This window comes from Nostoc cycadae WK-1 (assembly GCF_002897135.1).
Classification (GTDB): Bacteria; Cyanobacteriota; Cyanobacteriia; order Cyanobacteriales; family Nostocaceae; genus Nostoc_B.
In genome coordinates, this window is the sequence record NZ_DF978428.1 from 71,387 (window position 1) to 186,729 (window position 115,343).

The 115,343-nt window shown below is 40.5% G+C and carries 96 protein-coding genes and 3 pseudogenes (1 of these 99 cut by a window edge); 61 read left to right on the forward strand and 38 right to left on the reverse strand.

Translation table 11 applies throughout. The features are described from left to right. The first annotated feature begins 418 nt into the window (after window positions 1-418). The 7 genes from NCWK1_RS13000 (at window position 419) to NCWK1_RS13030 (ending at window position 5,797) form a co-directional block, all read left to right on the forward strand. Entirely contained in the window at window positions 419-1,027 is a 609-nt protein-coding gene (locus NCWK1_RS13000; protein ID WP_096583412.1) for a thioredoxin family protein, read from the forward strand. A 6-nt stretch (window positions 1,028-1,033) separates the two neighbouring features. Further along, entirely contained in the window at window positions 1,034-1,723 is a 690-nt protein-coding gene (locus tag NCWK1_RS13005) for a cytochrome c biogenesis CcdA family protein (protein ID WP_103125012.1), read from the forward strand. 209 nt (window positions 1,724-1,932) lie between these two features. Then, window positions 1,933-2,442 carry a DM13 domain-containing protein gene (locus NCWK1_RS13010; RefSeq protein ID WP_103125013.1) on the forward strand — a complete coding sequence of 170 codons (510 nt, stop codon included), beginning with the start codon at window positions 1,933-1,935 and terminating at the stop codon, window positions 2,440-2,442. Window positions 2,443-2,638: 196 nt separating this feature from the next. After that, window positions 2,639-3,247 (forward strand): cytochrome b/b6 domain-containing protein, encoded by a 609-nt coding sequence (locus NCWK1_RS13015; protein WP_096583406.1) that lies wholly within the window; start codon window positions 2,639-2,641, stop codon window positions 3,245-3,247. Window positions 3,248-3,257: 10 nt separating this feature from the next. Continuing rightward, window positions 3,258-3,980, forward strand: a complete 723-nt coding sequence (locus NCWK1_RS13020; RefSeq protein WP_103125014.1) for a molybdopterin-dependent oxidoreductase — start codon at window positions 3,258-3,260, stop codon at window positions 3,978-3,980. A gap of 40 nt (window positions 3,981-4,020) precedes the next feature. Then, complete coding sequence (locus NCWK1_RS13025; protein ID WP_103125015.1) at window positions 4,021-4,833, forward strand: DUF928 domain-containing protein; 813 nt, start codon at window positions 4,021-4,023, stop codon at window positions 4,831-4,833. Between the two features lie 88 nt (window positions 4,834-4,921). Further along, window positions 4,922-5,797, forward strand: a complete 876-nt coding sequence (locus tag NCWK1_RS13030; RefSeq protein ID WP_245894897.1) for a DUF928 domain-containing protein — start codon at window positions 4,922-4,924, stop codon at window positions 5,795-5,797. Here NCWK1_RS13030 and NCWK1_RS13035 read toward each other — a convergent pair. Continuing rightward, a pseudogene (locus NCWK1_RS13035) lies at window positions 5,714-7,321 on the reverse strand (efflux RND transporter permease subunit); the annotation flags it as partial. The gene NCWK1_RS13030 and the pseudogene NCWK1_RS13035 sit on opposite strands and share 84 nt — an antisense overlap. Window positions 7,322-7,386: 65 nt before the next feature. Continuing rightward, window positions 7,387-8,958 (reverse strand): efflux RND transporter periplasmic adaptor subunit, encoded by a 1,572-nt coding sequence (locus NCWK1_RS13040; protein ID WP_103125017.1) that lies wholly within the window; start codon window positions 8,956-8,958, stop codon window positions 7,387-7,389. 756 nt (window positions 8,959-9,714) lie between these two features. On the opposite strand from NCWK1_RS13040, the gene NCWK1_RS13045 reads away from it, so the two are divergent. Together NCWK1_RS13045 and NCWK1_RS13050 are read left to right on the forward strand one after the other, a co-directional pair. Then, window positions 9,715-10,686 carry a sodium-dependent bicarbonate transport family permease gene (locus tag NCWK1_RS13045; RefSeq protein WP_103125018.1) on the forward strand — a complete coding sequence of 324 codons (972 nt, stop codon included), beginning with the start codon at window positions 9,715-9,717 and terminating at the stop codon, window positions 10,684-10,686. 4 nt (window positions 10,687-10,690) lie between these two features. Continuing rightward, window positions 10,691-10,999: a P-II family nitrogen regulator gene (locus NCWK1_RS13050; protein ID WP_096583388.1), complete on the forward strand. Its 309-nt coding sequence runs from the start codon at window positions 10,691-10,693 to the stop codon at window positions 10,997-10,999. 33 nt (window positions 11,000-11,032) lie between these two features. Here NCWK1_RS13050 and NCWK1_RS13055 read toward each other — a convergent pair whose 3' ends face one another. The 3 genes from NCWK1_RS13055 to NCWK1_RS13065 form a co-directional block, all read right to left on the reverse strand. Next, window positions 11,033-12,163 (reverse strand): CO2 hydration protein, encoded by a 1,131-nt coding sequence (locus tag NCWK1_RS13055; protein ID WP_103125019.1) that lies wholly within the window; start codon window positions 12,161-12,163, stop codon window positions 11,033-11,035. A gap of 82 nt (window positions 12,164-12,245) precedes the next feature. After that, complete coding sequence (locus tag NCWK1_RS13060; protein WP_103125020.1) at window positions 12,246-13,739, reverse strand: NADH-quinone oxidoreductase subunit M; 1,494 nt, start codon at window positions 13,737-13,739, stop codon at window positions 12,246-12,248. A gap of 77 nt (window positions 13,740-13,816) precedes the next feature. Then, complete coding sequence (locus NCWK1_RS13065; RefSeq protein ID WP_103125021.1) at window positions 13,817-15,673, reverse strand: NAD(P)H-quinone oxidoreductase subunit F; 1,857 nt, start codon at window positions 15,671-15,673, stop codon at window positions 13,817-13,819. Window positions 15,674-16,330: 657 nt separating this feature from the next. Between NCWK1_RS13065 and NCWK1_RS13070 the strand changes: the two genes are divergently transcribed. The 4 genes from NCWK1_RS13070 to NCWK1_RS13085 all read left to right on the forward strand — a co-directional run bounded on the left by NCWK1_RS13070 (window position 16,331) and on the right by NCWK1_RS13085 (window position 19,206). Continuing rightward, a complete protein-coding gene (locus NCWK1_RS13070) occupies window positions 16,331-16,639 on the forward strand; it encodes a carbon dioxide-concentrating mechanism protein CcmK (protein WP_010995042.1) in 309 nt (102 codons plus the stop codon). An 89-nt stretch (window positions 16,640-16,728) separates the two neighbouring features. Beyond that, window positions 16,729-17,076: a carbon dioxide-concentrating mechanism protein CcmK gene (locus NCWK1_RS13075; RefSeq protein WP_015111750.1), complete on the forward strand. Its 348-nt coding sequence runs from the start codon at window positions 16,729-16,731 to the stop codon at window positions 17,074-17,076. Window positions 17,077-17,082: 6 nt separating this feature from the next. Then, window positions 17,083-17,385, forward strand: coding sequence for a beta-carboxysome shell vertex protein CcmL (locus NCWK1_RS13080; protein WP_015111749.1), 303 nt, complete (start codon window positions 17,083-17,085; stop codon window positions 17,383-17,385). A 144-nt stretch (window positions 17,386-17,529) separates the two neighbouring features. Beyond that, window positions 17,530-19,206, forward strand: coding sequence for a beta-carboxysome scaffolding protein CcmM (locus tag NCWK1_RS13085; RefSeq protein WP_096583380.1), 1,677 nt, complete (start codon window positions 17,530-17,532; stop codon window positions 19,204-19,206). On the opposite strand, the gene NCWK1_RS29580 is transcribed toward NCWK1_RS13085, so the two are convergent. Further along, window positions 19,194-19,343 carry a hypothetical protein gene (locus NCWK1_RS29580; protein WP_187308142.1) on the reverse strand — a complete coding sequence of 50 codons (150 nt, stop codon included), beginning with the start codon at window positions 19,341-19,343 and terminating at the stop codon, window positions 19,194-19,196. The genes NCWK1_RS13085 and NCWK1_RS29580 overlap by 13 nt on opposite strands. A gap of 181 nt (window positions 19,344-19,524) precedes the next feature. On the opposite strand from NCWK1_RS29580, the gene NCWK1_RS13090 reads away from it, so the two are divergent. The 5 genes from NCWK1_RS13090 to NCWK1_RS13110 all read left to right on the forward strand — a co-directional run bounded on the left by NCWK1_RS13090 (window position 19,525) and on the right by NCWK1_RS13110 (window position 25,308). After that, window positions 19,525-20,271: a beta-carboxysome scaffolding protein CcmN gene (locus NCWK1_RS13090; protein WP_103125022.1), complete on the forward strand. Its 747-nt coding sequence runs from the start codon at window positions 19,525-19,527 to the stop codon at window positions 20,269-20,271. A gap of 202 nt (window positions 20,272-20,473) precedes the next feature. After that, window positions 20,474-21,268 (forward strand): beta-carboxysome assembly protein CcmO, encoded by a 795-nt coding sequence (locus tag NCWK1_RS13095; protein ID WP_103125023.1) that lies wholly within the window; start codon window positions 20,474-20,476, stop codon window positions 21,266-21,268. 274 nt (window positions 21,269-21,542) lie between these two features. Further along, entirely contained in the window at window positions 21,543-22,472 is a 930-nt protein-coding gene (locus NCWK1_RS13100) for a LysR family transcriptional regulator (RefSeq protein WP_096583374.1), read from the forward strand. A 94-nt stretch (window positions 22,473-22,566) separates the two neighbouring features. Beyond that, window positions 22,567-24,186, forward strand: a complete 1,620-nt coding sequence (locus NCWK1_RS13105; RefSeq protein WP_103125140.1) for a mucoidy inhibitor MuiA family protein — start codon at window positions 22,567-22,569, stop codon at window positions 24,184-24,186. A gap of 138 nt (window positions 24,187-24,324) precedes the next feature. After that, window positions 24,325-25,308, forward strand: a complete 984-nt coding sequence (locus tag NCWK1_RS13110; protein ID WP_096583369.1) for a GntR family transcriptional regulator — start codon at window positions 24,325-24,327, stop codon at window positions 25,306-25,308. Between the two features lie 51 nt (window positions 25,309-25,359). Here NCWK1_RS13110 and NCWK1_RS13115 read toward each other — a convergent pair whose 3' ends face one another. From NCWK1_RS13115 to tig, 4 genes are all read right to left on the reverse strand, one after another. Then, window positions 25,360-26,280: an alpha/beta fold hydrolase gene (locus tag NCWK1_RS13115; RefSeq protein WP_096583367.1), complete on the reverse strand. Its 921-nt coding sequence runs from the start codon at window positions 26,278-26,280 to the stop codon at window positions 25,360-25,362. Window positions 26,281-26,350: 70 nt separating this feature from the next. Continuing rightward, on the reverse strand, window positions 26,351-27,691 hold the full coding sequence (gene clpX / locus NCWK1_RS13120; protein WP_096583365.1) for an ATP-dependent protease ATP-binding subunit ClpX: 1,341 nt from the start codon (window positions 27,689-27,691) through the stop codon (window positions 26,351-26,353). 9 nt (window positions 27,692-27,700) lie between these two features. Further along, complete coding sequence (gene clpP, locus NCWK1_RS13125) at window positions 27,701-28,399, reverse strand: ATP-dependent Clp endopeptidase proteolytic subunit ClpP (RefSeq protein ID WP_096583363.1); 699 nt, start codon at window positions 28,397-28,399, stop codon at window positions 27,701-27,703. 371 nt (window positions 28,400-28,770) lie between these two features. Beyond that, window positions 28,771-30,198, reverse strand: a complete 1,428-nt coding sequence (tig, locus tag NCWK1_RS13130; RefSeq protein ID WP_103125024.1) for a trigger factor — start codon at window positions 30,196-30,198, stop codon at window positions 28,771-28,773. Window positions 30,199-30,821: 623 nt separating this feature from the next. On the opposite strand from tig, the gene NCWK1_RS13135 reads away from it, so the two are divergent. The 3 genes from NCWK1_RS13135 (at window position 30,822) to NCWK1_RS13145 (ending at window position 34,887) form a co-directional block, all read left to right on the forward strand. After that, the gene (locus tag NCWK1_RS13135) at window positions 30,822-31,865 is read left to right on the forward strand and encodes an aspartate-semialdehyde dehydrogenase (RefSeq protein ID WP_103125025.1); all 1,044 of its coding nucleotides are present in this window, start codon (window positions 30,822-30,824) and stop codon (window positions 31,863-31,865) included. A 138-nt stretch (window positions 31,866-32,003) separates the two neighbouring features. After that, window positions 32,004-32,888: a 4-hydroxy-tetrahydrodipicolinate synthase gene (gene dapA / locus NCWK1_RS13140; RefSeq protein WP_096583355.1), complete on the forward strand. Its 885-nt coding sequence runs from the start codon at window positions 32,004-32,006 to the stop codon at window positions 32,886-32,888. A 229-nt stretch (window positions 32,889-33,117) separates the two neighbouring features. Next, window positions 33,118-34,887 carry a ribonuclease J gene (locus tag NCWK1_RS13145; protein ID WP_096583353.1) on the forward strand — a complete coding sequence of 590 codons (1,770 nt, stop codon included), beginning with the start codon at window positions 33,118-33,120 and terminating at the stop codon, window positions 34,885-34,887. A 48-nt stretch (window positions 34,888-34,935) separates the two neighbouring features. On the opposite strand, the gene NCWK1_RS13150 is transcribed toward NCWK1_RS13145, so the two are convergent. The 4 genes from NCWK1_RS13150 to NCWK1_RS13165 form a co-directional block, all read right to left on the reverse strand. Continuing rightward, window positions 34,936-35,136 carry a hypothetical protein gene (locus NCWK1_RS13150; protein WP_103125026.1) on the reverse strand — a complete coding sequence of 67 codons (201 nt, stop codon included), beginning with the start codon at window positions 35,134-35,136 and terminating at the stop codon, window positions 34,936-34,938. A 49-nt stretch (window positions 35,137-35,185) separates the two neighbouring features. Next, a complete protein-coding gene (locus NCWK1_RS13155) occupies window positions 35,186-36,700 on the reverse strand; it encodes a peptidoglycan-binding domain-containing protein (RefSeq protein WP_103125027.1) in 1,515 nt (504 codons plus the stop codon). Window positions 36,701-37,004: 304 nt separating this feature from the next. Further along, a complete protein-coding gene (locus NCWK1_RS13160) occupies window positions 37,005-37,460 on the reverse strand; it encodes an SH3 domain-containing protein (RefSeq protein WP_096583347.1) in 456 nt (151 codons plus the stop codon). 151 nt (window positions 37,461-37,611) lie between these two features. After that, window positions 37,612-39,126, reverse strand: a complete 1,515-nt coding sequence (locus NCWK1_RS13165) for an AAA family ATPase (RefSeq protein WP_103125028.1) — start codon at window positions 39,124-39,126, stop codon at window positions 37,612-37,614. 300 nt (window positions 39,127-39,426) lie between these two features. Here NCWK1_RS13165 and NCWK1_RS30150 point away from each other — a divergent pair. From NCWK1_RS30150 to NCWK1_RS13200, 7 genes and pseudogenes are all read left to right on the forward strand, one after another. Then, a pseudogene (locus NCWK1_RS30150) lies at window positions 39,427-39,603 on the forward strand (BrnT family toxin); the annotation flags it as partial. Then, a complete protein-coding gene (gene brnA / locus NCWK1_RS13175; RefSeq protein ID WP_103125029.1) occupies window positions 39,584-39,811 on the forward strand; it encodes a type II toxin-antitoxin system BrnA family antitoxin in 228 nt (75 codons plus the stop codon). The pseudogene NCWK1_RS30150 and the gene brnA, both read left to right, overlap by 20 nt. Before the next feature lie 119 nt (window positions 39,812-39,930). Beyond that, window positions 39,931-40,494 (forward strand): peptide deformylase, encoded by a 564-nt coding sequence (def, locus tag NCWK1_RS13180; protein WP_096583339.1) that lies wholly within the window; start codon window positions 39,931-39,933, stop codon window positions 40,492-40,494. A gap of 10 nt (window positions 40,495-40,504) precedes the next feature. Further along, entirely contained in the window at window positions 40,505-40,708 is a 204-nt protein-coding gene (locus tag NCWK1_RS13185) for a hypothetical protein (RefSeq protein WP_096583337.1), read from the forward strand. A gap of 196 nt (window positions 40,709-40,904) precedes the next feature. After that, window positions 40,905-41,102 carry a hypothetical protein gene (locus tag NCWK1_RS13190; RefSeq protein ID WP_096585629.1) on the forward strand — a complete coding sequence of 66 codons (198 nt, stop codon included), beginning with the start codon at window positions 40,905-40,907 and terminating at the stop codon, window positions 41,100-41,102. A gap of 283 nt (window positions 41,103-41,385) precedes the next feature. Next, a complete protein-coding gene (locus NCWK1_RS13195; RefSeq protein WP_103125030.1) occupies window positions 41,386-42,129 on the forward strand; it encodes a dienelactone hydrolase family protein in 744 nt (247 codons plus the stop codon). A gap of 123 nt (window positions 42,130-42,252) precedes the next feature. Beyond that, window positions 42,253-43,155, forward strand: coding sequence for a S1 RNA-binding domain-containing protein (locus tag NCWK1_RS13200; protein WP_096583333.1), 903 nt, complete (start codon window positions 42,253-42,255; stop codon window positions 43,153-43,155). A gap of 93 nt (window positions 43,156-43,248) precedes the next feature. Here the strand turns inward: NCWK1_RS13200 and NCWK1_RS13205 are convergent, their stop codons facing one another. Further along, window positions 43,249-43,734 carry a hypothetical protein gene (locus tag NCWK1_RS13205; protein WP_096583331.1) on the reverse strand — a complete coding sequence of 162 codons (486 nt, stop codon included), beginning with the start codon at window positions 43,732-43,734 and terminating at the stop codon, window positions 43,249-43,251. 158 nt (window positions 43,735-43,892) lie between these two features. On the opposite strand from NCWK1_RS13205, the gene NCWK1_RS13210 reads away from it, so the two are divergent. Continuing rightward, a complete protein-coding gene (locus NCWK1_RS13210; RefSeq protein ID WP_015111724.1) occupies window positions 43,893-44,105 on the forward strand; it encodes a helix-turn-helix domain-containing protein in 213 nt (70 codons plus the stop codon). 36 nt (window positions 44,106-44,141) lie between these two features. Here the strand turns inward: NCWK1_RS13210 and NCWK1_RS13215 are convergent. Then, a pseudogene (locus NCWK1_RS13215) lies at window positions 44,142-44,459 on the reverse strand (glycosyltransferase); the annotation flags it as partial. Between the two features lie 198 nt (window positions 44,460-44,657). On the opposite strand from NCWK1_RS13215, the gene cysC reads away from it, so the two are divergent. Further along, window positions 44,658-45,227 (forward strand): adenylyl-sulfate kinase, encoded by a 570-nt coding sequence (gene cysC, locus NCWK1_RS13220; RefSeq protein WP_103125031.1) that lies wholly within the window; start codon window positions 44,658-44,660, stop codon window positions 45,225-45,227. Between the two features lie 19 nt (window positions 45,228-45,246). Here the strand turns inward: cysC and NCWK1_RS13225 are convergent, their stop codons facing one another. From NCWK1_RS13225 to NCWK1_RS13270, 11 genes are all read right to left on the reverse strand, one after another. After that, window positions 45,247-46,335, reverse strand: a complete 1,089-nt coding sequence (locus tag NCWK1_RS13225; protein ID WP_103125032.1) for a glycosyltransferase family 4 protein — start codon at window positions 46,333-46,335, stop codon at window positions 45,247-45,249. 69 nt (window positions 46,336-46,404) lie between these two features. Next, the gene (locus tag NCWK1_RS13230; RefSeq protein WP_103125033.1) at window positions 46,405-47,310 is read right to left on the reverse strand and encodes a glycosyltransferase family 2 protein; all 906 of its coding nucleotides are present in this window, start codon (window positions 47,308-47,310) and stop codon (window positions 46,405-46,407) included. Between the two features lie 82 nt (window positions 47,311-47,392). After that, window positions 47,393-48,610 (reverse strand): glycosyltransferase family 4 protein, encoded by a 1,218-nt coding sequence (locus tag NCWK1_RS13235; protein ID WP_103125034.1) that lies wholly within the window; start codon window positions 48,608-48,610, stop codon window positions 47,393-47,395. Window positions 48,611-48,631: 21 nt separating this feature from the next. Beyond that, window positions 48,632-49,591, reverse strand: a complete 960-nt coding sequence (locus NCWK1_RS13240) for a class I SAM-dependent methyltransferase (protein ID WP_103125035.1) — start codon at window positions 49,589-49,591, stop codon at window positions 48,632-48,634. Window positions 49,592-49,649: 58 nt separating this feature from the next. Beyond that, window positions 49,650-52,769 (reverse strand): glycosyltransferase family 4 protein, encoded by a 3,120-nt coding sequence (locus tag NCWK1_RS13245; protein ID WP_103125036.1) that lies wholly within the window; start codon window positions 52,767-52,769, stop codon window positions 49,650-49,652. A gap of 35 nt (window positions 52,770-52,804) precedes the next feature. Beyond that, entirely contained in the window at window positions 52,805-53,728 is a 924-nt protein-coding gene (locus NCWK1_RS13250) for a glycosyltransferase family 2 protein (RefSeq protein ID WP_103125037.1), read from the reverse strand. Between the two features lie 21 nt (window positions 53,729-53,749). Further along, window positions 53,750-55,456, reverse strand: a complete 1,707-nt coding sequence (locus tag NCWK1_RS13255) for a glycosyltransferase family 4 protein (protein WP_103125038.1) — start codon at window positions 55,454-55,456, stop codon at window positions 53,750-53,752. A gap of 35 nt (window positions 55,457-55,491) precedes the next feature. Further along, complete coding sequence (locus NCWK1_RS13260; protein ID WP_103125039.1) at window positions 55,492-56,232, reverse strand: ABC transporter ATP-binding protein; 741 nt, start codon at window positions 56,230-56,232, stop codon at window positions 55,492-55,494. Continuing rightward, window positions 56,233-57,039: an ABC transporter permease gene (locus tag NCWK1_RS13265; RefSeq protein ID WP_103125040.1), complete on the reverse strand. Its 807-nt coding sequence runs from the start codon at window positions 57,037-57,039 to the stop codon at window positions 56,233-56,235. Window positions 57,040-57,405: 366 nt separating this feature from the next. After that, entirely contained in the window at window positions 57,406-57,570 is a 165-nt protein-coding gene (locus NCWK1_RS29585) for a hypothetical protein (protein WP_187308149.1), read from the reverse strand. Window positions 57,571-57,579: 9 nt separating this feature from the next. Next, window positions 57,580-58,329: a Uma2 family endonuclease gene (locus tag NCWK1_RS13270; RefSeq protein WP_103125041.1), complete on the reverse strand. Its 750-nt coding sequence runs from the start codon at window positions 58,327-58,329 to the stop codon at window positions 57,580-57,582. Window positions 58,330-58,445: 116 nt separating this feature from the next. On the opposite strand from NCWK1_RS13270, the gene petP reads away from it, so the two are divergent. The 4 genes from petP to NCWK1_RS13290 all read left to right on the forward strand — a co-directional run bounded on the left by petP (window position 58,446) and on the right by NCWK1_RS13290 (window position 61,421). Next, entirely contained in the window at window positions 58,446-58,637 is a 192-nt protein-coding gene (petP, locus tag NCWK1_RS13275) for a cytochrome b6f subunit PetP (RefSeq protein ID WP_096583306.1), read from the forward strand. Between the two features lie 86 nt (window positions 58,638-58,723). Further along, window positions 58,724-59,824 (forward strand): Get3/ArsA fold putative tail anchor-mediating ATPase NosAFP, encoded by a 1,101-nt coding sequence (locus NCWK1_RS13280; RefSeq protein ID WP_103125042.1) that lies wholly within the window; start codon window positions 58,724-58,726, stop codon window positions 59,822-59,824. A gap of 110 nt (window positions 59,825-59,934) precedes the next feature. Continuing rightward, window positions 59,935-60,984 carry a chlorophyll synthase ChlG gene (chlG, locus tag NCWK1_RS13285; protein WP_103125043.1) on the forward strand — a complete coding sequence of 350 codons (1,050 nt, stop codon included), beginning with the start codon at window positions 59,935-59,937 and terminating at the stop codon, window positions 60,982-60,984. 149 nt (window positions 60,985-61,133) lie between these two features. Continuing rightward, complete coding sequence (locus NCWK1_RS13290; RefSeq protein ID WP_103125044.1) at window positions 61,134-61,421, forward strand: hypothetical protein; 288 nt, start codon at window positions 61,134-61,136, stop codon at window positions 61,419-61,421. Between the two features lie 59 nt (window positions 61,422-61,480). Here NCWK1_RS13290 and NCWK1_RS13295 read toward each other — a convergent pair whose 3' ends face one another. The 4 genes from NCWK1_RS13295 to NCWK1_RS13310 all read right to left on the reverse strand — a co-directional run bounded on the left by NCWK1_RS13295 (window position 61,481) and on the right by NCWK1_RS13310 (window position 65,674). Beyond that, window positions 61,481-62,440: an MDR/zinc-dependent alcohol dehydrogenase-like family protein gene (locus tag NCWK1_RS13295; RefSeq protein ID WP_103125045.1), complete on the reverse strand. Its 960-nt coding sequence runs from the start codon at window positions 62,438-62,440 to the stop codon at window positions 61,481-61,483. Between the two features lie 117 nt (window positions 62,441-62,557). Further along, window positions 62,558-63,127 carry a hypothetical protein gene (locus NCWK1_RS13300; protein WP_103125046.1) on the reverse strand — a complete coding sequence of 190 codons (570 nt, stop codon included), beginning with the start codon at window positions 63,125-63,127 and terminating at the stop codon, window positions 62,558-62,560. Between the two features lie 185 nt (window positions 63,128-63,312). Beyond that, window positions 63,313-64,119 (reverse strand): inositol monophosphatase family protein, encoded by an 807-nt coding sequence (locus NCWK1_RS13305; protein WP_103125047.1) that lies wholly within the window; start codon window positions 64,117-64,119, stop codon window positions 63,313-63,315. 121 nt (window positions 64,120-64,240) lie between these two features. Continuing rightward, window positions 64,241-65,674, reverse strand: coding sequence for a BCD family MFS transporter (locus NCWK1_RS13310; protein ID WP_103125048.1), 1,434 nt, complete (start codon window positions 65,672-65,674; stop codon window positions 64,241-64,243). A gap of 347 nt (window positions 65,675-66,021) precedes the next feature. On the opposite strand from NCWK1_RS13310, the gene NCWK1_RS13315 reads away from it, so the two are divergent. The 3 genes from NCWK1_RS13315 to NCWK1_RS13325 all read left to right on the forward strand — a co-directional run bounded on the left by NCWK1_RS13315 (window position 66,022) and on the right by NCWK1_RS13325 (window position 68,186). Further along, entirely contained in the window at window positions 66,022-66,255 is a 234-nt protein-coding gene (locus tag NCWK1_RS13315; RefSeq protein WP_103125049.1) for a hypothetical protein, read from the forward strand. Beyond that, window positions 66,209-67,108: a DUF6414 family protein gene (locus tag NCWK1_RS13320; RefSeq protein WP_146033986.1), complete on the forward strand. Its 900-nt coding sequence runs from the start codon at window positions 66,209-66,211 to the stop codon at window positions 67,106-67,108. The genes NCWK1_RS13315 and NCWK1_RS13320 overlap by 47 nt, the downstream gene beginning before the upstream one ends. A 127-nt stretch (window positions 67,109-67,235) precedes the next feature. Continuing rightward, a complete protein-coding gene (locus NCWK1_RS13325; protein ID WP_103125051.1) occupies window positions 67,236-68,186 on the forward strand; it encodes an aldo/keto reductase in 951 nt (316 codons plus the stop codon). A 313-nt stretch (window positions 68,187-68,499) separates the two neighbouring features. On the opposite strand, the gene NCWK1_RS13330 is transcribed toward NCWK1_RS13325, so the two are convergent. Beyond that, entirely contained in the window at window positions 68,500-70,035 is a 1,536-nt protein-coding gene (locus NCWK1_RS13330; protein WP_103125052.1) for a DEAD/DEAH box helicase, read from the reverse strand. A 50-nt stretch (window positions 70,036-70,085) separates the two neighbouring features. Beyond that, window positions 70,086-71,411 carry a 30S ribosomal protein S12 methylthiotransferase RimO gene (rimO, locus tag NCWK1_RS13335; protein WP_096583280.1) on the reverse strand — a complete coding sequence of 442 codons (1,326 nt, stop codon included), beginning with the start codon at window positions 71,409-71,411 and terminating at the stop codon, window positions 70,086-70,088. 656 nt (window positions 71,412-72,067) lie between these two features. Here rimO and btpA point away from each other — a divergent pair. The 4 genes from btpA to NCWK1_RS13355 all read left to right on the forward strand — a co-directional run bounded on the left by btpA (window position 72,068) and on the right by NCWK1_RS13355 (window position 77,724). Further along, complete coding sequence (gene btpA / locus NCWK1_RS13340) at window positions 72,068-72,916, forward strand: photosystem I biogenesis protein BtpA (RefSeq protein ID WP_096583278.1); 849 nt, start codon at window positions 72,068-72,070, stop codon at window positions 72,914-72,916. Between the two features lie 176 nt (window positions 72,917-73,092). After that, window positions 73,093-74,082 carry a vitamin K epoxide reductase family protein gene (locus NCWK1_RS13345; RefSeq protein WP_096583276.1) on the forward strand — a complete coding sequence of 330 codons (990 nt, stop codon included), beginning with the start codon at window positions 73,093-73,095 and terminating at the stop codon, window positions 74,080-74,082. Window positions 74,083-74,549: 467 nt separating this feature from the next. Then, window positions 74,550-76,754, forward strand: coding sequence for a CHASE2 domain-containing protein (locus NCWK1_RS13350; RefSeq protein ID WP_103125053.1), 2,205 nt, complete (start codon window positions 74,550-74,552; stop codon window positions 76,752-76,754). Window positions 76,755-77,472: 718 nt separating this feature from the next. Continuing rightward, a complete protein-coding gene (locus NCWK1_RS13355; protein WP_096583272.1) occupies window positions 77,473-77,724 on the forward strand; it encodes a hypothetical protein in 252 nt (83 codons plus the stop codon). Window positions 77,725-77,891: 167 nt separating this feature from the next. Here NCWK1_RS13355 and nadB read toward each other — a convergent pair whose 3' ends face one another. From nadB to NCWK1_RS13375, 4 genes are all read right to left on the reverse strand, one after another. Further along, window positions 77,892-79,568 (reverse strand): L-aspartate oxidase, encoded by a 1,677-nt coding sequence (gene nadB / locus NCWK1_RS13360; RefSeq protein ID WP_103125054.1) that lies wholly within the window; start codon window positions 79,566-79,568, stop codon window positions 77,892-77,894. A 155-nt stretch (window positions 79,569-79,723) separates the two neighbouring features. Continuing rightward, entirely contained in the window at window positions 79,724-80,152 is a 429-nt protein-coding gene (gene psbU, locus NCWK1_RS13365) for a photosystem II complex extrinsic protein PsbU (protein ID WP_103125141.1), read from the reverse strand. Between the two features lie 461 nt (window positions 80,153-80,613). Further along, entirely contained in the window at window positions 80,614-81,429 is an 816-nt protein-coding gene (locus NCWK1_RS13370) for an ester cyclase (RefSeq protein ID WP_103125055.1), read from the reverse strand. Between the two features lie 538 nt (window positions 81,430-81,967). Continuing rightward, window positions 81,968-82,747 (reverse strand): DUF3120 domain-containing protein, encoded by a 780-nt coding sequence (locus NCWK1_RS13375; RefSeq protein WP_187308143.1) that lies wholly within the window; start codon window positions 82,745-82,747, stop codon window positions 81,968-81,970. Window positions 82,748-83,157: 410 nt separating this feature from the next. Here NCWK1_RS13375 and NCWK1_RS13380 point away from each other — a divergent pair, with 410 nt between their 5' ends. From NCWK1_RS13380 to hypB, 16 genes are all read left to right on the forward strand, one after another. Further along, entirely contained in the window at window positions 83,158-84,117 is a 960-nt protein-coding gene (locus NCWK1_RS13380) for an undecaprenyl-diphosphate phosphatase (protein WP_103125056.1), read from the forward strand. A 127-nt stretch (window positions 84,118-84,244) separates the two neighbouring features. Next, a complete protein-coding gene (locus NCWK1_RS13385) occupies window positions 84,245-85,585 on the forward strand; it encodes a TIGR03279 family radical SAM protein (protein ID WP_103125057.1) in 1,341 nt (446 codons plus the stop codon). A 97-nt stretch (window positions 85,586-85,682) separates the two neighbouring features. Further along, window positions 85,683-88,391 (forward strand): glycoside hydrolase family 10-like protein, encoded by a 2,709-nt coding sequence (locus NCWK1_RS13390; RefSeq protein WP_103125058.1) that lies wholly within the window; start codon window positions 85,683-85,685, stop codon window positions 88,389-88,391. Window positions 88,392-88,609: 218 nt separating this feature from the next. Beyond that, window positions 88,610-93,703, forward strand: coding sequence for a PAS domain S-box protein (locus NCWK1_RS13395; protein ID WP_103125059.1), 5,094 nt, complete (start codon window positions 88,610-88,612; stop codon window positions 93,701-93,703). Further along, window positions 93,696-94,910, forward strand: a complete 1,215-nt coding sequence (locus NCWK1_RS13400) for an EAL domain-containing response regulator (RefSeq protein ID WP_096583258.1) — start codon at window positions 93,696-93,698, stop codon at window positions 94,908-94,910. Before NCWK1_RS13395 ends, NCWK1_RS13400 begins: the two co-directional genes overlap by 8 nt. A gap of 176 nt (window positions 94,911-95,086) precedes the next feature. After that, window positions 95,087-96,247: a hybrid sensor histidine kinase/response regulator gene (locus NCWK1_RS13405; RefSeq protein WP_096583256.1), complete on the forward strand. Its 1,161-nt coding sequence runs from the start codon at window positions 95,087-95,089 to the stop codon at window positions 96,245-96,247. A 226-nt stretch (window positions 96,248-96,473) separates the two neighbouring features. After that, window positions 96,474-98,807, forward strand: a complete 2,334-nt coding sequence (locus NCWK1_RS13410) for an NACHT domain-containing protein (protein WP_103125060.1) — start codon at window positions 96,474-96,476, stop codon at window positions 98,805-98,807. A gap of 45 nt (window positions 98,808-98,852) precedes the next feature. Then, entirely contained in the window at window positions 98,853-100,199 is a 1,347-nt protein-coding gene (locus tag NCWK1_RS13415) for a PQQ-dependent sugar dehydrogenase (protein WP_103125061.1), read from the forward strand. 86 nt (window positions 100,200-100,285) lie between these two features. After that, window positions 100,286-101,479 (forward strand): NHL repeat-containing protein, encoded by a 1,194-nt coding sequence (locus NCWK1_RS13420; RefSeq protein ID WP_103125062.1) that lies wholly within the window; start codon window positions 100,286-100,288, stop codon window positions 101,477-101,479. Then, window positions 101,469-103,907 carry a carbamoyltransferase HypF gene (gene hypF / locus NCWK1_RS13425; protein WP_103125063.1) on the forward strand — a complete coding sequence of 813 codons (2,439 nt, stop codon included), beginning with the start codon at window positions 101,469-101,471 and terminating at the stop codon, window positions 103,905-103,907. Before NCWK1_RS13420 ends, hypF begins: the two co-directional genes overlap by 11 nt. A gap of 83 nt (window positions 103,908-103,990) precedes the next feature. Then, window positions 103,991-104,236 carry a HypC/HybG/HupF family hydrogenase formation chaperone gene (locus tag NCWK1_RS13430; protein WP_103125064.1) on the forward strand — a complete coding sequence of 82 codons (246 nt, stop codon included), beginning with the start codon at window positions 103,991-103,993 and terminating at the stop codon, window positions 104,234-104,236. Window positions 104,237-104,313: 77 nt separating this feature from the next. Then, complete coding sequence (hypD, locus tag NCWK1_RS13435; protein WP_103125065.1) at window positions 104,314-105,465, forward strand: hydrogenase formation protein HypD; 1,152 nt, start codon at window positions 104,314-104,316, stop codon at window positions 105,463-105,465. A gap of 65 nt (window positions 105,466-105,530) precedes the next feature. After that, entirely contained in the window at window positions 105,531-105,746 is a 216-nt protein-coding gene (locus NCWK1_RS13440) for a tautomerase family protein (RefSeq protein WP_015111665.1), read from the forward strand. A 133-nt stretch (window positions 105,747-105,879) separates the two neighbouring features. Beyond that, window positions 105,880-106,980, forward strand: coding sequence for a hydrogenase expression/formation protein HypE (gene hypE, locus NCWK1_RS13445; protein ID WP_103125066.1), 1,101 nt, complete (start codon window positions 105,880-105,882; stop codon window positions 106,978-106,980). A gap of 91 nt (window positions 106,981-107,071) precedes the next feature. Further along, on the forward strand, window positions 107,072-107,413 hold the full coding sequence (locus NCWK1_RS13450) for a hydrogenase maturation nickel metallochaperone HypA/HybF (RefSeq protein ID WP_103125067.1): 342 nt from the start codon (window positions 107,072-107,074) through the stop codon (window positions 107,411-107,413). Continuing rightward, window positions 107,404-108,243 carry a hydrogenase nickel incorporation protein HypB gene (gene hypB / locus NCWK1_RS13455; protein WP_103125068.1) on the forward strand — a complete coding sequence of 280 codons (840 nt, stop codon included), beginning with the start codon at window positions 107,404-107,406 and terminating at the stop codon, window positions 108,241-108,243. The genes NCWK1_RS13450 and hypB overlap by 10 nt, the downstream gene beginning before the upstream one ends. A gap of 548 nt (window positions 108,244-108,791) precedes the next feature. On the opposite strand, the gene NCWK1_RS13465 is transcribed toward hypB, so the two are convergent. After that, on the reverse strand, window positions 108,792-110,381 hold the full coding sequence (locus NCWK1_RS13465) for a helix-turn-helix domain-containing protein (protein ID WP_103125070.1): 1,590 nt from the start codon (window positions 110,379-110,381) through the stop codon (window positions 108,792-108,794). 885 nt (window positions 110,382-111,266) lie between these two features. On the opposite strand from NCWK1_RS13465, the gene fdxB reads away from it, so the two are divergent. The 4 genes from fdxB to NCWK1_RS13485 all read left to right on the forward strand — a co-directional run. Then, window positions 111,267-111,560 (forward strand): ferredoxin III, nif-specific, encoded by a 294-nt coding sequence (gene fdxB, locus NCWK1_RS13470; RefSeq protein ID WP_096583230.1) that lies wholly within the window; start codon window positions 111,267-111,269, stop codon window positions 111,558-111,560. A 641-nt stretch (window positions 111,561-112,201) separates the two neighbouring features. After that, complete coding sequence (locus NCWK1_RS13475; RefSeq protein ID WP_103125071.1) at window positions 112,202-113,179, forward strand: cytochrome c oxidase subunit II; 978 nt, start codon at window positions 112,202-112,204, stop codon at window positions 113,177-113,179. A 168-nt stretch (window positions 113,180-113,347) separates the two neighbouring features. Next, window positions 113,348-115,033, forward strand: a complete 1,686-nt coding sequence (gene ctaD / locus NCWK1_RS13480) for a cytochrome c oxidase subunit I (RefSeq protein WP_103125072.1) — start codon at window positions 113,348-113,350, stop codon at window positions 115,031-115,033. Window positions 115,034-115,191: 158 nt separating this feature from the next. Further along, window positions 115,192-115,343: the 5' end (the start) of a cytochrome c oxidase subunit 3 gene (locus NCWK1_RS13485; RefSeq protein ID WP_096583224.1), read on the forward strand. 439 nt of this gene lie beyond the right edge of the window; only the first 152 of its 591 coding nucleotides appear in the window; its start codon is at window positions 115,192-115,194; its stop codon lies off the right edge, out of view.

Consider the following 115,343-nt stretch of genomic DNA (forward strand, 5'->3'; position numbering starts at 1 on the left):
GCTATGAAGAAAGATGGCGACGCTATGAAAAAAGGCGATGCTATGAAGAAAGAAGGTGCTACTCCTGCACCAACTACTACACCCTAATAGTTAGGTTACTTAGGATACATTGACTAAAAAGGCAGTTTTTACCCAAATAAACAAAGTTTGTATCCTGAAGTCACTTGTATATACAAGAATTGCTCAAAAAACTTTTTGTAACCGTTCTTGAAAACTGTTGAGGTAAAAGTTGGTCAATTTTTATCCTGTATGAGTTCCAAGCTGGGAACTATTTCTCAAAACAGGTAAAAATTACCAAAGTAATTCATGGGTGCGTTGTGTACGCACCCCTTTCTCCGAAAAGTTGTTTCGGTATCTACGTAATCATCCGAAACTCAAAAGCATTCCGATTAATCTTCATAACTAAAACAATTGCTTTATGGATAAATATTTCATCAAGCGCCGCCGACTTCTGACCTATCTGGGGTTAGGAGCATTAGGAGCAGGTGGAGTGGCGATCTCATCTGGATGTTCTCAAAAAATCGTAGTTCCTAATGCTGTTGCGCCTACGCCTAGTAGCGCTCCCACTCAAAGTGTCGCTGCGGTACCTGCTAACGCACAACTGCTCCCAGAATTCCAAGGGATTTCCCAGTGGCTCAACTCCTCACCTTTAACAACGGCTGACCTCAAAGGGAGTGTAGTATTGATTCAATTTTGGACATTTGCTTGTATTAATTGTCAGCGCACCTTACCCTACGTTACTCGTTGGCATCAAGAATATGCAGCTAAAGGACTGAAAGTTGTAGGTGTCCACACACCAGAGTTTGCTTATGAAAAAGTGGTCAACAATGTCAAACAAGCTTTGCAAAAGCACAAAATTACCTATCCAGTGCCGATAGATAATGAATTCCAAACTTGGAATGCCTATAAAAACGAATACTGGCCGCATTTGTTTTTAGCAGACCGCCAGGGAGTGATTCGCTACGACCACATTGGTGAAGGCGCTTATTCCGATACAGAACAGATGATTCGTCAGCTTTTAGGATAGGTCAAGATGGCAACCACTTCCCTATCAGCGGGATTAGCAATTTTGGCAGGGACTTTAACAGTACTCTCGCCTTGTGTTTTGCCTGTTTTGCCTGTTTTGGTGGGGCGATCGCTTTCTACCCATCGCTACGGCCCGATAGCTTTAGTCGCTGGTTTAGTAGCTGGATTTGCCACAGCAGGTAGTTTGCTAGGAATTGCCAGCAGTTGGTTGGCTGGATTGGCCAGTACTTTGCGTTATGTAGGCATATTTATTCTGTTGTTCTTGGGTTTGCTATCTATCTTTCCTAAGTGGAGTTATCTGCTACTGAGTTATTTGCAATTAGGCAGAATCAAAAGAACCACAGGAGTAGGATTAACCGGAGAATTTTGGTTAGGAACTCAGCTTGGTTTGTTGTGGACTCCTTGTGCTGGGCCTGTACTGGGGAGCATTTTAATTTTGGCAGCCAGTAAGCATGAAATTTGGGGGACATTTACGCTGTTATTGGCTTTTGGTTTGGGAGCCGCGTTACCGTTACTCGCGATCGCTTATGCTGGGCGTTATGCCAGTAAATCTTTGTTGGGTTTGCGTTCTCGAAGTGAAATTTTACACAGAGTTGGCGGTGTTTTAGTAGCCGCATCCGCGATCGCCATTCTTCTGGGTTGGGATGTGCAAATTCAACTGTGGTTAGCTCCTATGTTTCCCAGCCTCCCACTGTAAATTCTCCAACAACCAGAGCAAATTTTTGAGGTATTTTATAAATTCTTGCTAAATTTTCAGGGTTTTTCCATACTTTCAGTGTAGTTAATAGTAACTTCATGGTAAGTTGCAATTATGACAGTAATTATCCTGAATTTGCCAACACGAATGGTGCTAGTAAACCAGCGCAACAAATCAAGAGAGATAGCTGAATTGGAGGCTTTTGAGCCATGCAAGGTAAATTAATAATTTTGAGTTTGGCTGCCTTGGCGATCATTAGTTGTACAAAAGAGATCGCCACACAACCTACGGAAAAGCCTTCTAGCCAAAGTATACAGAACGTTCAAGTTGCTGAGACGGCATCCCCCACAGCCTCAACACCACCGACAGAATCTCAAACCCCAACAGTTGTCAAATCTGGTAGTTTTGTCAAAGGAGAACACGTAACTAAAGGCAGTGCCAGTATCGTTACTGAGAATGGTAAAAGCTTTTTAATATTAGATCAAAACTTCAAAACAGACAGCGGGCCAGACTTGTTTGTCATTTTACACCGCCAGAACAAACCGCAAATTTACGGGATAACTGAAAAAGATTACGCAAGTTTGGGACGTTTGCAAAAAACATCTGGGACTCAACGCTATGCAATCCCCGATAATATCAAGATTGCAGATTTCGCCAGTGCGGCAATTTGGTGTCGGAAGTTTAACGCTACCTTTGGTTATGCTGCCTTCAGCAAATAATCTCTAGTGCGCTTAATTATTGGTAATGAATATTAATTGGTAATAGATAAATACTTTTGTAATCATTCTCTTACCAATTTCCCAAAAGCATAAAGACGAGAAATAAACCTGATATAAGTATTAGGTATCCGTGATTCCATAAGGCAGTAGAACACCTGATCCATTTTAGGTTTGAATACAAAAACTAGGATTTTTTATGGCTTCTTCTAAAGCTGGCAAACGTAGCAAACCTCCGGCGGGGCCGAAACAACAGTTGTCTGCCAAAATATTTCATGGCATCAATATCATTAGTTTGATTGTAATGATTGGCAGTGGCTTGCAAATTTACAATGCTAACCCTGTGTTTGGTGGACGAGGAGCTTGGACATTTCCTCGCACATTCTTACTAGGAGGATGGTTAGGTGGGGGTCGTAATTGGCACTTTGCAGCAATGTGGCTATTTGCGCTGAACTTGTTAGCTTATGGTGCTTATATATTTTTCACAAAGCGTTGGGAAAAGCGGTTTGTTTCCCAAGGTGACTTGCAAGTTTTACAAAAAGGGCAGAATCCAAAACGGAAAAACTATGCTTGGCATCGGTTAATTTATACCGGAATTGTACCAGTATTGATTCTGGCGATCGCCTCTGGGTTAGCAATGTACAAACCAGCCCAACTACATTGGTTATCTGGCTTATTTGGTAATTGGCAAATCTTACGCGTAGTTCACTTTGTTAGCGTCCCCATCATTGTAGTATTTGTCATCGCTCATTTTCTGCTATCCCAGAAAGTCGGCGGTTATCGTCTGATTAAATCAATGTTTACTTAGAAGAGGTGGTATGGAAGAATTCACAGCACCGCGCCATCTATTGACACGCCGTCGGTTGTTGCAACTATCGGGAATGTCCAGTATGGGTCTACTCCTGAGCAGTTGTGGTACCAACCTACTGTCAGAGCAAGTCGGTAGCCTCACTGAGCCGCTGAACTTAAAAGTAGGCGAATTATTACTCAAAGCCCAGACACCAGTCCCAGAATTTCCTATCAGTGCCATTGAACCAAATGCACTGTTAATCAATAGCTTTAATGGTACTCCTCAAATTGATCCTGCGACATTTCGCCTGATCATAGATGGAGAAGTAAATCAGCCAATGCAATTAAGCATGGCAGACATCCAAAAATTGCCCCTTACCTCAATGGTAATCCGTCATGTGTGCGTCGAAGGTTGGGCGGCGATCGTTCAATGGGGAGGCGTGCGCTTAAGTGATTTGCTGAATTTGGTACAACCAAAATCTCAAGTTCGATACGCTTACTTTCAGTCTGCCGATGACTACTATGAAAGCTGGGATATTGCCTCGGTATTACACCCTCAAACCCTTATGGCTTATCAAAAAAATGGTCAGCCATTATCAGCAGAGAATGGTGCGCCATTGCGTCTTGCTGCTCCCATCAAGCTTGGTTATAAACAATCTAAATGGGTAACTCGCATTACATTAACTAGCACTCTTAGCAGTAAAAAAGGCTATTGGATTGACGAAGGTTATGAGTGGTTTGGTGGAATATAGTTAAATTTATGAAAATTCCATAATAGTAGGAGTATATTTAATGCTCGCCCCGATGCCACAAAAAATCTGGCTAATATTCTTCACCGCTATTTTTGGGTTTACTATTCTCTCTCCTACTAACATTGCCATAGCCCAGCCAGAAACAGAAACTCTACCAACTACTCTAGGGAAGCCGAAAAGAACAGTCCAGTCTGGTACTCGCGTGAGATTACGCCTACCACCATATTTAGGTAACCCTAATCGAAGAGTACCTGCGGCTACACGCGGGGGAACTTGTGTAGCCAAAAATCAAAATCTCACAGCCTTAATTCCTCAGTCAAACCTGGGGTTAACTACAGTGGGGAATCCCACCTTATATTTCTTTATTCCCCAAAATACTGCTACTAATTTAGAGTTAGTCATTCAAAATGACAATCAAGATGGACAAACTGTTTATCAACAGAAGTATCAGCCAAATACCAAAGCAGGAGTCATAGGAATACATCTACCACCGGACACTTTAGCTGTGAATCAAAAATATAAGTGGAATTTCTCAATCAAATGTAATTCCCAAGACCCTTCTTTAGATAAAGTCGTCCAAGGCACTATTCAACGTTTTGAAAATCCTTCACTGATGAATAAACTAGCACAAGCGACTCCTCAAGAGCGTGTGCTACTCTACGCAGATGCCGGAATCTGGCATGATGCCCTTGATACTTTAGCAAGATTGAGATACGCGCGTCCTTATGATTTAAAACTCAAAGCTGATTGGGAAGCATTGTTAACAGCACCTGGAGTAGAGTTTGATGAAAAACTAGCACAAAAACCTTTAATTCCCGAAAAAGAAGCTCCAAAACTGTTGTTAAATAATTGAGCAACATTTCCCCATAGCAGAAATCAAGCAGATGATCTCCTCAAAACTACAAAAAATCGGGATAATAATTGTAGCGACAACTGTTGGTATGACTAGTGTTTTACCAGTAAATACCGCAATAGCCAGAGAAAAAATTATATTTGTCCCTCCGGTTCTTGGTAGCCCACAGAGATTAATCCCAGCTGGAACACGGGCGTATGAACCACCGTCTGGGGGGAATGTAAATATAGACATCCTCCAAACACAACCAGCACCAATAGTACCGTCTACTCGTGGTTTTGGTGGTAACGGTGGTAACATTGTTACTCCCCCTATTCAAAGGACGATTCCACCAAATCAAGACAGGAACGGAGCATCTGTAGCAGTTCCTAATCAATGTTTGTCAGGGAAAATACCGTTAACAGCTTTAATTCCCGAATCCCAATTAGGATTAACTACCCTGTCAAATCCTGCCTTGTTTTTTTATGTTCCCCAAACTTCTGCACCAGAATTAGAGCTAGTTGTTCAAAATGAAACTGAGCAAGAGGTTTACACACAGAAATATAAACCTAACAACAAAGCTGGCATAATTAGCATACGTCTGCCTGTTAATTCTTTGGCAGTAAACAAACAATATAAATGGAAATTATCTGTAATATGTAATCCTACAGACAAGTCTCAAAATAAGGTTGTAGCTGGTTTGATACAACGCGTGCTACCAGACTTACAACTGGTAAAAAAATTACAACAAGCAACTAGACAAGAGCGTGCAGTTTTGTATGCAGCAGCAGGCATTTGGCATGATGCTCTTGCTACTGTGGCACAAAGACGCTACTTGTTTCCTCATAATCCCGAAATAGCATCTGATTGGGAAGAATTGTTAACTACACCAAATGTCCGCTTGAATCAGGAAATTGAGCGATCGCCGATATCCTTGCGTTACCCAGTCCAAAAATCTGTTAATCTGGTTAAAAATCCAACCTAGCCAACCCGTAGGTCTTTGCCCTTGACGCAGTAGCAAAGCACATAACGAAGGTGTGAGGGTCAGTGCGAAAAAAGTGGAAATAGCAATAGAAAAGGCAATGGTTAAGGCAAATTGCCGATACAATGCACCTGTGGTTCCTGGAAAGAACGCCACTGGCACAAACACCGCCATCAACACCAAAGAGGTAGCGATGACTGCACCAAATAACTCGGCCATTGATTCACTCGCGGCACGGCGGGGATTTATGCCTTTATCTTGAATAAAACGACTTATTTGCTCAACCACAACGATCGCATCATCTACTACCATCCCTGATGCTAAGGTTAAACCAAATAAGGTCAAACTATTAATCGAAAAGTTAAATACTTTGACGAAGGCAAATGTCCCCACCAATGCTAGAGGAATTGTGAGTGCGGGAATCAGCGTCGTGCGCCAGTCTTGTAAGAATAAGAAAATGACGATGACCACCAACACCACAGCTTCAAATAGAGTCTTGATTACTTCTGCCAAAGACTCTTCCACAAACATAGTTGTGTCAAAAGCTACCTGATATTTCATCCCTGGTGGAAAACTTGGAGCTAACTGCGCTATTGCCGCTTTCACTCCCTTGGCTACATCTAAAGCATTACTCCCAGGAACTTGATAAATACCCAACCCGACAGCATCCTTAGCCCGATATCGCAGAAATGTATTATAATTCTCTGCCCCTAATTCGGCTCGACCGATATCTTTGAGTTTGACTAAAGTCCCATCATCTTCGGACTTAATCACAATTTCTTCAAATTCTTTTGGTTCTGTCAGTCTGCTGGCTGCACGGACATCAATTTGATATTGTTGTCCTTTGGGGGCAGGTTCTTGGCCAATTCTCCCTGCACCAATTTGCAAGTTTTGTTGTGCCAGTGCTGTTGTGACATCTTCTGTGGTCAATCCCCGTGTTGCTAACCGACTGGGATCTAACCACAGGCGCATAGCATAGCGGCGTTCACCAAAAATGCGGACATCACCTACGCCTTTGACTCTTTTGAGCGCATCTGCTACGTACAGGTCAGCGTAGTTGCTCAAGAATGTGTTGTCATATTCTTTATTGTCGGTATATAAACCAATTCCTAAGAGAATATTGTTAGATTGCTTGCTGACCCTAACACCTGTACGCTGCACGACATCTGGTAATTGTGCCTCGGCAATGGAAACACGATTCTGGACATCAACAGCAGCCAAATCTTTATTGCGTGAGGCATCGAAGGTAACTGTAATACTACTTGTACCATCGTTGCTGCTGCTGGAGGTCATATATCTCAGACCTTCAACTCCATTAATTTGTCTTTCTAAGATATTAGTGATGCCGCTTTCTACTACTTCGGCACTGGCTCCACTGTAGTTGGCAGTAACGTTGATTTGGTTAGGACTAATATCGGGAAACTGGGCGATGGGTAATGTGGGAATACTAATTAATCCCACCAGTAAGATAATGATCGCGCAGACTGTAGAAAAGACTGGTCGCTTGATGAAGAAATCAACAAACATAAATAGGAAGTGTGAAGTATGAAGTATGAAGTATGAAATTTTACCCTTTACCCTTTAGATTTTTTTTAGGGAGAAGGAATTATCGGTGCGCCGTTGGTGAGGTTGAGAATACCGGAAACTACGATTTTTTCTCCTGCTTTCAATCCTTCTAATACTTGGTAATTACTACCCTCAATTGCTCCTAACTTGATTGGTTTTTGCAAAGCTACTAACGATGGCGCTCCGGGTTTGGGATTTTCTGGTGCTTGCGCTACAAATACAAATGTTTCTCCACCCAAACGTGATACAGCTGTCACCGGAATTAAAATTCCGGGGCGTTCATCCCAAATGATTTTAGTTTGGACTAACTGACGATTGACTAATTGTCTGTTGCCATTACCAAAAACGGCCTTAGCTAAAACTGTTTGCGAATTAGAAGTGGCATTGGGCGAAATGAAACTGATTTTACCTGTAGCTGTGGCTTGACCTTGAGCATCAAGCATTTGTACAGGTAAGCCAACGCGCAATTGCTGACTTTCATTAAGTGGTACAGATATGTTCAATTCCAAGGAGTCATTTCTGGTGAGAGTGGTGAGGTTGTCTGCTTTGCTGACAAATTCTCCAACTCTGACGGGAATATCACCCACAATACCTGTAAAGGGAGCGCGGACATTAGTATATTGCAACTGTACTTGGGCGGCTTTGACTTGGGCAGCAGCTTGGGTAACTTGCGATCGCGCTTGGGCAATTTCTTCTTGACGAGGGCCGTTTTCTAGTTGTCTGACGTTTTGTCTTTGTTGTTCAACTGCCCCTTCTAACTCATTGATATTGGAATTTCTGCCTTTGCTGAGTTGATCTAAGCGTTTTTGGGCTACCACTAATGCGGCGGCGGCGCTACGTTGTTCTTTCAAATAGCCTTCCATCTGATCTTCGGAAATAGCTCCTTGTTTTTGTAAGTTTCCATAGCGTTGGGCGCGGGATTTTGCCAGTTCTAAGTCAGATTTAGCGGCCTCAATTTGCGCTTCGGCTTGCGCCATTTCTTCTGGACTTGAACCTGTTTGAGCATCTCGCAACCGCGCTTGGGCTTGAACTAACTGCGCTCTAGCTTGGGCAATTTCTTCAGAACGCGTACCTGCTTTCAGTTCTGCTAAACGTGCTTGAGCTTGTTCGAGTGAGGCTTTGGCTTGGAGTAACTGTGCTTGAGCATCATCACTTTGCAAACGAATTACTACTTGTCCTTGGGAAATGCGATCGCCTTCTTTATATAAAATCTCTGTAATGCGTCCATCAATCTCTGGTTTGAGTGTGACTGAGCGTGGTGCATCTAAAGTCCCCACAAATTCTGAAGTTTGCTGAATAGTTGCATTCTCAACCGTGGCTAATTTCACAGGAATTCCCATCGGTTGACCAGCCGCTGCTCCAGTCCCCTTCGGTGCATTACTCGCTTGGCTAGTTTGCCACCATCGCCAACCTCCACCAACACCAGCAATTAACAAAACTACGCCTAAAATCACTGGCCAAGACCGCTTTTTATGGAGTATTGATATGGGTTTTGGGTCTGCTGAAAAATCTGTTGGTTGAGCCTGATTAGAGTCAGTAGTAGCAGGCTGTTCTATTTCAACCGGAAACTGTGAATCAGGGAACTCAGACTGAGACATTTTCGTTTTCTCATTTATAGACTTAAACTTTGGGCAACTTGGCTGAAATATAGTGATGCTTGGTGAGAGACTGATCAACCGACCTTGTGATAATTGCTTGTGTAGGAATCTTGATCAGCCAAGGTTTCTGTTTGTCAAGTGCCTATTTGATGAAACTCTGGGGATGGCAATATTTAGTTACCTCCTTTACCCCAGTCATACGAGCAAATTCATCGGTGTGAGTTTTCGTTAAACCTGCATTTGCAAATACCTCGGTTGTCGCTTTGATCAACCTTGCACGAGTTTGTTTGTACTTGAACGCTAAATTTTAATGGTTCATGCAAGTGCTTGCTTGCATTATATATTTGTCAGCCAAAAAAGTGTATAAACTGAGTCAGCCCCAGCGATCGCTGAGATTTCGGCTTTTGTGCCTCTAGGCCTGAATTGATCAGGGTATTAATAAGTTTTAATTATTTTAGATTTCAGTAAAATCAGCATTTTTGTCAAATACTGATAAATAAAAGCTATAACTAAGCGCCCGCAAGATGTTTATCAAGGCAACTTCAAAAATAAATGCGGGATTTTCTCATCATTTTATCAACCTAATACTTGCATAGATTGTGAACCCAGAGCGCAGTCTTGATTGGCGCATAGATAAAGCACTTTGGCAAGTATAAGGCGATCGCCGCAATACATCAAAAGAATTTTAGAGATGTACGCTATTACCCTAAACTGATTTATGAGTATTTAGCTAATTTTTGGAGGCATGGTGGAATTATGGATGTCAGTCTCATCATATCTAACATCTTAAATCCACCCATATTGGCTTTCTTTCTGGGAATGTTAGCGGTGTTCGTCAAAACAGATTTAGAAATCCCGGCACCTATCCCTAAGCTATTGTCTTTATATTTACTATTTGCCATCGGGTTTAAAGGCGGTGTAGAACTAGTCAAAAGTGGTGTTACCCAAGCAGTTATCCTCACCCTTTTAGCCGCAGTATTGATGGCGTGTATTGTTCCTGTTTATACGTTTTTTATTCTCAGAATTAAACTAGATACTTATAATTCAGCAGCGATCGCAGCTACTTATGGTTCCATTAGTGCGGTAACTTTTATCACTGCTAGTTCATTCCTGACTCAACTGGGGATGGCTTTTGATGGGTTTATGGTTGCAGCCTTGGCCTTGATGGAATCACCAGCAATTGTTGTAGGTTTAATATTGGTTAACGTTTTCACTGTCGATGAAAGCGATCGCGAATTTAATTGGCCAGAAGTCTTACAAGAAGCCTTCCTCAATAGTTCTGTATTTTTGCTAGTGGGTAGCCTAGTTATGGGTGTCCTCACCGGAGAACACGGCTGGCAAACTTTAAAACCCTTTACTCAAGATTTGTTTTACGGTGTGCTGACGTTCTTTTTGTTAGATATGGGACTGGTGGCTGCTAGAAGAATCAAAGATTTACAAAAAGCAGGTTTTTTCCTGATTCTGTTTGCGATACTAGTACCAATTTTCAATGCCGCCATAGCTTTATTAATTGCGAAAGCGATCGGAATGCCAAAAGGAGATAGTTTATTATTCTCAGTGCTATGTGCCAGTGCTTCCTACATTGCTGTACCCGCAGCCATGCGCCTAACTGTCCCAGAAGCTAATCCTAGTCTGTATATTTCGACTGCTTTAGCTGTGACTTTCCCTTTTAATATCATTGTAGGTATACCGCTATATCTATACGGCATTAATCTATTTTGGAGATAAGACAATGCAGGCTGTAAAACGGATCGAAATATTTGCCAACTATGTCGAACTCGGTAAAATTTTAGAGTCTTTAGAAAAATCAGGCGTAGCAGGACATTCAGTTGTCAAAGATGTCGCCGGCAAAGGCACAAGAGGCAAAGTCACACATGATTTAGCCATGACAATGCTCGACAATGTTTACATCATTGCCTTTTTTGCCCCCGAAAAATTGCCATTGGTAGAGTTAAATGTCCGGCAAACTCTGAATAAGTTTGGCGGAGTTTGTTTTATTTCTGATGCAATGGAAATTGAAACTACCAGATGTGTTGGTTGAAGTGTGAAGTCTGAAATGATGTTCATCAGCACTTTAACTATTAACATCACTTAAGCGTGAAGTTGTAAATCGATCCATCCACTTTTCCAAATACACTCGATTAGCATTTTGTTCCGATGGATCTTGAGTCTGTAAAGGATAAGGCATCAATCCTAAAATTGCGGCTGTAGTCACGCAAAACATTGACTTTTGGAAACTTATACAAATTTGTACCCGTAAGTCATCTTCACCCCGTAGCCCACGCCGATAAATAGCGTGCAAATATTCTGGCAGATAATGGCGCATATCCTGCATGAGTAATGTAGGCGGAATACCAGCACCACCAATAGGTAAAGGATCTGCATACAATGCACCATATTGGAATCTACCTTGATCCGGGGAAATTTGGTAAGCTTGGGCATTGTAAGAAACTGTGCCATGAAAAGGAGTTCCCCGAAAAAAAACAGCCTCGACATAAGGCACTGCTGTATCTGCTAAAAATGTTAAACCAGTCTTTTTGGGAATAATGTCGTAGACTTTATCTTGAATTTTGACAGAGTAGGTTATTGGCTTCATAGCATCTGCTACTAAGCCTGCTTTAATGTAGTTTACGACTTGGGGAATTGATTTGATTTCCCCTTGGTCATAACGGTCTGATAAGGTCAAGAAAATATCAGCCATTACCCGCCAGAATTGACCTAAACCACTGTAATAAGCAGAAACGCGCAATTGTTCAGTTAAAAATTCGGGAAATAATTGGTTTAATCCTAAAATAAAAGGATTATTTTTAAATTTGGCGGTGATAACTGCTTTTGCTCGTTCTTGAAATTCTTTGGTATCTAAATAGCTATCTAAGCCACCACCACCATGCCACATCATGGCTTTCATACAATATTCTGCATATTCATAATTGATGCGATCGTGCCACCAGTGACGCAATAATTTTTGAAAAGAGAAATCATCGTTAAAGTATTTAAAAAAAGGAAAAAATACTAAAAATTGATGGTCAGCAATGTAGATGAGATTTTTGGAGTAGGCATCTAAAACTACACCATAGCTTTTGAGAATACCAACTACTTCTAAAACATTTTCTGGATTATCAGGTAATAATGTTCCACCTGTTTGTAATCGTTCTACATACTCAGCTAAAGGATGTAAGCCAGGTTTATTTTTAATAGTTACCATTGCCAGTTCTCCAAATTGGGAATGAGTCAATAAAAAGGCAAAAGTAAAAAAGCAAAAGTAAAATTTTTTTACTTTTTACTTTTTACTTTGATTTTTCTACAGAGACTGTTGCCACTACTTTATCTACACTTATCATGGCCGTGATTGTTGGTTCAGTCCAGCGAGATAACCAAGCGGGTTGAATGCCAAAAATCACAATCAATACAGCTAATACTACCGATGGCAGGCGATCGCTCCAATAGACTCGTGGTAAATTAACTACTTGTGCAGATAAGCGCCCAAAAAAAGCGCGATTCATCAAAATTAAGAAATAAACCGCAGTTAAGCCAGTTCCTAGCATGGATAGTAGAGTTTGCACAGGGAATACCGCAAAACTGCCGCTAAAAATCACAAATTCGGAAATAAAACCTACCATTCCTGGTATACCTGCGCTGGCCATTACTCCCAAAACCATCAAGCTACCAATAACTGGCATTCCGCGTTCGGGGTTTAATAATCCGCGAATAACTTCTAAATCACGGCTCCCAGCTTTTTTGTATACTACTCCTACCAATAAAAACAGTAAGGCGGAAATCAAGCCGTGGCTAATCATTTGCATCACAGCACCCAATACACTAAGGGGTGTAGCGGCGGCGGCGGCTAATAGTACATAGCCCATGTGTCCGACTGAACTATAGGCTACCATCTTTTTCATGTCAGTTTGGGCGATCGCACAAGATGCACCATAAAGCACACTGACTACAGCCCAAGTTGCTAACCAAGGTGCTGCATAACTCCACGCATCAGGTAACAAGTTCATCCCAAACCGCAGTAAACCGTAAGTTCCCAACTTCAACAGCACACCAGCTAGTAGCACGGAAATGGGTGTAGAGGCTTCAACGTGAGCATCGGGCAACCAAGTATGGAAGGGAACCAGCGGTATTTTAATCCCAAAACCCACTAAAATTCCTACTAGCAATAAAAGTTGAGTTGCTAGTGGTAAAGATGCAGCATTTAAGTTTGCTAAGGCAAAGTTAGAACCGCCACTCAGCCAAACCATACCAAGGAAACTTGCTAAAAGCAAAATGCCAGATATGGCGGTGTAAATCAAAAACTTTGTCGCGGCGTAACCTCTTCTTGCACCACCCCAAATGGCAATTAACAGGTATAAAGGAATCAGTTCCAGTTCATAAAACAGGAAAAATAAGAGTAAATCTTGTGCCAGAAAGGCTCCTATGACTCCAGTACTTAACAGTAGGATGAGTGAGTAATACAGTCGTGGACGTTGTATGGAAACATCGCTGCTGGAGATGGCAATGCAAGTTAATAGTCCATTTAAAACCAGCAAGGGTAAAGATAAACCATCTATTCCGAGGTTATAACTTAAGCCTAGAGCATCTACCCAAGGTATAAACTCACTAAACTGTTGAGTAATTTTTCCTGGGTCGAATTGAATTGCCAGAAAGATTGACCACACGAAAGTCATACCAGCAAAGACAAAAGCCATGCTCCTGGCTAGTTTCCCATCAATCACAGTAGGCCAAAAACCAATAATAGTTGCGCCTAACAATGGCAGCAAAATCAATGCACTCAGCATAGTTTAGAGAGAATTAGAGATTAGGGAATTTGGAGTAGGGAGTGCGGAGTAGATTTTTTACTCAGCACTCAGCACTTTTAAAAATGCAAGTTATTGAGCAGTCCTAATGACCAGCTAATAAAAAAGCCAAGAAGGCTAATAACTACGAGAATAGTCAACATATAGCCTTGGGACTGGCCAGAAATGCTATACCTTAAACTTTGTCCGCCGAGAATTGTGAAAATCCCCACCAAGTTTACTAGGCCATCAACTAGATAGCGATCGCTCCAAGCCGATACCTTAGACAGCAATGCTACTGCCCCAACTATTGTTAATCGATAGATGCGGTCTATGTAAAAATCGTAACCCAATAAGTCCTGCAAAAATCGCCATACCAAAATTCTAGATCTTGACCAAGCTTTATGTAGGTACATTGTTGAACCTATACCGACTCCTAGGACAGTAGAAGTTAATAATATTCCTACTACGTACCAATTAATACTATTTCTATCTGGTAGTAAATACCATTGCTGAAGCATGAGGGGTAATATTAGGGTCAGTATCGTCAACGTCACCATTGGAAATGCCATTTGCCAGCCAACTTCTGGGGAACGACGAGTTTTTTGTTGCGGTGTACCCCAAAAGATTAATCTAAAGACTCTTGTCAAGTTTAAGGCTGTTAAGCCATTAACTATCACTAAAATGGCAATTACCCAAGGGCTAATTGCTACTAAACCATCAGCCCATGACAGCATTGCCCAAAAACTTCCCAGGGGTAGCAATGTAATCATCCCAGCCGAGCCGACAACAAAGGCGGTGGTAGTTGCAGGCATCCGCGACCATAAACCGCCCATCTCTGTTAAATCTTGAGTACTGGTAGTGTAAATAACTGAACCGGAACTCATAAATAATAATGCTTTGGCGATCGCATGAGTCAACAGCAACATTACGGCTACACCCCCTTGCTGCATACCTACCGCCAAAAACACTAGTCCCATATATGCACTAGTAGAATGAGAAAGCGATCGCTTAATATCAATTTGTGCCAGCGATACTAAAGTCGCACCCACTGCCGTCACTGAACCCATCACAATTAACGCATTCAATGCCACTGGCGATAAAGCCAAAATAGGTTGCAGTTTGTACAGTAAATAAGCACCGCCAGCTACTACCAACGAATTTCGCATCACTGAAGCAGGGTTTGGCCCTTCCATTGCTTCATCTAGCCACAAGTGCAAGGGGAACTGAGCGCACTTCCCCGCTGGCCCAGCAATTAAACCCAAACCAAGTAAAGTTGATGCTACTGGACTGAGATTTGCTGTTTGCGCCCACTCATACAAATCAGAAAAATTTAAGCTACCTGCCCAACTCGAAAGCGTTACCACCGACATCAGCAATAATAAGTCGCCCACACGCTTGGTTAAAAAAGCATCCCGCGCTGCTGTTACTACCAAAGGTTGAGCGTACCAGAAGCCTACTAATAAATAGGTAGAAAGGGTGAGGACTTCTAACAAGGCATAACTGAGAAATAAAGAGTCACTAATTGCTAAACCACTCAGTGCCGCTTCAAAAAAACCAAGTAGTGCAAAAAAGCGTGCCAGTGACCAGTCTTTCTCTAGATAACCTAAAGCGTAAATTTGCGCCAACAAACTTAACCCTGTGATTAAAACTGTTGCCCCAACACTCACAGGCGATAGTTCTAATGAAAGAGATAAGTTTAAATTCGCGGCTTGAAACCAGCTAACCAGTATATTTTCTGGTTCTCTGTCCCAAACATCTTTAAACACAAATAAGCTATGAGCAAAAGCCAAAACAGTGGTCAACAAGTTGAAATATGCCGCTGGTCTGGGGCCTGTCTTTCTGATTATTCCCATACCCCAGGGCAAAGTTAACAGTGCGCCCATTAAACTATACAAAGGCACACACCAACTTGTTGAAAATAGAAACTCATTCATTTAATTTGCTTACCTTTACAACTCTGCCTTGATTTTTTTAGCTTTTTGAACAACAATTGTTTACTAAATCTTTTTAGTGAAAATATTTGTTAAATTATTCTTCTATTAGATTTTCCATGAGTATTTTTGACTTAATGACTCTGGAATATATTTAAACCAATAAACTTATTTTACATATTCAAATTCTCCACCTTTAATTGAAATCATGCTAAATTTGTAAATTTCTATTTCTACTTCTTAGCAGAGAGTTTTATAAGATATATTTGAAAAAGTTATAGGCTTTTTAGATATTCCTATTAACGCACTACAAAACAGAGGAAAGATAGAAACTGTAAAACATGCAGTAGTTTTATCTTCCTCACCAGACCAAATTAGTCTTGGCTATGAACAGCTTTTTGTATATGTAATAAAGAAATTATAAAGCATAAGCGTCTGCTCTTGTAATCAGTGGACTTAAAGAGAGCAGAAACCTGGTATGACAAAGAATTAAGTTTTTTAAAACTTTTTTATTATAAACTATTATACTAATTTATATTGCCAGGGGAGCCAACCTTTCCTATGCTTATTTTGGAAGTGTCTTTTAGCTCAAGATGAGCTTCCCCGTCAAAATTTTCAAACCACAGTACTGATTGGATTAAATTTTTAGGAGTTTCTGCGATGCCAATTGCAGTTGGAATGATTGAGACTAAGGGCTTTCCAGCAGTAGTAGAAGCTGCTGATGCGATGGTGAAAGCTGCCCGTGTAACTTTGGTAGGATATGAAAAAATTGGTAGCGCTCGTGTCACCGTAATTGTGCGGGGTGATGTTTCCGAAGTGCAAGCTTCAGTTGCAGCAGGAATTGAAGCGGCAAGAAGAGTAAATGGTGGTGAAGTGGTTTCCACTCACATCATTGCGCGTCCCCATGAAAACTTGGAATACGTATTGCCGATTCGTTACACCGAAGCTGTGGAACAGTTTCGCACTTAAAAGCTGAGAAGACAAAGTGACTGACGGGGTTGCTTGCTTGATCTGCGCTTTTGTTTTGTTTGAGAAAATTTAATTAGGAATTACAACTAATGTCAATTGCAGTGGGAATGGTAGAAACCCTTGGCTTTCCAGCAGTAGTGGAAGCTGCTGACGCGATGGTGAAAGCCGCTCGTGTAACCTTAGTAGGTTACGAAAAAATCGGTAGTGGTCGTGTCACCGTAATTGTCCGGGGTGATGTTTCCGAAGTCCAAGCTTCTGTAGCAGCTGGCGTTGAATCAGTTAAGCGCGTGAATGGTGGACAAGTACTGTCTACTCACATCATTGCGCGTCCCCATGAAAACTTGGAATACGTGCTGCCAATTCGTTATACAGAAGACGTAGAACAATTCCGGGAAAATGTCAATGCAATTCGTCCTTTCGGCGGCAGAAGACCATAACATATAATGCAAATTGCCAAAGTGCGTGGCACAGTAGTTAGCACTCAAAAAGAACCAAGTCTTAGAGGTGTAAAACTACTGCTGTTGCAATTAGTGGATGAAGAAGGAAACATCCTGCCACAATACGAGGTAGCAGCGGATACGGTGGGAGCAGGAGTAGATGAGTGGGTGCTGGTCAGTTGTGGCAGTGCCGCTCGTCAAATTCTTGGTAACGAACAACGCCCTTTAGATGCAGCAGTTGTGGCGATAATTGATACTATTCATGTTCAAGATCGCCTTATCTACAGTAAAAAAGACCAATATAGATAGTCAACAGTCAACAGTCAAAAGGAGCTAGAGGTTGGGCGGTTTTCCCAACTGAAAGCAACTGGCATTAAAGGTCAGTAAACTATGGACTATTGACTATAGACTATTGACTATTTACAAAAAGCTTAATTCAGGAGGAATCTCGCGATGGCAGTCAGCAGCACGGCGGCACCCCCAACCCCGTGGTCAAAAAGTTTAGCTGAGCCAGAAATCCACGAAACTTCATTCGTACATTCTTTCTCTAACATTATTGGTGATGTGCGGATAGGTGCAAATGTAATCGTTGCTCCGGGGACTTCGATTAGAGCGGATGAAGGTACACCTTTTCATATCGGTGAAAAGACCAATATCCAAGATGGTGTAGTGATTCATGGTTTAGAGCAAGGTCGAGTAGTCGGTGATGATGGCGAAGAATACTCGGTCTGGGTTGGGAATAATGCTTCCCTAACCCACATGGCTCTGATTCATGGCCCAGCTTATGTAGGGGATAATTGCTTTATTGGCTTTCGCTCTACGGTATTTAATGCCAGAGTGGGTAAGGGCTGCATCGTGATGATGCACGCTTTAATTCAAGATGTAGAAATTCCCTCTGGTAAATATGTGCCGTCGGGAGCGATAATCACAAGCCAGCAGCAAGCTGACCGTCTGCCAGATGTGCAAGATCAAGATGAGCAATTTGCCCATCATGTAGTGGGGATTAATCAAGCATTGCGGGCTGGTTATCGCTGTGCTGCGGATAGCAAATGTATTGCACCCATCCGGGATGAATTAGCTAAATCTTATACAGGTAATGGTGTTACTGTCTTAGAGTTGGAAAGGAGTAGTGAAGTGGCAAGCAATAGCTTGGGTGCAGAAACAGTAGATCAAGTGCGCTATCTGTTAGAGCAAGGTTATAAGATTGGTACAGAACATGTAGACCAAAGACGCTTTAGGACTGGTTCTTGGACTAGCTGCCAGCCAATTGAAGCGCGATCTGTGAATGAAGCTTTATCAGCATTGGCAAGCTGTCTGGCAGACCACAGTGGTGAGTACGTACGTTTATTTGGGATTGACCCTAAAGGTAAACGTCGGGTGTTAGAGACAATTATCCAACGCCCAGATGGTGTGGTAAAAGTAGCAGCTAACTTTAAAGCACCTGCAAGTACAAGTAGTTCCAGCTACACTAGTTACAACAGCAACGGCAATGGTAGTAGTAACGGTGCTGGTATTGGTTCAATTAGCGCTGAAACTGTAGACCAAATCCGCCAATTATTAGCAGGTGGTTACAAAATTGGGTCTGAACACGTAGATGAGCGTCGTTTTCGGACTGGTTCTTGGGCTAGTTGTAAGCCCATAGACGCTACTTCTACTAATGAAGTTGTGGCGGCTTTAGAAGAATGTCTTGAAAGCCATCAAGGCGAATATGTCCGTTTAATTGGTATTGACCCGAAAGCCAAGCGTCGGGTATTAGAAAGCATTATTCAACGACCTAATGGCCCTGTAGCGGTCTCTAATGGTCAGAAATCTTATGCTAGTTCAAGTAGTGTTAGCTCGACAACCGCAACCGCAACGACGACAAGCAATCGGTTAAATACAGAAGTTGTAGACCAGCTACGGCAATTGTTGGCAAGTGGTTATAAAATTAGTGCCGAACACGTAGACCAAAGACGTTTCCGGACTGGTTCTTGGGCAAGCTGTGGACAAATTGAGGCCAGATCGGAAAGAGATGCGATTGCAGCTTTGGAAACATATCTTTCTGAATATCCTGGTGAGTACGTGCGGTTGATTGGGATTGACCCGAAAGCCAAACGTCGAGTGTTGGAAACAATTATTCAACGTCCGTAGTAGTGCTGAGTTGAAAGTGCTGAGGAGCCAGTCGCGTGGGCGGCTCTGCCGACTTGAGCGGTAGCGAGCCTGCGAGAGTCACTGGCGTTGCTGAGTTGAAAGTATTGAGTTAACTTTGAACCAGAATATTTAGTCATACTCACCCTAAACAGTAAGTGATTAACGATGCTGAATTGTACTCAGCAATGTTACTTGCTACAACGGAGGTTACCTCCCTTCGGGTTCACAGTCGCCTGCGGAGGGAAACCCTCCCGCAGCGCTGATTCACCGCAACGCAGTGGCTCCTTAGCATTTCTATCTTCCGAGGTTTAATTTTCCATGTCTGTGCCGCCACTACGCCTCCACAATCACTTTGAGCCTTACATTAGTGGCGATGTGACTATTCATCCCAGTGCGGTGTTAGCACCTGGCGTGATACTCCAAGCAGCTACCAACAGTAAAATCATTATTGGCACTGGTGTCTGTATTGGTATGGGGTCAATTCTCCAAGTCAATGAAGGAACCCTAGAAGTAGAAGCAGGTGCTAACTTGGGGGCTGGTTTTTTGATGGTAGGAGCAGGCAAAATTGGTACTAATGCTTGTATTGGTGCAGCAACAACAGTTTTTAATTGTTCTGTAGAACCGGGAAGAGTAGTACCACCAAGCTCAGTGTTAGGAGATACTAGCCGTCAGATTAGTCTGTCCCAAACACAAGAGCCACTAACTAATAACGCTGTTTCTCCTAATGTCCAAGAGCAACAACCAGAGGAGAATAATTTTGTGGGAAGTCAGGAAAAACCTATTTCTATTTCCTCAACTAATCTTTCTGCTTCTGCTTTCTTGGAGTTAAACCACCAGTCTATTTCAATTCCTCAACCTTCGCCCACACCCTCTGCTCAACCACCACCGCCTGAGCAAGATGAAACTGCTGCTGGTTCATCAGAAATTAGTGCGGATAACTCTGAATCTTCGGATATTTTTGGAACTCAAATTTATGGGCAAGGTAGTATTCACAGGCTATTAACGACATTATTTCCCCATAGACAATCCTTGAACAATCCTAAGTCTGACGAACCACCCGAATAAGTGTTAATTGTAAGTTGTCCTCTAAAGTATGAAATATGAATTATGAGGGATGAGAAAAATCATTTCATCCTTTATGCTTTATTCTTCAGCCTTTCGCTTTCAACCTTTAGCCTACCCAAATATGCGGGTTTTCCTCTGGAGTACGGGAAAGCTGGCAAAAGGGCATCTACATTATTGACTGTGAGTATCCTGGAGAATTCACATGGACACATATAATAAACAGTCTCTTAGCACTGTTCGGGCATCGCATCGGCGAGACAGAGATAACTTCAAGGATACTGCCTTGGGTTTAGTATCTACCCTCAGCTTTCCGGCAATCGTCGGAACTGCTGACATGATGTTGAAATCCGCTGGAGTTCATCTGGTTGGATATGAAAAAATTGGTAGTGGTCACTGTACAGCTATTGTTCGAGGTGGCATAGCTGATGTGCGTTTAGCAGTTGAGTCAGGTGTACAAACGGCTGAACAGTTTGGTCAATTGGTTTCTAGTTTGGTGATTCCTCGCCCTTTTCCTAATCTGGATGTAGTGCTGCCCATTACTAATAGATTAAGTAAATATATGGAAGAAGGAAGTTATAGCCGTTTGAGTAACCTCGCTATTGGACTCGTGGAAACACGGGGATTTCCAGCGATGGTAGGAGCTTGCGATGCCATGTTGAAATCAGCTGATGTGCAGTTAGCAGCCTATGAAAAAATTGGTGCGGGGTTATGTACAGCCATTATTCGTGGCTCTGTGGCTAATGTCGCGGTAGCAGTGGAAGCTGGAATGTATGAAGCAGAACGGATTGGGGAATTGAATGCTGTGATGGTGATTCCTCGGCCATTGGATGAATTAGAACAAACCTTACCTGTTGCAAGTTGTTGGATAGAAGAACGGCAACCAATTAAGATGCCTGTGAATATTAAGGAGCAAGTCGCTGAGTTAGAGATACTCCAGTTGCCTGATTTAGCTAAGTTACCTGCAAAAGTTACCGAAGAATTATGGAATGATGAATGATGAATTAAGAATTGTGAGTGATGAATTGTGGGAAAATTCTCCTCAGCATTCATATTCAGCATTCATCTTTGGTTGGAAGGCATCTTACGCTTCGCTTGTTGTTTTGATCATAACTTTTACGGACTATAAATCAAATATCTTTCTTTTAATAGCGAATATAGATTTTTATCTATACTAAAACTCATAACTTCGTATGAGCGACACGCCATGATTTGCAGGTGTTCCGTGATACTAGTTTTATATCTATAAGATCGCTATTAGAGGAGAATCACCTTTGAACCAAGCGACGCTACACCAGTTGAAGGTATTTGAGGCGGCGGCTCGACATGGTAGCTTTACTCGTGCTGCGGAAGAATTATTTCTTACCCAGCCTACAGTTTCCATGCAAATCAAGCAATTAACAAAATCTGTGGGCTTACCATTATTTGAGCAGGTTGGGAAACGCTTGTATTTGACGGAAGCGGGTAGAGAACTTTTTGCTACTTGTCGACAAATTTTTGAAACTATCGCTCAGTTTGAGATGAAGGTTGCTGATTTAAAAGGGCTAAAACAAGGGCAATTACGTTTAGCAGTTATCACCACAGCCAAGTATTTTATTCCACGTCTATTAGGCCCATTTTGTCAGCGTTACCCAGGAATTGATATTTCCTTGCAAGTAACAAATCACGAAAAAATTATTGAGAGGATGATGAATAACCTGGATGACTTGTATATTATGAGTCAGGTTCCAGAACATTTGGATGTGAATTGTGAACCGTTTTTAGACAACCCTTTGGTAGTTTTTGCTCCGGTGAATCATCCCCTAGCAAAGGAAAAAAATATCTCAATTCAAGAGCTAAATAATCAACCTTTTATTATGCGAGAACCAGGTTCAGGTACTCGCCGTGCTGTGCAGGCTCTATTAGAAGAACACGGGATAACAGTGAATGTAAAGCTGGAATTGGGGAGTAATGAAGCTATTAAGCAAGCGATCGCCGGAGGTTTAGGAATCTCTGTGTTATCTCGTCATACTTTACTCTCAGATGCCTCGGAGTTTAGCATTTTAGATGTGCAGCACTTTCCCATTAAGCGAGCTTGGTACATGGTTTATCCGGCAGGTAAACAGCTATCAATTGTAGCTCGTACCTATTATGAGTATTTGCTGGATGCGGCAAAGACATTTGTTGAGCAGACTGAAATTCCTGTTTATAGTACTGTTGATTGAGTTTTGAGATCTAAGCTTCAACTTGTTTGGCTTGAAGCATCTGAACCATGACAAAATTAACCAGCAGAGTCATTTGATATGGGGAAAGCTGGCAGTGACACACCCGGAAACTCCTTCTCTAAGAAAAACAGTGCCAACTCAGGTAGTAGCTGTGACGGTATACAGCGATCAAGCCTTAGTTACAAGACAAGGTGTCGTTGCTTTAACAGGGACGGAAAGGGAATTGGTGATTAATTCACTGCCAGTAACTCTAGAATCTGATTCTGTTAGGGTGGGTGGTCAAGGTACGGTAGGAGTAAGTTTGTTGAGTGTTAGTAGCGATCGCATCTACACCACCGAACCTGTTGCCGAACGAGTCGCACATTTAAACAGCCAAATTCAACAAATAGAAGCAGAAAAACGCAATTTGCAAGCGCAAATTGATGCCTTAGCTTTACAGGCAAAATTTATTGAAGGCTTGCGGGAAAAAACAGAAGAACCATTTGCTCAAAGTTTGTCTCGCAAAAATCTCAGCCTCAGCGAAACCTTAGATTTTTTGAACTTTTTAGGCAGCCAGTATAGCGAATATGCGATCGCATCTGGAGATTACCATAGCCAACAGCAAGAACTAGACAAGCAACTACAGGCACTCCGCGCCACATTACACAATATTCAAACACCCCATCCCCAAGAAAGTTTTAGCTTGGTTGTCGGTATAGAAGTTGCTGGCGAAGGCGAGTTTGAGTTAGAAGTATCCTACATTGTCAATAGTGCTAGTTGGACTCCCCTTTATGACTTGCGAGTAGATAGCACAAGTCAAACAGTAAATTTAAGCTACCTGGCAGAAATCACCCAAAATACTGGCGAAGATTGGTTAGATGTATCTCTTACTCTCTCAACGGCTAAACCAGGATTAGGTACACTACCACCAAAACTAGAACCTTGGTATATTGACACCCTACGTTCACGTACAGTGCAACGAGTATTACCCCGTCCATCACTGCCTAGCATCGCGGCTATGCCTGCGGCAGATTCATTGTTTTCACAAGATGAGGAGGATCTAGCTAGTGATGCTCTTGTTGCAGCAGAAAATATAGGAGCAGTAATCTCCAAAGAAGGAAGCGTAGTTACCTTTAAACTCAATGGTGTTGGAAATATTCCTAGTGATGGCGCACCCCATAAAATAACAATTTTTAATGACGATTATCCCTGTAATTTTGACTATGTAGTTATACCGCGCTTGGTGAGCTTTGCTTATTTACAAGCTCATGTAAAAAATAGTTCTGATGGCGCAACTTTATTACCTGGCAAAGCCAATATTTTTCGAGATGATGTTTTTGTGGGTGGAACTAAATTAGAAAACATTGCCCCTGGGCAAGAATTTATCTTGAACTTAGGCATTGATGAAGGTATCAAAATAGAACGGAATTTAGTCGAGCGCCAAGTCGATAAAAAAATGATTGTGAATCAACGTCGAACTACTTACGCTTATCGATTATTAATTACAAACTTACTCAATCAAGAAATTAATTTAAAAATTACAGAACAATTACCTGTTAGCCGCAACGAGCAAATCAAAATTCGTCTTACCCGCATCCAACCGCAAATTCAACTGGGGGACATGGGAATTTTAGAATGGGAGTTAAGCGTTTTATCTCAAGAGCGACGAGAAATATATTATCAATTTACCCTAGAACATCCGCCTGAATTAACTGTGATTGGTTTAGATATATAGATATTACCCAAACCCAGATGAGATAGCTTTATACTTGACCTGTATCGTATCCTATCTGTTGAGTGTTACAAATAAAAAATACGACAAGTAGCAAATGTAGCTCATTGCTGATTGTTACTTGATTCAGGAGTTGTGGTAATGATTCAGTTTCGTATTCAGCCAGACAGTGAAATTCCCGCTTCTACTCAGTTATTTAATCAAATTCGGTTTGCGATCGCATCTCGGCAATATCCGCCTGCTTACAAATTGCCTAGCACACGGGCATTAGCAATGCAGACTGGATTACACCGCAATACAATTAGCAAAGTTTATCGTCAGCTAGAAGATGAAGGCTTGGTAGAAAGTTTGGCTGGTTCAGGAATTTATGTCCGCGCTCAAGGTCACGAGGGCGGTAGCCGATTGCAATCACCAATTTTGCAAGCACACCCCGACGCATATAAAGTTGTCCAGCAAGCACTCGACCAACTTCTAGCTCAAGGCTGTTCCCTCAGCCAAGCGCGTGAGCTATTTTTAGCAGAAATGGACTGGCGTTTGCGTTGTAGCGCCCAGGTGCTGGTTGCAGTCCCTTCTCAAGACCTCGGTGCTGGAGAGTTGATGGTATATGAATTAGAGCAATCTCTGAAAATACCCATTCAGTTAATCAGAATGGAAGAATTAGCGGCTGTTTTGGATAAAACTAACTCTGCTACAGTCGTTACCAGCCGCTATTTTATTGGTGAAGTCGAACAAATAGCTGCGCCCAAAGCTGTCAGAGTCATTCCTTTGGATATCTATGACTACAGTAAAGAACTGAATCTAGTCAAAAATCTGCCAAAAGATCATTGTATAGGCATAGTCAGCCTGAGTACAGGCATTGCCCGTGCTGCCGAAGTTATCCTCCACGGTTTACGCGGAGATGAACTACTAGTAATGACAGCACAACCAAAAGATGGTTATAAGCTTCAGGCAATTGTGAAGCGGGCTGAATTTATCATCAGTGATGTTGCCAGTTTTAAAGCAGTACAAATCGCAGTACAAGCTGCGGCTGAAGATATTATTCGACCACCTAAATTAATTAAGGTAGAAAATTACATCGGGCTGAATTCAATCAATTTACTAAAACGAGAACTAGGTTTAAGTTAATCCACAGATAGAAGTGAGATGCTGCAATATCAAATATCAAATACACAAAAATCAACTCACTTTCACTTCTGGCGCAGTAACCTGCAAAAACTCTCGCACTCGTTGCAAATAAGTCGGCACATCTTCCAACATGGGAAAATGAGCCGTATTAGGAATTAGCGCAAACTCAACTTTGTCATTCATTGCTGCGGCTTGTTTTCCCATTGCTGCGGGAATAATCTGGTCATACTCACCCGCAATTAGCAGCGTTGGCACAGGTAATTTAGCAAATTCTTGTGGCATTAATTCAGATTGTGCCTTGCTAACCGAAGTAAAAATAGTTCCCAGAGCAGCATCATAATCTGCATCTAAAAAATCTTGTAAAAAAGCCTGACGCTCAGATTTCGGTATAGAACGATGCAGGAATCTCGCCATAAACATCTGGTCAACAAATGGGATTTTAGCTAACCACTTGGGACGGAATTTAACTACATAACCGCCAAATTTATGAAAAGCAGTAAAGGCTTTTTCATCGTATTCAAAAATCCCACTACAAGTTAAAATCCCTCGTTCTACCCGTTGAGGATAGCGGTTAAAAAATAAAGTTGCAACAGACGCACCCATTGAATGAGCATTGATGTAAACACGCCCAAGATGCAACTCATCTAACAAAATTGCCAAATCATCAGCGTATTCTTCCAACTCATAAGTTAGTTGTTGAATTGCGGCTGATGTTTCTTGACTAGACTCAGAAGTAGCAACAGATTCACTGGCTGGAACTAGAGTCGGTTTCCCACCAGAACGACCAAAACCGCGCATATCATAAAGTAAACAATCAAATTGGTCTGATAAAGCATTTGCCGTACTTTTCCAGTACCTAGCTGAACCAGCCCAACCGTGAATGAATACCATCACGGGTTTCGTCAAAGCAGTAGATGATTGTTTCACCCACTCGTAGTAATGTTCAACACCACGCACATCGATATAAGGCATTTTTTCAAAGTCAAAAGTTAAAAGTTAAAAGTCAAAAGTCAATGGACTAATGACTAATGACTAATGACTATTATGCTGATTCAGGTTTGGGTAATGAGGATGGATGTACGATCAATTCGGCGGTAGAGCGTTTTTCTACCATTTCTCTTGTGACTGTACAACGAGTCACGTCTTTACGAGATGGTAGCTCGTACATCACATCTAGCATTAGTTCTTCTACAATACCCCGCAATGCTCTTGCACCTGTTTTGCGGCGGTAGGCTTCTTGAGCGATCGCTCGTAGAGCATCTTGTTTAAAATCTAATTGAACATTATCCATCTTCAGTAGTTTTTGGTACTGTTTTACCAAAGCACTGCGTGGTTGAGTGAGAATCGCCATTAGCGCTTCTTCATCCAGAGGATCAACCACCGCCACCATTGGTATCCGACCAATAAACTCTGGAATCATGCCAAATTTTACCAAATCATCTGGTTCCAGGTTGTGCAACACATCAGCAGCGCGTTTTTCTTTCGTTTGCCCTTCCCCTGGCTGCACAAAACCAATTGACTTTTTCCCGGCTCTTTGCTCTACAACTTTTTCTAAGCCAACGAAAGCACCACCACAGACAAATAGAATATTACTGGTATCGATTTGGATGCAGTCTTGATACGGATGTTTCCGTCCCCCTTGTGGTGGTACGTTGGCGATCGTGCCTTCTAGCATTTTCAGTAAAGCTTGCTGCACACCTTCACCAGAAACATCCCGTGTAATTGATGGGTTTTCACTTTTGCGGGCAATTTTGTCAATCTCGTCGATGTAGATAATCCCACGTTGCGCTTCTTCTACATCTAAATCTGCCACTTGCAACAGTCGCAGTAAGATATTTTCCACATCTTCGCCGACATAACCTGCTTCTGTTAATGTGGTAGCATCAGCAACAGCAAAAGGTACATCCAAAATTTTAGCTAGGGTTTGGGCTAAGAGGGTTTTGCCGCAACCAGTCGGGCCAATTAACAAAATATTTGACTTTTGCAGTTCTACTGAGTCATCCCCCCCGTTTTTGCCATTGCCTTTAGACTGTAAGATTGCCAGCCGCTTATAATGATTGTAAACTGCGACTGATAACACTTTTTTGGCTTCGTCTTGGCCAATGACATGTTCGTCGAGATACTTTTTAATCTCTCTTGGCTTTGGTATCTGATTAAATGAGAGATTAGCAGAACGATTGCGACGTTTTTGAGGTGCTTCAGACTTAGGTGCTGGTTGTGGCGCTACACCGTTGGTGTCCAGTAACTCCTCATCTAGTATTTCATTACACAAGTCAACGCACTCGTCGCAGATGTAAACTCCCGGCCCTGCGATCAACTTACGCACCTGCTCTTGAGACTTGCCACAAAACGAACATTTTAAATGGGAGTCGTACTTAGACATACCAGCCTCTTATTTCAGAATGGTGACGTTTTCCCCAGCTGTGGGAAGATTTTGTCGGGAGATGACCTGATCAATCAAACCGTAATTTTTGGCTTCTTCTGCCGACATGAAAAAGTCGCGGTCTGTATCTGCTTCTAATCTCTCTAGAGGTTGACCCGTATGATGAGCCAATAACTGATTCAACTGACCCTTGATATAAAGAATTTCTCTAGCTTGAATTTCTATATCAATGGCTTGACCTTGAGCGCCACCTAGTGGTTGATGGATCATAATCCGCGAATCAGGTAAAGACATCCGCTTACCTGCGGTTCCTGCTGCTAACAAAAATGCCCCCATACTTGCGGCTAATCCAAAACAGATAGTCACAACATCGGGACGGATTTGTTGGATTGTATCATAAATTGCCATCCCTGCGTAGACGGAGCCGCCAGGAGAATTAATGTACAATTGAATGTCTTTTTCTGCGTCTTCCGAATCCAAGAATAGCAACTGAGCGACAATTGAATTGGCAACGGTATCATCAATGGCGGTTCCCAAAAAGATAATCCGTTCTCGCAGCAGGCGGGAGTAGATGTCAAACGCTCTTTCTCCCATACCAGACTGCTCTACCACAGTTGGCACAATGCTGTTGGGGCCATTTAGATGAGAGTTAATAGCTAGATGGCTGGAACTGATGATGGGGTAATTTCCTGACTGCGATAAAAGCATAGGAGAAAATCTGACGATTAATAGGACTTAGTTTAAGGCAGCGATCGCTGCTTTTTTAACGGATGAGATTTTAATTTGAGCTATGTGTTAACTATTATGCCTCATCCAGATTTTTCTCGTGTAACACACTCTTAAGCTCTAGTCATGAGAGAATGTAGGACTTTATTTTAAGATTCCAGCAATATTAATGCCTCCATGAAATCTTGACGACTGAGTGCTGAGTAATAATTGTTCATACTCAAACAAGGCACTTACTACCCTAGCCTAATCTACGAACAGATGTCTTGAGATCGCTCAAAAGTAGAGATAGCCGAAGGCGAGTGCGAGTGCTGAGTAGTATATCCTTCCCCCGCACCCTGCACCCCTGCACCCTATCCTTCTACTGCTGATTCTGCCGTAGCTGTGCTGCTGCTTGCCTCAGTCTCTGGTGCAGTTGCTGCATCTTCAGATTCTTCTTCCTTAGCACTTAAGGTTCCTTCTGGTACTAGCTCAACTGATGAGTTATCTAAGAGCCAATTGATAATTTTTTCACTCAGCAGTTCGTTTTCCACCATAGAACTCAGTTTATCTTCGTCAACTTCTTCCTCAGAATACTGTGCTAAAAGTTCTGTGACTCTGGCTTGCAGTTCTTCTGGTGTAACGATGAGAGACTCGCGTTTGCCGATTTCTCGTAAGGCTAGAGAACGTTTTAGGCGTTCAATTGCCTCGCCGCGCGATCGCTCCCGTAATTGCGGCAGAATATCTTGAGTAAACAGCTTTCTCACATCCAAACCCTGTTGCGACAGGCGGATGGCTGTTTGTGTCAGCATAGCATCGACTTCTTGGTCAACTAAGGTTCCAGGCAAGTCAATTTCTACATACTTGAGTAATTCTGCCAACAATGCTTCTTGTTTGTTAGTTTTAGTTTTGTCGTCAGCCTCTTTTTGATAGCGTTCTTCTAGAGACTTCCGCAGTTCTTCTAAAGTTTCAAAGTCACTGACTTCTTGGGCAAAATCATCGTCCAGTTCTGGCAGTTCTTTTTCCTTCAGTTCTTTGAGGGTGACTGTAAAAATTGCTGGTTTGCCAGCCAACTCTTGGTTAACGTAAGGATCTGGAAACTGGGCTGAAATTTCCTTGGTTTCGCCAGGATTCATCCCTATTATGCCTGTAACAAAACCTGGGATAAATTTATCTTCCTCTAACTCCACTTGAAAATCAGCAGCATCGCCACCTGGAATTGGTGTTGGTTCGCTATCTGGATCTTCGCCTTCAGCTTTGGCTATGACTCCTTTAAAATCTACAACAGCAACATCACCAATTTGGGCTGCTCTTCCTTCCACAGGAATCAAAGTTGCCATTTGTTGGCGTTCTTTTTCCAGAACGCTATCTACCTGTGTGGGGTCGTATTTGACTTCCTCCGCTTGGGCTTGTAAACCAGTGTATTGGGTGAGATTTACTTCTGGTTCGACATCAACAGCAGCCGAGAAAGTGAAGGGTTTCCCCGGTTCATAATTATTGATCAAGTCCTCAAACGAAGAACGCAATTGCGGCTGACCAATTGCTTGAATGTCTTCTTGTTTGACTGCTTGCTCTATACCATTTTGAATTAATTCTTCTAGGGCTGCTGCCTTGATGCGAGTTATTCCTAAGCGCTGAAGCAAGATTTGCCGAGGCACTTTACCTTTACGAAACCCAGGAATATTTGCAGTACCGGATAAGTTTTTAATAACTTGATCGTAGGTTTGCTGAGTGATTTCTGGTGCAATCTCTATTTCTAGCCCTATCTGGCTGGCGGGAAGTTTCTCCTGGGTAACTTTCATGCTTCGTCTCTATTTGGTATTTTTAACTCCAAGTACACACAAGCGACTATTGAACGCTTATATGGTTTGATATCTCTAGGTGGAAATGGCAGGTGCCTTCAGTAGAGATCCAGTTTACTGCCAATGGCCAAGGACTTGGCACTTTACCACAATAAATTTATCTATACACCCTCTCATCGTTTGCGAGGTCTGTTTGCCTGACAAGTCCAAGTTTAACTATATGCTTACCGCATAGCTCGGTGGTTTAATGTCCTGGCTTGATGCTATCTCGGATCATAGTACATTGATTGCCTGCCTAAGTCCAAGTCAAGTTTTGGGCAAAATACTTGTTCCATCATCAATAACGGTTGAGCAGCAATTGTTGAACGTTTTTCCCTGAGCCGTAATTTGTTGTACAATAATATATACTTTTTTAATTGGTAGAAAATTTACTGGGTAATTAGATTAAGAAATTGTAATTGCTAAATTATTTATTAAAATATGTAACTCAAAAATTAACCTACTGTAATCAAAAAGTTGGAATAAAATCAAAAAAATTATTCAAAATCCGCTACTGCTATTTCCATAAATGCCGATTTCATAACATTACTCATTACCTCTTAAAATTATAAGGAGGAGTTCATTTGTCTAAAACATATCGTGTAGCTATTTTGGGTGCGACTGGTGCTGTGGGTACGGAGTTGCTGGAATTATTAGAAAGCCGAAATTTTCCGATTTCGGAATTAAAATTACTGGCATCTGAACGCAGTGTAGGTCGATCGCTTAAATTTAAAGGAGAAACTTTAGTAGTAGAACCAGTCAGCGATCGCGCTTTAGAAAATCTAGATTTGGTATTGGCTAGTGCTGGCGGTTCCACATCAAAAAAATGGGCTCCCGTAGCCGTTGAAAAAGGCGCAGTCGTCATCGATAACTCCAGTGCTTTTCGGATGAATCCGGAAGTGCCGTTGATTGTACCAGAAGTTAATCCCCAAGCCGCAGCCTCTCATCAAGGCATTATCGCCAATCCCAACTGCACGACAATTTTGTTGGCAGTAGCAATTTGGCCATTGCATCAAGTAAAACCAATCCAACGCATTATTGCTGCCACATACCAATCAGCTAGTGGTGCTGGTGCCAAAGCAATGGCAGAAGTCAAAACTCAAGCTGCTGCTATTCTTCAAGGACAGGAACCAGTCGCGGAAGTATTACCATACCCATTAGCATTTAATTTATTTCCTCATAACACCCCCATGAATGATTTTGGGTACTGTGAGGAAGAAATGAAAATGGTGAATGAAACGCGAAAAATTTTTGGTACACAAGAAATTAGAATTAGTACAACTTGTGTACGGGTTCCCGTACTGCGCGCCCATTCAGAAGCAATTAACCTAGAATTTGCTACTCCATTTAGTCCAGATACCGCTAGAAAAATTTTAAGCCACTCTCCTGGGGTGAAATTGGTAGAAGATTGGCGGGCAAATCATTTTCCTATGCCCATAGAAGCAACTGGACGGGATGAAGTTTTAGTGGGTAGAATTCGCCAAGATATTTCTCATCCGTGCGGTTTAGAATTATGGCTTTGTGGTGATCAAATTCGCAAAGGCGCAGCTTTAAATGCAGTCCAAATTGCTGAATTATTAGTGGAAAAAAATCTTCTCAAGTCAGCACAAGCATACATCTCTCAGTAGTTTTGCGTCATCAGACAAACAGAAATGGCAAAAAACAAATGAGTGCATCACTCTTGAAAGTAATTAGCGAATAAGCTATTACATTATAGAAAACCACCAACAGAAAAAACCAAACAGGTAATCAGGAGTAAAAAGAGGGTGGGAGATTTTGGTAAAGTTTTAACCGCTATGATCACGCCGTTCAAAGCAGACGGTAGTGTTAACTATGGTGTAGCCGCAGAATTAGCAGCTCATCTAGCTAACAACGGAACAGATACGTTGGTGATATGCGGTACAACAGGAGAATCCCCAACCCTAACTTGGGAAGAGGAATACCAGCTATTTTTAGAAGTCTTGCAGGCCGTGTCCGGCAAAGCCAAAGTGATAGCAGGATGTGGTTCCAATTCCACCAAAGAAGCGATCGCGGCTACTCAAAAGGCAGCTAAAATAGGAGTACACGGTACATTACAAGTTGTACCCTATTATAATAAACCGCCCCAAGCTGGGTTATATCAACATTTTCAGGCAATTGCCCAAGCTTGCCCTGATATCCCGCTGTTGTTATATAACATTCCTGGTCGTACTGGACAGAATCTCAGTGCAGAAACAGTTGCCAAATTAGCAGAAATCGATAATATTGTTGGAATCAAAGAAGCCAGTGGTAATTTAGATCAGGCAAGTGAAATCCGTCGCTTGACATCACAAGAATTTCAGATTTACGCTGGAGATGATTCCCTCACACTGCCCTTGTTAGCGCTGGGGGCAACGGGGATAGTCAGTGTGGCTTCTCATCTGGTAGGCAACCAACTACAGCAGATGATTCAAGCTTTTAGTGCGGGAAAAATTGCAGAGGCCAGAGATATTCATCTTCAACTATTCCCGTTATTTAAAGCTTTATTTATCACTACAAATCCCATTCCCATTAAACAAGCACTTAAACTTCAAGGCTGGGAGGTTGGTTCAACACGTCTGCCACTATGTGATGCTGACTCAGAAGTTAGCCAAAAACTAGAGGCGGTGCTTCAGAAACTAAATTTAATTTAGGCAGTATATGGTGGGCAAGTTGCCGTAAATGTGTATATGAATAATGGGCAGATTTTGAGGAGGCACTTTATAAAAGGGTGCGATCGCTGCTAAAAGATTTTATTGAACAAACAGTTGAAAATCTAAACGAAATTTAACTGCTTTCCGAGAGAAAGCCAGTGTTGTCTTTAATACAAGCTTGCTAACCTTCAATCTATTAACACTAAACAACAATCTAACTAAGGAGAAAATGGCTAAAAACGAAGCTAACTCCGCCCTAAAAATTATTCCTTTGGGCGGTTTACATGAAATTGGCAAAAATACCTGCGTTTTTGAATACGATGACGAAATTATCTTACTAGATGCAGGTTTAGCCTTCCCTACAGAAGCAATGCACGGGGTAAACATTGTTCTTCCTGATACTAGCTATCTTCGGGAAAATCGTCACAAAATTAAAGGCATGATCGTCACCCACGGTCATGAAGACCATATCGGTGGTATTGCTTTTCACCTCAAGCAATTTGAAATTCCGGTAATTCACGGGCCAAGACTGGCAATGGCCATGTTAGAAGGTAAATTAGAAGAAGCAGGAGTACGCGATCGCACAGAGTTACGTTCAGTTCTGCCGCGTGATCTAGTCAGGATTGGCCAACATTTCTTTGTTGAGTATATCCGCAATACCCATTCTATCGCTGATAGTTTTACGGTTGCTATTCATACTCCCCTGGGTGTCGTGATTCACACAGGGGATTTTAAATTTGACCACACCCCAGTTGATGGGGAAAAGTTTGACGTGCAACGTTTAGCCGAACATGGTGAAAAAGGTGTGCTGTGCTTGCTGAGTGATTCCACCAACTCAGAAGTACCAGGCTTTACTCCTTCGGAACGTTCTGTTTATCCAAATCTAGATCGGGTATTTAGTCAAGCTACTGGACGATTGTTTGTTACTACCTTCGCCTCGTCGGTGCATCGCATCAATATGATTTTGCAACTGGCGCAGAAACACAACCGTGTAGTGACGGTTGTCGGGCGTTCTATGCTGAATCTGATTGCCCATGCCCGCAATTTGGGTTATGTCAAATGTGAAGATAACTTACTGCAACCACTACATACAGTTCGCAATCTTCCAGACGACAATGTGTTGATTCTCACCACAGGTTCTCAAGGTGAGACAATGGCAGCCATGACCCGCATTGCTAATAAAGAACACCCCCATATCAAAATTAGGGAAGGCGATACTGTTGTTTTCTCCGCCAACCCCATCCCTGGTAATACCATCGCGGTTGTAAATACCATCGATAAGTTGATGCTTCAGGGTGCGAAAGTTGTTTATGGAAGAGATAAAGGAATTCACGTTTCTGGTCACGGCTGTCAAGAAGACCAAAAGTTGATGATTGCCTTAACTCGTCCTAAGTTCTTCTTGCCAGTTCACGGCGAACATCGGATGTTAGTCAAACACTCCGAAACTGCCCAAAGTATGGGTATCCCCGCTGAAAATATGGTGATTATCCAGAATGGGGATATTGTAGAACTGACAGAAACTTCCATCCGTGCGGCTGGTAAAGTGCAGGCGGGGATTGAACTAGTGGATACTTCTAGTTCTGGCATGGTAAGTGCTAAGGTGCTGCAAGAACGGCAACGTATGGCGGAAGAAGGGATTGTAACTATTGCCGCGGCGATTGATTGGACTGGTAAACTGATGGCCAAGCCAGAAATTCACCTGCGAGGTGTTGTTACTAGTGTAGAGCGATCGCTGATCCAAAAATGGGTACAGCAGCGCATCGAAGAAATCCTGGGTGTACGTTGGTCAGAATTTGCATCTTTGGAAGGTGAGCAACCAGAAATCGACTGGGGTGGATTGCAAGGAACTCTAGAACGGGAATTAGCGCGTTCTATTCGTCGAGAATTGCAATGTCAGCCAACTGTGACACTATTAATGCAAATTCCTGATGAACCACCTGTAAAAGTTGCCGATGGCAGAAGGCGGCGGACTCGGACTGCGGCACAAGTGGCATCATAAACAGTGCTAAGTAGATAATTTTGAGACGTTGCACTTGCTGCAACGTCTCTATTCAATTAATGGTTTAATTACCTGATACAACAACACAATTACAATTGGGATAATAATCGGGATAGTTACTAACAGTCCCCATTTGTCCAAACGAATTTTTTGGCCTTCCGACTTGAATAGCGCAATTACAGCAACGGCTCCCATCGCTACCCAGATAAAGCCAAAAACAATAAAGATAATAAATGCTGAATCTGGCATTCTCTTATGTGTATTTGATATGACAGTCTATATCTACGCTGTCGAAATGCTAAATAAATTGCACCTTGGCATTTAAGCCTTTGGAGCGTAACATTTTTGTGAGATTTTCAGCAACGGAGCGATCGCTAAATGCTCCAGCATTCACATAATTTCCTGACATAGACATATCTGGGAAAGCATTGGGGACAAAGCGCCGTACTTTATCGAGGGTATCACTATTTTGCATCGGCACGGCTGCTACATAATAACGATTACTCACAGGACGATTTGTCGCCACAGAATTATCAAAGCCTAATGCTTGCCAAGTTTGCCCATCTACTTTCCCAGTGGGATTTAGGCGATAATCTTTTTGGAATTCTAGGACAGAATTTTTCGTATATTCACCAAAAACCCCATCCAAAGACCGATTAAAGTAACCTAGTTGCGACAAACGCTCTTGAACTGCTTTGACATTTTCTCCTTTTGCACCCATTGCGATAACTGTTCTGCTGGGTTGATTAGAATATTTCGCTTCCCAGGCTTGGCGCACAGCTTTCAATAGTTGAGCATCAACAATTCCATCGACTGGGAGTCCTTTGTCTCGCTGAAATTGGGCGATCGCATCTCGTGTTAGTGTACCGACAGTACCTGTAGGAGTACCATTGTAGTATCCTAAATCTTGTAGAAGTTGTTGCACATCTCTGACTTGCTGACTCCCTGCATTATTGCTACCTGGCACCTGAGCAGAATTATATAGTGCATCCCAAGTTTGAGCATTAGCAACTCCGGTGGCTGGTAGGCCTGCTTTGCGCTGAAATGCAATTACGGCATTTTTGGTAATACTTCTAAAATTCCCAGTGGGATTCATCTTGAAGTAACCTAAATCTCGCAAACGTTGTTGTAATTTTGTCACCTCTGGGCCATTGCTACCTTCAGAGAGAAGGGGATATTCACCACCCACACTTAAATTACTTTGTAGCGCTTGTGCTGTGCGACTATCAAAAACTCCGTTAGCGGGAATTTGAGCAGCTTGCTGAAATCGGATGAGTGCTTGACGAGTTTGTGAACCAAAATAGCCAGTTTTGGGGCCATTAAAATAGCCCAACTGGCGCAAATTTTGTTGTAATTGGGAAACAGCTTGACTTCTACTACCAACGCGCAATTGGCCATTGCTACTTTCACCCTTGATTTCACTTTGGCATGATTGTTGCAAAGCTTGTTGAGTTTTAGCACCAACTATTCCATCAACAGCTAGTCCTTTGGCTTTTTGAAAGCTGATGACAGCTTGCTGAGTTAAATTTGCAAACTTACCAGTTAGCGGGCCATTAAAATAACCTAAATTTTTTAAGCACTTCTGAATATTGGTGACGGCTGTGCCACGACTCCCTACTTGCTGGAGTGCTAAAGTTTGGTCAGCTAAATTTAAAATGCCTATAGTCAGTGCTACAGATAAAAGACGCATAGCAACTGGGCTAGAAAGTTTAGGCCAATGCAAAAATTTGAATTCCCATTTTATCGCTACAATCTCAATATTTTCTGATACTTCGTAGGCTGAGGCGACATGAAGATAACCAATGGCTTCCATGATTTTTACCGAGTTGTTGGCTGATGACAATTCCCTGAGTAAAAGAGTTTTTTAACTGACTTGTTATCGACTTTTATGGGTTGTGTTATTTGTTTACATCACAACAGACAGAAGGTTTTTCGGTAACAGACTAAAATTTTTATTTGAATTAATTTTGATTAAAAGATAAGTAGAAATTATAATTCTTTTTACTGCTAATTACACTAATAAGTGTATATAAAAATATACCACTTTTAGCTGGCAGTAATTGTGGCTTTTGCTAAAAAAATATGAAGTTTAGGGATAAAGGAATAGGTTGCAGACTTCAGTTGACACGTTCAATATTGCCAATTTTTACCCAACCTTCTTGTTCGCTACCTTCTGGGCGAATCTTTACCCAAGTTTTATCTGGGTTTTCTTCTAAAACTGTGATTTTTTGATTGAAAGTCACTCCCCCTAATTTTTCCGCCTCCTGATTTGGTTCCGCACGTAAACTTAATCCTTCAGACCAAGTAACACGTCCTTGATAAGCTCCAGGGGGTAATTGTTTAGTGGGTGTGGGAGTTGGCGTTGGCTCAGATTCAGGTGTCAGCGTCGATTCGTCTTTGGCTTCTTTAGTGGTTTGATTTTTTACAGAGGGATTATCGTTGGCAAAAATAGGTTTATTCGGCGGTATTGCAGTTTGGTTGACAAAATAAAGCGCCACTGTCAGACCTGTACCTAATAAAACAGCGATCGCTAAGACGAAACCTAAGATTAACTTTAGTAAACCAGAAAGCATAGTTAGTTTAATAGTCAATAGTCAATAGTCAATGGTCAACGGTCAATGGTCAATAGTCAATAGTGACGTACGAAGTATAAAGGATGAAGTATGAAATTGTATTGTTCAGGCTTCATCCTTTTTAGATAATGGACTATTGACCCTGAACTAATTACTGCAATTGGCGGTGAATGCGGTCACTTAACGGACTGTGTTTTGAGGCTAGACGCGCTCTTCCAGCCGCAGCCCATTCTTGCAGTTTTTGAATTTGTTCTACAGCAGTTCGCGCCAAGGGAATGATTTGACTAGCGGCTTCTAAAATGTCGTCAGTGTTAAAATCACGGCTTTGGCTAAATCCGATGTGCATAGCTTCAATCAAAGTTTGCTCTATTTCCGCCCCTGAAAAATCTGGTGTTTCATAAGCTAACCTGTCAATGTCATAGCTTTTCAAATTATGGGGGCGTAATCGGGATAAATGAACGTTAAAAATAGCTTTTCTTTCTTCTTGAGTCGGTAAACCAACAAAGAAAATTTCATCAAATCGCCCTTTACGTAACATTTCTGGGGGTAAGGCTTGAATGTCGTTAGCGGTAGCCACCACAAATACAGGTGAGGTTTTTTCGGCTAACCAAGTAATAAAAGTCCCAAACACCCGACTCGTTGTTCCCGCGTCACCTTTGCTACCCAACCCAGAAAAGGCTTTGTCGATTTCATCAATCCACAAGATACAGGGAGCGAGGGCTTCGGCTACCTGAATCATTTGGCGTGTGCGTGATTCTGATTCACCAACTAAGCCACCAAATAACCGCCCAACATCTAAGCGTAACAAAGGTAAATGCCAATGATGGGCGATCGCTTTGGCGGTTAAAGATTTTCCAGTTCCTTGAATCCCTACCAACAATAAACCGCGGGGATGAGGTAAGCCATACTGACGCGCCCTGTCAGTAAATGAACCACCACGCCGTAATAGCCAATCTTTCAAGTTATCCAATCCACCAATATCAGAAATTTGCTCAGTGGCGGGGTAAAAATCGAGAATTTGGGTTTGGCGAATAGTTTGACGTTTTTCTTCCAAGACTAAATCTACATCTTCTGGTTGTAATTCACCATGAGTGGCGATCGCTCTGGATAAAACTCGGCGAATACGTTCCATCGAAAGTCCTTGACAGGAACGCACCAAATCATCTAAAACCTTTCCAGAAAGCGAGTTACCAGTAGCTTGGAGCAACCTTTCAATTTCAGTTTTAATTTCTGGCGCAGCAGGTAAAGGAAATTCCACAACCGTTAAAACTTCGGTTAAATCGTCAGGAATGGCGATGCGCGGCGACAACAACACAATATTTTTTGGTTGTGATTTCAAAAGTCGGGCGAAGTTGCGGAGTTTTCGAGCGATCGCTACATCATCTAAAAAGCGATGATAGTCTCGTAAAATTACTACGGCTGGGGCTGAAGCTGGTAATTTTTCCAGAAATTCCAAAGCTTGTAGGGGATTGCGTCGCCCAAAACCGGCATCATTGGGATTTCCTTGATAGCCATCAACAAAATCCCACGTATAAACTGGGCGATTACCTTGATTGGCAGCTTCTTCTCGAATGGCGGCTTCGACCCGTTCTTCTTCGTAGGTGGGAATGTAAATTAAGGGATAACGGGCGCGTAGCAGCAATTTAAACTCGTCACGGAAGTTCATATTAAAGCTGTTATTTATGAGTTGCTCTTGATGGCAATGTACAACTTTCTTTCACCAATCAGCTATAAATGCTGCCTAGTCGTTGTAGAGTTTTTTAACGCGAAGGTACGTTAAATAATTCAAAGTGCAATCGCTTTTTGGGAATCAATAGGAATGTTTCCTCTCAAGGGTAGAATAAAGGTATAATTTTTATACTTTTTGAGTGGTGTGGAATTTGAATTTGACGACTATAAAAGCCAATCCAACCTAGCAAAGCACGGAATCAACTTCCCAGATGCACAATAACTCTGGGCTGATCCTGATCGAGTTGAAATTCCTGCTCGGATAGAAGACGAACCAAGATTTCTAGTCATCGGTAAAATCGCGCAAAAATGTTGGTCAGCCATTATTACCTATCGAGAGAACAGAGTAAGGATTATCTCAGTCCGACGATCACGACAAGAAGAGGTAGAAATTTATGAAAGCAACAGAATTTGATGCCAAATTTGATCAGGATGAAGACATCACCGAATTATTAGAGCTTTCCCAAGCCAAACGTCCTGGTCATGAGCAGAAACGAGTCAACGTTGATTTTCCAACCTGGATGATTGAAGCATTAGATTATGAAGCGAAGCGATTGGGTGTCACTCGTCAGTCAATTATTAAGGTATGGCTTGCAGAAAGACTTGCACAGTTATCTCGCTAAAGTGCGATCGCCAATCAACTCCAGATAATCTTGAATTCTTCTTTATCAACATGAGGTATAACTCAGGTTGATAGAATTGGGTTAGTAGGAATTTGCACAATTGAGCCATTGAAATAATCATGCCCTCTGAAATTGCTGTTGAGAAAAAAAAGTTAAAAAATCCGCCGTTGAAACTGCACTATCTGGGCGATCGCGCATTGCGTCAACCTGCGAAACGCATTACAAAAATTGATGATGAACTGCGGCAACTGGTACGCGAAATGTTGCAAACTATGTACAGCAGTGATGGCATTGGTTTGGCTGCGCCCCAGGTAGGTATTCATAAACAACTCATTGTCATAGATTGCGAACCAGATAACCCAGATAATCCACCACTAGTATTAATTAATCCCACAATTAAACAGGTAAGCCAAGAAATCTGCGTCGCTCAAGAAGGATGTTTGAGCATTCCTAACGTTTATATGGATGTGAAGCGTCCAGAAGTCGTAGAAGTGGCTTACAAAGATGAATATGGTCGCCCCCAGACATTAAAAGCGACAGATTTACTCGGACGCTGCATTCAACATGAGATGGATCACCTCAACGGTGTAGTATTTGTAGACCGGGTAGAGAATTCCTTGACTTTGGCACAGGAGTTATCTAAAAATGGCTTCTCGTATCAAGCGGTGAAACCAGTATCATAGGGGGCCAGTAGTGTATTTAACTCCAAAAAGCGGCTTGTTTCTTGGTGCGTCTTGTGTAACAGCGATCGCCGCTGTCGGTTCGGTGTTTGAACTCAGTTATGGACAACCAGATTTAGGCTTCCAAACCACTGCAATTATCTTAGGATTAAGTATTCCTCTGACAGGATTATTTTTTATTGCCGCAGTGAGGGACGCAAGGGCTAACATTAAATAAGCATCAGGTATATAAAAAGGTAAAAGGATGACAAAAACAAAAGTTCACCCTTTTACCTTTTATTTTTCTGCATAGCCATTCCCTAGCCTCTAGTCTTTGTTCTCAACTTCGGTAACTCAGCACTCAAAACTTTTCAACTAAGCAGGTAAAATTTATCTTGTGGGTAGGAAAACCCCTAATGGGAGAGGAATTGACTGTGGAGCCGAAAATTAACTGTGCGGAAGCCTGCGTTAGAGGTTGCGTTTTAGGGGATAAATGTCCCAATATCGAGTTTAGAGAAGCTGCATCACAATTTATCCAAGAGACTTCTTTGGACGAAATGCTGGCAATGGCTGAAGAACGTAGGCGAAAAAAAATGATGGAACCGCCAAAATGGGTGCTACCGGAAGATTAGTAACTGCTAAATAGCATCTGGAGCGATATTTAATTCTCGCAGTTTTGCCGCTAGTGTTCAGTATCTTGTAACTCCAGTTGAGCAACTTCTGCCAATGTCGTAATTAGTTGCTCAACTAGAGTATAAAAGTTTGCCACAAGCATAACGTTTCTAGAAAATGTAGCAAGCAACGCTGAAAAACTTCTGTTTTACTTACTTTTGGTAGTTGATTAACTGCTAGGAATAGCCTAAACATACTGGCATAGTTAGATCAAATCACCGAGGAGCATTAGTAGAAATATTTATGGCAGAACTAGCAATCAGCACTGCCTGGGTGAAACTTTTACAAAATAATCTGCAAATATCGGCTTATTTAGCACAGCCAGAAGAACCCGGTACTTATCCCGGAATTGTGGTTTTACAAGAAATTTTTGGTGTGAATACCCATATTCGAGATGTGACCGAGCGAATTGCCAAGTTAGGGTATGTAGCGATCGCACCTGCACTGTTTGATCGGTTTGCTCCCGATTTTGAAACTGGTTACACTCCAGAAGATATTGAAGTTGGCAGAAAATACGCTTGGGAGCAAGCTAAAGCACCAGAATTACTCAACGATATTCAATCAGCCATTGATTATCTCAAAGCTCTGCCACAAGTCAAACAGGATGCCATTGGTTGTGTTGGCTTCTGTTTTGGCGGTCATGTAGCTTATCTTGCTGCTACCTTACCTGATATTAAAGCCACGGCATCTTTTTATGGTGCTAGAATTACGACCAACACACCAGGCGGGGGTGCTGCCACTTTGAGGCGTACTCCTGAGATATCCGGCACACTTTACGCCTTTTTTGGCAGGGAAGATGCCAGTATTCCCCCGGAACAAACAGAAGAAATTGAAGCAGAGTTAGAAAAATACAAAATTCCTCATCGTGTCTTCCGCTACGATGGAGCTGACCACGGATTTTTTTGCGATCGTCGTGCCAGCTATAATCCAAAGGCTGCTGCTGATGCTTGGATTCAGGTACAACAATTGTTTAGTCAATTGAACTGAAATCCAAAAGAGTCAATGGTCAATAGTCAAATAGTCAATGGTCAAGATTAGTTGCTTTGGACTGTAGACTTTTGACTATGGACTTTGCATAGCAATCTAAATAACAATTAATTTTCATTAGTCATGAATTCCGAATCGAATCTATCTCAAAAAGCCAATTCGTCTTTTACAATGGACGATTTTGCCCAAGCACTAGAAAAACACGACTACCAGTTTCAAAAGGGGCAGGTGGTTCACGGTAAAGTGTTCCAACTTGACCCTGATGGCGCTTATGTCGATATTGGTGGCAAAGCATCGGCGTATATTCCCCGCGATGAGGCTTCTTTGAGAGCAGTAACCGATTTATCGGAGGTGCTGCCGTTGCAAGAAGAATTAGAGTTTTTGATTATCCGAGAACAGGATGCAGAAGGTCAAGTAACTCTTTCTCGACGGCAGTTAGAAATTCAACACATCTGGGAAAAATTGGTGCAAATGCAAGAGAATTCCCAGACAATACAAGTCAGGGTAACAGGTGTGAATAAAGGTGGTGTCACCGTCGATTTTCAATCTTTGCGGGGGTTTATTCCGCGATCGCATTTAGCTGAACGTGATAACTTAGAAGCACTGAAAGGTCATACTTTAACCGCTGGCTTTTTGGAAGTAGATCGCAACAGTAAAAAACTCGTACTTTCTCAACGTTTAGCTGCTCGTTCAAGTAACTTTAGTTTGTTAGAAATTGGTCAGCTAGTTGAAGGTAAAATAACTGGCATTAAACCATTTGGGGTATTTGTTGATTTAAATGGGATGAGTGCCTTGCTACACATTAAGCAAGTCAGCCAAAAATTTATCGAATCTCTCGAAAAAGTCTTCCAAGTTGGTCAAACCATTAAAGCTGTAATTATTGACTTGGATGAAGGCAAAGGTAGAGTGGCAATTTCTACGAGAATTTTAGAAAATTTCCCTGGCGAAGTGTTGGAAAATATTGAGGAAGTGATGGCTTCAGCAGAAGCACGCGCTCATCGTGCAGCAAATAAGTCGGCTGAATAGTTGGGTACATTCAAGTGCTGTTATCGGTAGTGGGACGTTCAGTCCGTGCTGAGTCTCCAGCAAGTTGCAACAGATAACTTTTGTTCCTCAGTTCTAATGTAGCAACGATTTTTCTAGGCGATAGCTCTTTCTCAGTTCTTGCAAAGTTTCTTCGGGGAAAGCAAATTTAATTAAAGCAATTAATTCACCCCAACTTCGCAGCATAGCTTCAGAAAGAGCTTGCCAAAATTCATTCATAAAAAATTCTGCCCACCACTCCGGTGCTTGCTTTCTGTAAGCATATTCATGTTGTTTGCGCCACCGTCTGCGCCATTTAACAAACTCAGCAGGTGTAGGTGGCTCTACGCCCAAAATAGGCGGAAAATCTGCATAACTGACAAATCTGCTAATACCTTTGGCGTGGACATAAACCATGTAGCGCCAACATTCGATTGTATATATATCACCAAAGCCAATACGAAACATCAAACAAATTGCTTCTTCAGTCACAAATCGCGTGAGTGAGTTAAGAAATAACGATTTATGAACAATTTTTGATGCACGGATGACAAGCTCTCTTGGCTTGAGTGATGATACCATGAAAATACCTGTAACTTCGGTAGAATTTACCCTATCGGTGTTTACGGGATGCTTTTTGTAAACAATGCGATCGCCTTTCAGTTTTGTAGGCCGGAGGGCGATCTTTTTATGTAGTATAATTATTAAAAGACTTATATCAGTCAGTTGTCAAGTAAATTATGGGAATGATTCGGCTGAAGATTAGAGAGTTTGCTGCGGAGAAAGGCTGGACATTGAAAGAAGTATCTGACCGTTCTGGTGTAGTTTACAGCACTCTCAGGACTTACGCGCGATCGCCTGGATTAGCAACTGTAGATTTTACCGCTATTCAGAAGTTAGCCAGGACTTTTGATGTGATGATTGAGGAATTGGTAGAAATTGTCCAAGAATAATTATAGTACTATTACCTATTCCTCACGGCATAATTTTTAGAGATAGCGTGATAAAACTTCAACAGTTGCATTACCTGTATTTTCCCAACTAAATAAATTGGCTCTGGCGATACCTTGAGTAGAAAGATGCGATCGCAATTTGGCATCTGTAGCAATCAATTGCATTGCTTCAGTAATTTCTGCGGTGTTGTAGGGATTAACTAAAATTGCTGCATCACCAGCAACTTCGGGTAAAGAAGAAAGGTTCGAGGTGATAACTGGTGTCCCGCAAGCCATTGCTTCTAGAACAGGGAAACCAAAACCTTCCCAAAGACTAGGAAACACAAGTGCGATCGCGCCATGAATAATTTTAGGAGAATGCCTCCAGAAATATGTAAAACATAGTTAATCCTTAACAGCCATACTTCTAAACTATTATCTTGGCAAACTAATTGTTTTAAGATACAATTTACGCCTTAAGGAAGTAGGTTTATATACTTCTGCAATTTGGATATTATTCACAGTTTCTGCTATTTTAGTCCCGACTTTTTGGATATTTATTCAGGCATAATAATGGAAAATTTAGGATTCACTTTGTGGTTTACAGGTCTTTCTGGTGCTGGCAAAACCACAATTTCACAAGGTGTTGCATTGGAGTTAAAAGCAAGAGGTTCTCGTGTTGAAATTCTAGATGGGGATGTAGTGCGGACTCATCTATCTCAGGGTTTAGGGTTTAGTAAACAAGACCGAGATACAAATGTCTGTCGTATCGGATTTGTTGCTAGTTTGTTGAGTCGTAATCAAGTTGTTGCTATTGTTGCAGCAATTAGTCCTTTTAGAGACAGCCGCGAGCAAGTCCGGCAGATGAATCATCATTTTATTGAGGTTTATGTCCAAGCATCTTTAGAGGCTTGTGAACAAAGGGATGTCAAAGGATTGTATGTTTTAGCTAGAGCCGGAAAAATCCAAGAATTTACAGGAATTGATAGCCCTTATGAAGAACCTTTAAATCCAGAAATTGTTTGTAATACTCAGCAAGAAAGTATTGCAGAAAGTATTAATAAAGTTATTAAGTATTTAGAAACAAGGGAATATATTCGATCTGCTTTAGTTAGTAGTGAAAAACCCAGTTTGAAAGCATAATCATAAGTGTGAATACGATTTACAGATAGCGTGCTAAAACTTCAGCAGTAGCTTTTCCTGTGTTTTCCCAACTAAATAAATTTGCTCTGGCGATACCTTGAGTCGAAAGATGCGATCGCAATTGAGCATCTGTAGCAATCAATTGCATCGCTTCAGTGATTTCTGCGGTGTTGTAGGGATTAACTAAAATTGCTGCATCACCGGCGACTTCAGGTAAAGAAGACAGATTAGAGGTGATGACTGGTGTACCACAAGCCATTGCTTCTAGAACAGGGAAACCAAAGCCTTCCCAAAGACTAGGAAACACAAGTGCGATCGCACCATTAATAATGATGGGCAATTCTTGATAATCAATATAGTTGAGGAATTTCACTCGGTGAGAAATTCCCAATCCTTTCGCTTGCATTTGTAGAATTGGAGTATAGCGTTTATCTGTCGGCCCGGCTAACCATAATTCATATTCTTGAGAGAGTGCAGCAAAAGCAGAAATCAAGCGTTGTAAATTTTTATAAGGGTCTTGCCTACCAATGTAGAGAAAGTAGTTGCAAGTTGGTAAATTTAGATGACGAAAGTGGTTGCGATCGTGCGCTAAGAGAATCGGCGTAATTTTGTTAGCAGGAATTTGATAAAAATCAATAATATCATCAGCCGTAGCTTGAGAATTACAAACAATGTGCTGCGCCTGCTTCAGAACTTGCGGAACATAGTAATGATGATATGGCGTTAGTGGTGAAAAGCGTTTAGGAAAGCGCAAAGGGATCAAATCGTGAGACATTACCACAAAACGACACTGAGTATAAAGCGGTGCTTCTGGTAAGGGTGAGAATAAAAGTTGCGATTTTAATTCCCGATAAATTTTAGGTAATTGCAATTGCGTCCATATCAGACGGTTAAAATGCCCCTTTGTACCATGAGCAGGGGTCAGATTATTTGGTACAGAATAGCAATTAAACTCAGGGTAATTATAGGCAGTTAATAAAGTAGGATTTAGAGATTTTAAATAAGGAAAAAGATTTTGGGCATAGTTACTGATGCCTGTTGGTTTAGCTAAAAGTATCGATAAGTTAATAATTAAATGATTAGATGAAGAACTATTTGCTATATTCATCAAATAATTGTTCTATAAGCCTTGAAAGTTTTTCTTACAGTTATTTTTCAAGCAAATAATTTTGCTATATTATTGTTGCCCTTCTAGTAGCCTTAATCTTCTAAACCATGATAAGCCTGGGAAAAAATACCAAAATAGTACTTTAATTATGATTTTAGGTGAAATTACTTTTTTCAATTTAACAATTTCTATGAAGCTAATCCATATCAATTTTTTAACTTCCTTGTCATCAAATTTATTGAGTTTTGTCATATCTTCAGCTTTTACAAAAGCATAAGACATCATCCAATTATCTGGTACCTTCCCAAACTTTTGTTTGAGCATTTGTACAACTTCATAATGTGCTTGTAATTTTTTACCCATAGTTTTATTAGTTTTATACATCCGAGAACCAGCAAATTTTTGTGGTAAATGATAAAAATCAACATATTTTCCATAACGAAGCCATAGCTCATAATCCATGCAATAGTCTAGAGATGAATCTAAGCTACCAAATTTCTCAATTAAGCTACGTCTAAAAAATACTGCTGGCTGACAAATATAACAAGTTTCTATTAAGCGTTTATAATTCCAATTTTCTGTGGGATAGGGATAAATAATCTCATCTAGTTCATCAATCCAATCAGCATCACCATAAATAACTTCTATTTCAGCCTGTGACTCAAATATTTTCCTAACTGCATTAAATGTTCCTGGATAGTAAATATCATCAGAGTTAATCCAGGCAATAATATCACCTGTTGTCATTGATATTCCCTTATTGACAGCATCAGATTGTCCTTTATCTGCTTCTGATACCCAGCGTATTTGAGGGTGATATTTTTTCAAAATTTCTACGGTTTCATCATCACTACCTCCATCACAAACTATATAATCAATATCTTCTATGCCTTGGGATAAGACACTTTGTATAGTTCTTTCTATGAAACGACCTTGACGAAAGGAAGGTGTAATTACACTAAATTTTAAACTCATATTTTGAAAGATGCAAAAGTGAAATTTTTAGCTTTAAATGATTTGACTTAGAGAGTAAATATGCCTTGTAAAATTATAGCTATTAAGCTGAAGAGGATATATTTTTAGATGCAGCACCTTTAAATATATCAATATATTTTTCTGCCATTTCTTGCCCATCAAATAGTTTAAGTCTTTCCTTTCCTTTACAAACTAATTCATCAACTAAATCAGCATCATAACTAATTTTGAGTAAACAATTTACTAAATCTTCCGGATTATTTGGATTAAAATAGAGAACAGCATCTCCTCCAACTTCTGGTAAGCTACCTGCGCTACTGCATAAAATGGGTTTACCAAAATACATTGCTTCTAAGACTGGAATACCAAAACCTTCGTAAAGAGATGGAAAAACTAAGCATTTACAGCCATGCCAAACTGCTTCTAAATGTTTTTCATCTAGGAAACCTAAAAAATGAACGCAATCGTCGAGATTAGCTGATGTAACTTCTTGACGAAGTTGATTTTCTTCTTGTTTTAAATCTCCTGTAAAAATTAAATCTAAAGGAAAATTAGCAAATTTCTGTTTAAGAATTTTGTAAGCTTCTAAAAGTACCCGATGATTTTTATGAGGCCAGTAATTTGCTGGGTAGAAAGCATAACAGCGATTTACTAATCCTAATTCCAACAAATATTGATGAGCTAATTCTTCACTTAGTCCATGCCAACGATCTTGAATTGAAACAGGAATAACGGTAAGTTGCTCGGCAGATGCTTGAAAATGTTTAATTAACGACTGGCGACAAAATTCTGATATACAGATAACTTTCTGAGATTTTTGAAGAAGGTTTTTGAGAAAATTAGTGCGGAGTTGCTGTTCTCTAAGTTCAAAAAACTCTGGATAATCAAGGTGTTGCGTATCATAAACAATTGCTACAACTGGGATACCATTCTCGGCAAATCTAGGAGCAGAAAAAGGGCAGAATAATAAATCAATTTTGTGACTAGCCAGGAAATTTTTTAAATAAGTTAATCTCGCTAATTTAAATTTAATTCTTTTCAATAAATCTTTTATTTTTTGAATATTGAGTTTGGAACTACTATCTGAAACTAATTCAGTAAGTAAAATTCGCTGAGTATTTTCCGTTTCATATTCTGCCAGTTCTTCATGATTCCAAGGTGCAGTTAGTAATAGAAACTCGTAATTGGGAACTAGTTGCTGAATTTTCTTTAAGAGTGTTAATACTAATATCTTGGCTCCTCCATTTTTTCCATCAGGTAATAGAGGAGTTAAATCTATTGCAATTCGTATTTTAAACATCAATACTTTTTTATGAGTTAATCAATCGTTTATGGGTAAACCAAGCAATTTCTTAACTTCAAACCATAATATTCGCAACTGCCAAAATTTACTGCTTTTCATAGCAACAATTTGAACTTCAGTATTTTGAAGTTGATCTTTCAATGCGACAATTTCACATTCAGCAGATTTAAGTTGATCTTTCAATGCGACAATTTCACATTCAGCAGATTTAAGTTTATCCTTCAATATTACTAATTGTTCATCTTTAGTCCCTATCTTTCTAGCAATAAATGTGTGAGTCAAAGCTAAAAGTTCAGTTCGGGAATATCCTTTTTTTGAAAGCTCTTCACTAATTTCTGGAGTTAAAAAATCTTCATTTTCCAGATCTAAATCATTACGAATTATGTCAACCTCTTGAAGGCTGCTACAAATGTCTATGTATTTCTGAGCTGGTTGAAAGTTAAAATATCTTCCATTAAACATATGCTCAATATGAGCATTTACATCACTGAGCAAAGATGAAACTAAAATTTCACCGTTTCGGCATTTATTTTTAATTTCATCTTTATCCATACGAAGATGTATCCAAGGATACTTATCGATATCAAGTATATTTTGCTTATGATGTCCCTGTCTAGAATTCCACAAAGGTGAAGCAACACAATAAATCACACCATTTAATTTAGTTACACGAACCATTTCTAAAAATGCAGCTTCAATATTAGAAACGTGTTCCATTGTGGCAAAACAAAAAGTTAAATCAAATGAATTGTCATCAATAGACATTTTCTCAACAGACATTTGAAAATATTTAATTTTACTATCTACATAATCCTTTCCTACTTCAGTAAGTACATCTATTCCCCACACTTCTTTCGCGCCTAATTCTATAAAATAACTACACTCCTTACCTGTATTGCAGCCGACAACTAATATTTTTTTATTATTTACATTAAGTTGTTCATTAGCCCAGTCTACATGCAGTTTATTGTAATTCATATCAGTAATTTGGTGGTAGTTTGTAAGAAAGCTTACGAAGATTGTTAAATATAAATCTTTAAGAATCTGTTTTCAGACCAATATGTCTCTTTAACCGAAACCAAATAGTTCTTAACTTCCAAAACTTGCTACTTTGTATTGCTGCAATTGTAACCTTGGCCTGTTCAATTTGAATCTCAATATCCTGATTTGGGTCTATATTTGGCTCAAATGTATCGACTGGTAAGCCAATTGATTTTTTGAATTTAAACCAAGCAGTTCTTATTTTCCAGAACTTACTGCTTTCCATAGCAGATATCAATTCTAGGAGATTTCTTAGCTGTGCTGGAGCTTGTCTAGTTAGTTGTAAGTTTCCTGAATAAAATTTAATTTTTTGTAATTCGTCTTGTATCTTACGTAATTCTGCCCATACTTGAGCCACAGGTACAGTATTTTCATATTTAGCTGTTTTTGCAGTTTGTATGAGAACTTCTGCAACTATTTCTGCCATTTTCGACCAAGAGAATTTCTGAGCTTGCTTTAAACCAGCAGCAATAAATGTGTTTCTAATTTCAGGATTTTGAATTTTCGTCAATCCACTGACAAGCTCATCTACATTATATTCATTAACATAAAGTGCTGCTTCCCCAGCGACTTCAGGAATAGAAGAATTATGACAAGTAATTACTGGACATCCACAAGCCATAGCCTCTAAAATTGGCAATCCAAATCCTTCATACAAAGATGGATATACCAGAGCGATCGCTCCAGAATAAGCTATTTTTAAATCAGTATCATTCAGATGAAGTATATGAGTAGAGCTTCCTGGAACTAAAGCAGTCAGTTCTGGCTCTAGCTCTGGACGACCACCAATGCAAACTATAGCTAAATCACTAGAATTTGGTAGTAGAGAAAATGCTTTAAAAAAATGGATGATATTTTTATAATTATTCAGACCAAGCCTTTCACCTACAACTATGAAATAAGGCTTATTGATATTATGTTTTGTCTGGAATTGATTAATTTCTTCAGAAGTTGCAGGGTAAAAATTTTTGTCTAACCCACAATAAGCTACAGTGACTGAATCTGGTGAAATTTCAGGATAAAATTTCACTAAATCACTGGCTGTATTTTGAGAGATTGTTATATATTTACTAGCGTGTAGAATCCCATAGTGTTTTTCTCTCCATCCAGAATCATTCATGTTGCCATAGCCAAGCACCTCTGGAATCATGTCATATCCCATGAATATGGATGGAGTAGATATCGGTGTTGTGTAATATGTTGAAATAAATAAATCAGCACCTTCTTGTTCACATATTTTTTGTAGTCTTTCACTATCAGCACCTGTTTCCGTATATCTATATTCTGGAGTTAATCGATAGCGAATACCACGAATTTTGGGAGCTGTTCCTACTCTATCAAGGACAATAATATGCTTGCTGAAACCACTTTTTACCCACTCTTCAAGTAGCGATCGCCATACTCTAGCAATACCTGTATTGAACATCTGAAAAAATACACCATCAACCACTATTTTCGGATATATCTTTTCAATTTTTGCTGCTGATTTCTGCACCTCTTCTGGTGACAAAAAACACCAAGTATCACTTGCAGGTTCTTTTTGAGCAATTGGTACTACACAGCATGATTCAGCAATATCTACCATTGTTTCATCCTTCACCCAAGGAAAATAATCTCGCAGAAACAATGGAAACTGCTTTTGTTTTTGCAAGGCTATCCACTGGGATTCAGCGTTTTTATAGCCGTAATATATTTCTTTAAACTTTAATTGTTGAGGTATAGCGTAAGCATAATGATGAAATATTAACCCATGTTTTTCTGTTTCTTCATGTAGAAAAGGATTAATTTTAGCGATATCTTGTTGTTGATGCTGTTTTAAATCTCCAACTAATCTGGGAGGTTCGTGAGCAGCCCAGACATATCCAGGCTTATATCTCCAAGTTCTTAGCCATTCTTGTTGAGGATTTTGACTATAGCAATTGCGACTGCTTACTACAATTTTTTCAGCTACAAAATACCAACACCAGTAAAATGCTGCTGTTTTTTCTGGATGTTTAATGAACATATCTCTGGCTGTAAATATTTGCTCCAGAGTCCATAATTCATCAACATCTACTTGCCATAATAAACATTCCTCTTGAATATTCTCAAGGGGAGCATTAACCATTTCTCGTTTACCATCCCAGAACATACCTTGAGGTTTACGATAAATAGTAATGTTTTCTGGATACTCTTTTAATATGTTGTCTAAATACTCTGTTGTCCCGTCGTTACTTAGTCCATGTTCATGAATTGATTCAATAATTTTTCCACCTAATTCTAAACTCCAGGCGGTGTCATGTTGTAGCTTGGCTACACCTTCAACAATATGCCAATGCCATTTAAATGACAGTTGTTTAAAGATTTCAATATGGTAACGGATGAATGGTTGACCGTTGAGAACAATTGTAAAGAAATGGATAGGTAAATCAGGATATGTAAATTGCAATCCTTTTTTCTTAAATATTGAGTAGCCATTTCTCAAATAAATATTTTGATGAACTAATGTATAGTTTGGATCTCTTAATAATCTTTGATGGCTATCAAAATTTTTAAACGTATTAATATCATCTAAAATGATGAAATTAGCACCATACACTTCATCTAACTCAATACTACCTGTAAACTCTGAGCCATCAATTAAAACAATATCAAAGTAATCAATATTATTTTCTTCTTTAATTTTTTTGATCCCATCACCTGATACGCCAGAACTTTTGACATATTCTATGTCCTGTTCTAACCATAACAAAACCTGTTCTAATGGATATTTTTTTAAATCTGTTTCTTTTTGATAATAAAAATTAACAACTTCATTTTTATCAGGAAATTTTCCCACATCGATCGACGATACGTTATAACATTTCACAAATGAATTATCTGCATATCGCTTTTGAAGTTCGCCAAATCTTTTTTTGGAAACTTCCATACAGTAAAGTGTAGGTTGATGAGGATTATTATTGATTCCTTGTACAAAAGCTGCGGTGCTACCTCCTCCTGAAGACGAACCTATTTCAAGAACTGTTTTAATATTAGCTTCACTAGCTAATTTTTGAATAGCTTTATATAATTCGTCTTCACTTATTTCTGGAGGTATTAAATTGTCGAGTGAACTATTATTGACTTGTTTAGACATAGTACATACCAGAATTTATGATTTTTCTACTTTGATTATTTTAAATTTATAATTTCTTTAACTTTAAACCAAGCTGATCTCAGCTTCCAAAATTTACTAGTTTTCATAGCTTCAATCTCTGCTAAAGCTGTTTGTAACTGGTTAGGGAATAGATTATCTTGATATTCTGAAACTTGAGCTTTTTCTTCTATACGAAATAATCCCCAATATCCTTGGGGATTGAGAATAATATTTTGATATTTAGCAATTCTTGCTTTTAACCAATATTCTGTTTGATATATAGGAGCTTTATCTTGGATAGTAAACATTTCTTGCAATGCAATTTCTAATTGACTTGATTGACCTCCACTGTAATAAGAAGCAATTATTCTATCGTAATAAACTTTATTAATATCTTCTTGTTGTGCCAATCTTAAAAACCACTCATAGTCTGAAGCAGATTTGTAAGATTCATTAAATAATCCTACCTGATGAAATAAATGAGATTTGGTAAAACTAGCTTGATGGGGTAAGCAACCGCATATCAGTTCTTCTAGAATATACTCTGGGTGTGGCGGTTTGTGTACTTGTATTGAAGTATTAACTTCGGTTCTAACTTGAATATTGCCATATATAAATTCACAATGTGGGTGATTTTTAATAGCCTCAGCCACATCACTTATGACATTTTCATCTATTAAATAGTCATCCGCGCCCAGAAAGTATATAAAATCTCCAGCAGCAAGTTTTATACCTTTATTCATGGCTGCATAAATTCCGCTATCTGGTTCACTAACAAACTTGCTAATACAATCGGAATTTTGCAGAACTATTTCTTTGGTTCTATCCTGAGAATCCCCATCAATGATTATATATTCAATATCTTTGTAAGTCTGACAAGCTACAGATTTAATAGACTTTTCTATATATTTATCTGCATTCTTACAGACTGTGATAATTGAAATTTTAATACTTGTCATAATTATTTTTATTTTATGAAATCAAAAACTGCCATTGTGGAATAATTTTAAGTGTGCCTTTAATTGAAACCAAATTTGCCTTAGCTTCCAGAATTTACTAGACTCCATTGCTGTAATATCTATTTTGACCTGATATAATTCTGCTTGTGTTTGATGTAATTCTGTGTGTATTTGATGTAATTCTGCGTGTGTTTGATGTAATTCGGCTTGTGTTTTTTCTAGTTGAGACTGTGAGTTATGGAGATTATTACGTAGTTCCTGAATAGACTGTTTTTGATGGTTACATTCTGCTAAAAGTGCTTTTAGTGCCAATTTATCAAAAATTAAGTTTAAGTTATTACCAAGCTCAATATCTAATGGAATTGTAGCTAATTCCTGATTTGCATTTACTTTTGTATTTGTTTTATCTGACGATTTATTAATAGTTTTATCAGCAAACTGCAATAATAATTTGTTATGAGAATTAACTAAATCCTCGTACAATTCTATATATCTTTTTGCCTGTACTGTGAGTGGATACTCTTCCTCAACAAGCTTGCGGCTATTCTCTCCCATAAGCTTACAATGTTGAGGAGATAAGACACATTCAATAATTGCTTCAGCCATTTTATGTGTGTCTCCTACAGGTATTATTTTGCCTGTGATACCATCTTTAACGACATCAGGAACAACTCCAACATCAAAACCTATTACGGGTGTACTACAACTCATAGATTCTATTGTAGTAAATCCAAAATTTTCTTCTAATGCTGGCTGTATAAATATATCAGCAGCAGAGTAAACTTCTTGCAATTTTTGATCTGAATCCGTAAAACCAACTGTTAATAAAGGAATAGGAATTGATTCCATAGCCTCTGCTGGAGGATAGCCAAAACATACTAGTTTAATTTTATTTTCTGACACTAACTTATAAAAATAATTATTATCTAGGCAGTGATGAAGTGCAGTTAATAATTCAGCAAATCCTTTTCTCTTTTCGTAACAAGTGTGTGCGCCGAAAAGAATAATAAAATCATTTTGATTAACGCCTATAATGTTTTTTGCTTCAGCTTTTGATAAAGGAAAAAAAGCATTAGTATCTAAAGAATTTGGTATGACTTCAATTCGATTATTTTTAAATAAGGTACTCTGCTTTATATTTTCTGCCATCCAATGACTAGGGGTAACAATGGTTAGATTAGAATCAGACCAAAGTTCTAGTTTATCTTTTAACAGAATAGCTGGTAAATTATAAGTATCATCAGTTAATTGAGGACATTTTACACAATCTTTCTTATATTTGTCGCATCCTGCTGAATAATGGCATCCACCTGTAAAAGGCCACATATCAGGAAACTTCCAAACTACTGGCTTACTAAGTGAAAATACTTTTTTCAGCGTTAAAGAAGATTGAAAATAAGCAATCCAATGCAAATTAATTATATCTGCATTTAAGATTTCTTGATGCTTAGATATATCAATTCCAGGATAGGGAAATGAGAATAATGTATTAGATACAGTAGTTCTATTTCTATTTATATAAGAATTTTGAATCGCTTCAAATTGGTATTCATTAATATTATTAATGTTTAAATTAGGAATAGAATGAACTGTTGGATCTGTGGAATGTTTATGCTTGACAAGCATTAAAGAATCTTGACCTAATCGACGTAAACCTTGATGTAGTCTGTACGCACCTCTGGCCGCTCCACCTTGAATATCGTATGTATTGACATGAGCTATTTTCATTATTATTTTGTTTCTAAAATTAAATATTTTACATTTTATTGGGAATTAACTTTTTCTAAGTATGATTTTACTACTTCTTGTGCTTGCCCTTGACTTTGTATAACTCCTTTATCTAACCAAATTGCCATCTTGCAAGACTCTTTGATAAAGTGCAAATCATGTGAAACTACTAGAATGGTAGTATTATTATCCCAAAATCTATCTATTCTTTTTTTACACTTATTTTTAAAACTTTCATCGCCAACAGATAATACTTCATCAAGAATCAGAATATCTGGCTGTATATCTGTTGCAATGGCAAAGCCTAATCTAGCCACCATACCTGACGATAAAGCTTTCACCGGAACCAAGGCATAGTCTTGTAATTCTGCAAATTCTAAAATTGAACTAGTTCGCTCTTTCATTTCGGCTCTAGAAAAACCCAGTAGTACTCCGTAAAGACTGATATTGTCCATTACAGAAATTTCTGGATCAAATCCTGCGCCTAATTCAATTAAGGGTGCAATTTTTCCACGCACCCTAACAGTACCACTGGTGGGTTGCAAAATTCCACAAATTACTTTTAGCATGGTTGACTTACCAGAGCCATTTGCTCCGATAACACCTATCTTTTCTCCTTTGTCAACCATCAAATCGATTGAGTCTAGTACATTTTTTTTTGTTGGCTTACGGTATTTGCCTTCCAAAACAGATAATAGAGTCTTTTTGAGATCGTAAGAAAACTCTTCTTGTGTGCGTCGCAAAAGCGAAACTTGGTCTAGACGAATTACTTCCATCTATAACAAATCCATAAATTGATTGCGTAGCATTTGGAAGCTAACCCATCCTAATGCCAAAATAATTATGCCACTAAGCATAGCACCCCAAATTAAAGTTAAATCTGGTATGTTACCTGATATTGAAATCTGCCGCAGACTTTCAATAATTGGTGATAAAGGATTTAAGCTTAGAAACGGCTTGACCTGTTTGGGAACAATAGCGGCTGGATAAAATACCGGACTACTGACCCAAATAACGAACACAACTAATTCATAAAAATAAGGTAAGTCCCGAAAAAATACATATAACGCACTTAGTAAAAAGCCAACTCCAGTACAAACCAACACCAGCGATACAAAGGGAAATATCAGCGTCAGTACATTAAATAAATTCTTGGAATTAATTAAGGTTATGAGTGCCAATAAAGGAAAGGCTCCAACTGCAAATTGAAACACATTAGCAGCAATCATTGATACTGGAAATACGCTGACTGGCAGCCGAATTTTATTTAGAAGTGCGCCATTACCAACAACACTACTCAATGCTTGGGATGTAGAAGCTGAGAAAAAATTAATAACTATGAGTCCTGTAAAAGCTGCTAGTACATAGTTCAATATGGAATTACCATAGTATGATGCAAAATTTGCACCAAAAATAGCAGTGTATAAACCAGTCATAATTAACGGGTTCAATAGAGACCAATACACTCCTAAGAAGGAACCTCGATAGCGGACTTTAAGATTCCGTTGTACTAAAACAGAGAGCAGTTCCCAGTAGCGTTGCGCCTGTAACCATCTTGGATCATCTGTTGATAAAATCGCCATTCTTAAAAACCACCACACACTACAGGCAATTTATTCGCGCATTCTACACTATAACTCACGCACTTTACACTATGAAAGATAAAAACTAAAAATTATCTGTTTAATTCTGTTTGATAACTACAAACTTCTCAACAGTTTTGTAGACAAATCATAGCTATGAAAATCATCTTTCAACTTATAAAGATAGATTAAATATATAAGACTGCGTAACTTGCCAATTTGTTGCAATTTGCTCATTGTCAAATTACAGGTATGGTGAAGAGTTTAAATTAAATTATCTGGATCAATTCCTTGCGATCGCAAATATTCTGCCAGTTTATCAGCCCGTTGGCGTTCTTGTTCTGCCTGTTCTTTCAGTGTTGGTATCTAACCCGCATTATTGTTAGTAGGTTGACAAGTCTCATTCAGTAAATCTGCTTGCATACAATGACATTCGTCTGGCAAGCCTGATTCGCCGATTAATTCACTAGGTAAATCATACATGGTAGGCATGGTTTCTTGTGGCGGACGGGGCGGGTCAGTTTGATACATACTGCTACCTCAAGTCATACTATCTGGGTCAACACCCAGAGAACGCAAATATTCTGCCAAGCGTTGCGATCGCTCCTGTTCTTTTTGCAATCTTAATTCAGTGTCAGATAACTGTTGTTTTGCCTCAACTGCTTGTTGATATGCGGCAATTGCTTGATTTTGTAAGGTTAACGCTGCCTCTTCTGGTGTTGGTACTAACTCTCCTTCAAGAGTAAAGTAGCGAAGTTTAGCATTTTCTACACCTAAATACAGGCCAAGTACCTCACTCCAACACCAGCCACGCGTATCTGGCTCGATTTGTTGATATTTATTACCAATCAACTCAAAACCAGCAAATTCTAAACTTTCGGGTGAAAACCAAAAATACTCAGGTGTATGAAATCGGTTTTCATACAGACTTTTCTTTAAATTCCGATCAATGTTAGCTGTACTTTCCGAAAGTAATTCAATAATCAAATCAGGATAACGACCATCTTCTTCCCAAACTACCCAAGAATTGCGGTGTCGCTTTTCCGTATCCTTTACTAAAAAAAAGTCTGGGCCACGAAAATCTCGATTTCGTAATTGCTGACGACTAAAGTATATTGTCAGGTTTGCACCAATAAAATAGTCATTTCGGTCACGCCACAGCCATTCTAAGCAAGTAACTAAAAGTAATAGCTGTGCATAATGCAACGAAGTTTCCATTTCCGGCTCATCACTTAACAACCGAGTTGCATCGGGCATTTGTTGTTCTAGCTGTTGCGCTGTGACAAACATGGTTTTATACCAGATTGCGTATTAATTTAATTTTAATTTGGAGTGGAGCGAAGCGATAGATGAGTCCCAGATTCCGCTAAACTGAGACTTGGTTTATTGCATTGTAATCAGGCAGCATGGAAATCGGACAAAAAGTTAAGGTGTATCGTTTACGCGATCGCGTACCCAGTTCAGTTGCTCAAAAACTAGGTAAAGTCGGCGTTATTGAAGGCTACAAAATGACCGATGGTAGCGGCGTTGGCATAGTGGTGAAGTTTGAAGATAATAGCGCCACTTGGTTTTTTGAGGACGAAATCAAACCAGTTTAGTCAGGCTAACTCAAGGTGGAAGCTAAGAGTATTTGCCTAGTGCTAAGTTGGAGTGGAAAAGACAGGCGGTAATTGGAAATCACAAAATGTCCCTAATATTGACATTTTTAGGCAATAGCGGCATCGCTCGTAGCAAAATTGCGATCGCCGCAGCTAAACTATTTGCAAGCCAAGGTAAGCGTGTACTATTGGCAGGACTGGCAGAACCAGTGTTACCTATTCTTTTAGAGCAAACACTCTCTGCCGATCCTCAAGAAATCGCTCCTAATTTGCAAGCAGTACAGTTGCCAGCATCTGTACTTCTAGAACGCAACTGGGAAGAATTAAAAAAACTTGAGGCGCAATACCTGCGTACACCCATTTTTAAAGAAGTTTATGGGCAAGAACTGGTAGCATTACCAGGAATGGACAGCGCCCTCGCTTTAAATGCTATCCGCGAATATGATGCCAGTGGCAAATATGATGTAATTATTTACGATGGCACGGGTGATTCATTTACATTGCGACTGTTGGGTTTGCCAGAATCTCTCAGTTGGTATGTCCGGCGATTTCGACAGTTATTTGTCAACTCCGATTTAGGCAAGACAATTTCCGAATCGCCCTTAATTCAACCTTTGATTAGCAGTTTTTTTAACGTCAACTGGACAGCAGATAACTTTGCTCAACCTACCAACCAAGCCAACGATTTTTTAGACAAGGGGAAAGCTGCTTTAGCTGACCCCAAAAGAGTTGCGGCATTTTTGGTAACAACTAATGACCCCATTGAAGTCGCGGTTGCTCGTTATTTGTGGGGTAGCGCTCAACAAGTTGGACTGACAGTTGGTGGTGTTGTCCAGATTTCTGACCAGACAACAGCAAACTTAGGCACAGAATTTACACCTTTAGCTGTCACTGTTGTCCCTGATGTTACCCAAAATGACTGGCAACCGCTAATTGATGCTTTACCCAACTTTGTCGAACAAGCAAACCAAGTACCAAGACCAATGGAAATTGATGTTCATAACCGTCAGGTACGCTTATTTTTGCCTGGATTTGATAAAAAACAGGTAAAACTCACTCAAGTCGGGCCAGAAGTAACCGTAGAAGCCGGCGACCAACGCCGTAATATCTTCCTCCCGCCAGCCTTAACTGGTAAGCCTGTGACTGGAGCGAAATTCCAAAATAACTATTTGATTATTTCTTTTTAGATTGGGATGAAGGATGAAGTCTGAATCATAAAGTTTCATACTTCATACTAGCCTCCGGCAAGCCGCCATTAGGGCGGCTACATACTTCATACTTTCCCATACATAATCTTATGTCTGAATCAACTCCTATACCCCCCAATTCCAACCCGACTGAGGCAGTAGACTCAGTAATAGATAATTCTAGTGAAGCAGGAATAGTAGCAGAGAGCGAACGCAATGCCAAAACTCGCCAGCTACTAGGTATGAAAGGTGCAGCACCCGGAGAAACTTCCATTTGGAAAATCCGGCTGCAATTGATGAAGCCTATCACCTGGATTCCCTTGATTTGGGGCGTAGTCTGCGGTGCGGCTTCTTCAGGTAACTACACCTGGACTCTAGAAAATGTCTTGAAAGCCGCAGCTTGTATGTTACTTTCGGGGCCGCTGCTGGCTGGTTACACCCAAACCATGAATGATTTTTACGATCGCGAAATTGATGCCATTAACGAACCCTATCGCCCCATTCCCTCTGGCGCAATTTCTGTACCCCAAGTTGTTACCCAAATTTTAGTATTATTAGTATCAGGCATTGGTTTGGCATACGTCCTAGATATCTGGGCTGGTCATGAATTTCCCACCGTTGTAGCCCTAGCAATTTTTGGATCATTGGTTTCTTATATTTACTCTGCCCCTCCCCTGAAACTGAAGCAAAACGGCTGGCTGGGGAATTATGCTTTAGGTGCAAGCTACATCGCCCTACCTTGGTGGGCTGGTCATGCTTTGTTTGGCGAACTGACTTGGCAAGTTTTGATTCTCACCTTAATTTACAGCTGGGCAGGGTTGGGGATTGCCATTGTGAACGACTTTAAAAGTGTCGAAGGCGATCGCCAGTTAGGGTTAAAATCACTACCAGTTATGTTTGGTGTTACTACCGCCGCCTGGATTTGTGTCTTGATGATTGATGTATTTCAAGGCTTGATGGCTGCTTATCTCGTCAGCATCCATGAAAATTTATACGCCGCTATTTTGGTACTGTTAATCATTCCTCAAATCACCTTCCAGGACATGTATTTTTTACGTGACCCCTTGAAAAATGATGTGAAATACCAAGCCAGCGCCCAACCATTTCTTGTTCTCGGAATGCTGGTGGTCGGTTTGGCGTTAGGCCATGCGGGAGTTTAAAAAATTGCTGAGTGCGGAGAACAAAGAAAGATCATATTTCGTTAAGCACTCAGCACTATTTTCAGTTTGAATATTACCTAGGAATCAGAAATTAGCCTTCCGCACTGCGATAACATAACTTCTAACTGTTATTTTTATCAGGACTGGCAGTGTTACAAGCAATTATATTTATCATCCAGGGCATTCAAAAATTTTTAGTACCGATTTGTTTTGTAGGCGCATGGAGTTTGATGATTCTCGTCGCTTGGAGTCTGTGGACAGCTGCGCGGGATAGCGTAGCTACAGCCAAACAAATGCACCAAATCCCTTGTCCTGGCTGCCAATTTTTCACCGACGACTACCGCCTAAAATGTACTGTACACCCGTCTGTCGCTAATACAGAAGAAGCGATCAACTGTATGGACTATCAGCCAAAGACGAACCCTTATTTGTATTAGGCGTATAGGGGTATAAGGGTGTAAGGGAGAATAATCTATTCAAGTATAAATTTCATACTTCATACTTCACCAACTTCCAACAATACTTTTAACACGCCCCGACGTTGTGCTTCTTCAAAAGCTGCAAGAGCTTCTGTGAAGGGATAATGGGCATGAATTAGAGGTTTTACGTCTACTTTTTCTGCTGCTAATAATTCCAAAGCAGCCGGAAAAGGGCCACAGCGAGAACCAATCAGGGTGATTTCGTCCACAACCAAAGACGAAGCATCTAAACTTAAATTGCCTGCGTATGTACTTTTCATGACTAGGGTACCACGAGGTATTAAAGCGCGACGAGCGATCGCAAATCCTTCAGGATTACCAGTACAATCTACAGAAATATCAAAAGCTTTATCGGTAACTGCATCAACTAAACCAGTTTTAATTCCTCTGGCTGCTAAATTCGTCAGTTTTTCGGGATGACGACCGATAACCAACAAGTCGCAGCCAGTTAAAGCCAGCGTTTGGGCTACAAGTTGACCAAGTTTCCCATCTCCCACAACTAACACCCGGTCGTCTGAACACAACACCACCTGCTGCTGAATTTCTAACGCTGCTGCTAGTGGTTCGGTAAAAGTTGCAATGTCTGTAGGCACATTATCCGGTACAGGATGTAAGTTTTCTATGGGTAAACACAGATAATCTGCAAAAGCCCCGTGACGGTTCACAATACCCAACACCGTGCGATTTTCGCAGTGAGTCGGTTGTCCTCGGCGACAGAACCGACAATGACTACAGGCTGCATTAATTTCGCCTACTACCCGTTTATTGATTAAGTTCTCCGGCCCTTGTTCCACAACACCGACAAACTCATGTCCCAGAATACCAGCATACGGATAGTAACCCCGCTTCAACTCCAGGTCAGTATTACAAATTCCCGCATGCAAAACACGCACCAAAGCTTCCCCTAATTTAGGTTCGGGAACCGGAATATCTGTGCGTAGTTTTAGTTGTTGGTTTTCGAGCCACAGTCCTTTCATCACTATTCCACTGGTAGATACTGCACCAACCGGTGAATAGTATAACAACTTTACTCTACTCCGCGTGACTTTGCGCTTAACTCTGCGCCCCTCTGCGTTTGTGAAATTACTCCAAGCCTAAGCAAATTCGCCCGTATTTTGATGGCAATCAACACCAATCTTATTTAACCAAATAATCAAATCTTCTGAATGAACTGCAATTTCACTTCCTAAAGTTTTGATATAAAGTAGCCCATCACTAATAGTTAAATCTCTGATGGGATACCAAGCATCACGATTTTGAATCAAAAGATCCAAAGGAATACCACCTTTTAAAACATTCTTGCGATATCTCCACCAAGCACGCCATAAAAACACAGATTTAGTACAGTGCATCTGATAACCTTTTGGCACTTTACAATATTTATATTGATAGAAACCTCGATTGTCTATCTCTCCTTTTAAGAGATAGCTGTATTCTACTAATACCTGATTTATCGATTCCCAATGAGTAGAATTTGCCTGAACTAGAAACTCAGATAATGCACAATTTAACTGTGCTGTAGCAATTACACCTTGAGATTTTGCTGTAAGTTGGTTAGTGTTATATACAGTTTGTGCTGTCAAAGCAGAATTGGATAATAAAATATCTTTGTTGTGGATAGTTTTGTCTACAAATTCGTGAATTATTTCTAGGTTGGATAACATCAGATTTATACCAAGTACAACGTTATGTAACTTAGTAGTTTCGCTAGACTTACACTCCAATCAGGATCAGTACAATTTGATTTACATTAAAAACATTGTTGGTTCAAACTTTTATTAAATTAAAGTATAAAAGCCTACACAATGAAGATTAATGTAGGCTTTTTAGATCAGCTATCTGATAGATATTAAATTTTCAACTCTTTGAGAAATGGTTCAAATACTGTCGCCAATTCTGCACGGCTGAGAACTAAGGTAGGAAAAGAGCGATCGCTATAATCTTCTCCCACTGATAATGGAAATGGCTCAGATTTGAGAGAATTCCAACTCCCACCAGCCGCTTGCACAATTACCCAAGCGCCGGCTATATCCCAAACTTTTGGTGTCGCTTCAATTCCACCTAACACCGCCCCAGTCGCCACGGTGAGAAAGTTATAACTAGCCACACCCAACATCCGAATTTTGCAGGGAAATCCTGGTTGAATAACAGAGGTACTGCGAGAACAAAGGTTAAAAAAGTGATTATTACTGGGAGCATCAACACTAGTATGGATAGGATGATTGTTGAGAAATGCTCCCGTGGGTGTGGCTAAACCAGATGTACCTGGCCAAAAACCGTGAAAACTCTGACCCAATAGCGGTACGTGAACATACCCGAACACAGGCGTACCTTGATACAGCAAACCCAGAGAAATCGACCAAATTGGAATTCCACGGGTAAAATTAGTTGTCCCATCCAAAGGGTCGATTACCCAACACCATTCCGTACCGGGAAATGTCTTATCGGCTTCCTCGCTGAGAATACCATAACCAGCAAAATTAGCAGCGATCGCATCCCGAATTTCCTGATCTGCCCATTTATCGGCGCGCGTTACCAAAGTACCATCAGCTTTTTGTAAAGCCTGTACTTGTCCAAAATCTTGTATTAGTTGTTTACCCACTCTAGCAGTGGTAGTGTGGGCAAAATCGAGAACTGTTAACCAAAAATCATTCATTAGATTACTAGGGAGTGAGTTAATAAAGGAAAAAGTTAAAAGTAAAAAGGTAAAAGATTAGTTTTTTTACTTTTGCCTTTTTCCTTTTGCCTTACCTTAATACCCATACACCAAATTTCAATTAGTCTAGATCGCTTTCTAAGACAGATGCGATCGCTTGCTTGGTAGTTGTTTGAAATTCTGTAATGTTGACACGGTTGAGAAACCCAATTGACAACACCATTCCCACAGCTTCTAAGGCAAATACCAACCCATAAGCTAGTTCCAAACTAGGTAACACTCTCCGCCCGATATCCAAAAGTGTACCGCCGATGACAACCGCTAAACCCCTAGAAATAGACTGCGCTAGTCCCCATGCACCGATAAACGTCCCGGCGGCTTCGGCTGCGGTTAAATCTAGCATCAAGCTAATTGCAGCCGTGGTTAAGAACCCAGTCGCTAAACCGAATAATACCAAACCAAATTTGAGAAAAGCTGCATTAGCTGTAAATCCAGAAATCCCTAGCAATAATGCACACAAAGCCACCAACATACAGCCTAAGCGTGCGCTTTTGCGCTTACCTAAACGCGGAACTATCAAAAAGCCAGCCACAGCGTAAGCAACCAGCAAACCCATACCATAATAAATGTTTAATTTGGTGCTTTCCGCCAAAGGCATATTAAACACCTGACCGGCATAAGGTTCTAAAATTGGATCTTGCATAAACAAGCACAGCGTCATTACCACCAAAAATGTGAAAAACAAGCCTGTTTGGGGACTGGCGGTTAAAATTTTCCAAGCCGCATCTAAAGTAATGCTGTCCTCGCGGTTAACCAGTGTGGAACGGTTGGCGTATTGGGAGTATTTTTTTTCAACACCGAATGTAGCGACAATCGCTAGTCCAAACACAATTGCTGGGACAATTATAAATAATCGGTTAATTGATGCTTGTAATGTTTCTGGAGTTGCTTCTGGGGTTAATTGCTTGAGCAAGCTAGAACTAATAATTGCGCCGACAATAATTCCCACCATCAGCATTGACCAAACTACACCGACGACTTTAGAACGGTTATCTTCTTCCGATACATCTACCAACAAAGCCGCAAAAGCCGTACCACTAGCGCAAATTGCTAAACCGTAAATGGCAAAAACTAAAGATAGCAAAGCTGTCCAGCCAATGGTTTGAGTTGTCCAAACCCAAGCACCAGAGACACTCGCAGCATTATTCAGTTGCCACATTACTTGTACAGCTAAAAAAGCAGCGATCGCAAATATCGCCGCCCCCACCCATACATAAGCCGTCCGGTGATAACCCCACAACGGTTTAGCATCCGACATCTGACCAAACCATATCCGCGAAGGCGACACAAACGCAGGTAAAGCCAGAACCAGCGATACCAACGTCGCCGGAATCGCAATTTCTTGAATCATGACCCTGTTGAGTACACCCAGAGTCAAAATCGACATCATGCTCAAGCCCATTTGAAACAAGCCAAGCCGAAACATAGTCGGTAAATTGACCCTTGGCGCAACTGGGTATTTTGTTTCACTATCAAACACTTCACCGCTTGCCATAGTTAGTTTTTTGGATGGTTTATCAAAATAGTCTCTCTTTAATTAAAGATAAACTGTTCGATATTCCAAAGACCCAGTCATTTCAACACATCAATTTTTGGCTTTGGTAGTAGAGATGCTGACTCAAAGTAGAAGATATCAAAAAGCTGAAACTGTCAAGTTATGAGCAAAAGAGATTAGCAAAGCTGCTCTCCATCCCTTACTATTTGAGTAGTACAAACACTCATAGAGGTCAACCACAGCTTTGCTACAATGCTACAGCTAGCTTAAGAAATAATAAATCGAATTTTTCGTCAAAAATGGGTAAACTGAATTTAAATAGTCTGCAAGTAGTGAGGCGAAGAATAATGTCCTCCGAACCCAGTGAATTAGATAAACAGATTCAGTATGCAGCCGAACTAAGCCAAAAAATTACTAAAGCATTAAAAGAAACATCAAAGCAAAAATCAGAACAATCTTCAGAAGAATTGAATTCAATTATCAAAAATAATGAGGATGAAGAAAAAGAGCGTACCTTCCAAGCAGAAATCAAACGTGACAGTAGAAGAGATGAACTCAGAAAACAATGGAAGCGATACTAATCTAAAACACTTTATATATTTAGATATAAATCGTCTGAATTCATATTCTTCTCAATTAGAAGATGGAATTATTCAAATCAGAAGACTAACAGAGAATATTGGAAATAAAACTACTGATGTACATGGTGAAAAATATACAGAAAAAACTGAGGAAGAATCTAGAGATGTAGAGTTCAGTCTAGGTCCAAAAAATCTTATAGGGGGAATATCAGGCAAAGGGAATGATAAAATAACCAAAAGAGAAGGATATAAAGAAGGTGCAAGAACCATAATAGATGAATCATCCGAAAGTTTTTCACAAGATAAAATTGATTATCATAATACTTATTTAATACTTGAAAAAATACTAATTACTAGAGGCATTTTAAAAGAAATTCATCATGAAAATCAGTTAAAACAGTATGCTTCTTTAATCAAAATTACAGGAGTATCTAAATTTTTTGATTGGAATTCATTACTAAAAATTTTTGATGAATTTGGAAATCTTATAGCTAATAATTCTCCTCAAGAAGAAGCACTACAAGCGGATGCAGTTAAATTAATGTTTCAAACTGTGAAGTTATTCTCCCTTGGTGAAATTACTTTGCACACAAAAATAGGAAATTCAATTTTGATTAGCTCTCTTAATGTTGAAAATCTATGTATTACGAAAGATCAGCTACGCTCAACATACGTAATGCCTGGAGATGTAGAAACAACAATTGTTGGATTTGTACCAAAACGAAGGATAGAAAAAACTACATTCCCTGGAATTGCCGGCACTGTAAATATGGCTGATTTATGGACTGAAATGGCAGGAGAAGTTCAAACAGTTATCGACCCGTTAGCAATCTATACAGAAATACATATTTGATAAAAAATAATTAATCTAAATTTTTGCAAAAAAGCTGGGATAAAAAACAGCGATCGCACCAAAATCAAATTACTAACCAACGCTACACTAAAAAAGTAAAGAAATGTAAATAGTAAAACTTGCGATCGTGGAAACCATCACATTAGGTAAAAATGGCCCGACTGTTCCACCCCTATGTATTGGTACTTGGGCTTGGGGTGATAAACTTTTCTGGAATTATGGCAGCGACTACGGCCCAGAACAATTACAAGCAGCCTTTACAGCAGCCTTAGAAGCGGGTGTTACATTTTTTGACACTGCCGAAATTTATGGAATGGGACTGTCAGAAAAATTTTTAGGGCAATTCATCAAGCAGACGCAACAAGCTGTACAAGTTGCCACCAAATTTGGCCCGCTTCCTTGGAGATTCACAGGACAGTCTGTTAGTGATGCTTTAACAGAAAGCCTCAAACGCTTGCAACTAGAGAGAATTGAACTGTATCAAGTGCATTGGCCATTTGCTTTTTTGTTGAGTCAAGAAACACTGATGAACACCTTAGCCGATGAAGTGAAGCGGGGAAGAATTGCCGCAGTTGGTGTGAGTAATTACTCAGCAGCACAAATGCGAGAAGCACATCACATATTAGCAGCTAAGGGAGTTCCATTAGCAGTCAACCAAGTACGTTATTCTCTACTTACTCGCCAAGTAGAAAGTAGTGGTATTATTGCAACTGCCCGTGAGCTTGGCGTAACAATTTTAGCTTATAGTCCTTTAGCTCAAGGATTGCTTACAGGCAAATACACGCCGGAAAATCTCGAAACCTTAAGCGGTGCTAGAAAGCTGAACCCAAATTTTAGTAAAGAAGGCTTGCAAAAAATCGCACCAGTGATATCTTTACTACACAGTATAGGAGAAAAACACGATCGCACTCCGGCGCAAGTAGCACTCAACTGGTTAATTGCACAAGGTAATGTGATTCCCATCGCTGGGGTAAAAACAGCCGAACAAGTCAGACAAAATGCTGGTGCTTTAGGCTGGCACTTGAATAACGATGAAATCGAAGCAATCGAAAAAGCTACTCGTCCTTGGTTGAATTAACTTCGTTTCAAGCTAAATAACTACCTGCTTGGAAAATTTGTTGTGCTTCGGCAAATGTTGTTTTATGTAGAGCTTGAGTCATCCATACTTTATCTATACAGATCAACCATCTGCCTTCATTTGCGGTTCAATTCACTCAATAATTATAAATATTCAGCTTGTAGCTGCTCTAAATCTGCAATAGCGAACATAAGACTTGAGAAAATACATCTTTATCTATGTTCCTACAAGCTGATGAAATCGGTTAGCAATCAAAGCTAATGATCAATAGCCTGTAACTAATGACTTTTGACCATTGACTCTTAACTAATGACTAAGAAGCTGATTCTCTAGCTGAAGACGAACCTAGCTTTTGATTGGCAGAAACAGGAGCTTCACGACGGCCGCCTGTCCGCAGCTTGGGCTTGGGTGTAGAGCGTCTGTCATCGTCACCGTTATTAGCATCTGACTTGTTCCAAGAACGGTTTCTGTCGCCAGAAAATTCCCGACGCTGCTTCACAATCTTGGGTTTGGCAACAGGAACTTCTTCGGGAATTTCTACTTCTGAGCTTAACCAAGCGGGACGGGTTTCATCGTAAGCAAGTTGTAGTGCAGCAGCAGCGATCGCATGAGCATCATACTGTTCAATTAATTCGCTGACAATAGGTAAGAATGAAGCTAACCTTTCACCAGTTAAGGCTTCTCTGACTTGTTCTTGCAATTTGTTGATGTGCCGTGCTTCAATCTGCGCCCGTGTAGGAATCGACAGTAGTTGCCAGGTTTGACGGTTATGGCGCTCAAATATTTGCTGTTTGCGACGCTCAAAAGGCTGAACTAAGGTAATTGCTGTACCTTCTTTACCTGCACGACCAGTCCGACCAATCCGATGCACGTAGGTTTCCACGCTATCGGGTAAATCGTAATTGATTACATGGGATAGTTGGTCAACATCTAAACCCCGTGCAGCAATGTCAGTTGCTACTACCCAGCGCACTTGACGATTACGGAACCGAGTTAATAACCGTTCTCTGGCTTGTTGAGACAAATCACCGTGATATTCATCTACACTATGACCCGCTGCTTGCAGTTGGTTGGTAAGTTCTGCCGCAGTTCTTCTGGTACGCACAAAGATTAAGGCTGTTTCTGGATCTTCCATTTCCAGAATTGGCTGTAATGCTTTGGCTTTTGTCCAATGACGAGGAATTAAGTAAGCTACTTGATTGATTTTGTTGGGTGCAGCTTTTGGCTGTTCAACGGTGACTGTGACCGGCGAGTGCAAAAACTTGTTCACCAACATCCGAATTGACGGGGGCATTGTGGCGGAGAACAACGCTGTTTGTCGTTCTTGGGGTGCTTGAGAAAGAATTTTCTCAACATCATCGATAAAGCCCATGCTTAACATTTCATCGGCTTCATCCAACACAAACCACTTGACTTGATCTAATTTCAAGCAACCACGCTCTAGCAAGTCAATCACCCGTCCGGGAGTACCAACAACAATATGAACGCCGCGTTTGAGTTGCATAATTTGGCGGTCAATTGATTGACCACCGTAAATTGCTAAAGCCCGTAAGCCACTGTTGCCGATAAATTGGCTAACAGCATCATGGACTTGAATGGCTAATTCCCGGGTTGGTGTTAAAACTACAGCTTGCACGCCTCTTTGGTTAACATCGAGCCGTTCTAAAATTGGTAGAGAAAAAGCGGCTGTTTTGCCTGTGCCTGTTTGAGACTGTCCAACTACATCTCTGCCTGCCAATAGTTGAGGAATGGCTTGGATTTGAATGTTAGTAGGCGCAGTAAAGCCCATTTTTTCTAATAGTTCAGCGCGTTCTTGGGAAATTCCTAGTTCAATAAACGAAAGATTCATCAATTCTCCTAGATTTTGCTTTATTGACTTTGATACTGGGAAATCGAAATCTATTTGTAACTCTCAACAATTTGACCGTAGAGGTCATAAGTATCAGCACTGCGAATTGCTACCGGCACAATGGTTCCTAATTTTGCTGCGCCTGTGACATACACCTGACCATCGACTTCTGGCGAACTTCTGCTGGAACGGCCAATTAATTCACCACTTTCAGGATTTTCTTGCTCAATCAGGACATCAACTACTTTGCCAACTTCCTGTTGATTTTTTTGCCAAGAAATGGGCTGCTGAAGTTCCATGAGTCTTTGCCGCCGTTCGTCCATCAGTTCTTGGGGTAACTGATTGGGCAAACTGTAAGCGGGGGTTCCTTCTTCTGGTGAAAAGGTAAAGACACCAACATGGTCAAATTCATGCTGCTGCACGAAGTTGAGTAGATGCTCAAAATGCTCTGCGGTTTCTCCTGGAAAACCAACAATAAATGTTGTCCGCAATACTGCTGTTGGTAGTGCAGTTTTGATGCGCTCGATAATTTCATTATTTACACGCCCTTGCCAAGGACGGTTCATGGAGCGCAGAATTTCAGGATGAGAATGTTGCAATGGCAAATCCAAGTAAGGTAATACGTTGGGTGTTTCTTGGATTGCCGCAATTACTTCTGGGGTCAATCCTGTGGGATAAGCATAGTGCATTCTAATCCAAGGTATATCCACTTTCCCCAAGGCTCGGAGTAGTTCGGCTAGTTTGGGCTTACCGTAAATGTCCAATCCGTAGTTAGTTGTGATTTGGGAAATCAGAATGATTTCTTTTACGCCTTGGCTGGCTAATTGCTCTGCTTCAGCCACAATCGATTCAATAGTACGCGATCGCTGATTACCTCGCAGATAAGGAATAATACAAAACGCACACCGATAATCGCATCCTTCAGCTACTCTCAGGTAGGCAACACCCTCTGTTGTAGTGCGGTAACGCGGTGTGGTTTCATCAGCGATGTAAGTTGGTTCGGCGCTAATTTGTTTAACACGCTCTCCTTGTTCGGCTCGCTCAATGACATTGACGATTTTATGATAGTCGCCTGTCCCCACCACTGCTACTGCTTCGGGCAACTCTTCCAATAACTGCTCTTGGAAATGCTGCGCCATGCAGCCTGTTATAACGATTTTTTTATTAGCCTCTGCCAATTCTACTAAAGTTCTGACAGATTCTTCTCTTGCTGCTTCAATAAAACTACAAGTATTAACGATAACGTAATCTGCTAACTCTTCATTTGTATCTACGCCATAACCTGCTTCTACCAGCAGCCCAAGCATGTGTTCTGTATCAATTCGATTTTTTTCGCAGCCCAAATGAGATATTGCTATTGTTGGCTTTTCACCCATACATTGATTTCTGAAGTTTTTTCTTCCTAGTCATAAAAAGGGCGGTGACTTCGCTCTTTGTGATGCACGCCTTTGTTGCTGACAACTCCCAGGTAAATTTTTCCACTATCAACAACTGTCAGTGGACTTCCGACCTGGAGAATTTGCGGTCATGCTATGATTGTGTCTACTATTAGTCTGTTTCCCAGGGTAAATGGGGGTGTCTTTGAATTTTTAAGACACTTGTAATATTTTTTAACAAATCGCTTGTTAGTATTTTACACTACCGCAGCGTATACGTTGCTAATTTACCCGTCGGGAAGCCGCCCAAAAGGCTGGTTGTGAGAAGTCGCTACCCTAGGGAAATCGCACTTGCGACTACGCCTAATCAAGCGGTAATGCTACCCAATGCTCAGGCAAGATGCCTAAACTACGGGAAGCTGCCTTGCGTGTTGTGAGTGGCAAACTCCTCTTGTAGCCAGGTTTTATCTTAACATATCTTATGGAACGTTTTACGCCAAATTCCATCCACAGATGGAGGTAGTAAAACTAGTACCAGAGAACATATCAATGCTAATCAAGGAACTAGGGACGTGAGACGAGAAAATGGGAGCTAGGTGAATTTTACTCCTAAAACCCAATCCCTAATCCCTAATCCCTGAATAATATTTGAAGACGTGGACTTATATCAGATCTTTAAAACTCGTACACCAATTATTGGCGTAGTTCACCTACTGCCGTTACCCACCTCGCCCCGCTGGGGAGGTAGCCTAAAAGCTGTGATTGACCGCGCCGAACAAGAAGCGACAGCCCTTGCTAGTGGCGGAGTAGATGGCATTATTGTAGAGAATTTTTTCGACGCACCATTTACAAAAAATCAAGTTGATCCAGCAGTTGTGAGTGCTATGACTGTGGTGGTGCAAAGGATACAAAATTTAGTAACCTTGCCGCTGGGTTTAAATGTGTTGCGGAATGATGCCAAAAGTGCGATCGCGATCGCCAGTTGTGTGCGGGCAGCATTTATCCGTGTCAATGTTTTAACAGGGGTAATGGCCACCGATCAAGGATTAATTGAAGGTGAAGCCCATCAATTACTCCGCTATCGTCGAGAATTAGGCGCTGATGTCAAAATTTTGGCAGATGTCTTAGTCAAGCACGCTCGGCCTTTAAGTTCTCCCAATCTTACAGTCGCAGTCAAAGACACGATTGAAAGAGGTTTAGCTGATGCAGTAATTTTATCTGGCTGGGCAACAGGTAGTCCTCCTAGCCAGGAAGATTTAGAACTAGCTTGTGGTGCAGCCAACGGTACACCAGTATTTGTTGGTAGCGGAGCCGATTGGGAAAATATTGGCACCCTGTTGCAGGCAGCAGATGGTGTGATAGTTTCGAGTTCATTAAAGCGTCATGGTCGGATTGAGCAACCAATTGATCCGATTCGTGTCAGTCAATTTGTTGAAGCAGCACGTCGCACTTGGAACTCCAAAAACACAAGTAAACCGTCAGAACAAGTCAAGTTACATTCATAGTAAGTAGGCAGTAGGGTGTAGGAAGTGGGAAGAACTTGGATACTTCACACTTCAGGCTACCCTTCTCCCCAAGGGAGACGCTTTGCGTAGCTTGTTCCCCATAGGAGTACAGGAAGCCACGCAAAGCGCGTCTACATACCTCCGACTTCACACTTTATACTTCATACTTCGCAGTTATGATTCGCCGCCGTTCTACTCCTTGGATTCATAAATGGTCGCGCCCAATAATTGCCGCGATCGCCGGATGTGGTGCTTTGGTTACAGGCTATCTCACCATCGAAAAACTTACAGGAGGGAGTGCAGCTTGTGTAGCACAAGCTGGTACTAAAGGCTGTAACGATGTACTTTCTAGTGCTTGGGGTACAGTTTTCGGTCAACCACTGGCTTTGTTTGGATTTTTGGCATACATCAGTATGGTGATTTTGGCTTTGGCTCCCTTGGTATTGAAATCTGAGGATAACAACCAGCGCAAGCAAATAGAAAACTTGACATGGTTGCTGTTGTTGGTGGGAGCGATCGCTATGTCTGTTTTCAGTGGCTATTTAATGTATGTACTAGCTTTCCAAATCAAAGCCTTGTGTCCTTACTGTCTAGCCTCAGCTTTGTTCTCTCTCAGTTTGTTAGTTTTGACAATTCTTGGGCGTACCTGGGAAGATATTGGACAAATTTTATTTATTGCCCTAATTGTGGGTATGGTTACATTGCTCGGCACTTTAGGTGTTTATGCTGGTGTCAATCAATCAGGTACGATATCTGGCTCAACTGGTGGACAAGAAAGGATCACTTTTACACCGTCACCCACAGAAACGCCTAACCCAGAATTCGGTTGGGAAATTACCACAACCTCTGGCGAATCAGAAATCGCCTTAGCCAAACATTTGGTGAAGATAGGCGCTAAAGAATACGTAGCTTATTGGTGTCCTCATTGTCATGAACAAAAGCTCATCTTTGGTAAAGAAGCATACCAAATCATTAACGATAATATTAAGGTAGAGTGTGCGGGCGACAGTCCTAAAGGTAAACCAGAATTATGCCAAGCTGCCAAAATCCAAGCTTTCCCCACTTGGATCATCAATGGTCAAACTTATAGTGGAGTTCAAAACCTCACGGAATTAGCCAAGATTACTGGTTATACAGGCCCAACCAACTTCAAGTATTTTAAGTAATTACTGTCAGCGCGACTGTTTTGCTAAATTAGCTCTTACCTGTGGTGGTCAACTGGACTAATGTAACAATATGTTCCCAGTTGACTTATTTTTTTGCAAATCTGTTTTCCAGCGTTAGTATAAGTTACAACAAAATTATTAAAATTTTTCATTTCTTAGCTCTGATTGAGCAAATAAAATATTTGTCACTTTTTAGTCAACGAAAATATACTTTTTTATTAGCAATCAATATTTTTACTAAACCTGTTCCTCATCGATACGGAAATACTGGTTAACCTTTGCTTAATCATCAGTCACCATGAATCCTTCTTTGTCAACACTATTTCAACTTATTTGCTGGAACACAAATATACTAGCAAGATTTTTTACTAAAAAATCAAAAACGTATAGAGTATATTTGCTGAGTTATCTAGATCTGGTTGATAACCGTACCAATTAAAAGTATTTCTCCCCACTAGGTAATGGGAATGAGTAAGCAGCTAGGCAAGCTTTTTGTCAGGTTAATTTTCAAGTTGAACCTGAAACAGTCACTTGATCGAAAATATAGAGAATTAGTTGTTGCTTGTAGCGTTGCGGTCTGTATTGTACTGATGCGCTCTGTAGGAATGTTTCAATCCTTAGAATTAGCAGGGTTAGATCATTTTTTTCGCTTACGTCCAAACGAACAACTAGAAGAGCGCATCACAATTGTAGCGATTGATGAAGATTCTTTGCGTCGAGTGGGTTCTTGGCCGATTCCTGATGGTGTAATTGCTCAGTTATTAAAAAAATTACAAGTTCATCAACCTCGTGCCATTGGCTTAGATATTTATCGGGATTTAGCGGTAAATCCAGGACACCAGGAATTAGTTGATATTTATAGTTCAATGCCTAATTTAATTGGTATTCAACTATTAACTGAGAAAACAAATACGCGGGTTTTAGCGCCTATAAAAATGAATCCCCAGCAAGTTGGGTTTAATAATTTGCTGTACGACATCGATGGCAAAGTCCGGCGAAATTTGTTGTATTTACACATGAATAATCAACACTACGAAAGTTTCGCCTTGAAGTTAGCATTACAGTATTTGCAAGCAGAAAATATTAAACCTAAAAAATCTCCGGAAAACCCTGATTATTTAAGCTTAGGTAAGGCTGTATTTATCCCATTTCGAGGCAATGATGGTGGTTATGTTAGGGCTGATGATAAAGGCTATCAAATTTTAGCTAACTTTCCTAAACCATTATGTGACAAAAAATCTGGCGAGTTCTGTAGTTTCCGCCAGATTTCGATGAGTGATGTACTAGATGGCAAAGTACCAATAAGTTGGATACGCGATCGCATCGTCTTGATTGGTTCAACTGCTCCTAGTTTGCAAGATTTTGTATTTATTCCTTATTCTGGTCAAATGTTAGGGACAGCCAAGCCTGTGGCTGGTATTGAACTGCAAGCTTATTTTATTAGTGAGTTAATCTCATCTGCCCTTGTAGGAAGACCCTTATTAAGAGTTTGGCCAAAATTCTGGGAATACTTATGGATTTTTGGGTGGTCTTATTTAGGTTCAGCAATTATCTGGCGGATTAAATCTTTCAGTAAAAGTATTCCTAGAGTTTTACTATCTTTAGGAATACTGTTTTTGAGCAGTTATCTAGCTTTCTTAGCTGGTTGGTGGCTACCTTTAATTCCAGGAATACTCACCTTTATTAGCGCATCTATATGGATGATTTTTCATATTGCATATATGCAGGAAGAATTGAAGCGTTCTAAAGAGTTTCTGCATCAAGTAATCAATTCTATTCCTGATCCAATTTTTGTCAAAAATGAAAAGCATCAGTGGATTGTCTTAAATGATGCCTACTGTCAATTCATTGGTTATCCTGATAGTCTACTCCTGGAAAAATCATATTATGAATTTTTTCCTCGCCATGAAGCTGATGTTTTTCGTCAACAAGATAATTTAGTTTTTTTAACGCAAAAACCGCAAGAAAATGAAGAACAGTTTACTGATGCGACTGGTCAAACTCATTTAATTGCGACTAAGCGATCGCTACACAAAGATGCGGCCGGAAATTTTTTCTTAGTGGGGGTGATTCGAGATATTACCCAGCGCAAGTTAATGGAAGAAGAACTGCGGCGTACTGCGGATGAGTTATTTCGCTCTAATACTGAATTAAAACTCAAAGAAGACCATTTAAGATATCTGGCTTATCATGATCCCCTGACAGGGTTATCTAACCGAAAATTTTTTGTAGAACAATTTTATGAGTCGTTGCATTGGGCGCAAAATAACGACTTGTTACTAGGACTGTTATTTATTGACTTGGATGGGTTTAAGCAGATTAATGATACTTTGGGGCATGATATGGGCGATCGCTTGCTGGTGATTGTCGCCCAGAGACTCAACAACTGTTTGCGAGGGAGTGATACTGTTTCCCGCCTTGGTGGTGATGAATTTACAGTAATTCTACGGGCAATTCCTGATGTACAAATAGCAGCTAGAGTGGCAGAAAAGATTCTCGCTAGTATTACGGAACCAATTGTTTTGTCAGGATACACTACTAAAATTTCTGCCAGTATTGGGATCAGTGTTTATCCCATTAACAGCCAAGACGCGGAAACTTTAATACAACAAGCTGATGCGGCTATGTACCGTGCTAAACACTTAGGTAAAAATCGGTATGAGTTGACTTGATCAGTGAACTCAGATACAGCAGAATTCATCAGTAAAACAGCCTTGATATCTGGGTTGCTCCAATAGCTTGAGATACGCTGTAAGCAATAAAAGTAGAAAATAAAATATTTTAGCGGAACACAGTAAATTTAGCCATTTTTCAGAGGGGCTAAATTTTTTTGTCAATGCTTTTATAGTATAATTGTACTACTTAATTGGGGTCTAATTCTAGCGATGGTGATTATTTGCCTATAAATTTATACATGAGTAACACTACTTAAAGTAATTTTGAATTATACTTACTTTTATAAATTAAGATTTAATTAAGAAATCGCCAAATGGACAATTTCTGTAGTGCATATTCCTGATATTTACTGATATGTATCCAATTAACCTCGAAAATACTGAGTAAATATGTATAACTTATGACAATATACTAAAGTATTTCGACATATAAATATGAATATTTTATTAAGATTTCATGTTGTAGACTATTACTTTAGAGGTAATTATTGAACTTTTAAGATTTTCGCTGTGATGAATTCTAACTTTAGGCTGATGTCTATTAATAGTATTTAGGTATATTTCTTAAGTGTTAAGGCAATTTTTTGCCTAAAGTGTCTTACTCAAACGATTTTGAAGAGAAACAAAAAATTTTATTAAAGTTTAATTTTTTCAGAAACCCAGACTGAATCAAATGTAGGTAAAAAAAGTACTCAATAAAATCGGAATACAAAAAATGGATAAAGGCTTTATGGTGATGAACTTAAGAATTACAAGTATTTTAGTTTTGTGTGTGAGCGCCTGTTTAGTGATTCCTAAAATTGCTGATGCGAGAGGAACCCTCAGTGATTTAGTAGCTAATGGTTTGACTCATTCAGACGGTAATCGTGTCACAACTTCTAATGTTAATTCTCAGGAATTAACAGATATATATGTTCCCCCAAATTACGGTGTTCCCGACAGTCAGCACGGTAGTGGTACACGCTAATACAAAAAAAAGGTCGAAGTTTGAAATAAAGCAACACGTATAGTGGGCTTTTAATTAACTGATCATAGGTGCCTTATTTAGGCCGTTCTGTATTAGTGTCCCATCAGCTGAACTGAATTAATAGTGCAGTAGCAAGACAAACAGCTAAGAGTTTTACTGAGCAGCGATTAGCTTAAAGGGATGGATTTACTCCAGTGATGTTCTTGTACAAGTGTGTGAATTTGCCAATGGGGATCGGGTTCGGGATAATCGATGCGGTAGTGTCCGCCCCGGCTTTCTGTCCTAAAAGCAGCACTTCTAAGAATTAAATCAGCTACATCCAGTAAATTGCGAGTTTCTGCCCAAAGTCTTAATTGACGTTCGATATTCGGTACTGGGAAATTAACAGTTTCGTTAGCACGTAAAGCAAGTAAGAATTGACTCAAAGGTAAAATAGCAAAGTCTTGCTGCCAAGATTCGACAGTTGCGATCGCCTCATCTAATCGTGATTGTTCTCGACAAATACCAGCACTTTGCCAAACTAAACGCGGTAATTTATCTCGCAATGCTTCTAACTGTGCTTGCTGGGTTTGCCAATTATTTTCATCTAAGCTAAATTCTCGCAAGTGTAACTCGGAAATATCAGGTTTGAGTTCAATGTCTGCCAACTGAAGATTTGCCATCTGTGCGCCAAACACAATACATTCTAGTAAAGAGTTACTCGCCAGACGATTCGCCCCATGCACTCCTGTACTAGCGGTTTCTCCTACCGCATATAAACCAGGAATGTTCGTCCGATTTTGTAAATCTGCTACAATTCCACCCATCCAGTAATGAGCCGCCGGCGCGACTGGAATTGGTTCATGGAAGACATCTATTCCCCAACGCTGACAAACCTTAACAATGTTAGGAAAGCGATGCTGAATTTTCTCAGGAGGGATGGGGCGCATATCTAGCCAGACATGGGCGGTAGCCGGATCAACAGCAGTACGTTGCAGGTGGCTAAAAATCGCTCTACTCACGACATCTCTGGGTGCAAGTTCTCCGGCTGGGTGATAGTCAAAAGCAAACCGCCGTCCAGCATCATCCACCAAATGCGCGCCCTCACCTCTGACAGCTTCACTAATCAAAAAGCGATCAGCCCCCGGTTTAGTTAGGGCTGTTGGATGAAACTGCACAAATTCTAAATCTCGGAGAATCGCCCCAGCCCGCCAAGCGATCGCCACACCATCACCTGTACTCACTGCTGGGTTAGTGGTTTGGGCAAATACTTGGCCACCACCACCAGTTGCTAAAACTACAGCTTTGGCTTGCACCCAAGTAATTTTACCTTGATAAAACAGGCTTACTCCCTGACAGCGGCCTGTTTGGGGGTTTAGCCACAAACTTAACGCCAAAGCTTGCTGAATAACTTGAATATTTTGGCGATGTAATACTTGTGCTGTTAATGTGGTTGTGACTTCTCTACCTGTAGTGTCAGCAGCATGAAGAACACGGTGACGAGAATGGGCAGCTTCTAGAGTTAAAGCTAAGGCTTGACCATGACGGTCAAACGCTACGCCTAAATTTACCAAAGATTGAATACAACTAGGAGCTTCTTGAGCGAGGAACTCTACTGCTTGCCGATCGCACAAACCTGCACCAGCTTGAATTGTATCTTCAATGTGCAACCGTGGCGAATCTTCAGGAGCGATCGCCGCAGCAATCCCACCTTGCGCCCAATCACTAGCAGACAAAGTAACAGTTTCTTTAGTAATCAAGCCGACTTGCAAAGATTTTGGCAAACACAGTGCTGTGTATAGTCCAGCGGCTCCAGCACCGACTACAATCACATCAAATTGGCGAGGAATTTCTATTTCAGGCAAAGTTAGAGACAGGGGAAATTTTGACGATATTTTCTTAAAAACTCAGCACGGGCTAAACGCCCCGCTACGCTAACAGCACTCAGTACTTTGTGATCAGAGAACCACTCCCAAAATCGGGAGTGGACTACTATTTTCTACATTAACGATAATTGGGCTTATCTGTAGATACCGTTGTTAAAGCGATCGTCTCCTTCATTGAAAGCAGGCTCTAAGTCTGTCACAGTGAAGTTATCGAAATTAGCTTGTAGGAGTTCTTTTTGGCGATCGCTCAATCCTGGTAGATCTAAAATATCTTCTACCTTGCTGTATGGAGCATTTTTGATGATTTTCTTAGCCAGGGTAGGATACAGACCTGGGTAGTTTTGAAAAGCGCGGACGTTGGTATTGTTCAAATCAATTTTTTTACCAAATTCCGTTGCTAGTTTAGCATCTGCCTTGTTTCGGAACTCCACTGCCAAAACAGGCACCTGTGGTAGCGTCAGACCGTTGATACCAACGGCTTGGGCTACTCCAGTTGTACCTAACCATCCCCAGCAACCAAGCAACAAACTAAATAGTGTTAATAAACGCACCAAGTTTTTCACGACTTTTTTACCTCTCTCCATCAAACTGAATAATGGCTTTAAGCTGACAGCTGTCAACAGTTTATAATCTTTGAGGCACAGTTATGACTCTTGACTATTGAATGCCAGTTGCGACAAGTCGGCACAGCCTCTCACTACACTGGCTACTGTTAACTAAAAACTGGTAACTCAATCTACACACAGCAGTCATCAGAAACTAATATACAGCGTATTAATATCCACAATATTTACCATTACTGGGTTTGACCCTAGTTTTGTCAAAAATTATTGTACTTCTCTGATGCGCTTACGTAGCCATACCACTGCGGAGCTTCCTACTGCCCTTGCTAGAATACTCCATCTTGTTGGCTAGTAATCTATCCTGACACTGCAACAAGATGGTTTAACTCTCTCTCTGTTCAAGATGGCTGTCGGTGATTATGCTGGCAGATAATTTTGTAACTTTTTATAAAGTTATAAAATTATCTTAAAAAAGCAGCAAACGGACAACCACTAACGCTTAAATTAGCTGTTGCTGACTTATGTTTGCTTGGTAAAAGCCGCCGGAAAAAACCCAAAAAAGTTGCTTTCCCGGTACTTGGAGATGATGTTTCTGCTGACATTAGCTGCTGTTTAGTAGCAGTTCCCGTTTTGCCACCGGAAGTTAGTTGATGCAAAAATTTACCGTTATCGTAATAGTGTTCTAAAGACAGAATTTTGCAGTCTTCTGTAACTTGAACAACACTCATCCCTATGACTTCAATCATCTGTCCAGTAGGGGAATAATCTTGATAATTACCGCGAAAATGCCCCCAATGCCGCCATTTAAAAGTAATAGTAGGGGGTGCAGAATACACTTCTAAGACTTCCCACAAAAACCCATCGGGAAATGCAGTATGAAATAGCTGAGTTGAAGATTCAAAATCTTCTTCTGTAGCTTTATAGTTTTGGGTATCACCAATCAAAAGCTTGTAAGTACCAGCCTGAACTAAATCTTCTAATTTATAGCTATTACCACCATTGGTACTCATGCGAAACTTATCTTGAACTACAGAAATCCACTCTTGAGGATTTGTTTTAAAATTAGCTTCAATGTCGAAAGTTCGTACCAAATTCTGCACAAGTTTTTCCAGTGAATTTGCTGGATGATTGCATAGACTTTCCTTAGCTAGATTTTCATTAGAGCGAGTATAATCTGGTTGCTCACCATAACGCCAAGTTGCATTTGTATTGTATTTGAGTACTATGTCTCGCTCTTGTACCCAAAGGGGAAGATTTTCAATGTTAATCTGAGTCATAAATACCTCTTCAAAAATCACAAACAAGTAGTTGTAAATACCGTTATTTGGCTAATTGCAGAGATATCCCATAAACTTAATCGCCACAAGCTATAAAGCTTTTTGTCTAGCTTGTGTGAATAATTAACTAATGATGTTGAAGTTATTTGCCATTTCAACTAATAACATCATTGCGCCTGAAACTCATAAGCACCAAGAAATTTCAGGCAGTTAATTTACCTTAACTAATTAAATTACTAAAAGCTATTATCTACGATACTTTCAGATTAGAAATATTGTAATTTTGCATTCAAAATCACAATATTAGAATCTAGCAAAATTGCGAAATTCTAGATTTACAGTTGATATGAAGAAGGCGTGTAAGCGAGAAGTAGTCTGGATGGTGAAAACCTGGCTTGTGGTAGCAATTGAGAAACAATTTATCTGTGTAACCTGAATACAGATGAAGATAGCAAAATTTTGCCAGGCGATCGCCCTGATGAATTTAGCAGATAAATAAATTTATACCTAATTCAGCCAAATAGAAAATGTTGTGAAGTTATGCGATTAAAGCAGCTAGTAAAAATAAACTGTCTACCAAAATAGTACTTAAAACTGCTCCACCAAAAGCAAACCAGTGTCGTTGCTGATTACGTAGAGGTAAAATCCCGGCTGTTAATAATATTAATGCCAATGCTACAGCCCAAGCTTGCCCCCAAGGTGTTCGGACTTGAGTTACCGCAGCTTGTAAAATCGGTGACACACTGTCAGGTTCTACCCGCATAATTTGTCGCCAATAGGGCATTAAATCAACTATGTAGAAATACACATCGGTTAAAACTGTGCCGAACAAAGAACCTAAATAAAACCAATTACCAACCTTGCACCAGTTTCTTACTAAACACCAACAAGCAAACGGTAAGCCGATAAATTCTACTGGTAAATGCCATGCAGGTTCCCAACGCAACCAACCCCAATAAATTGCCCCTGCTAACCAACTCCAACTAAAACCTAAGAGTAAATCCCCCCAGAGGTATGTTGCAGGGCGTGACATTAAACGAAAACTCAACCACACCCAAAATCCGGTCATCGCTAAACTCAGACTGGGGAGCGATCGCACTAGTGGTGCTTCAATAAATACTGGGACTGATACTAAAAACACCGCCGCCGCCAACACTAACCAAGTTTGGCGAGACGATATTAACAATGGTAAAGATGGCGACGCAGAAAGTGTAGATTCTAATTCTTCTATACCTAGGTTTCCAGCGTTCTTGACAGATAATTCCTTATCTATAGCTGTGTTAGAAGCGTTGTAACTAAACAATGTATTATTAATCAAAGTTTTAATAATTGTAACTAAACTTTATCTTATTTAAGATAACATACCTAAAAATCCCCCCCTAGGGCATTTTTATTTTACCTGGATTTTGCGTAATTTGGGATGTCTCGGAGAAAGGAATGATGAACAAGGGATGTAAGGGAGACAAGGGGGATGAGTGGGAGAATATACGCTGACACCCCATCTCAACAAACAAAATTTTTGCCAGCAAAACATAGTTTAGAGCATCATCAAGATGATAAAACTTAGACCCCACAAAGCTTTTAACTCTGTCAGCTATTACCTGTTACCTGTCACCTGTCACCTATTACCGCTCCTCTCTTACCTGTCCCCTGCTATAAGTATCCTGTAAGCTTCTCAAAAAGATGTTTGTGTAATTGGTTGTAATCGGAGCGATCGCAGGTAAACTAATGACTTTATCAAAACGTCAATGGTTCGTGCTTATAAGTGTTGCATCGGCAGTTTTCGCAGTTGCAGCATTTCCGCTGAAAGTTATGAGTACTCCGCCCAACCCAGAGGCTAGTGGAGTGCAACAAATGAATATTTTGCAAGCGATTGTTTTAGGCTTTGTGCAGGGAATGACGGAATTCCTACCTATTAGTAGTACAGCCCATTTAAAAGTTGTGCCGATCATCCTGGGCTGGGGTGATCCGGGAGTGGCGTTTACAGCGGTAATTCAGCTGGGGAGTATTGCGGCTGTGCTGTGGTATTTTTGGGGAGATTTAACGCGCATTGCGACAGGAGCATTTAGAGCGATGGCCCAAAAAGATTATGCTGATTATGACTTACGCCTATCTATAGGAATTGCCTTGGGAACCTTGCCAATTGTATTTTTTGGCTTATTAATCAAAAGATTTATTCCAGACTATGATAATTCGCCCATTAGAAGTATCGGCGCGATCGCGATCGCTTCTATAGTCATGTCTATATTGTTGGGCATAGCCGAAAAACTGGGCAAGCGACAACGAGACTTTGAACAACTGACCATGAATGATGGCCTATTAATGGGTTTAGCCCAATCCTTAGCCTTAATTCCTGGAGTATCCCGTTCTGGTTCCACCCTCACAGCCGGGTTATTTATGACCTTACAACGGGAAACAGCCGCGAGATTTTCCTTTTTACTCGGCATTCCCGCCATTACCCTAGCGGGGTTAGTGGAGTTGAAAAGTGCTTTAGGCGAAGTTAGTGGTTCAGGAATATTACCCTTAATTGCTGGTGTAATTTCAGCGGCGATTTTTTCTTATATATCCATTGCTGGGTTACTCCGTTTCCTCAAAACCCAAAGCACTTGGGTATTTATTTGGTATCGTCTCGCCTTTGGTATAGCTATTTTAGGTGCGATTAGTGCCGGAATTTTGAAAAATAGTTAATAGTCAAAAGTCAATATTCCAGAGTCAATAGTAATAATGAGTGTTGACTCATGAGTAACATAGTCAATAGTCCAAAGTTTTTAGTAAAGACTTTGACCATTGACTATTGAACCTTGACCATTGACTCATGACTAACCTTCATCCTGCCAAAATTACCAAGGTGCTACCCGACTCCATTGCTGCTGAGATTGGCTTTGAGGTGGGGGATGCGATCGTTGCTATTAATGGTACACGTCCCCGCGATTTAATTGATTATCAATTTCTCTGTGCAGATGAATTTTTAGAATTAGAAGTTTTAGATACGACTGGCAAAACCCATCACGTCGAAATTGAAAAAGACTATGACGATGATTTAGGGTTGGAATTTGAAACAGCCTTATTTGATGCGTTAATTCAGTGTAATAATCGCTGTCCCTTTTGCTTTATTGACCAGCAACCCCCAGGTAAGCGCTCAAGCTTGTATTTTAAAGATGATGATTATCGTCTGAGCTTTTTGTATGGTTCTTACCTGACTTTAACCAACTTACCAGAACGGGAATGGCAACGAATTGAACAAATGCGCTTGTCGCCTTTGTTTGTATCAGTTCACGCTACCGAACCCGATGTGAGAATTCGTCTGCTGAAAAATCAGCGGGCGGGGCAAATTATGGAACATCTGCGCTGGTTCCAAGCCAGAAGATTGCAAATTCATGCTCAAGTTGTGGTTTGCCCTGGAATTAATGATGGGCAACATCTGGAACAAACCCTCAAAGATTTAGCATCGTTTTATACTGGTGATGTACCTGCTGTAGCATCGGTGGCAGTCGTGCCAGTAGGTTTGACGCGGTTTCGTCCCCAAGAAGACGAACTGACACCTGTAACTAGAGAAAAAGCCCAAGAAGTTATTTTACAAGTGCGATCGCTTGCACGACAATTTCGCCAGAAATGCGGCTCGAATGTTGTCTGGTTAGCCGATGAATGGTTTTTAATTGCCGGGGAAGAACTACCAACAGAAGCAGAATACGAAGACTATCCGCAAATTGACAACGGTGTCGGTTCTATTCAGTTATTTATTAAGCAATTTGCATCGGCTGCGGCAAAATTACTCCCTGCGAAAATTTCTCCATCCAGAAAATTTACTTGGGTAGTAGGTAACGCTGTCGAAAAAGCATTTCAACCCATATTACAACACCTAAATTCTGTTGATGGTTTAGAAGTAAATATGATGGCTTTAGCCAGTGATTATTGGGGACAAACTATTAGTGTCACTGGATTACTCACAGGACATGATTTACTTTTAAACCTCAAACAAAAAGATTTAGGTGCAGGAATTTTATTGCCAAATATCATGCTTAAACATGGCGAATTAGTATTTTTAGATGATGTCAAAGTTGAAGATTTAGCTAGACAATTGAATACAAAAATATTCCCAGTGTCCGGAGTAGAAGAACTAATCACTACCTGTATTACTGAACAAGTCTTAACCTAAATATAAAAACATCAGTTGTTTTTCGGAGGCAATTTATTGTTATGCTGAATGATAAATAATAAATACTGTCTAATAATAAAAAAAGTGGGGGTTAAAAGTGAAGAATCAGGGAACTGCAATCAAAGTCACAAAAAAAGCCAGATTCTTCATTTTTAGTTTTAACTTTTTGATTGTTAATTGTTTAAGTAATTTTAATAATTTATCAGTTAGGGCAGCTAGTGAAGAACCGGTATTAACAGTAGTTCAGAGTACAGAAAATAAGCAGCAATGGACAGGAATTACTAAGCGCTTGCAAGCTATTGGGGTGAATTATTGCGTGGTTCCCTTAGCGCAAGTCAAAAGTAGTGCAGATTGGGGCGATCGACGCGTCTTATTTTTGCCCAACATCGAGACTTTAACCCCCGCCCAAGCGATCGCCTTAGAATCATGGGTGAGTAAAGGCGGTAAAGTCATCGCTAGTGGCCCTGTTGGTAGTTTATCAGCGCCGGGAGTGCGGCAGTTATTGCGATCGCTCCTTGGCAGTTATTGGGGCTTTGGTTTAGATGAAACACAACAACTCAAACCAGCCAAAACACAGCCACCAAGATGGGCTAACCAAAGCGAACTATTTGGACAAGTTCGCGGTGGCGTAATTATTCCTGAAGGTGGAACTAGTCAAGCCACCGCAGTCTGGAATGCTCAGGATAATCCCGCCGCAGTTGTCAGTACAGAATGGTCTACCTTATTTGGCTGGCGTTGGGGAACAGATGCCGCCTCTAGTTTTGAGTTAGATAATGCTTGGTTAAAAGCTGCCCTCAATCATCATCTAACAGCGCCATCCCCAGGACAACAGAAAATCGCCGGGGCTGACTCCAACTGTGCCACCACAATTGCCACTGCTTCCCTGAATTCGCCATCTCCCTTTACTCCTATCACTCCCATCATCCCCCAAGCGCCATTAGTTCCCCGCACCCCTCGTCCATCCTCCCCAGAAGCCATTGATCAACTAGAACAAACAGTGCGGTGGAATGTAGAACCCAATTCTAATCAGCCAATTGACGAAAAAGAAGCGATCGCCCTCCAGCAAGAATTAGAAAATTTAATTAGTCGGGTAGAAAGCGCCCATTTAGCCGCCTCAGTTCATGCAGCTAATTTAAATGAAGCCATCACCAGCAACCCCCAATCGCTCAAAGAAGAAGAGACGCGCGTCGCTTCTACCAGACCCGGATTATCTATTCCTAGTAAAGAACAAGCCATTGCCCAAGCGCGGCTAGTTGCCAAAAACATTCCCCAACTCATCGCCAATAAAAACTATGCCCTAGTGCGTCAGCAATGGTTAGCCACCAGAACAAATTTGTGGAAACATTTTCCCACCAATCGCCGATTAGCCCCAGCAGAAATTCGGGCAGTTTGGTTAGATAGAGGCACAATTGTTCGGGCTGGTGGCGAAAAAAAATTAGCCGAAGTTTTTGACCGATTGGCACAGTCGGGCATTAACACTGTTTTTTTTGAAACTCTCAACGCCAGTTATCCTATTTACCCCAGTCGAGTTGCACCCCAGCAAAATCCCCTAATTCGTGGCTGGAATCCTTTAGCTGTGGCGGTGAAATTAGCCCATGAACGAGACATGGAGTTACACGCCTGGGTGTGGACTTTTGCCGCCGGGAACCAGCGCCACAACCAACTAATTAATGTTCATCCTGATTATCCAGGGCCAGTACTGGCGGCGCATCCAAATTGGGCAAACTACGACAACAAAGGTAATACCATTCCCCCTGGTCAAACCAAACCATTTTTTGATCCAGCTAACCCAGAACTGCGTCAATATCTCTTGAAGCTGTTTGCGGAAATTGTCACCGAATATCAAGTAGATGGTTTACAGCTAGATTACATTCGCTATCCCTTCCAAGATCCCTTTGCCGGGCGGACTTATGGATATGGTCAAGCGGCGAGAGTGCAATTTCAAAAGTTGACTGGTGTTGATCCATTGACTATTTCGCCCACCCAAGGGGAATTATGGCAAAAGTGGACAGAATTTCGTACCCAACAAGTAGATAGCTTTGTGGCCGAAGTCTCACAAATGATGCGGCAAAAACGTGCAGATTTAATTTTGTCCGTGGCAGTATTTCCCTTACCAGAACGAGAACGCATTCAGAAACTCCAACAACATTGGGAAGTTTGGGCTAGACGAGGGGATATAGATGTGATTGTCCCTATGACTTATGCTCAAGATACTGCACGTTTCCAACGCCTTGCCCAACCGTGGATAGCTTCTAGCCAGTTGGGTTCAACTTTGTTAGTGCCAGGAATTCGTTTACTGTCGTTACCGAATTTGGCAGCATTTGACCAATTACAGCTTATTCGGGACTTACCCGCCAGTGGTTATGCCCTGTTTGCAGCGGAGAATTTTAACAACGATTTGCTAAAAATCTTTACTAGCACTCAAGGTAAAGTGTCATCTGGGGCTGATGAACCGATTCCGCTGCGTCAACCTTTTCAAACCGCCGTGGTGCGTTATGAATTGCTAAAGCGAGAATGGCAATATGTGATCCAAAACGAGCTAGTGCAAATACCAGCAATTAAAATTACTGATTTTAACAACCAAATAGAAGTCGTAGAAAAAGCGTTAAATCAACTGGCCACTGCACCTTCTCCAGCGAAGTTACTCACAGCCAGAGCTTCTTTAACTCGATTTCAGTCGCAATTTCGCATTTGGATGCGGGAAACTGCCACAAATAACCCTTATCAAGTCAAAGTTTGGGAAAATCGCCTGGCAACCATCGAAAGATTATTACGCTATGGCGAAAGGCGATCGCAACTACGCTAAGAGATATCGGCAAAGGGTATATATTCGACTGCACCCTCTGGGTGCAGTCGAGAATAACTATTGATCATTCACCCTTAACTCTTCACACAAAATTTACATTATACTTACAGTATTTTTCATTAGGATAATATTATTAATTTACCTGCCAAATCCTTGAACATACTGGAAGAACATAAGTTGAGATAACTATTAATTGATGATAGCTATCGTGATTATCTATGTATACTAGACAACAAAATCTCTGGCTACAAAGCTTAGAGGCAGTAATTGATTTTTCGCCACTAACGGTTCAGCCGGAAGCAACAGTGTCAGAGGTAATCTCACTGATGGCAAAGTGTGGTGTCGATGTTTTGGTCGTGTCCGTTTCGCAGGTATTAGGATGGTTGACCGCACAAGATATATTCAAACTCTTAGCGTCAGGTATTGATGGCAAAACTACCAAAGTTACTGAAGTGATGCAAACTCCAGTAATTATGTTGAAAATCTCAGAATTTCAGAATATAAAGTCAGTATTATCACTGTTACGCCAGCATAAATTAAATATATTGCCAATTCTTGATGAAGCAGATCAACTAATTGGCACAGTTACTCCCACCAGTATTTGTCAAGCACTAGAGCAATCAGCGGAAAATTCCCCAAAAGAAGAGAGATTACGTTTACTAGAGTCCGCAGTAGTCAATGCTAACGACTCAATTTTAATCACCGAAGCCCACATCTCAAACGGTCAGATAGAACCGCGGATAGTTTATGCCAATCGGGCATTTACTCAGATGACTGGTTACACACTAGAGGAAGTCATCGGCCAAACACCCCGCTTCTCTCACGGCGAAAAAACTTGTCGTGCCGAAATGAAAAGACTGTTTGCGGCTGTGCAAGCTGGATTACCTATTAGAACCGAATTACTCAGCTATCGCAAAGACGGCTCAACCTACTGGGTAGATATGAACTTAGTGCCGATTAAAAATGCTCAAGAACATATCACTCACTTTGTCGCCATACACCGCAACATTACAGAGCGAAAACTGGCAGAAGCCGCCCTACAGTGGAACGAAGAATTATTCCGCCAATTGACCGAAAATCTGCCCCAAGCCTTTTATGTCTGGGATGGAAATCAACAGGAATTGCATTATGTTAGCCCAGGTTATGAAAGAATTTGGGGGAGAAGTGGCGATCGCCTGATGAAAGATGCCCAATCATATTTTGCCGCAATTTGTCCTCCCGATCGCGATCGCGTAGTAGCAGCGTTTCAAAATTTATTAACAGGTCAATCTTTCGATGAAAGATATCAAATTGTGCGCCCTGATGGTGCAATTCGCTGGATTTCTAGCAAAATCTTGCCGATCAAAAATGATCATGGACAAATTTATCGCTTCGTCGCTATAGATGTAGATGTGACTGAACGCATCCAAGCAGAAGCCGCCATGCACGAAAGCGAAAGACGATTCCGCGCAATTTTTAATGGAACATTTCAATTTTCTGGCTTACTCACCCCAGAAGGCAACTTACTAGAAGCGAACCAGACATTACTCGACTTTGGTGGACTGCAACCACAAGATGTTGTCGGTAGATTATTTTGGGAAACCCAATGGTGGATGATTTCTCCAGCAATTCAAAATCAATTAAAACAAGCAATTGCGATCGCCGCTAGGGGCGAATTTATTCGTTACGAAGTTGATATTCTCGGCGCTCACCAAACATTACGCACCATAGATTTTTCCCTCAAACCCCTCAAAGATGAAACAGGCAAAATCGTCCTACTGATTAGCGAAGGGCGAGATATCACCGAACTTAAGCAAACACAAACAGCACTCAAGCAAGCCAACCAAGAATTAGAACAGCGCGTCGCCGAGCGAACCCAAGTCCTACAGCAAACAAATCAGCAATTATTAACAGAAATTGCCCAACGCCAAATCGTCGAAGAGCAACTGCGGCAATCCCAAATTATGTTGCAATTAGTCATGGATACCATTCCTCAAGGTATTCTCTGGAAAGATTGCAATTCTGTAGTTTTGGGTTGTAATCGTAATTTTGCCAAATTAGTTGGTGTCGAAAAGCCAGAAGATATTATTGGGAAAACAGGTCATGAGTTCCTATCACATAAGTCAGAAGCAGACTTTCACCAAGAGTGTGATGCGAGAGTCATCGAGACAAATCAACCTGAACATCATCTGATTGCACCTCTGCGGCTAATCAATGGTAAACAAAGTTGGTTAGAAATTAGTAAAATCCCATTACATGATGTTGCAGGTAATGTAGTAGGTCTCCTGGGTACAGTTGCAGATATTACCGAACGCCAACAAGTACAGGCAGATTTAGAAAAAAGTGAAGAACGTTTTCGCTTCTTAGTTGAATCCATTCCCCAACAAGTATGGATAGGGGAGGCAAATGGTAACATCCAATACATTAACCAAAAAACTCTTGACTATCATGGCTGCGCTCCAGAGCAGGTTTTTGGTTGGGCATGGCAGCAATGGCTACATCCAGATGATTTACCCCAATGTTTAGCAGTGTGGGAAGCAGCTTTAGCTACAGGTCAACCGTTTGAAGGTGAGTTACGCTTACTCAGAGGTATTGATCACACCTATCGCTGGCATTTAGTCCGGGCAATCCCTTGGCGTGATCAAGCCGGGGAAATCCACACTTGGTTCGGTACAAATACAGACATTCATGATCGCGTCACAGCCGAACTGGCCTTGAAACATAGCGAACAGCGCTTCCGTAACTTAGTTGAATCTAGCTACGATTTAATCTGGGAAGTTGATCAAAACTGTGCTTATACTTACGTTAGTCCGAAAATCCGCGACATTTTAGGTTACGAACCAGAAGCAGCTTTAGGCAAAACACCGCTTGATTTCATGCCACCAGAATTACATGAAACCCTAGCGCCCGGTTTTGCAGCAATTTTGGCAGTACCCCAACCATTTCAGTGCTTAGAAAACATCCAAGTCCATCAAGACGGACATTTAGTCTTGTTGGAAACCAGTGGAGTGCCAATATTTGATCAAGACGGCAAATTTACTGGTTATCGTGGCACAAATCGAGATATTACCGAACGCAAACAAGCAGAGACGGCATTAAAAGAAACTCAACAGCAACTACAGGCAATTTTAGATCACTCCGCAGCGGCGATTTATGTAGTTGATACAGACAATAGATTTCTCTTAATTAACCGTTATGTTGCTCAACTACTCAACATAACCCAAGAGCAAATCATCGGTAAAAGCATTTACGAGCTATGGACGCAAGAGATTGCTGATAAGTTTGCGGTGAATAACCATCAGGTAATTACTCATGGGGTGCCAATCAAAGTTGAAGAAGTTGTACCTCTTGAGGACAAGTTACACACCTACTTTTCTGTCAAGTTTCCCTTAAAAGATGCCCAAGGCGTAACGTACGCTGTCTGCGGTCTGTCTACCGATATTACCGATCGCAAAATGGCAGAAGAATCTTTAACTCGCTTTCATAAAGCGATTGAAAGTACTAGTGATGCTATTTGCATGACAGATGGAACCGGTAAAGTGACTTATGTTAATTCTGGGTTTACTGAGATATATGGATACAGTTTAGAAGAATATCTGGCAGCTGGAGGAGCAGTTAGTATCTTCAAGTATCAGGCAGAGCTAAACACAGTATTAGCCACAGTTGAAAATGGTGACTCATGGCGTGGTGAAGTGACAATGCAAGCTCGCAATGGGCGGCTATTACAAGTTTATTTACGTGCTAACGCTATGAAAGATGCTACTGGTAGAATTATAGGGTTAGTTGCCATCCATACTGATATTACACCCAGAAAACAGGCAGAAGAAGGTTTAAGACTACGCGATCGCGCGATCGCCGCCAGCAGTAATGGCATTATCATTGCCGATGCCAGCATTCCCAACGGCCCAATTATTTATGTAAATCCAGCCTTTGAACACATGACAGGCTATAGTGCAGCCGAAGTTATCGGCACCAGCTTTCGGTTATTCCAACGCGCAGACATTGAACAATCTGGTTTACAAGAACTGAATGCAGCAATGCAAGCAGGCAGAGACTGTACTGTAACTCTGCGAAACTATCGGAAAAATGGCAGCCTATGGTGGAATGAACTGAATATTTCTCCTGTATATGATACTGAAGGCATACTCACTCATTACATCGGCATTCAAACCGATATTACTGAGCGTAAACAAACAGAAACTGCTTTACTCGTCAGTCAACAGCGATTGCAATACTTACTTTCTTCCAGTCCAGCAGTTATCTATACAAGTAAAGTTGGCGAAGACTTTGGCACTACCTTTGTTAGTAACAACATTAGCACTATCACTGGTTACCAACCACAAGATTTCACAGAGGATAGCAGCTTTTGGGCCCATCATATCCACCCAGAAGATGTACTTAATGTTTTTGCCGAACTCAGCCAAATATTGCAGCAAGAATATTACACTTTAGAATACCGCTTTCTCCACAAAAACGGAACTTACCGCTGGGTATCTGACCAAGGTAAACTAGTCCGAGATGATACTGGCAACCCAGTGGAAATGGTAGGTTACTTAGCAGATATCACACAGCGTAAGCAATTAGAACAAGAACTCAGAATAGCTCTAGAGAAAGAAAAAGAACTGAATGAACTAAAATCTCGGTTTGTTTCCATGACTTCTCATGAATTTCGCACACCGCTGAGTACGATTCTTTCTTCTTCAGAATTGCTGGAACATTATCGTTACAAATGGACAGAAGAAAAACAAATTACCCACCTGCATCGAATTCAAGCAGCAGTAAAGCGGATAAACGAGATGTTGAATGATGTTTTAGTCATTGGTAAAGCAGAAGCAGGAAAACTTGAATATCGACCCACTGCTTTTGATTTGGTTGCCTACTGTACTCACATCATCGAAGAAGCGCAACTAAATCAAAATAATCGCTGCTGCATTTATTTTAGTAGTCAATATTCATCCATATCATGCTGTATGGATGAAAAATTGCTTGGGCATATTCTCCATAATTTACTCTCGAATGCAATTAAATATTCTCCTGAAGGAAGTACTGTTAAATTAACCCTTGCTTGTGAACATGGACAAGCAATATTAGAAATTCAAGACCGAGGTATTGGTATTCCGCCAGAAGACTTACCACATTTGTTTGAGTCTTTTCATCGTGCTAAAAATGTGGGAAATATACTAGGAACTGGATTAGGACTGGCAATTGTAAAAAAGTGTATAGATATACACCAAGGGATAATTACTGTCACCAGTTCATTAGGAGTTGGCACTACCTTTACCGTAACTCTGCCATTAAATAGCGCAATGCAAATCGAGGGAAATGATGATTAAAATTCTAGTAATTGAAGACGAAGAATCTGTGCGGGAAAACCTTTTAGATTTGTTAGAGGCAGAGGATTTTGAGACCATTGCTGCTGCTAATGGTAGAACAGGTGTAGATTTAGCATTTGCAGAGTCTCCAGACTTAATTCTATGCGACATGATGATGCCAGAAGTTGATGGATATGGAGTTTTGACAGCATTACGACAAGACCCATTAACAGCCACAATTCCATTTATTTTTCTCACAGCCAAATCAGCTAAATCTGATTTTCGGCAAGGGATGGATATGGGTGCAGACGACTATCTAACTAAGCCATTTACACGAGCGGAATTATTAGGTGCAATTATGAACCGCTTAGAAAGGCAGGCTACTTTAAAAAAGTATTTATCTAGTCCGACAATAGTAGCTAAAACTGTATCACCCAAAATTCAGTTATTAGAAATGAATTTGCAACGGGTAGTTCAACAAAAAAAATTTCAAGAATTTGAAATTTATTATCAACCAATAGTTGATATCGCTTCTGGTCAAATCATTGCGGCTGAAAGTTTATTACGTTGGCAAAGTCCAGAATTAGGTTTAGTTACTCCCACAGAATTCATACCTATTGCTGAATCTACAGGTTTAATTGTACCTATTGATCAATGGGTATTACAAAATGTTTGCCAACAAATTAAAATTTGGCATGATGTGGGAATTGCTTATTTAACCATGACTGTAAACTTATCAGTGATGGAATTTTATCAGCCAGATTTACTCAACAAAATTAATGATTTCTTAAAAAGAAATAAACTCGAACCACAATATTTAGAAATAGAACTAACTGAAAGTATGATTATGCAAGATATCAATAGTGCGATCGCCACTATGAATAAATTAAAATCTTTAGGTTTAAAAATCGCTATTGATGATTTTGGCACAGGTTATTCCTCGCTCATTTATCTCAAAAATTTACCAATTAATACTTTAAAAATTGACCGTTATTTTATTCATAACGTAGCTGTTGATCATCAGAAATCTGCTATTACTAAAGCTTTAATTGAAATGGCGCATAACCTAAATATGCGAGTAGTAGCTGAAGGAGTAGAAACAGAAGAAGAATTACATTTTTTGCGTGAATATCAATGTGATTCTATGCAAGGATTTTTATTCAGTCGTCCATTACCAGCAGCAGAATTTGAAAACTTTTTGTGGAGTAATAGACATTTATATATATAAATTTATGCAAATTTTATAATCGACATTTTTACTACATAAAAATTTTGTATTTATCAGAGAAAGATAAATATATAATTCTATTGTTAAATTAAGATTTGCTGATACAAATCTTATTCATAAAATCTTGTTACGAGATATTTTTAAAATTTTATATTTACTGAACTTTAATCAAGTATATGAATAAAATCTTAGTGATTGAAGATGATTTAAATGTACGCCAAAACCTGATAGATTTACTTTATGCTGAAAATTTTAATGTCATCACTGCCGAAAATGGTTACTTTGGTTTGCAGTTAGCGCAAACAGAAATTCCTGACTTGATAATTTGTGATGTGATGATGCCAGAATTAGATGGTTATGAAGTCCTCAAAGAGTTACGTCAAAACCCTAAAACTGCAATTATTCCCTTCATTTTTTTAACCGCTAAATCAGAAAAAAATGACTTTCGCAGAGGTATGGATTTAGGTGCGGATGATTATATTGTCAAACCTTTTTCTCGGTCAGAATTATTAGCAGCAATTACCTGTCGTTTAGAAAAGCAAACGGTAATTTATCAACAAACTCAAGAAAAACTAGATAAATTGCGTACTAGCATTACGCTGTCATTACCTCACGAATTACGCACACCGCTAAATGGCATTTTAGGTTTCTCTCAAATTCTCATGGAAGAAAGTGCATTGCTAGATGCAGAATCTATCAAAGAAATGGCAGAATTTATCCATCAATCAAGTCAGCGTTTATTTCATTTAATTCAAAAGTTTTTACTATATGCAGAACTCGAAATTATTGCCACAGATCCGCAGCGTGTCCAAGAAATTCAAAACCAATCAACGGAATTTCCCACACCAGACCTAACTAATTTGATGATAGAAAAAGCAAAAAATGCTGATAGAGAAGATGATATCCAAATAGATTTATCACCATGCAATGTCAAGATTGCTGCTAAAAAAATTACGAAAATAGCTGAAGAATTACTAGATAATGCTTTAAAATTCTCTCCCAGCGGTACGCCGATTAAAATTACAGCTAGGGCTACCAATAATACTTTTAGTTTATCTTTTTGCGATCGCGGTCGAGGTATGAGCCGAGAGCAAATTGCCGAGTTAGGTGCTTATCGGCAATTTGAGCGCAAACTCCATGAACAACAAGGCTCAGGATTAGGCTTAATTATCGCTAAAAAATTAGTAGAATTACACGACGGCACTCTCAAAATTGAAAGTAAGCCCCAAGACAAAACTGTTGTGACTGTGACACTTCCCTGTAGCACTCAAGAAGCATCACCAGATCATTACTCAGTACTGGCTGAACGCCCCGCTACCGCTAACAGCACTCAGTAACTCAAACATAACTCAGCACTTAAATAAAAGCTTGGGCATTGTTCAATAAGCGTTAGCTTCTTTGGACAATGCCTTCAGCTAGTTGGGTATGTAGATTTGGCTGACTCGAATACTATTATGTCTAGCCGATGTATGAATTGATGTTGGGGTTTTTGTCAAAGTTAGCGTATAACTTGTATAAGTTGTATACAAATAAGCAATTTTATACAAAGTTGGGTAGCAGAGTATGGCAAAGCGATCGCTCCAAGCATCGACTGAAGGTATCAGAAAAGCAAAACAAGCCTTTAAACGTAAAGGCTGGACACAAGAATATTTAGCAGCTGAGGTCGGCTTAGAGACTCGCCAAGCCATTTGGAAGTTTTTTACTGGAAAGCGCATAGACCGCCATGTGTTCAACGATATTTGCTTTGCGCTGGAACTCGACATCTCCGAAATTGCCCAACCGTTGAGTGCGGATGAATCAGGTTTCTTAGATATCCCGGCGAATCTGTCTCTAGAGATTGAGACATTAGTAAAAAAACTACGGTCTCTCTATCAAGAAAATATTCAAGCCCAGTGCGGTACTGTGCAAATTTTAGATGTTGCTCAACCAATACAATTCAAAGATATTTATGTTGATGTAGAGATATTAGAAGAAATTAACAGTCGCAGATGGCTAGAAATTAAAAAATTTCCCCAGGTATGGATGAAAGAAAATAACTGCTTGGGTGTAGCTGACTGGCCTCAAAGTAGAGGTTCGGGAATGGAAGCAGTTAAAAAATATACCAAGTTGATGGTACTAGGTAAGCCAGGTTCGGGTAAAACTACATTTTTGCAAGCGATCGCTAATAATTGTAATCTAGGTCTGTTTCAGCCTGATTATTTACCCATTTTTGTCCGGTTGAAAGACTTTGCTGAAGATCTTCGCGGACGTACTCAAATTAGTCTATCTAACTATCTATATGAATCTTTTATCAATCTTGGCATTCATGAACAAGAACTAACTACCGTCTTTGCTCATGGGCGAGCCTTAATTTTATTAGATGGCTTAGATGAAGTAGTTGAGCAAGATAGCGATAAAATCATTCATAAAATTCGTCAGTTTACCGAAAAATTTTACAAAAATAAAATAATTATTACTTGTAGATTGGGCATACAAAATTATAAATTTCACGGCTTTACAGAAGTAGAAATTGCAAATTTTCGTAAACCGCAAATCGCTAATTTTGCAGAAAAATGGTTTTGCTCAGTTGCTAAACATCCACCAGGAGTAGCGCAAGACCTAGCAAGTCGGTTTGTCCAGAAGCTCGAATTAATAGAAAATTTGCAATTTTTAGATTTAGCAGCCACACCAATTTTACTAAATTTTATTTGCTTAATTTATCAGTTTAACGAAGATTTACCTGTTAATCGGGCTGAATTTTATAAACAAGTATTGGATTTACTACTAATACGTTGGGACGAAGCCAAAGGCATTCAAAGAGATGAGTTTTATCCTAATTTCTCGTTGATACACAAAATAAAATTGCTGAGTCATATAGCGGCAATTACCTTTCCCAAAAGCAGTTACTTTCAGCCTGAATCTCATCTCTGTCAACTGATTACCGATTATTTAGTTCACAATTTTAATACCTCAAATGATACCACGGCTTTGCAACTAGAAAGTGCATATTTGTTGCAAGCAATTGAAATTCAACATGGGTTATTAGTTCAAAGAGCGCGAGGAATTTATTCTTTTTCGCATATTAGTTTACAACAATATCTTACCGCTAGAGAAATAGTTGCTAACATCAATACGCAGAACATAGCAGAATTGATGAATCACCTGAATGAAAAGTATTGGTGGGAAGTTTTCTTACTCATTGCAACTATGTTAAAACCTGCCGATGAATTATTCAAGGCAATGAAGGAAAAAATTGATAATTTATCTGTGAAAAATGCTAAACTACACAACTTTTTGACTTGGTTAACTCAAAAAGCTGCCGTAGTAAATACATCTTATCATGCAGCTAGTGTGCGGGCTTTTTATTTTACCATTGCTATACCTTCAGAATATGCTTTAGCCTGTAGTCAAGAATTAGCAATACTTTTAGATCATCATCTGGCTGGTAATCTGGCAGGAGATTTGGCATTAGACTTAGCTTTAATTCATGGATTAACTGTCAGCTTAGGCATAAATTCTGAGATTTTTTTAGCCAGATTTTCAGCTTTGAGTTTAGCCCTTGACCTTAAGCATTTATTAGCAACTCAACCAGATTTACAAAAATCATTGCAAGAAATCAAAAATCAGCTACCTTCTCCCAGCCAAGGTGGAGATTTTTTAAAAAGTTGGTGGCAAGAAAATGGCAAAAATTGGACAGAAGCATTAAGAGATTGGATGATTACTACTCGACAGATAGGTCATAATTGGCGGTTCAATCAAAAAGATTTACATGATATACAGCAGTACTGGGATGCGAACAAATTACTTTTAGATTGTTTACAGAGTCCTACTGACGTTTCTCCTAATTTACGGAATTATCTCGAAAAAAGTTTGTTTTTACCTAAAGAAATCCAACTTGAGACAGGCGACGAAAATTAAATTTTCAGTCTATCTTACAAAAGTTATGTATAATTTCACACTGCTATGAAATTCTCTGGGCATTTCTTGTGGTTGGCTTTGTTATTGATAACAGCAGGTTGTAACCAAATTCGTGACTTTTCAGATAATGCCATAACTCAAGACTCTACACCTGCGCCCTTATTAGTAGAGAATTCTACACAGTCTCAAAATATTATCCCTACTGAACCACTTTCGCCCCAACCTATTCGCATCAACTTACAAAAATTACCAGCACCTTTCGCTACCGAAAGTGCATCGAAGCGCCCAGAAGTAGTATCAATTCCGCAAAATCCGGTATTACGAGTACCGCCAGGATTTCGGGTAAATATCTTTGCTGAAGGTCTGAAAGCACCACGTTGGTTGGCTTTAACTTCTAGTGGTGATGTGCTGGTAACAGAAACGAGAGAAAACCGCATTCGCCTATTGCGAGACAGTAATGGCGATGGTGTGGCTGATGTGAGTCAAACTTTTGCTAATGCAGACAACGGCTTAAATATTCCCTTTGGAATGACGTTCGCAGGGAATTATTTCTTTTTGGGTAATACTGATGCAGTTTTACGGTTTTCCTACAGCAAAGGTCAAAAGCAATTATCGGGGACTGGGGAAAAAATTGCGGATCTTCCTGGTGGTGGTTATAACCAACATTGGACAAGGAATGTGGTGGCTGCACCAGATGGCAAAAAATTATATGTTTCTGTTGGTTCTCGTTCTAATGCAGATGAGGAAGCTTTACCAAGGGCTTCAGTACAAGTAATGAATTTGGACGGTTCCGAACAGCAGATATTCGCCTATGGTTTGCGAAATCCGGTGGGTTTGGATTTTCATCCAGTGACTAAAGAGTTATATACGACTGTGAATGAACGGGATGGTATTGGTGATGATTTGGTTCCTGATTATTTCACCCGCATTCAGCAGGGGGAATTTTATGGCTGGCCTTATGCTTACCTCACGCCAAATAACCTTGATCCTCGTCAAACAGCGAATGGCAAAAGTAAACGCCCAGATTTGGTAGCCCGGACTCGGACACCTGATGTTTTATTTCAAGCTCATTCAGCGGCGCTGGGTGTGCAATTTTACGATGGTAAGAGTTTTCCGGCAAAATACAAAAATGGTGCTTTTGTGGCGTTTCGGGGTTCTTGGAATCGCGATCGCGGCACTGGTTATAAAGTTGTATTTGTCCCTTTTGATACCAAAGGACGACCACAAGATAATTACGAAGATTTTCTCACAGGATTTTTGTTAAATCCTAATACCCCAACTACTTGGGGGCGACCTGTTGGTTTATTAGTATTACCTGATGGTAGTTTACTAGTAACAGAAGAAGCTAATAACCGGATTTATCGTATTCAATATACAGGAAATCAAAAATAGACAGATTGTTTCTGAAAATGCAACCGCTGATACATGCCGATGTACGCCGATGATTTTAAATAACAGTTAGTATTCTTTGGCGGTTGATGTCTATTTCTCACAGTAGTAATTCTGTAGCAAGTTTATCTAATTTACCTTTATCACCCAATGGTGCTGAGGTAATTTTAGGTACTACTCTTGAACCGCAACAATTAGCGATACCCATAGCACCTAGTCCGATAACAATGTTTGGCCCGCGTGGTGCTTGTTTAGTATCAGAAACCGGGCCATTATGGGTGTCAGATACGGGACATCATCGCTTATTAGGATGGCGCAATTTACCCACAAAAGATAATCAACCTGCGGACTGGGTAATTGGACAAGCAGACTTTGACCATGAAGGACAAAATGCTAAAGGTACGCCAGGAAGAACAACTGTTAGCGTCCCGACTGGGATGTGTGTTTGTGGCACAGGTTTAGCCGTAGCTGATGCTTGGAATCATCGAGTTTTGATTTGGAAAAATTTACCAGAAGATAGCAATGTTCCGGCAGATTTAGTGTTAGGACAAGCTAATTTTGTTGACAATGAACCAAATCGAGGCACTCAGCAAGCAGATGCAAATACAATGCACTGGCCTTATGGTGTTTTCTATCATCAAGGAATGCTATTTATTGCCGATACAGGTAATAGAAGGCTGTTAATTTGGCAGGAGTTTCCCACAGAAAATGGTCAGCCTGCTGATTTAGTTCTGGGACAACCAGATATGATTTCTCGTAATGAAAATGGCGGTGCTTCGGCAACGGCGGCGAGTATGCGTTGGTGTCACGACATTGCTATTTGGGATAATAATTTGGTTGTTGCTGATGCGGGTAATCATCGAGTGATGATTTGGCAGGGTATACCAACAGAAAATAATGCCCCTTGTGCAGTAGTATTAGGGCAAAAAAGCTTTGATTTTGTGGAGATGAATCAAGGAATTTATTTGCCGAGTGCGAGTAGTTTAAGTATGCCTTATGGAGTGGCGACAACCGAGGAATGGTTGCTAGTTGCGGATACGGCTAATTCGCGGTTGCTAGGATGGAAGCAGCCAGAATCAATATTATCATTGCAAGGTGCGATCGCGGATGGATTAGCTGGACAAAACAGCGTTGCAAGCAAAAGTGAAAACCGTAATTATGGACTCCCGACGCGAGATAGTGTGAATTGGCCTTATGGAGTCAAAATTTGTGGCAAAACAGCGGTAATTGCTGATTCTGGAAATAACCGAATTTTGCTGTGGCGGTTTAACTATGGCGAGTGAAGAAATCAGAGTTAAGGGTACTGTTCAAGGAGTTGGGTTTCGTCCGACTGTTTATCGTCTGGCTAAAGCTTGCGGTTTGCGGGGAGATGTTTGTAATGACGGACAAGGTGTATTAATTCGCGCCTCTGCAAGTGAGGAAGCAATAGCAGAGTTTGTTGCTAGGTTACAACAAGAATGTCCACCTTTGGCAAGAATTCAAGAATTAATCAGAACCTCTTGCACACAAGAGTATAACTTTGATGATTTTGTCATCTCCCAGAGTATCAGCAACAAAATCAAAACCGAAATCACTCCAGATGCGGCGACTTGTTCTGAATGTCAAAAAGAAATCTTTGACCCTTTTAGTCGGTTTTATCGTTACCCTTTTACTAACTGTACTCATTGCGGCCCCCGTCTGAGTATTATTCGCGCCATTCCTTATGACAGATGCAATACCAGTATGTCTGCGTTTGTCATGTGTCCCGAATGTGCAAAGGAATACCACTATGTCGAAAACCGCAGATTTCACGCCCAACCTACAGCTTGCCATACTTGCGGCCCCTCTGCTTGGCTAGAACGTGCTGATGGTAAACCTGTGACTGCTTCTATGTTCTCGATGATGGATGATGTGGATGCAGTTTGTACATTGTTGCAAAAGGGTGAGATTGTAGCAATTAAGGGGATAGGTGGATTTCATTTAGCTTGTGATGCGACAAACGAAACGGCTGTACAAAAATTGCGTCAGAGGAAGAGGCGTTATGATAAGCCTTTTGGTTTGATGGCGCGAGACTTGGCTGTAATTGAGGAGTTTTGTATAGTCAGTGGGAAAGAGAAGGAGTTATTAGTTAGTGCTGCTGCGCCAGTTGTTTTGTTGCGGAGGAAAGAAGAAACGAACCGCCAAGTACACGAAGGAAAAGAGAAAAGAAGAGTTTTAGAGGATTTTAGCGTAAGTTCTGTAGATAATAAGAATACGCAGCAATATTGTATAGCAGAATCTGTTGCACCTGGGCAAAATACTCTCGGATTCATGTTACCTTATACGCCTTTGCATCATTTAATTTTGCGGCGGATGAATCGACCAATTGTATTAACAAGTGGGAATATTTCAGATGAACCGCAGTGTATTGATAATGATGAGGCGCGAGAAAAGTTAGGCAAAATTGCTGATTATTTTATTTTACATAATCGAGATATTGTTAACCGTGTAGATGATTCAGTCGTGCGGGTTGTTGGTGAAAAAATCCAAATAGTTCGTCGTGCTAGAGGATATGCACCAGCACCGATTAATTTACCAGCAGGATTTGATAAAGTAACGCCAATTTTAGCAATGGGTAGTGAGTTAAAAAATACCTTTTGCTTGTTACGTGATGGAGAGGCTATTTTATCGCAACATTTAGGTGATTTAGAAAATGCTGCGGCGTTTAATGCCTATCAAGATACGCTGAATTTATACTTGAATTTATTTGAGCATAAACCAGAAGCGATCGCTATCGATAAACATCCAGAATATCTCTCTAGCAAACTCGGCAAAGAACTCGCCTCTGCAAATCAAATTCCCCTGCATCAAATTCAACATCATCACGCCCACATCGCCGCTTGCATGGCAGAAAATGGTATTCCTTTAAATACATCACCAGTGTTAGGTATTGCTTTTGATGGGTTAGGTTATGGTGAAGATGGTACACTTTGGGGCGGCGAATTTCTCTTAGCTGATTACTGTAAACTTCAGCGACTAGCAACATTTAAACCAGTTGCAATGATTGGTGGTGAACAAGCAATTTATCAACCTTGGCGTAATACCTACGCTCACTTAATATCAGCCAATCTTTGGGATAAATGCCAACAAAGATATACTGATTTAGAAATATTAAAATTTCTCCAGAGAAAGCCATTAAATTTACTCAATCAACTTATAGAAAAAGGCATTAACTCACCGCCAGCCTCATCAGTAGGAAGATTATTTGATGCTGTAGCCGCCGCTATTGGTATTTGTCCTGAAGAATGTAGCTATGAAGGACAAGCTGCGATCGCCTTAGAAAACCTAGTTGATGTGAACATCTTAAACAATAATGAAGAAAAGCTAATTTATCCTTTAAATTTTAGCTTTTCCGATAATATTTATTGTATAGACTCCGCACCAATGTGGTCAGCTTTACTCAGTGATTTGCAGCAACAAATTCCTCAATCAGTGATAGCTGCTAAATTTCACAAGAGTTTAGCTAATGCCGTAGTCAATATGGTTAAGCTTCTGTGTCAAGAATATCAAATTTCTCAAGTAGTTCTCACAGGAGGAGTATTTCAAAATACTATCTTATTTCAGTTGGTTACTCAACAGTTACAAGAATTAAAAATTAACGTACTAACTCATAGCTTAGTGCCTACTAACGATGGCGGTTTATCTTTAGGACAAGCTATTATTACAGCCGCCAAATTAATTACAAATTATTAACTCTATTTCTCTGAGTACTCTGTGCCTCTGTGGTACCCTGCGGGAAGCCGCTACCGCGTCTACGTTATAAAAGGAAAATAAAAATGTGCTTAGGAATTCCCGGACAAATTGTCGAAATCACTGATATTCAAAAAAAATTAGCCATTGTTAACGTTGCTGGTGTCAAACGTCAAGTTAACATTGCTTGCATCGTTGATGAACAACATCCTCCCGAAGCTTGTTTGGGAGATTGGGTATTAGTTCATGTTGGTTTTGCAATGAATAGAATTAATGAGGAAGAAGCGGCGGAGACATTAAAGTTATTAGAGGAAATTGCGGCGATGAGTTAATTTTTTAAACGCAGAGGGGCGCGAAGGTAAACGCAAAGTTACGCTGAGTTTATACAGTAAAATTAACCCTAGATTTTATGAAATACGTTGATGAATTTCGGGAACCAGAAAAAGCCGAAGCTTTACGCAAAGAGATTGAAAAAATTAGCCAGCAGCTAGATAAACATATCAAAATTATGGAAGTATGCGGCGGGCATACCCATTCTATTTTTAAATACGGTATTGAAGAAATATTGCCAAATAATATTGAACTCATACACGGGCCTGGTTGTCCAGTCTGTGTAATGCCAAGAGGGAGATTAGATGATGCGATCGCACTCTCCCAACATCCTAACGTTATCTTGGCGACATTTGGCGATACCATGCGCGTTCCCGGTTCCAAAGACAGCCTGTTGCAAGCCAAAGCCAAAGGCGCAGATATCCGTATGGTGTACTCGCCCTTAGATAGCTTGCAAATAGCTAAAAATAACCCCGACAAAGAAGTAGTCTTCTTCGCCCTCGGCTTTGAAACCACAGTTCCCAGCACTGCTTTTACCATCCTCCAAGCAGACGCAGAAAACATACGCAATTTTAGTATGTTCTGCAACCATGTCCTCGTCATTCCCGCCCTTAAAGCCCTACTAGATAACCCTGACTTACAACTAGATGGATTTGTTGGGCCGGGTCATGTCAGTATGGTAATCGGTACTGACCCCTATCAATTTATTGCCCAACAATATCATAAGCCAATTGTTGTTTCTGGCTTTGAACCATTAGATATTCTCCAATCAATTTGGATGCTATTAAAGCAGCTAGTAGAAAATCGTTGTGAAGTCGAAAACCAATATAACCGACTCGTCGAAAAAGCTGGGAATCAAATAGCAATTAAAGCCATGAACGAAGTTTTTGAAGTGCGCGAAACTTTTGAATGGCGTGGTTTAGGTGAACTACCATATTCAGGTTTAAAAATTCGTCCTGAATATAGCCAATTTGATGCTGAAGTAAAATTTACCATACCTAATCAAAAAGTCGCAGATCATAAAGCTTGTAAATGTGGCGAAATCCTCAAAGGAGTTTTGAAACCTTGGGAGTGTAAAGTATTTGGTACAGCTTGCACACCAGAAACACCGATAGGTACTTGCATGGTTTCTTCGGAAGGTGCTTGTGCAGCTTATTACAAATACGGACGCTTTTCTAATTTTAACCAGAAAAAGTTATCTGAAAAACAAACAGCAACCCTAACTTCATAACCTAAGATTAAAGTAAGCAATCCGAACGCTACAAGACAACAATTTTAGGATTGGAGTAGAAAATTATGCCTTTTGTTACAGTTAAAATTGCCCGTGGTCACTCCATAGAAAAGAAACGGCATCTAGTAGAAGCGATTACTAATGCCCTAGTCACATCTTTAGATACTAAACCAGAGTGGATAACCATTCACATTGATGAATTTGAACGTGAAAATTGGGCTGTTAATGGTATCTTACACTGCGATCGCCATCGCGGTAGACATGATGAAACAGGCAGATAAAACTAGTTAAAAGGCAGGAGGCAGGAGGCAGAAGATATTTATAGTTATTAAATAAAAGCATCTCTGTCACCTATCACCTGTCACCTGTTACCTACTATACATTTCTATCATAAATTATTTTAATCAATTCTCTATGGATTTAACATCAAACCAATTACAAAATCCTCTATTTCAAAAAATTGAACAAGTTCGTCGTCGCCAACCTAAAATTCGAGACACTCACATAACTTTGGCACATGGTAGTGGCGGTAAAGCCATGCGTGATTTAATTGATGATATCTTTGTTCGGAGTTTTGATAATCCTATACTTTCTCAATTAGAAGACCAAGCAAGCATCAATTTAGCTAATCTTCTACAACAGGGAGATAGACTCGCATTTACCACAGATTCTTATGTTGTAGACCCTTTATTTTTCCCTGGTAGTGATATTGGAGAATTAGCAATTAACGGCACAATTAATGATTTAGCTGTTAGCGGTGCAAAACCTTTATATCTCACCTGTAGCGTCATTTTAGAAGAAGGATTACCTGTAGAAACTCTACGCCGTGTAGTCGCAAGTATGCAAGCCGCAGCTAAAAATGCAGGTGTGCAAATTGTCACAGGCGACACAAAAGTAGTGCATCGTGGTGCTGCTGATAAATTATTTATTAACACTGCTGGTATTGGTATCATTCCCACAGGCGTAAATATTTCTGCTCATAATATTCAACCGGGAGATGCCATTATTATTAACGGTGAACTAGGTAATCATGGTACTGCAATTTTAATCGCCCGTGGTGAATTAGCCTTAGAAACAGATATTAAAAGTGATTGTCAACCCTTACATACTTTAGTAGAAACCATCATCAATGTTTGCCCCGAAATTCATGCAATGCGGGATGCAACACGCGGCGGTTTAGCTACAGTATTAAATGAATTTGCCATGACATCTAATGTAGGCATTCGCATTCATGAAAAATCTATTCCTATTAGAGAAGAAGTCAAAGGTGTTTGCGAAATTTTAGGTTTAGACCCCTTATACTTAGCCAACGAAGGTAAATTAGTCGTAGTAGTAAAACAAGATAAAGCCGACCAAGTTTTATCAGCAATGAAAACTCATCCTGCTGCTAAAGATGCTTGTATAGTTGGCGAAGTTATCGCCTCCCCTCCCGGCGTTGTCTTCCTCAAAACAGCCTTTGGTGCTGAACGAATTGTAGATATGTTAGTAGGCGACCAACTACCACGCATTTGTTAAATAGTTTGCATTTATCTTTGCGCCTCTGCGCCTACTCTTCGAGAAGCCGCTACCGCGTCTATGCGCGAGATAAAACTTATTTCTGATTTATATGCACGAACTAGGAATAACCCAAAATATAGTAGCCATCGTCACCGAACACGCCAAAGGCATGAAAGTGCAAAAAGTAGTCTTAGAAATTGGCAAACTTTCAGCCATTATGCCTGAGGCTATCAAATTTTGTTTTGATATTTGCTCTAAAGGCACACTTTTAGAAAATTCCATATTAGTGATTATCGAAATCCCAGGATTAGCAAAATGCCGCCAATGCGGTGCTGAAATTGCTATCGATAAACCATTTGGCATTTGCACTTGCGGTAGTGTGCAACTTGATTTAATAACTGGTGAAGAACTCAAAATTAAAGAAATAGAGATAGAGGAAATATGTGTGTAACTTGCGGCTGTTCTGATGATGCTGAGGGAAAAATTACAAATCTCGAAACAGGTGAAGTTAATCACCATCATGACCATCATACCCACACTCATACTTTATCTGATGGGACTGTAATTACCCATTCCCATCATGATGAAGCATCACAAATTCATGCCAAAATTCACGGCACAACCATATCTTTAGAACAAGATATTTTAGCAAAAAATAACTTATTAGCAGCCCAAAACCGAGGATGGTTTAAAGGTCGGAATATTCTCGCATTAAATTTAATGAGTTCTCCGGGTGCAGGGAAAACAACATTATTAACTCGTACTATTAATGATTTAAAACAGCAATTACAAATTAGTGTAATTGAAGGCGACCAAGAAACAACTAACGATGCTCAAAAAATCAAAGAAACAGGCTGTAAAGTTGTGCAAATTAACACAGGTACAGGCTGTCATTTAGATGCGTCGATGATAGAAAGAGGTTTACAACAACTCAACCCACCACTAAACTCTGTGGTTATGATTGAGAATGTAGGTAATTTGGTTTGTCCAGCTTTATTTGATTTGGGAGAACAGGCAAAGGTTGTAATTTTGTCTGTCACAGAGGGAGAAGATAAGCCGATAAAATATCCTCATATGTTCCGCGCAAGTGAGATGATGATTCTCACTAAGATTGATTTATTGCCTTATGTGCAGTTTGATGTAGAACGTTGTATTAAATATGCTAAACAAGTGAATCCTCACATTCAGGTTTTTCAAGTGTCGGCGATGACGGGTGAGGGTTTGGATGGTTGGTATAAGTGGCTGACGGAAAAGGTGGGGAGTTTGTCTATACCAGTTTAAAGTTTATTTCACGCAGAGGCTCGCTAAGGTAAACGCAAAGTTACGCAGAGTCTTTCTTATCCTAAATCTAAGTATGATCGCCTGTGCATAGGATTGTGAAATGAGATAGGCGATCGCCAAAATAGCAAATGCGAATACAAATACTATAATTGTTGTCGCGGACATAGCTTTTGCGATCGCCAAAATAGCACATGCGATCGCAAAATCTATAATTGTTATCGCTGAAATAGAAAATGCAAACGCGAAAATAACAAATGCGATCGCCAAAATCTATAAATGTGTTCGCTGAAATAGATCACGAACGTCTAAATTTTAAGCGATCGCTCAACACAATTTTTCAGTTACGCTACTAAATTTGTTGGGTTGCTCTCAAACTCTTACTCTCCGCGTCTCTGCGCGCCACTCTCCTCAACGGGGGGAACCCCCGCACGGAGGTGGCTTGCCTTTGCGTGAGACAAAAATCATCTCGTCAGCAACACCAAACATAAAAACACAGATGCACATTGTCACCTGTGTTTATCTATATATATCTGCGTTCAATATTCTAATTAAGCGAGGTTCAACACCTTGCGTAACAACGCTTGGTCTTCGATTTTCGCTTTGAGGCGGCCATTCTCGACATCTCGAATCCAGCTTTGGCTTTTCCCGGTGAGTTTGGCTAACTCTCTTTGGGAGAGATTTAAATTTTTGCGGGCTTCTAAAATCTGTTCGCCAACTAAATCGCCAGTGATTCTGACTCGTCTTCGGTTTTTGATAGTGCGGCGTTGCTTTTTTTCCGAGTCAGAAATTTGCTGTTCCCATTCTGGCGGCAGTTCAAATGACAAAATCCGCGCATTCATTAGCAGGTTCCACTTTCCACGGGGGCCGGAATCTGTCAGGCGGGTTTCGCCACCACCGTCATTAATCCAAAATTCTAAGGCTTCGTCTGGATCTTCAGGTATGCCCATTAACTTAGCCCACAATGGTTGAATTTCTGAGGGGTAAGTTACGGGGTCAAACATGGGTTTAACTCCCAAATGATTCAGCACTTCTAAATCACTTTCAAATGTCCGCAGTAGCCGTTTGCGTTCTTCTCGCTGGCGGGAGGCTAAGGTAACTTTTTCCCCTCCATAAGCAATGCGTAGCAAGGTAGGAACAGTGATGCGTTGTTCTCTACCCATCTTGGTTTTAAAGAGTAACCACAACATGAGTCTGACTGCGCCTTCGTGTTGTTGCCAAATACTCATAACAGTGGTTAGCACTGTTTTTGGCAAGCTACCGTATTGATAAAAGGCGGTACGTTCTTTACAGGCTTGTTTGTTTAAGAAATACTGCGCCCAGACTCCGGCTTTAATTTTGAAAGTTAGCCCAACTAGGTATTTACAGCCTATGTCGTCTTCTTGGAAGTGGTGCTGGACATGGACTAAGTGCCACAAGCGAGATTTGGTAACTGAAAATCCTTTGACGCGGCCTTGTTGCGGCCAGTCAATGGAAATTAACAGCGAACAAGCTTGTTGGACAAGATTTTTCATTAAGGTGAGTTTGGCAGTTTTATTTAGGTCTTTGCGTTTTTCTAGCCCCAAATATTTCTCTATTTGCCGTTCATCTAGCGAAAATTCTTGCTCCCAAGGTTGTTCTAAAGTTGTTGCGTAGGCGGCAAATATCAAATGTAGACAAGCCGCGCGGATATCCATTGTCTCAAGTGCTTCTAAATTAGTGATTAAATCACTGACATTAAAAGGATCTTGGATGTGAAAGGCGATCGCACCTTTGCCTTGGCTGACTTGTCGGCTGTAACATAAATATCCTTCTGCATCTTGTTCCCAATTTAAGGATGTGCGTTGAGCCAATAAATTACACGCCTCCCAAATTGCGATCGCCGAAGCAAAAGGGTTATTCTTCCCATTAGAAAATAAGTCCTGACTGGTAGCGTCTCGCGGTTCGACTTTGCATCTCCCCTTTTTCGCCTGCCAGGGTATGGGAGCATTTGTGGGGCAAGCTATTACACACTGGGGTTCCGGATAAAAGCCCTCACAATTGTTACACAGACAAGGATCAATCCAATATTCATCGTCTTCTAACTGAATCGCACCCGTAGGACATTGGGGACGGCAGTTATCACATCCAACGCAACTGTTGTTAGGAATTGTATACGGCATAAAACTTCTTCCCACCTAATCGTTGAGATGTTTGGCTCAAGTCTCCCCCTGGATGTGTCCTGTTTATTCATTACTCACAACCACATTAATTACCTAGCAAAAAGCAGATTTTCTTGCGTCATCATTGCCCACATCCATATTCAGACTTCGCATCCAATTGGAGGCTATGTCAGGCTTTTAAGTCGAGCCGAATATTAGTTCGTCATTAACTATAAATTTCATAAATATTTAGATGATTTTGTTCATCATGAGCCTAGGAAATTTTCTTAAGCTTTCATGTTTTTTTATTCTTTATCTTTGATGTTTACCGGAAAAACTTAACCCAAGGTTTCTTGCAGAATATTTATACACAGAATGATTTACAAGAATAGCGTTTATTAATAATTTTAATATTTAATATCAAGCTAACTGCTGCTATAAAAGTTACATTTTCACTTGAGATGCTCTAATTCCCTTATACTCTCATATTTCGAGCATTTTTATTACTAATTAACAATACTTTGATAATACAAATCAAAAATATATTTATGTAACTGAATAACATATATTTTGTATAGTCAATTACTGTCTGTTGAAAACTGCAAAATAATTTCATTATTAATAGATGTGCTAATAGCATTTTAGTAATTTATTTAGCTTAGTATGTCTGGCTTAAACTCACACTTCTTAAAGAAATAGGGGATATTTTTTTTTACAAATATCAAAACTTTATTGCTATAAAATCTCATTTATTAATCAAATTAAAATTAGAAATTAGGATAAAAGTCATCAAACTTTAATGAAAGAAAAATTAATCGTTTGACAACAAAACAAAACAATTAGATTAAGTTAGTATGAAATTAAGTACAAACAATTTAGATAGGCAGAATCGCCGAAGGTTTATTCATGGCAGCACTAACAGGATTGACATTTGGAGGTAAAACCTGGACACCTAAATTTGCCCAGGAAATTGACAAAGATAAATGTATCGGCTGTGGCAGATGTATTAAAGTGTGTGGGTATAGCGTGCTGGATTTAAAAGCACTCAATGAAGAAGGCGAATTTGTCGAAGACGAAGAAGATGATGAAATCGAGCGCAAAGTAATGGTAGTTGCTAACCCAGATAACTGCATTGGTTGTGAAGCTTGCGCCCGGATTTGTCCTAAGAACTGCTACACACACGCAGCATTAAACAATTAAATATTTGGCGACTATGAAGAGTTGTTGTTTTGATTAGGGGGTACAAAGCAAGGTATCTAGAGGGGAATTTATATAGCAGGTTACAGATGACAGGTTACAGGTGATAGGTTACAGAGTTAAAAGCTTTGCGTTGTTTAAGTTTTATCATCTGTTAATGTCATAAACTATGCTGCGGTTGCTATATAGTTAATTGAACTGAGTAAAAAGTTCATAGTAAACAAATGCGTAAATTCAAAATTGTTAATTATTAACTAAATCATACTTGCTGCTAATTTTACTGTTCAATATGAGAACTAATAGTACCCTCTAAAAACAACTAACTCTTGAAGAAGTAGAAGGTACTCTTGTTGTAGTCGTGAGAAATATTTTTAAATTTTTGGGGGAAGGATCTGAAGAGATCTGGAAAATTCCCCCAAATTTTATAGGATCTAAGATACAAAGTTAATAAGTAGAACTCAAAAGTCAAAAATCAAAGACTAAAAAATTTTGATGATGAGCTTTTGTGCGGTTTTAGATAATGGGGTTGTTGATGCCACTGAAGTATAAAAGATGAAGCCTCAAGGATAACATTTCATACTTCATACTAGCCTACGGCAAGCCACCAAAGGGTGTCTACACACTTCATACTTACAGGATCTTTTATGCAACAAATTCCTGTTTCACTATGGACGCTAGTTGCTGGCATAGTAGTTACAGCGGCTAGTGTTTGGATTGGTCACAATCACACGCTATTACCAGAACAAGCATCACTACAAGCACCTTTGGTAGACGGATTTTTCAATATCATGTTTACCATTGCGATCGCATTGTTTCTGGTTGTAGAAGGAACAATTCTCGTTTTTTTAGTCAAGTATCGTCGTCGTCGCGGTGATGATACTGATGGTATACCTGTAGAAGGGAATGTTCCCTTAGAAATCTTTTGGACAGCCATCCCATCAGTGATTGTCATTGGTTTAGGCATCTATAGCGTAGATGTTTTTAACCAGATGGGAGGTTTTGAGCCAGGAAATCACCCTCATTCTGTGGCTCATGTTGCTCACGCTTCGGGAACTGCGATGGCGGCTACCCTCAATGATACGCCAGCCGAAGCAACCTCAGCCCCCAGCATTGGGATTGGTGCGAAAAACAGCGAAAGCAAACCCGCTGACTTGGTAGTGAACGTCAAAGGGATACAGTTTGCTTGGATATTCGACTATCCCAACAGTGGCGTTACCACTGGTGAATTGCACGTTCCTATTGGTGCTGATGTGCAGTTGAATTTGTCTGCACAGGATGTAATTCATTCTTTTTGGGTTCCTCAATTCCGCTTGAAGCAAGACGCGTTACCGGGTATCCCCACTGAATTGCGATTCACCGCCACCAAAACCGGGACATATCCGGTAGTTTGTGCGGAACTTTGCGGTGGTTATCATGGTTCGATGCGATCGCAAGTCATTGTCCACACACCAGAAGAATACGATCGCTGGTTGACAGAAAGCAAGCTCGCCCAAACACAAGATTTGCAGCAAGCTGTTGCAGTTAATCCCGCCGACTTATCCCCTGCTGAATTTCTTGCACCCCACATCCACAATATGGGTGTAAGTGCAGCAAGTATCCAGTCAATAGTCAAAGGTCAATAGTCAATAGTCAACAGTCAATGGTGAGCCAGTGCGTTGGGCGGGTTTCCCGACTTGAAGCAACTGGTGAACCCGAAGGGTCAATAGCAATTAGTAACTCACAAATGACCAACGACAAATGACCAATGACCAATGACAAATGACCAATGACAAATGACCAAAAACTAATTTATGACACAAGTAGAATTTCCCCCCAACACGCCACCAGAGAAGAACTCATCCCCTAAAACGGTAGCTAGTCACGCCTCACATCCCCAGGCGTGGAAATGGTATGACTACTTCACCTTCAACGTAGACCATAAAGTCATCGGGATTCAATATTTAGTCACAGCGTTTTTGTTCTACCTCATCGGTGGATTGATGGCTGTTGCTATCCGCGTCGAACTCGCCACACCAGATGCAGACGTACTAGATCCCAATCTGTATAACGCCTTCATGACCAACCACGGAACAATCATGATTTTCTTATGGATTGTTCCCAGTGCCATTGGGGGATTTGGTAACTACCTAATTCCGTTGATGGTTGGTGCGAGGGATATGGCATTCCCCAAGCTGAATGCAGTCGCCTTTTGGTTAAACCCACCCGCAGGATTATTACTGTTAGCCAGTTTCTTCTTTGGTGGTTCCCAATCTGGTTGGACAGCTTACCCACCCCTAAGTTTAGTCACAGCGCCAATTGCCCAATCTTTGTGGATTTTGGCAATTGTTTTAGTCGGAACCTCTTCTATTTTGGGTTCCCTCAACTTTGTCGTCACCATCTTGATGATGAAAGTCCCCAGCCTAAGATGGGATCAACTACCCTTATTTTGCTGGGCTATTTTAGCCACCTCCGTACTAGCACTTCTCTCTACACCTGTGTTAGCTGCGGGTTTGGTGTTGCTGTTATTTGACATCAACTTTGGCACATCATTCTTTAAACCAGATGCAGGCGGTAACGTTGTTATTTACCAACACTTGTTCTGGTTCTATTCTCACCCGGCAGTTTACTTAATGATTCTGCCCATCTTCGGCATCATGTCCGAAGTCATCCCCGTTCATGCGCGTAAGCCCATTTTCGGATATAAAGCGATCGCTTATTCCAGCGTGGCAATTTGCGTTGTCGGTTTGTTCGTCTGGGTACACCACATGTTTACCAGTGGTACACCCGGTTGGATGCGGATGTTCTTTACCATTTCCACCCTCATCGTTGCTGTTCCCACTGGCGTAAAAATATTTGCCTGGGTTGCTACCCTTTGGGGTGGAAAAATCCGCTTCACCAGCGCCATGTTATTTGCGATCGGCTTATTGTCGATGTTCGTCATGGGTGGTTTAAGCGGCGTGACAATGGGAACAGCCCCCTTTGATGTTCACGTCCACGACACCTATTATGTAGTCGGACACTTCCACTACGTCTTATTTGGCGGTTCCGTATTTGGTATTTACGCAGGTATATATCACTGGTTCCCCAAAATGACCGGACACAAACTAAACGAAGGCTGGGGACGCGTTCACTTTGCCCTTACCTTCATCGGCACTAACCTTACCTTCTTACCCATGCACGAATTGGGTTTACAAGGTATGCCTCGACGAGTCGCCATGTATGACCCCCAATTCATTAGTTTGAATCAAGTTTGTACCATTGGCGCATTCATCTTAGGCTTATCAGTCATCCCCTTTGCCCTGAATATTCTGTGGAGTTGGAGTAAAGGAGAAGTCGCAGGCGATAATCCTTGGCGGGCTTTAACCCTGGAATGGACAACCAGTTCACCCCCCATCATTGAGAACTGGGAAGTCTTACCAGTAGCCACCCACGGCCCCTACGACTACGGTCATAACGTAGAAATAGCACCAACAGGCACACCAGAAGTGAGTGCGTAGTTAGATCCCCCCTAACCCCCCTTCAAAAGGGGGGGAACATGACTCACTGATTTAGGTTATACACAGGTATATATTAAGTGATGAGAATTTAGCCCCCCTTTTGAAGGGGGGTTGGGGGGATCTTCAAAACCCTTGTTAAAAATTCAGCCAGTAAAAATATGACAGTCGCCACACCCAGCGAACATCACACCGAAGAACATCATCCTGATTTGCGAGTTCCCGGTTTATTAACCTTCCTCATTTCCGAATCCCTGATGTTTGGGGGATTCTTTGCCACTTACTTATTCTTTCGCGGAACCACAGCAGTTTG

What these genes read in the sequence shown, in the direction of transcription:
- NCWK1_RS13030 (WP_245894897.1), top strand. Translation starts at nt 4,922, where the DNA reads ATGACTAGTGTTTTACCAGTAAATACCGCAATAGCCAGAGAAAAAATT.
- NCWK1_RS13070 (WP_010995042.1), top strand. Translation starts at nt 16,331, where the DNA reads ATGCCAATTGCAGTTGGAATGATTGAGACTAAGGGCTTTCCAGCAGTA.
- NCWK1_RS13300 (WP_103125046.1), bottom strand. Translation starts at nt 63,127, where the DNA reads ATGTTATCCAACCTAGAAATAATTCACGAATTTGTAGACAAAACTATC.
- chlG (WP_103125043.1), top strand. Translation starts at nt 59,935, where the DNA reads ATGTCTGAATCAACTCCTATACCCCCCAATTCCAACCCGACTGAGGCA.
- NCWK1_RS13430 (WP_103125064.1), top strand. Translation starts at nt 103,991, where the DNA reads ATGTGCTTAGGAATTCCCGGACAAATTGTCGAAATCACTGATATTCAA.
- hypD (WP_103125065.1), top strand. Translation starts at nt 104,314, where the DNA reads ATGAAATACGTTGATGAATTTCGGGAACCAGAAAAAGCCGAAGCTTTA.
- NCWK1_RS13395 (WP_103125059.1), top strand. Translation starts at nt 88,610, where the DNA reads ATGTATACTAGACAACAAAATCTCTGGCTACAAAGCTTAGAGGCAGTA.
- NCWK1_RS13345 (WP_096583276.1), top strand. Translation starts at nt 73,093, where the DNA reads ATGATTCGCCGCCGTTCTACTCCTTGGATTCATAAATGGTCGCGCCCA.
- hypB (WP_103125068.1), top strand. Translation starts at nt 107,404, where the DNA reads ATGTGTGTAACTTGCGGCTGTTCTGATGATGCTGAGGGAAAAATTACA.
- NCWK1_RS13240 (WP_103125035.1), bottom strand. Translation starts at nt 49,591, where the DNA reads ATGAATTACAATAAACTGCATGTAGACTGGGCTAATGAACAACTTAAT.
- NCWK1_RS13200 (WP_096583333.1), top strand. Translation starts at nt 42,253, where the DNA reads ATGAATTCCGAATCGAATCTATCTCAAAAAGCCAATTCGTCTTTTACA.
- NCWK1_RS13450 (WP_103125067.1), top strand. Translation starts at nt 107,072, where the DNA reads ATGCACGAACTAGGAATAACCCAAAATATAGTAGCCATCGTCACCGAA.
- NCWK1_RS13210 (WP_015111724.1), top strand. Translation starts at nt 43,893, where the DNA reads ATGGGAATGATTCGGCTGAAGATTAGAGAGTTTGCTGCGGAGAAAGGC.
- NCWK1_RS13400 (WP_096583258.1), top strand. Translation starts at nt 93,696, where the DNA reads ATGATTAAAATTCTAGTAATTGAAGACGAAGAATCTGTGCGGGAAAAC.
- NCWK1_RS13110 (WP_096583369.1), top strand. Translation starts at nt 24,325, where the DNA reads ATGATTCAGTTTCGTATTCAGCCAGACAGTGAAATTCCCGCTTCTACT.
- NCWK1_RS13080 (WP_015111749.1), top strand. Translation starts at nt 17,083, where the DNA reads ATGCAAATTGCCAAAGTGCGTGGCACAGTAGTTAGCACTCAAAAAGAA.
- NCWK1_RS13305 (WP_103125047.1), bottom strand. Translation starts at nt 64,119, where the DNA reads ATGAATGATTTTTGGTTAACAGTTCTCGATTTTGCCCACACTACCACT.
- NCWK1_RS13270 (WP_103125041.1), bottom strand. Translation starts at nt 58,329, where the DNA reads ATGTTTGTCACAGCGCAACAGCTAGAACAACAAATGCCCGATGCAACT.
- clpX (WP_096583365.1), bottom strand. Translation starts at nt 27,691, where the DNA reads ATGTCTAAGTACGACTCCCATTTAAAATGTTCGTTTTGTGGCAAGTCT.
- NCWK1_RS13385 (WP_103125057.1), top strand. Translation starts at nt 84,245, where the DNA reads ATGACTAACCTTCATCCTGCCAAAATTACCAAGGTGCTACCCGACTCC.
- petP (WP_096583306.1), top strand. Translation starts at nt 58,446, where the DNA reads ATGGAAATCGGACAAAAAGTTAAGGTGTATCGTTTACGCGATCGCGTA.
- NCWK1_RS13045 (WP_103125018.1), top strand. Translation starts at nt 9,715, where the DNA reads ATGGATGTCAGTCTCATCATATCTAACATCTTAAATCCACCCATATTG.
- NCWK1_RS13350 (WP_103125053.1), top strand. Translation starts at nt 74,550, where the DNA reads ATGAGTAAGCAGCTAGGCAAGCTTTTTGTCAGGTTAATTTTCAAGTTG.
- NCWK1_RS13050 (WP_096583388.1), top strand. Translation starts at nt 10,691, where the DNA reads ATGCAGGCTGTAAAACGGATCGAAATATTTGCCAACTATGTCGAACTC.
- NCWK1_RS13255 (WP_103125038.1), bottom strand. Translation starts at nt 55,456, where the DNA reads ATGAAAATAGCTCATGTCAATACATACGATATTCAAGGTGGAGCGGCC.
- ctaD (WP_103125072.1), top strand. Translation starts at nt 113,348, where the DNA reads ATGACACAAGTAGAATTTCCCCCCAACACGCCACCAGAGAAGAACTCA.
- NCWK1_RS13415 (WP_103125061.1), top strand. Translation starts at nt 98,853, where the DNA reads ATGAAATTCTCTGGGCATTTCTTGTGGTTGGCTTTGTTATTGATAACA.
- NCWK1_RS13015 (WP_096583406.1), top strand. Translation starts at nt 2,639, where the DNA reads ATGGCTTCTTCTAAAGCTGGCAAACGTAGCAAACCTCCGGCGGGGCCG.
- hypF (WP_103125063.1), top strand. Translation starts at nt 101,469, where the DNA reads ATGGCGAGTGAAGAAATCAGAGTTAAGGGTACTGTTCAAGGAGTTGGG.
- NCWK1_RS13420 (WP_103125062.1), top strand. Translation starts at nt 100,286, where the DNA reads ATGTCTATTTCTCACAGTAGTAATTCTGTAGCAAGTTTATCTAATTTA.
- brnA (WP_103125029.1), top strand. Translation starts at nt 39,584, where the DNA reads ATGAAAGCAACAGAATTTGATGCCAAATTTGATCAGGATGAAGACATC.
- NCWK1_RS13155 (WP_103125027.1), bottom strand. Translation starts at nt 36,700, where the DNA reads ATGGAAGCCATTGGTTATCTTCATGTCGCCTCAGCCTACGAAGTATCA.
- rimO (WP_096583280.1), bottom strand. Translation starts at nt 71,411, where the DNA reads ATGGGTGAAAAGCCAACAATAGCAATATCTCATTTGGGCTGCGAAAAA.
- NCWK1_RS13205 (WP_096583331.1), bottom strand. Translation starts at nt 43,734, where the DNA reads ATGGTATCATCACTCAAGCCAAGAGAGCTTGTCATCCGTGCATCAAAA.
- NCWK1_RS13440 (WP_015111665.1), top strand. Translation starts at nt 105,531, where the DNA reads ATGCCTTTTGTTACAGTTAAAATTGCCCGTGGTCACTCCATAGAAAAG.
- NCWK1_RS13075 (WP_015111750.1), top strand. Translation starts at nt 16,729, where the DNA reads ATGTCAATTGCAGTGGGAATGGTAGAAACCCTTGGCTTTCCAGCAGTA.
- NCWK1_RS13265 (WP_103125040.1), bottom strand. Translation starts at nt 57,039, where the DNA reads ATGGCGATTTTATCAACAGATGATCCAAGATGGTTACAGGCGCAACGC.
- hypE (WP_103125066.1), top strand. Translation starts at nt 105,880, where the DNA reads ATGGATTTAACATCAAACCAATTACAAAATCCTCTATTTCAAAAAATT.
- tig (WP_103125024.1), bottom strand. Translation starts at nt 30,198, where the DNA reads ATGAAAGTTACCCAGGAGAAACTTCCCGCCAGCCAGATAGGGCTAGAA.
- NCWK1_RS13475 (WP_103125071.1), top strand. Translation starts at nt 112,202, where the DNA reads ATGCAACAAATTCCTGTTTCACTATGGACGCTAGTTGCTGGCATAGTA.
- NCWK1_RS13260 (WP_103125039.1), bottom strand. Translation starts at nt 56,232, where the DNA reads ATGGAAGTAATTCGTCTAGACCAAGTTTCGCTTTTGCGACGCACACAA.
- NCWK1_RS13055 (WP_103125019.1), bottom strand. Translation starts at nt 12,163, where the DNA reads ATGGTAACTATTAAAAATAAACCTGGCTTACATCCTTTAGCTGAGTAT.
- NCWK1_RS13000 (WP_096583412.1), top strand. Translation starts at nt 419, where the DNA reads ATGGATAAATATTTCATCAAGCGCCGCCGACTTCTGACCTATCTGGGG.
- NCWK1_RS13310 (WP_103125048.1), bottom strand. Translation starts at nt 65,674, where the DNA reads ATGGCAAGCGGTGAAGTGTTTGATAGTGAAACAAAATACCCAGTTGCG.
- NCWK1_RS13005 (WP_103125012.1), top strand. Translation starts at nt 1,034, where the DNA reads ATGGCAACCACTTCCCTATCAGCGGGATTAGCAATTTTGGCAGGGACT.
- NCWK1_RS13020 (WP_103125014.1), top strand. Translation starts at nt 3,258, where the DNA reads ATGGAAGAATTCACAGCACCGCGCCATCTATTGACACGCCGTCGGTTG.
- NCWK1_RS13235 (WP_103125034.1), bottom strand. Translation starts at nt 48,610, where the DNA reads ATGTTTAAAATACGAATTGCAATAGATTTAACTCCTCTATTACCTGAT.
- NCWK1_RS13165 (WP_103125028.1), bottom strand. Translation starts at nt 39,126, where the DNA reads ATGAACTTCCGTGACGAGTTTAAATTGCTGCTACGCGCCCGTTATCCC.
- NCWK1_RS13040 (WP_103125017.1), bottom strand. Translation starts at nt 8,958, where the DNA reads ATGTCTCAGTCTGAGTTCCCTGATTCACAGTTTCCGGTTGAAATAGAA.
- NCWK1_RS13115 (WP_096583367.1), bottom strand. Translation starts at nt 26,280, where the DNA reads ATGCCTTATATCGATGTGCGTGGTGTTGAACATTACTACGAGTGGGTG.
- def (WP_096583339.1), top strand. Translation starts at nt 39,931, where the DNA reads ATGCCCTCTGAAATTGCTGTTGAGAAAAAAAAGTTAAAAAATCCGCCG.
- NCWK1_RS13060 (WP_103125020.1), bottom strand. Translation starts at nt 13,739, where the DNA reads ATGCTGAGTGCATTGATTTTGCTGCCATTGTTAGGCGCAACTATTATT.
- NCWK1_RS13230 (WP_103125033.1), bottom strand. Translation starts at nt 47,310, where the DNA reads ATGAGTTTAAAATTTAGTGTAATTACACCTTCCTTTCGTCAAGGTCGT.
- NCWK1_RS13280 (WP_103125042.1), top strand. Translation starts at nt 58,724, where the DNA reads ATGTCCCTAATATTGACATTTTTAGGCAATAGCGGCATCGCTCGTAGC.
- NCWK1_RS13370 (WP_103125055.1), bottom strand. Translation starts at nt 81,429, where the DNA reads ATGACTCAGATTAACATTGAAAATCTTCCCCTTTGGGTACAAGAGCGA.
- NCWK1_RS13195 (WP_103125030.1), top strand. Translation starts at nt 41,386, where the DNA reads ATGGCAGAACTAGCAATCAGCACTGCCTGGGTGAAACTTTTACAAAAT.
- NCWK1_RS13245 (WP_103125036.1), bottom strand. Translation starts at nt 52,769, where the DNA reads ATGTCTAAACAAGTCAATAATAGTTCACTCGACAATTTAATACCTCCA.
- NCWK1_RS13025 (WP_103125015.1), top strand. Translation starts at nt 4,021, where the DNA reads ATGCTCGCCCCGATGCCACAAAAAATCTGGCTAATATTCTTCACCGCT.
- NCWK1_RS13010 (WP_103125013.1), top strand. Translation starts at nt 1,933, where the DNA reads ATGCAAGGTAAATTAATAATTTTGAGTTTGGCTGCCTTGGCGATCATT.
- NCWK1_RS13160 (WP_096583347.1), bottom strand. Translation starts at nt 37,460, where the DNA reads ATGCTTTCTGGTTTACTAAAGTTAATCTTAGGTTTCGTCTTAGCGATC.
- NCWK1_RS13330 (WP_103125052.1), bottom strand. Translation starts at nt 70,035, where the DNA reads ATGAATCTTTCGTTTATTGAACTAGGAATTTCCCAAGAACGCGCTGAA.
- NCWK1_RS13405 (WP_096583256.1), top strand. Translation starts at nt 95,087, where the DNA reads ATGAATAAAATCTTAGTGATTGAAGATGATTTAAATGTACGCCAAAAC.
- cysC (WP_103125031.1), top strand. Translation starts at nt 44,658, where the DNA reads ATGGAAAATTTAGGATTCACTTTGTGGTTTACAGGTCTTTCTGGTGCT.
- NCWK1_RS29585 (WP_187308149.1), bottom strand. Translation starts at nt 57,570, where the DNA reads ATGTATCAAACTGACCCGCCCCGTCCGCCACAAGAAACCATGCCTACC.
- NCWK1_RS13225 (WP_103125032.1), bottom strand. Translation starts at nt 46,335, where the DNA reads ATGAATATAGCAAATAGTTCTTCATCTAATCATTTAATTATTAACTTA.
- NCWK1_RS13465 (WP_103125070.1), bottom strand. Translation starts at nt 110,381, where the DNA reads ATGCCGTATACAATTCCTAACAACAGTTGCGTTGGATGTGATAACTGC.
- NCWK1_RS13150 (WP_103125026.1), bottom strand. Translation starts at nt 35,136, where the DNA reads ATGCCAGATTCAGCATTTATTATCTTTATTGTTTTTGGCTTTATCTGG.
- NCWK1_RS29580 (WP_187308142.1), bottom strand. Translation starts at nt 19,343, where the DNA reads ATGACTAAATATTCTGGTTCAAAGTTAACTCAATACTTTCAACTCAGC.
- NCWK1_RS13250 (WP_103125037.1), bottom strand. Translation starts at nt 53,728, where the DNA reads ATGACAAGTATTAAAATTTCAATTATCACAGTCTGTAAGAATGCAGAT.
- NCWK1_RS13095 (WP_103125023.1), top strand. Translation starts at nt 20,474, where the DNA reads ATGGACACATATAATAAACAGTCTCTTAGCACTGTTCGGGCATCGCAT.
- NCWK1_RS13090 (WP_103125022.1), top strand. Translation starts at nt 19,525, where the DNA reads ATGTCTGTGCCGCCACTACGCCTCCACAATCACTTTGAGCCTTACATT.
- NCWK1_RS13410 (WP_103125060.1), top strand. Translation starts at nt 96,474, where the DNA reads ATGGCAAAGCGATCGCTCCAAGCATCGACTGAAGGTATCAGAAAAGCA.
- NCWK1_RS13145 (WP_096583353.1), top strand. Translation starts at nt 33,118, where the DNA reads ATGGCTAAAAACGAAGCTAACTCCGCCCTAAAAATTATTCCTTTGGGC.
- NCWK1_RS13085 (WP_096583380.1), top strand. Translation starts at nt 17,530, where the DNA reads ATGGCAGTCAGCAGCACGGCGGCACCCCCAACCCCGTGGTCAAAAAGT.
- NCWK1_RS13380 (WP_103125056.1), top strand. Translation starts at nt 83,158, where the DNA reads ATGACTTTATCAAAACGTCAATGGTTCGTGCTTATAAGTGTTGCATCG.
- NCWK1_RS13315 (WP_103125049.1), top strand. Translation starts at nt 66,022, where the DNA reads ATGTCCTCCGAACCCAGTGAATTAGATAAACAGATTCAGTATGCAGCC.
- fdxB (WP_096583230.1), top strand. Translation starts at nt 111,267, where the DNA reads ATGGCAGCACTAACAGGATTGACATTTGGAGGTAAAACCTGGACACCT.
- NCWK1_RS13065 (WP_103125021.1), bottom strand. Translation starts at nt 15,673, where the DNA reads ATGAATGAGTTTCTATTTTCAACAAGTTGGTGTGTGCCTTTGTATAGT.
- NCWK1_RS13295 (WP_103125045.1), bottom strand. Translation starts at nt 62,440, where the DNA reads ATGAAAGGACTGTGGCTCGAAAACCAACAACTAAAACTACGCACAGAT.
- clpP (WP_096583363.1), bottom strand. Translation starts at nt 28,399, where the DNA reads ATGCTTTTATCGCAGTCAGGAAATTACCCCATCATCAGTTCCAGCCAT.
- NCWK1_RS13355 (WP_096583272.1), top strand. Translation starts at nt 77,473, where the DNA reads ATGGATAAAGGCTTTATGGTGATGAACTTAAGAATTACAAGTATTTTA.